The organism is Rhodopseudomonas sp. (assembly GCF_013377015.1).
Lineage (GTDB): Bacteria > Pseudomonadota > Alphaproteobacteria > Rhizobiales > Xanthobacteraceae > JARJEH01.
Genome location: NZ_JACABA010000002.1, coordinates 229,372 through 342,298, shown reverse-complemented (window position 1 = coordinate 342,298; position 112,927 = coordinate 229,372). Strand labels below are relative to the sequence as shown.

111 protein-coding genes and 3 tRNA genes (2 of these 114 running past the window's edge) are annotated in these 112,927 nt (G+C 63.7%); 32 read left to right on the top strand and 82 right to left on the bottom strand.

Translation table 11 applies throughout. From position 1 onward, the window contains the following. The 5 genes in view from HXX15_RS09895 to lpxD (HXX15_RS09875) are tightly spaced (at most 39 nt apart) and all read left to right on the top strand, a layout consistent with a single transcriptional unit that may run on beyond the window. Positions 1–902, top strand: the end of a protein-coding gene (locus HXX15_RS09895) for a peptidylprolyl isomerase (protein WP_296515545.1). Its footprint begins 1,003 nt before the window's first position; the window shows 902 of its 1,905 coding nt (coding positions 1,004–1,905); its start codon lies beyond the left edge, outside the window; its stop codon occupies positions 900–902. Positions 903–941: 39 nt separating this feature from the next. After that, positions 942–1,961, top strand: coding sequence for an anthranilate phosphoribosyltransferase (trpD, locus tag HXX15_RS09890; RefSeq protein ID WP_296515543.1), 1,020 nt, complete (start codon positions 942–944; stop codon positions 1,959–1,961). A 10-nt stretch (positions 1,962–1,971) separates the two neighbouring features. Then, positions 1,972–2,793, top strand: coding sequence for an indole-3-glycerol phosphate synthase TrpC (gene trpC / locus HXX15_RS09885; RefSeq protein WP_296515541.1), 822 nt, complete (start codon positions 1,972–1,974; stop codon positions 2,791–2,793). Positions 2,794–2,796: 3 nt separating this feature from the next. Further along, positions 2,797–3,324, top strand: coding sequence for a cyclic pyranopterin monophosphate synthase MoaC (moaC, locus tag HXX15_RS09880; protein WP_296515540.1), 528 nt, complete (start codon positions 2,797–2,799; stop codon positions 3,322–3,324). Beyond that, the gene (gene lpxD / locus HXX15_RS09875; RefSeq protein WP_296515536.1) at positions 3,321–4,415 is read left to right on the top strand and encodes a UDP-3-O-(3-hydroxymyristoyl)glucosamine N-acyltransferase; all 1,095 of its coding nucleotides are present in this window, start codon (positions 3,321–3,323) and stop codon (positions 4,413–4,415) included. The genes moaC and lpxD (HXX15_RS09875) overlap by 4 nt, the downstream gene beginning before the upstream one ends. 83 nt (positions 4,416–4,498) lie before the next feature. Here the strand turns inward: lpxD (HXX15_RS09875) and HXX15_RS09870 are convergent, their stop codons facing one another. Beyond that, on the bottom strand, positions 4,499–4,999 hold the full coding sequence (locus HXX15_RS09870) for a hypothetical protein (protein ID WP_296515534.1): 501 nt from the start codon (positions 4,997–4,999) through the stop codon (positions 4,499–4,501). A gap of 213 nt (positions 5,000–5,212) precedes the next feature. On the opposite strand from HXX15_RS09870, the gene HXX15_RS09865 reads away from it, so the two are divergent. Further along, a complete protein-coding gene (locus tag HXX15_RS09865) occupies positions 5,213–5,713 on the top strand; it encodes an Hsp20/alpha crystallin family protein (protein WP_296515532.1) in 501 nt (166 codons plus the stop codon). Between the two features lie 191 nt (positions 5,714–5,904). Then, positions 5,905–6,153 carry a PilZ domain-containing protein gene (locus HXX15_RS09860; RefSeq protein WP_296515530.1) on the top strand — a complete coding sequence of 83 codons (249 nt, stop codon included), beginning with the start codon at positions 5,905–5,907 and terminating at the stop codon, positions 6,151–6,153. Positions 6,154–6,174: 21 nt separating this feature from the next. Here HXX15_RS09860 and HXX15_RS09855 read toward each other — a convergent pair whose 3' ends face one another. Continuing rightward, positions 6,175–7,029 carry a flagellar motor protein MotB gene (locus tag HXX15_RS09855; RefSeq protein ID WP_296515528.1) on the bottom strand — a complete coding sequence of 285 codons (855 nt, stop codon included), beginning with the start codon at positions 7,027–7,029 and terminating at the stop codon, positions 6,175–6,177. 323 nt (positions 7,030–7,352) lie between these two features. On the opposite strand from HXX15_RS09855, the gene HXX15_RS09850 reads away from it, so the two are divergent. Next, complete coding sequence (locus HXX15_RS09850) at positions 7,353–7,982, top strand: HAD family phosphatase (RefSeq protein ID WP_296516901.1); 630 nt, start codon at positions 7,353–7,355, stop codon at positions 7,980–7,982. A 14-nt stretch (positions 7,983–7,996) separates the two neighbouring features. On the opposite strand, the gene HXX15_RS09845 is transcribed toward HXX15_RS09850, so the two are convergent. Then, positions 7,997–8,329, bottom strand: a complete 333-nt coding sequence (locus tag HXX15_RS09845) for a hypothetical protein (RefSeq protein ID WP_296515526.1) — start codon at positions 8,327–8,329, stop codon at positions 7,997–7,999. A 247-nt stretch (positions 8,330–8,576) separates the two neighbouring features. Between HXX15_RS09845 and glp the strand changes: the two genes are divergently transcribed. Further along, positions 8,577–9,788: a gephyrin-like molybdotransferase Glp gene (glp, locus tag HXX15_RS09840; RefSeq protein WP_296515523.1), complete on the top strand. Its 1,212-nt coding sequence runs from the start codon at positions 8,577–8,579 to the stop codon at positions 9,786–9,788. A gap of 145 nt (positions 9,789–9,933) precedes the next feature. Continuing rightward, positions 9,934–10,644, top strand: a complete 711-nt coding sequence (gene lexA / locus HXX15_RS09835) for a transcriptional repressor LexA (RefSeq protein ID WP_296515521.1) — start codon at positions 9,934–9,936, stop codon at positions 10,642–10,644. A 70-nt stretch (positions 10,645–10,714) separates the two neighbouring features. On the opposite strand, the gene HXX15_RS09830 is transcribed toward lexA, so the two are convergent. The 3 genes from HXX15_RS09830 to HXX15_RS09820 all read right to left on the bottom strand — a co-directional run bounded on the left by HXX15_RS09830 (position 10,715) and on the right by HXX15_RS09820 (position 15,729). After that, complete coding sequence (locus HXX15_RS09830) at positions 10,715–11,563, bottom strand: hypothetical protein (protein ID WP_296515519.1); 849 nt, start codon at positions 11,561–11,563, stop codon at positions 10,715–10,717. 145 nt (positions 11,564–11,708) lie between these two features. Then, a complete protein-coding gene (locus tag HXX15_RS09825) occupies positions 11,709–13,976 on the bottom strand; it encodes a ComEC/Rec2 family competence protein (protein ID WP_296515517.1) in 2,268 nt (755 codons plus the stop codon). Between the two features lie 67 nt (positions 13,977–14,043). Further along, entirely contained in the window at positions 14,044–15,729 is a 1,686-nt protein-coding gene (locus HXX15_RS09820; RefSeq protein ID WP_296515514.1) for a glutamine--tRNA ligase/YqeY domain fusion protein, read from the bottom strand. Positions 15,730–15,895: 166 nt separating this feature from the next. On the opposite strand from HXX15_RS09820, the gene gltX reads away from it, so the two are divergent. After that, complete coding sequence (gltX, locus tag HXX15_RS09815; RefSeq protein ID WP_296515512.1) at positions 15,896–17,320, top strand: glutamate--tRNA ligase; 1,425 nt, start codon at positions 15,896–15,898, stop codon at positions 17,318–17,320. Positions 17,321–17,474: 154 nt separating this feature from the next. Then, the gene (gene gltA, locus HXX15_RS09810; RefSeq protein WP_296515510.1) at positions 17,475–18,779 is read left to right on the top strand and encodes a citrate synthase; all 1,305 of its coding nucleotides are present in this window, start codon (positions 17,475–17,477) and stop codon (positions 18,777–18,779) included. Between the two features lie 75 nt (positions 18,780–18,854). Here the strand turns inward: gltA and lpxB are convergent, their stop codons facing one another. The 16 genes from lpxB to HXX15_RS09730 form a co-directional block, all read right to left on the bottom strand. Next, positions 18,855–20,027 (bottom strand): lipid-A-disaccharide synthase, encoded by a 1,173-nt coding sequence (gene lpxB, locus HXX15_RS09805; RefSeq protein ID WP_296516900.1) that lies wholly within the window; start codon positions 20,025–20,027, stop codon positions 18,855–18,857. Positions 20,028–20,032: 5 nt separating this feature from the next. After that, positions 20,033–20,890: a UDP-2,3-diacylglucosamine diphosphatase LpxI gene (lpxI, locus tag HXX15_RS09800; protein WP_296515507.1), complete on the bottom strand. Its 858-nt coding sequence runs from the start codon at positions 20,888–20,890 to the stop codon at positions 20,033–20,035. Between the two features lie 22 nt (positions 20,891–20,912). Continuing rightward, positions 20,913–21,713, bottom strand: coding sequence for an acyl-ACP--UDP-N-acetylglucosamine O-acyltransferase (gene lpxA / locus HXX15_RS09795; protein ID WP_296515505.1), 801 nt, complete (start codon positions 21,711–21,713; stop codon positions 20,913–20,915). A gap of 8 nt (positions 21,714–21,721) precedes the next feature. Continuing rightward, a complete protein-coding gene (gene fabZ, locus HXX15_RS09790; protein WP_296515503.1) occupies positions 21,722–22,177 on the bottom strand; it encodes a 3-hydroxyacyl-ACP dehydratase FabZ in 456 nt (151 codons plus the stop codon). Beyond that, a complete protein-coding gene (gene lpxD, locus HXX15_RS09785) occupies positions 22,177–23,187 on the bottom strand; it encodes a UDP-3-O-(3-hydroxymyristoyl)glucosamine N-acyltransferase (protein WP_296515501.1) in 1,011 nt (336 codons plus the stop codon). Before lpxD (HXX15_RS09785) ends, fabZ begins: the two co-directional genes overlap by 1 nt. Positions 23,188–23,221: 34 nt before the next feature. Next, a complete protein-coding gene (gene bamA / locus HXX15_RS09780) occupies positions 23,222–25,753 on the bottom strand; it encodes an outer membrane protein assembly factor BamA (protein ID WP_296515500.1) in 2,532 nt (843 codons plus the stop codon). 170 nt (positions 25,754–25,923) lie between these two features. After that, positions 25,924–27,075, bottom strand: a complete 1,152-nt coding sequence (rseP, locus tag HXX15_RS09775) for an RIP metalloprotease RseP (RefSeq protein WP_296516899.1) — start codon at positions 27,073–27,075, stop codon at positions 25,924–25,926. Positions 27,076–27,118: 43 nt separating this feature from the next. Continuing rightward, positions 27,119–28,342, bottom strand: a complete 1,224-nt coding sequence (gene dxr / locus HXX15_RS09770) for a 1-deoxy-D-xylulose-5-phosphate reductoisomerase (protein WP_296515498.1) — start codon at positions 28,340–28,342, stop codon at positions 27,119–27,121. 4 nt (positions 28,343–28,346) lie between these two features. Next, a complete protein-coding gene (locus tag HXX15_RS09765; protein ID WP_296515496.1) occupies positions 28,347–29,195 on the bottom strand; it encodes a phosphatidate cytidylyltransferase in 849 nt (282 codons plus the stop codon). 5 nt (positions 29,196–29,200) lie between these two features. Then, positions 29,201–29,959 (bottom strand): isoprenyl transferase, encoded by a 759-nt coding sequence (locus HXX15_RS09760; protein ID WP_296515494.1) that lies wholly within the window; start codon positions 29,957–29,959, stop codon positions 29,201–29,203. A 227-nt stretch (positions 29,960–30,186) separates the two neighbouring features. Next, positions 30,187–30,750, bottom strand: coding sequence for a ribosome recycling factor (gene frr, locus HXX15_RS09755; RefSeq protein WP_296515492.1), 564 nt, complete (start codon positions 30,748–30,750; stop codon positions 30,187–30,189). Between the two features lie 54 nt (positions 30,751–30,804). Then, the gene (gene pyrH, locus HXX15_RS09750) at positions 30,805–31,521 is read right to left on the bottom strand and encodes a UMP kinase (RefSeq protein WP_296515490.1); all 717 of its coding nucleotides are present in this window, start codon (positions 31,519–31,521) and stop codon (positions 30,805–30,807) included. Between the two features lie 66 nt (positions 31,522–31,587). After that, complete coding sequence (tsf, locus tag HXX15_RS09745; protein ID WP_296515488.1) at positions 31,588–32,514, bottom strand: translation elongation factor Ts; 927 nt, start codon at positions 32,512–32,514, stop codon at positions 31,588–31,590. 127 nt (positions 32,515–32,641) lie between these two features. Continuing rightward, complete coding sequence (locus HXX15_RS09740) at positions 32,642–33,640, bottom strand: 30S ribosomal protein S2 (RefSeq protein WP_296515486.1); 999 nt, start codon at positions 33,638–33,640, stop codon at positions 32,642–32,644. 213 nt (positions 33,641–33,853) lie between these two features. Beyond that, positions 33,854–37,309, bottom strand: a complete 3,456-nt coding sequence (gene dnaE / locus HXX15_RS09735; protein WP_296515483.1) for a DNA polymerase III subunit alpha — start codon at positions 37,307–37,309, stop codon at positions 33,854–33,856. Positions 37,310–37,500: 191 nt separating this feature from the next. Beyond that, a complete protein-coding gene (locus HXX15_RS09730) occupies positions 37,501–37,659 on the bottom strand; it encodes a hypothetical protein (RefSeq protein ID WP_296516970.1) in 159 nt (52 codons plus the stop codon). 171 nt (positions 37,660–37,830) lie between these two features. On the opposite strand from HXX15_RS09730, the gene HXX15_RS09725 reads away from it, so the two are divergent. Further along, entirely contained in the window at positions 37,831–38,094 is a 264-nt protein-coding gene (locus HXX15_RS09725; RefSeq protein ID WP_296515482.1) for a DUF3551 domain-containing protein, read from the top strand. 73 nt (positions 38,095–38,167) lie between these two features. After that, positions 38,168–38,416 (top strand): DUF3551 domain-containing protein, encoded by a 249-nt coding sequence (locus tag HXX15_RS09720; protein WP_296515478.1) that lies wholly within the window; start codon positions 38,168–38,170, stop codon positions 38,414–38,416. Here HXX15_RS09720 and HXX15_RS09715 read toward each other — a convergent pair. From HXX15_RS09715 to HXX15_RS09685, 7 genes are all read right to left on the bottom strand, one after another. After that, positions 38,413–39,111: an ABC transporter ATP-binding protein gene (locus tag HXX15_RS09715; RefSeq protein WP_296516898.1), complete on the bottom strand. Its 699-nt coding sequence runs from the start codon at positions 39,109–39,111 to the stop codon at positions 38,413–38,415. The genes HXX15_RS09720 and HXX15_RS09715 overlap by 4 nt on opposite strands. A 10-nt stretch (positions 39,112–39,121) precedes the next feature. After that, positions 39,122–40,402 (bottom strand): lipoprotein-releasing ABC transporter permease subunit, encoded by a 1,281-nt coding sequence (locus HXX15_RS09710; RefSeq protein ID WP_296515476.1) that lies wholly within the window; start codon positions 40,400–40,402, stop codon positions 39,122–39,124. Between the two features lie 75 nt (positions 40,403–40,477). After that, positions 40,478–41,797 carry a proline--tRNA ligase gene (gene proS / locus HXX15_RS09705; RefSeq protein WP_296515474.1) on the bottom strand — a complete coding sequence of 440 codons (1,320 nt, stop codon included), beginning with the start codon at positions 41,795–41,797 and terminating at the stop codon, positions 40,478–40,480. A gap of 175 nt (positions 41,798–41,972) precedes the next feature. Beyond that, positions 41,973–43,565, bottom strand: a complete 1,593-nt coding sequence (locus HXX15_RS09700) for a FixH family protein (protein ID WP_296515472.1) — start codon at positions 43,563–43,565, stop codon at positions 41,973–41,975. Positions 43,566–43,570: 5 nt separating this feature from the next. Then, the gene (locus tag HXX15_RS09695; RefSeq protein ID WP_296516897.1) at positions 43,571–44,089 is read right to left on the bottom strand and encodes a YcnI family protein; all 519 of its coding nucleotides are present in this window, start codon (positions 44,087–44,089) and stop codon (positions 43,571–43,573) included. Between the two features lie 14 nt (positions 44,090–44,103). Continuing rightward, positions 44,104–44,628 (bottom strand): copper chaperone PCu(A)C, encoded by a 525-nt coding sequence (locus HXX15_RS09690; protein WP_296515470.1) that lies wholly within the window; start codon positions 44,626–44,628, stop codon positions 44,104–44,106. 135 nt (positions 44,629–44,763) lie between these two features. Next, the gene (locus HXX15_RS09685; RefSeq protein WP_296515468.1) at positions 44,764–45,123 is read right to left on the bottom strand and encodes a DUF2946 family protein; all 360 of its coding nucleotides are present in this window, start codon (positions 45,121–45,123) and stop codon (positions 44,764–44,766) included. Positions 45,124–45,612: 489 nt separating this feature from the next. Here HXX15_RS09685 and HXX15_RS09680 point away from each other — a divergent pair, with 489 nt between their 5' ends. Then, a complete protein-coding gene (locus HXX15_RS09680; RefSeq protein ID WP_296515466.1) occupies positions 45,613–46,041 on the top strand; it encodes a globin in 429 nt (142 codons plus the stop codon). A 9-nt stretch (positions 46,042–46,050) separates the two neighbouring features. Here HXX15_RS09680 and HXX15_RS09675 read toward each other — a convergent pair whose 3' ends face one another. The 20 genes from HXX15_RS09675 to HXX15_RS09580 all read right to left on the bottom strand — a co-directional run bounded on the left by HXX15_RS09675 (position 46,051) and on the right by HXX15_RS09580 (position 64,905). Then, a complete protein-coding gene (locus HXX15_RS09675; RefSeq protein WP_296515464.1) occupies positions 46,051–46,338 on the bottom strand; it encodes a DUF1467 family protein in 288 nt (95 codons plus the stop codon). Positions 46,339–46,341: 3 nt separating this feature from the next. Then, a complete protein-coding gene (mce, locus tag HXX15_RS09670) occupies positions 46,342–46,746 on the bottom strand; it encodes a methylmalonyl-CoA epimerase (protein WP_296515463.1) in 405 nt (134 codons plus the stop codon). 22 nt (positions 46,747–46,768) lie between these two features. Continuing rightward, complete coding sequence (locus HXX15_RS09665) at positions 46,769–48,439, bottom strand: ribonuclease J (RefSeq protein WP_296515461.1); 1,671 nt, start codon at positions 48,437–48,439, stop codon at positions 46,769–46,771. Then, positions 48,439–49,248: a biotin--[acetyl-CoA-carboxylase] ligase gene (locus HXX15_RS09660; RefSeq protein WP_296515459.1), complete on the bottom strand. Its 810-nt coding sequence runs from the start codon at positions 49,246–49,248 to the stop codon at positions 48,439–48,441. The genes HXX15_RS09665 and HXX15_RS09660 overlap by 1 nt, the downstream gene beginning before the upstream one ends. Position 49,249: 1 nt before the next feature. Beyond that, entirely contained in the window at positions 49,250–50,686 is a 1,437-nt protein-coding gene (nuoN, locus tag HXX15_RS09655) for an NADH-quinone oxidoreductase subunit NuoN (RefSeq protein WP_296515457.1), read from the bottom strand. A 25-nt stretch (positions 50,687–50,711) separates the two neighbouring features. Next, a complete protein-coding gene (locus tag HXX15_RS09650) occupies positions 50,712–52,220 on the bottom strand; it encodes an NADH-quinone oxidoreductase subunit M (RefSeq protein WP_296515455.1) in 1,509 nt (502 codons plus the stop codon). Then, positions 52,220–54,277, bottom strand: a complete 2,058-nt coding sequence (gene nuoL, locus HXX15_RS09645; RefSeq protein WP_296515452.1) for an NADH-quinone oxidoreductase subunit L — start codon at positions 54,275–54,277, stop codon at positions 52,220–52,222. The genes HXX15_RS09650 and nuoL overlap by 1 nt, the downstream gene beginning before the upstream one ends. Positions 54,278–54,342: 65 nt before the next feature. After that, a complete protein-coding gene (nuoK, locus tag HXX15_RS09640) occupies positions 54,343–54,660 on the bottom strand; it encodes an NADH-quinone oxidoreductase subunit NuoK (protein WP_296515450.1) in 318 nt (105 codons plus the stop codon). Beyond that, positions 54,657–55,295 (bottom strand): NADH-quinone oxidoreductase subunit J, encoded by a 639-nt coding sequence (locus HXX15_RS09635; protein ID WP_296515449.1) that lies wholly within the window; start codon positions 55,293–55,295, stop codon positions 54,657–54,659. The genes nuoK and HXX15_RS09635 overlap by 4 nt, the downstream gene beginning before the upstream one ends. A gap of 9 nt (positions 55,296–55,304) precedes the next feature. After that, positions 55,305–55,793: an NADH-quinone oxidoreductase subunit NuoI gene (gene nuoI / locus HXX15_RS09630; protein ID WP_296515446.1), complete on the bottom strand. Its 489-nt coding sequence runs from the start codon at positions 55,791–55,793 to the stop codon at positions 55,305–55,307. Between the two features lie 7 nt (positions 55,794–55,800). After that, positions 55,801–56,826, bottom strand: a complete 1,026-nt coding sequence (nuoH, locus tag HXX15_RS09625; protein ID WP_296515445.1) for an NADH-quinone oxidoreductase subunit NuoH — start codon at positions 56,824–56,826, stop codon at positions 55,801–55,803. A gap of 9 nt (positions 56,827–56,835) precedes the next feature. Next, positions 56,836–58,911, bottom strand: coding sequence for an NADH-quinone oxidoreductase subunit NuoG (nuoG, locus tag HXX15_RS09620; RefSeq protein ID WP_296515444.1), 2,076 nt, complete (start codon positions 58,909–58,911; stop codon positions 56,836–56,838). A gap of 5 nt (positions 58,912–58,916) precedes the next feature. After that, on the bottom strand, positions 58,917–60,242 hold the full coding sequence (gene nuoF, locus HXX15_RS09615; RefSeq protein ID WP_296515442.1) for an NADH-quinone oxidoreductase subunit NuoF: 1,326 nt from the start codon (positions 60,240–60,242) through the stop codon (positions 58,917–58,919). 18 nt (positions 60,243–60,260) lie between these two features. After that, positions 60,261–60,425 (bottom strand): hypothetical protein, encoded by a 165-nt coding sequence (locus HXX15_RS09610; protein WP_296515440.1) that lies wholly within the window; start codon positions 60,423–60,425, stop codon positions 60,261–60,263. Between the two features lie 44 nt (positions 60,426–60,469). Further along, on the bottom strand, positions 60,470–61,120 hold the full coding sequence (gene nuoE / locus HXX15_RS09605) for an NADH-quinone oxidoreductase subunit NuoE (RefSeq protein WP_296515437.1): 651 nt from the start codon (positions 61,118–61,120) through the stop codon (positions 60,470–60,472). Positions 61,121–61,142: 22 nt separating this feature from the next. Further along, positions 61,143–62,111, bottom strand: a complete 969-nt coding sequence (locus tag HXX15_RS09600) for an FkbM family methyltransferase (RefSeq protein ID WP_296515435.1) — start codon at positions 62,109–62,111, stop codon at positions 61,143–61,145. Then, a complete protein-coding gene (locus tag HXX15_RS09595; RefSeq protein ID WP_296515433.1) occupies positions 62,108–63,298 on the bottom strand; it encodes an NADH-quinone oxidoreductase subunit D in 1,191 nt (396 codons plus the stop codon). The genes HXX15_RS09600 and HXX15_RS09595 overlap by 4 nt, the downstream gene beginning before the upstream one ends. Then, the gene (locus tag HXX15_RS09590; protein WP_296515432.1) at positions 63,298–63,918 is read right to left on the bottom strand and encodes an NADH-quinone oxidoreductase subunit C; all 621 of its coding nucleotides are present in this window, start codon (positions 63,916–63,918) and stop codon (positions 63,298–63,300) included. The genes HXX15_RS09595 and HXX15_RS09590 overlap by 1 nt, the downstream gene beginning before the upstream one ends. Before the next feature lie 10 nt (positions 63,919–63,928). Beyond that, entirely contained in the window at positions 63,929–64,549 is a 621-nt protein-coding gene (locus tag HXX15_RS09585; RefSeq protein WP_296515430.1) for an NADH-quinone oxidoreductase subunit B family protein, read from the bottom strand. After that, positions 64,540–64,905: an NADH-quinone oxidoreductase subunit A gene (locus tag HXX15_RS09580; RefSeq protein ID WP_296515429.1), complete on the bottom strand. Its 366-nt coding sequence runs from the start codon at positions 64,903–64,905 to the stop codon at positions 64,540–64,542. The genes HXX15_RS09585 and HXX15_RS09580 overlap by 10 nt, the downstream gene beginning before the upstream one ends. A gap of 314 nt (positions 64,906–65,219) precedes the next feature. Between HXX15_RS09580 and HXX15_RS09575 the strand changes: the two genes are divergently transcribed. Beyond that, positions 65,220–65,414 (top strand): hypothetical protein, encoded by a 195-nt coding sequence (locus HXX15_RS09575; RefSeq protein WP_296515427.1) that lies wholly within the window; start codon positions 65,220–65,222, stop codon positions 65,412–65,414. A 221-nt stretch (positions 65,415–65,635) separates the two neighbouring features. Here the strand turns inward: HXX15_RS09575 and HXX15_RS09570 are convergent. Next, a tRNA-Asp gene (locus tag HXX15_RS09570) sits at positions 65,636–65,712 on the bottom strand. A gap of 167 nt (positions 65,713–65,879) precedes the next feature. Here HXX15_RS09570 and HXX15_RS09565 point away from each other — a divergent pair. Both HXX15_RS09565 and pepT read left to right on the top strand, forming a co-directional pair. Continuing rightward, the gene (locus HXX15_RS09565; RefSeq protein ID WP_366558589.1) at positions 65,880–66,239 is read left to right on the top strand and encodes an HU family DNA-binding protein; all 360 of its coding nucleotides are present in this window, start codon (positions 65,880–65,882) and stop codon (positions 66,237–66,239) included. Positions 66,240–66,298: 59 nt separating this feature from the next. Further along, positions 66,299–67,612, top strand: a complete 1,314-nt coding sequence (gene pepT / locus HXX15_RS09560; protein WP_296515422.1) for a peptidase T — start codon at positions 66,299–66,301, stop codon at positions 67,610–67,612. A 19-nt stretch (positions 67,613–67,631) separates the two neighbouring features. Here the strand turns inward: pepT and HXX15_RS09555 are convergent, their stop codons facing one another. Further along, positions 67,632–67,913, bottom strand: a complete 282-nt coding sequence (locus HXX15_RS09555; RefSeq protein ID WP_296515420.1) for a hypothetical protein — start codon at positions 67,911–67,913, stop codon at positions 67,632–67,634. A 123-nt stretch (positions 67,914–68,036) separates the two neighbouring features. Between HXX15_RS09555 and HXX15_RS09550 the strand changes: the two genes are divergently transcribed. Then, a tRNA-Val gene (locus HXX15_RS09550) sits at positions 68,037–68,111 on the top strand. A 97-nt stretch (positions 68,112–68,208) separates the two neighbouring features. Here HXX15_RS09550 and lon read toward each other — a convergent pair. From lon to HXX15_RS09525, 5 genes are all read right to left on the bottom strand, one after another. After that, on the bottom strand, positions 68,209–70,635 hold the full coding sequence (gene lon, locus HXX15_RS09545) for an endopeptidase La (protein ID WP_296515418.1): 2,427 nt from the start codon (positions 70,633–70,635) through the stop codon (positions 68,209–68,211). A 298-nt stretch (positions 70,636–70,933) separates the two neighbouring features. Continuing rightward, on the bottom strand, positions 70,934–72,208 hold the full coding sequence (gene clpX, locus HXX15_RS09540; RefSeq protein WP_296515416.1) for an ATP-dependent Clp protease ATP-binding subunit ClpX: 1,275 nt from the start codon (positions 72,206–72,208) through the stop codon (positions 70,934–70,936). A 374-nt stretch (positions 72,209–72,582) separates the two neighbouring features. Continuing rightward, positions 72,583–73,215, bottom strand: coding sequence for an ATP-dependent Clp protease proteolytic subunit (locus HXX15_RS09535; protein WP_296515414.1), 633 nt, complete (start codon positions 73,213–73,215; stop codon positions 72,583–72,585). A 303-nt stretch (positions 73,216–73,518) separates the two neighbouring features. Beyond that, positions 73,519–74,880, bottom strand: coding sequence for a trigger factor (gene tig / locus HXX15_RS09530; protein WP_296516896.1), 1,362 nt, complete (start codon positions 74,878–74,880; stop codon positions 73,519–73,521). Between the two features lie 154 nt (positions 74,881–75,034). Continuing rightward, positions 75,035–75,119 (bottom strand) — tRNA-Leu (locus HXX15_RS09525). A 149-nt stretch (positions 75,120–75,268) separates the two neighbouring features. Between HXX15_RS09525 and HXX15_RS09520 the strand changes: the two genes are divergently transcribed. Then, positions 75,269–76,594 (top strand): multicopper oxidase domain-containing protein, encoded by a 1,326-nt coding sequence (locus HXX15_RS09520; protein WP_296515412.1) that lies wholly within the window; start codon positions 75,269–75,271, stop codon positions 76,592–76,594. On the opposite strand, the gene HXX15_RS09515 is transcribed toward HXX15_RS09520, so the two are convergent. Next, entirely contained in the window at positions 76,591–78,090 is a 1,500-nt protein-coding gene (locus HXX15_RS09515; protein ID WP_296516895.1) for an NAD(P)H-hydrate dehydratase, read from the bottom strand. The genes HXX15_RS09520 and HXX15_RS09515 overlap by 4 nt on opposite strands. 419 nt (positions 78,091–78,509) lie before the next feature. Here HXX15_RS09515 and HXX15_RS09510 point away from each other — a divergent pair, with 419 nt between their 5' ends. After that, positions 78,510–78,848, top strand: a complete 339-nt coding sequence (locus tag HXX15_RS09510; protein WP_074832548.1) for a P-II family nitrogen regulator — start codon at positions 78,510–78,512, stop codon at positions 78,846–78,848. 98 nt (positions 78,849–78,946) lie between these two features. Further along, complete coding sequence (gene glnA, locus HXX15_RS09505) at positions 78,947–80,356, top strand: type I glutamate--ammonia ligase (RefSeq protein WP_296515406.1); 1,410 nt, start codon at positions 78,947–78,949, stop codon at positions 80,354–80,356. A gap of 173 nt (positions 80,357–80,529) precedes the next feature. Here glnA and HXX15_RS09500 read toward each other — a convergent pair whose 3' ends face one another. The 14 genes from HXX15_RS09500 to rpoZ form a co-directional block, all read right to left on the bottom strand. Next, positions 80,530–80,982, bottom strand: coding sequence for a hypothetical protein (locus HXX15_RS09500; protein WP_296515403.1), 453 nt, complete (start codon positions 80,980–80,982; stop codon positions 80,530–80,532). Between the two features lie 117 nt (positions 80,983–81,099). After that, entirely contained in the window at positions 81,100–82,524 is a 1,425-nt protein-coding gene (locus HXX15_RS09495; RefSeq protein ID WP_296515401.1) for an amidase, read from the bottom strand. 62 nt (positions 82,525–82,586) lie between these two features. Next, the gene (locus HXX15_RS09490) at positions 82,587–83,576 is read right to left on the bottom strand and encodes a hydroxyacid dehydrogenase (protein WP_296515399.1); all 990 of its coding nucleotides are present in this window, start codon (positions 83,574–83,576) and stop codon (positions 82,587–82,589) included. Positions 83,577–83,739: 163 nt separating this feature from the next. After that, positions 83,740–85,179: a sodium:proton antiporter gene (locus HXX15_RS09485; protein ID WP_296515396.1), complete on the bottom strand. Its 1,440-nt coding sequence runs from the start codon at positions 85,177–85,179 to the stop codon at positions 83,740–83,742. A gap of 89 nt (positions 85,180–85,268) precedes the next feature. Further along, a complete protein-coding gene (parC, locus tag HXX15_RS09480; RefSeq protein WP_296515393.1) occupies positions 85,269–87,527 on the bottom strand; it encodes a DNA topoisomerase IV subunit A in 2,259 nt (752 codons plus the stop codon). A gap of 59 nt (positions 87,528–87,586) precedes the next feature. Then, complete coding sequence (recO, locus tag HXX15_RS09475; protein WP_296515391.1) at positions 87,587–88,336, bottom strand: DNA repair protein RecO; 750 nt, start codon at positions 88,334–88,336, stop codon at positions 87,587–87,589. Between the two features lie 50 nt (positions 88,337–88,386). After that, positions 88,387–88,767: a hypothetical protein gene (locus HXX15_RS09470; RefSeq protein WP_296515388.1), complete on the bottom strand. Its 381-nt coding sequence runs from the start codon at positions 88,765–88,767 to the stop codon at positions 88,387–88,389. A gap of 11 nt (positions 88,768–88,778) precedes the next feature. Then, entirely contained in the window at positions 88,779–89,705 is a 927-nt protein-coding gene (gene era, locus HXX15_RS09465) for a GTPase Era (RefSeq protein WP_296515386.1), read from the bottom strand. Next, entirely contained in the window at positions 89,698–90,516 is an 819-nt protein-coding gene (rnc, locus tag HXX15_RS09460) for a ribonuclease III (RefSeq protein WP_296515383.1), read from the bottom strand. Before rnc ends, era begins: the two co-directional genes overlap by 8 nt. Then, the gene (gene lepB / locus HXX15_RS09455) at positions 90,513–91,271 is read right to left on the bottom strand and encodes a signal peptidase I (protein ID WP_296515381.1); all 759 of its coding nucleotides are present in this window, start codon (positions 91,269–91,271) and stop codon (positions 90,513–90,515) included. Before lepB ends, rnc begins: the two co-directional genes overlap by 4 nt. Before the next feature lie 274 nt (positions 91,272–91,545). Then, positions 91,546–91,965 carry a holo-ACP synthase gene (gene acpS / locus HXX15_RS09450; RefSeq protein ID WP_296515378.1) on the bottom strand — a complete coding sequence of 140 codons (420 nt, stop codon included), beginning with the start codon at positions 91,963–91,965 and terminating at the stop codon, positions 91,546–91,548. After that, a complete protein-coding gene (locus tag HXX15_RS09445) occupies positions 91,962–92,747 on the bottom strand; it encodes a pyridoxine 5'-phosphate synthase (protein WP_296515375.1) in 786 nt (261 codons plus the stop codon). The genes acpS and HXX15_RS09445 overlap by 4 nt, the downstream gene beginning before the upstream one ends. 32 nt (positions 92,748–92,779) lie before the next feature. Continuing rightward, complete coding sequence (locus HXX15_RS09440) at positions 92,780–95,074, bottom strand: bifunctional (p)ppGpp synthetase/guanosine-3',5'-bis(diphosphate) 3'-pyrophosphohydrolase (protein WP_296516893.1); 2,295 nt, start codon at positions 95,072–95,074, stop codon at positions 92,780–92,782. Between the two features lie 314 nt (positions 95,075–95,388). After that, positions 95,389–95,781, bottom strand: coding sequence for a DNA-directed RNA polymerase subunit omega (gene rpoZ, locus HXX15_RS09435; RefSeq protein ID WP_296515373.1), 393 nt, complete (start codon positions 95,779–95,781; stop codon positions 95,389–95,391). Between the two features lie 360 nt (positions 95,782–96,141). Here rpoZ and HXX15_RS09430 point away from each other — a divergent pair, with 360 nt between their 5' ends. After that, positions 96,142–96,768, top strand: a complete 627-nt coding sequence (locus HXX15_RS09430) for an NYN domain-containing protein (protein WP_296515371.1) — start codon at positions 96,142–96,144, stop codon at positions 96,766–96,768. After that, positions 96,698–97,444, top strand: coding sequence for a uracil-DNA glycosylase (locus HXX15_RS09425; RefSeq protein WP_296515369.1), 747 nt, complete (start codon positions 96,698–96,700; stop codon positions 97,442–97,444). Before HXX15_RS09430 ends, HXX15_RS09425 begins: the two co-directional genes overlap by 71 nt. Before the next feature lie 24 nt (positions 97,445–97,468). Here the strand turns inward: HXX15_RS09425 and HXX15_RS09420 are convergent, their stop codons facing one another. From HXX15_RS09420 to dapA, 4 genes are all read right to left on the bottom strand, one after another. Beyond that, positions 97,469–98,047, bottom strand: a complete 579-nt coding sequence (locus tag HXX15_RS09420) for a peroxiredoxin (RefSeq protein ID WP_296515366.1) — start codon at positions 98,045–98,047, stop codon at positions 97,469–97,471. Positions 98,048–98,080: 33 nt separating this feature from the next. Beyond that, entirely contained in the window at positions 98,081–98,554 is a 474-nt protein-coding gene (gene smpB, locus HXX15_RS09415) for an SsrA-binding protein SmpB (protein WP_296515364.1), read from the bottom strand. Positions 98,555–98,618: 64 nt separating this feature from the next. Then, positions 98,619–99,032: a large conductance mechanosensitive channel protein MscL gene (mscL, locus tag HXX15_RS09410; RefSeq protein ID WP_296515362.1), complete on the bottom strand. Its 414-nt coding sequence runs from the start codon at positions 99,030–99,032 to the stop codon at positions 98,619–98,621. Positions 99,033–99,126: 94 nt separating this feature from the next. Next, on the bottom strand, positions 99,127–100,017 hold the full coding sequence (gene dapA / locus HXX15_RS09405; RefSeq protein ID WP_296515359.1) for a 4-hydroxy-tetrahydrodipicolinate synthase: 891 nt from the start codon (positions 100,015–100,017) through the stop codon (positions 99,127–99,129). A gap of 260 nt (positions 100,018–100,277) precedes the next feature. Here dapA and HXX15_RS09400 point away from each other — a divergent pair, with 260 nt between their 5' ends. Both HXX15_RS09400 and HXX15_RS09395 read left to right on the top strand, forming a co-directional pair. Then, a complete protein-coding gene (locus HXX15_RS09400) occupies positions 100,278–101,060 on the top strand; it encodes a transporter substrate-binding domain-containing protein (protein WP_296515357.1) in 783 nt (260 codons plus the stop codon). 198 nt (positions 101,061–101,258) lie between these two features. Then, positions 101,259–102,038 carry a DUF2147 domain-containing protein gene (locus tag HXX15_RS09395; RefSeq protein ID WP_296515355.1) on the top strand — a complete coding sequence of 260 codons (780 nt, stop codon included), beginning with the start codon at positions 101,259–101,261 and terminating at the stop codon, positions 102,036–102,038. Between the two features lie 100 nt (positions 102,039–102,138). On the opposite strand, the gene HXX15_RS09390 is transcribed toward HXX15_RS09395, so the two are convergent. Together HXX15_RS09390 and HXX15_RS09385 are read right to left on the bottom strand one after the other, a co-directional pair. Further along, complete coding sequence (locus HXX15_RS09390) at positions 102,139–102,546, bottom strand: cupin domain-containing protein (protein ID WP_296515353.1); 408 nt, start codon at positions 102,544–102,546, stop codon at positions 102,139–102,141. Between the two features lie 13 nt (positions 102,547–102,559). Next, the gene (locus HXX15_RS09385; RefSeq protein ID WP_296515351.1) at positions 102,560–103,264 is read right to left on the bottom strand and encodes a ribonuclease activity regulator RraA; all 705 of its coding nucleotides are present in this window, start codon (positions 103,262–103,264) and stop codon (positions 102,560–102,562) included. A 232-nt stretch (positions 103,265–103,496) separates the two neighbouring features. Here HXX15_RS09385 and pxpB point away from each other — a divergent pair, with 232 nt between their 5' ends. Genes pxpB through HXX15_RS09370 form a run of 3 tightly spaced genes read left to right on the top strand, consistent with a single transcriptional unit; the run spans position 103,497 to position 106,031 of the window. After that, on the top strand, positions 103,497–104,231 hold the full coding sequence (gene pxpB, locus HXX15_RS09380; protein ID WP_296515349.1) for a 5-oxoprolinase subunit PxpB: 735 nt from the start codon (positions 103,497–103,499) through the stop codon (positions 104,229–104,231). After that, entirely contained in the window at positions 104,228–105,238 is a 1,011-nt protein-coding gene (locus HXX15_RS09375) for a biotin-dependent carboxyltransferase family protein (protein ID WP_296515347.1), read from the top strand. The genes pxpB and HXX15_RS09375 overlap by 4 nt, the downstream gene beginning before the upstream one ends. Positions 105,239–105,266: 28 nt before the next feature. Next, positions 105,267–106,031, top strand: coding sequence for a 5-oxoprolinase subunit PxpA (locus tag HXX15_RS09370; RefSeq protein ID WP_296515345.1), 765 nt, complete (start codon positions 105,267–105,269; stop codon positions 106,029–106,031). 24 nt (positions 106,032–106,055) lie between these two features. Here the strand turns inward: HXX15_RS09370 and HXX15_RS09365 are convergent, their stop codons facing one another. Further along, entirely contained in the window at positions 106,056–106,205 is a 150-nt protein-coding gene (locus tag HXX15_RS09365) for a hypothetical protein (RefSeq protein WP_296515343.1), read from the bottom strand. 221 nt (positions 106,206–106,426) lie between these two features. Between HXX15_RS09365 and rimO the strand changes: the two genes are divergently transcribed. Further along, positions 106,427–107,752: a 30S ribosomal protein S12 methylthiotransferase RimO gene (rimO, locus tag HXX15_RS09360; RefSeq protein WP_296515341.1), complete on the top strand. Its 1,326-nt coding sequence runs from the start codon at positions 106,427–106,429 to the stop codon at positions 107,750–107,752. Positions 107,753–107,903: 151 nt separating this feature from the next. On the opposite strand, the gene HXX15_RS09355 is transcribed toward rimO, so the two are convergent. The 3 genes from HXX15_RS09355 to pcsA form a co-directional block, all read right to left on the bottom strand. Beyond that, positions 107,904–108,878 carry a quinone oxidoreductase gene (locus HXX15_RS09355; protein WP_296515339.1) on the bottom strand — a complete coding sequence of 325 codons (975 nt, stop codon included), beginning with the start codon at positions 108,876–108,878 and terminating at the stop codon, positions 107,904–107,906. A 73-nt stretch (positions 108,879–108,951) separates the two neighbouring features. Next, entirely contained in the window at positions 108,952–109,674 is a 723-nt protein-coding gene (locus tag HXX15_RS09350) for a TerC family protein (RefSeq protein ID WP_296515337.1), read from the bottom strand. Beyond that, on the bottom strand, positions 109,671–110,405 hold the full coding sequence (gene pcsA, locus HXX15_RS09345; RefSeq protein WP_296515335.1) for a phosphatidylcholine synthase: 735 nt from the start codon (positions 110,403–110,405) through the stop codon (positions 109,671–109,673). The genes HXX15_RS09350 and pcsA overlap by 4 nt, the downstream gene beginning before the upstream one ends. A 136-nt stretch (positions 110,406–110,541) precedes the next feature. Here pcsA and HXX15_RS09340 point away from each other — a divergent pair, with 136 nt between their 5' ends. Further along, positions 110,542–111,735, top strand: a complete 1,194-nt coding sequence (locus HXX15_RS09340; protein WP_296515332.1) for a UbiH/UbiF family hydroxylase — start codon at positions 110,542–110,544, stop codon at positions 111,733–111,735. Positions 111,736–111,741: 6 nt separating this feature from the next. On the opposite strand, the gene HXX15_RS09335 is transcribed toward HXX15_RS09340, so the two are convergent. Next, positions 111,742–112,692, bottom strand: coding sequence for an AEC family transporter (locus HXX15_RS09335; protein WP_296515330.1), 951 nt, complete (start codon positions 112,690–112,692; stop codon positions 111,742–111,744). Between the two features lie 121 nt (positions 112,693–112,813). On the opposite strand from HXX15_RS09335, the gene hspQ reads away from it, so the two are divergent. Then, positions 112,814–112,927 carry the 5' portion of a heat shock protein HspQ gene (gene hspQ / locus HXX15_RS09330; protein ID WP_296515328.1) on the top strand. It continues 219 nt past the right edge of the window, so only the first 114 of its 333 coding nucleotides appear in the window; its start codon is at positions 112,814–112,816; the stop codon falls past the right edge of the window.

The following is a 112,927-nucleotide window of genomic DNA, read 5'->3' as shown; positions in this document are numbered from 1 at the left end:
TCGCCGCCAACGGGATCAGCCAGCCGGTCAAGGGCCGGTTCGGCGTGGTCGTGGTGAAGGTCGGCAAGATCGAGCCGGGCAGTCAGCCGAGCTACGAAAGCGTCGCGGCAAAACTCAAGCGCGAGATCGCGGTCGAACGCGCCCGCGCCGCGGTGCAGGATCTGCACAACAAGATGGAAGATGCCCGCGGCGGCGGCGCTGGTGTGATCGAGTCGTCGCAGAAATTGGGGCTCGCGCCGGTCACCGTCGAAGCGGTCGACCGCTCGGGGCGCGGGCCGGATGGCCAACCGGTCACCGGCATTCCACAAGGTCTCGACCTCGCCTCGGCGGCATTCGCCAGCGATGTCGGCGTCGACAACGAGGCGCTTTCGCTGGGCGGCGGCTTTGTCTGGTTCGACGTGCTCGGCATCACGCCGTCGCGCGAGCGCAGTCTCGACGAGGTCAAGGACCAGGTCGAGGCGCGCTGGCGTGAAGCCCAGGTGACCAGCCGGTTGCGCACTAAGGCGGCCGAGATGGTGCAGAAGCTCGGCCAGGACGGCAAGCTCGCCGACGAGGCGAATGCGGCCGGCGTCAAGGTTGAGACCGCGACGGGTCTGAAGCGCGAGGGCACCGTGCCGGGCATCCCGGCCAGCGTGATCGAGGCCGCGTTCCGCACCCTCAAGGACGGCATCGGCCAGACCCAGGGCACCGGCAGCGCCGAGTGGTTCGTGTTCCGGGTCACCGACGTCGCCCTCCCGCCGGTCGACATGGCGTCGGAAGATGTGACGAAGCTGAAAGAAACGCTGATCCGCAGGATTGGCGATGAGCAGGTCGGGCAATATGTCTCCAGACTTGAGACGGAGATCGGCACCTCGATCAACGAAACCGCGGTGGCACAGGTGACGGGGGCGGCGTCCAACTGACGACCGCGAGTATCGCGGTCCGGTTGCCGAAAGTGTGAGATGAAAGACTTCAAAGCGATCATCGGAAAAGTCGCCACCGGGGCGACGCTGTCGCGCGACGAGGCTGCGGCGGCGTTCGATGCCATGATGTCGGGTGAAGCTACCCCGTCACAGATGGGCGCGCTGTTGATGGGGCTGCGGGTGCGCGGCGAGACCGTCGACGAAATCACCGGCGCGGTTTCGGCGATGCGCGCCAAGATGTTGCGGGTCACCGCACCCGCCGACGCCGTTGACGTGGTCGGCACCGGCGGCGACGGCTCCGGCTCGGTCAATGTCTCGACCTGTGCGTCGTTCATCGTCGCCGGCTGCGGCGTACCGGTCGCCAAGCACGGTAACCGCGCGCTGTCGTCGAAATCCGGCGCCGCGGACGTTCTCAACGCGCTCGGCGTCAAGATCGACATCACCCCGGACCAGGTCGGGCGCTGTGTGTCGGAGGCCGGGATCGGCTTCATGTTCGCGCCGACGCATCATCCGGCGATGAAGAATGTCGGACCGACCAGGGTCGAGCTTGCCACCCGCACCATCTTCAATCTGCTGGGACCGCTGTCCAACCCGGCCGGGGTCAAGCGCCAGATGATCGGCGTGTTCTCGCGGCAATGGGTGCTGCCGCTGGTGCAAGTGCTGAAGAACCTGGGTTCCGAAGCGATCTGGGTAGTGCACGGGTCTGACGGGCTCGACGAGATCACCCTCGCCGGCCCGACCTTCGTGGCGGCGCTTGAAAGCGGTAATATCCGCACCTTCGAAGTGGTTCCGGAGGACGCCGGACTACCGCGCGCCGGCCCCGACGCGCTGAAGGGCGGCGATGCCGAAGCCAATGCGGCGGCGTTGCGCGGCGTACTCGAAGGCCAGCCCGGGGCCTATCGCGACGTCGCGCTGCTGAACGCCGCGGCGGCCTTGATCGTCGCCGGCAAGGCCAAGGATCTGAAGCAAGGCGTCGCACTCGGCACCACGTCGATCGACAGCGGCGCGGCGGAGGGACGGCTGCAGCGCCTGATCGCGGTCTCCAACGCACCCGTCTGAGGAATTCCGGTTGTCCGACATCCTGACCAAGATCGAGGCCTACAAGCGCGACGAGATCGCCGCCGCCAAACGCGCGCGCCCGATCGCCGAGCTGGAAGCCGCGGCGAACGCGGCCTCGCCACCGCGCGGCTTCGTCTCCGCGATCCGTCGGAAGCTGGCCGCCGGCGACTATGCGCTGATCGCCGAGATCAAGAAGGCCTCGCCGTCAAAGGGACTGATCCGCGCCGATTTCGATCCGCCGGTGCTGGCCCGGGCCTATGAGCAAGGCGGCGCGGCCTGCCTTTCCGTGCTGACCGACACCCCGTCGTTCCAGGGCCATCTCGACTTCATGGTTTCCGCGCGCGCGGCCGTCGGCCTTCCGGTGCTGCGCAAGGATTTCGTCTACGATACCTATCAGGTGGTGGAAGCCCGCGCTTACGGCGCCGACTGCATCCTGATCATCATGGCGGCGCTCGATGACGCCGCCGCCCGCGATATCGAGGACGCGGCGATTGCGCTCGGCATGGACGTACTGCTGGAAATTCATGACCGCGATGAGTTGGAGCGCGCGCTGAAACTTCGCTCGCCGATGATTGGGGTCAACAACCGCAATCTGCGCACCTTCGAGGTGACGCTCGCCACCAGCGAGACGCTGGCACCGCTGATCCCGAAGGACCGGCTGATGGTCGGCGAAAGCGGCGTGTTCACGCCGGACGATCTGGCGCGGCTCGCCAAGGTCGGGATTTCCACCTTCCTGGTCGGCGAAAGCCTGATGCGGCAGCACGACGTGGCGGCGGCGACGCGGGTGCTGCTGGCGCGCAGCGACGGCGTCCGCGCCACGGGAACGAGATAGGCCATGGCGCGCAAATCCTCACCGAAGACGCAATCCGCCCTCACCCATATCGGCAATTCGGGCGAAGCGCGGATGGTCGATGTTTCGGCAAAGCCCGCAACCGAACGGATCGCGGTGGCCGAAGGCCGCGTGGTGATGAGCAAGGCGACGCTCGCGCTGATCGTCAAGGGTGACGCCAAGAAGGGCGACGTACTCGGAACCGCGCGCGTTGCCGGCATCATGGCGGCCAAGCGCACAGCGGAGTTGATTCCGCTGTGCCATCCGCTGGCGCTGTCGAAGGTCACCCTCGACATCGCGACCGACGCCAAGCTGCCGGGCTGCATCGTCCGCGCCACCGTCAAGGTCTCGGGCGCGACGGGTGTCGAGATGGAAGCCCTGACCGCGGTGTCGGTAGCGTGTCTGACGATCTACGACATGATCAAGGCGGTGGAGCGCGGCGTGCGGATCGAAGGCATTCATCTAGTCGAGAAGAAGGGCGGCAAGTCGGGCCACTATATCGCCGACATGGCATCGCCGGAGGACAGGACGTGAAGGGGACCGGATTCTTTGCCGACTCGACGCCGTTGAGCGTCGCCGAGATCATCGCGATCACTGGCGCCGAGGCGCAAGACGGCGCCGACCTCAGTCGGATTCTGACCGACGTCGCGCCAGTGGATCTGGCCGCTCCCGATGACCTCACCTTTGTTGCGGACTCCAAATTCGCCTCCCAGCTGCCATCGAGCAAGGCCGGCGCGGTGCTGACCACCGCACGGTTTGCCGGCCATGCACCTGCCGGAGTCGTGGTGCTGCAAGTACGCAAACCCTATGAGGCGTTCGTCGCGGTGGCGCGAAAACTCTACCCGTCGTCGCTGCGCCCGACCTCGGTGTTCGGCACCGCCGGCATTGCACCGGGCGCGATCGTGCATCCTTCCGCCAAGCTCGGCGCCGGCGTCACCGTCGATCCCGGCGCGGTTATCGGACCGCGGGCCGAGATCGGCGCCGGCACGCTGATCGGCGCCAACGCGGTGATCGGGCCGCATGTCCGAATCGGCAACGACTGCGCGATCGGGCCTTGCTGCACTGTCATCCATTCGGACATCGGCGATCGCGTCATCATCCATACAGGCAGTCAGATCGGCCAGGACGGGTTCGGCTACGTCTCCGGTGCGAGCGGACACGTCAAGGTACCGCAGGTCGGCATGGTGGTGATTCACAGCGACGTCGAGATCGGGTCCGGCACCCGGGTCGACCGCGGCGGCATCCGCGATACCGTGATCGGCGAAGGCACCAAGATCGATAATCTCTGCCAGATTGGCCACAACTGCGTAATCGGTCGGCACTGCATTATCGTCTCGCAATCCGGCCTCAGTGGCAGCGTCACGCTGGAGGATTTCGTCGTGCTCGGCGGCCGCGTTGCCGCCATTCCCCACGTCACCATCGGCAAGGGGGCGAAGCTAGCAGCGCGGGCATCGGTGATGAACGACGTCCCGCCCGGCGCGGTCTGGGGTGGCTTTCCGGCCCATTCGAAGCGGCAGTGGATCAAGGAGATCATCGCGGTGCAGCGTCTGGCCGAAGGCAAGCCTGTGACCGGGCCAGCCGACGCGGCAACCGACGCTGCTTCGCCGGCCGCGGCCGCAGACTGATCCGCGACCGCGTCGCAGCCTACATGCGCAGCTGTTCAGCCTGACTGTGCCGGTCGATCACGAACCGGCTGATATTGGCACAATCATCGCATCGGTAGATGTGCCGCTCGAACTCCTGGATACGCCCGAGCGGGCGTGGCTCGACCCGCGCCAGCTGCATTCGCGTGCCGCAATTGGGACAGCACGTTGGATCGAACGGGGTTTGGACGTTTTGCCAGACCATGGAGCCTCCCGGAAATCTGATGGAACATCGACGGCGCGGTGAATTCGTCCGCGCCGCAACGGCTCCGGCTGCGAAGCCGGATCGCGGCGCCGCCGCGGGGCGGCGGATCCCGACCGCCGAGGCGTCGCAGCGCGTCGAGGATCGCGGCCAGCGGCACCGCACGCCCGGCGCCAGGTATCAGCCGCAGCCATGGTTGCGACTCCACGGCGTTGGCATCGGACGCCCATGAGGCGAGGATGTTGCGCTTCTCGGCCGTGGTCAACGTGTTATCGCGCAGCACCTGGTCCGGATCGTCGAACGCCGAAACGGCATGGTTGAAAACGTCTTGATCAATCGGTCGTTGCGTCGTCGTGATGTTCATAACGGTCTCCCGAGCTACTCCTTTCCAAAGGGACGCCGGCAAATTGGGATTCCGGTTTTCGGCTTTCAAGAGCAGCCGCGAAAATTTTTGCGGCAAGCGCCGTTCCATGCTGCGGCGCATCTTGACGACCGGCAGGTCGTTCCCAAATCAGCCGGCGCGCCCGCATGGCGCGGGCACGCTTCGCAAATCCAACGATTGGAGTAGGAGGCTTCCATGAACATGCGCGACATCATCCCCTGGAGCCGGAGCGCGCAACCGCTGGCCCGTTATACCGACAGCGACCCGTTCCTTTCGCTGCACCGGGAAATGAACCGTCTATTCGACGACGTGTTTCGCGGCTTCGACGTCCCGGCCTCGGTCGGTCGACTGGCGCCGCTCGGCACCGGCTGGCCGAAGCTGGAGATCACCGACAACGACAAGGAGCTGCAGGTCTCCGCCGAGGTCCCTGGCCTCGAGGACAAGGACATCGAGGTGCTGCTCGATGACGGATATCTGACGCTGCGCGGCGAGAAGAGTTCGGAGACCAGCGACAAGGACCGGCAGTTCAGCGAACGGTTCTACGGCCGGTTCGAACGCCGGATTCCGCTGGACTACCAGGTCGCCGAGGACAAGGTCAGCGCGACATTCAAGAACGGCGTGCTCACCGTCACCTTGCCGAAGGTCGAGCAGACAGCCAGCAAATCGAAGCGGATCGCGGTCGAAAGCAAGAGTTAACCGTTAGCAAATATCTCTTCTCGCTGGCGCGGGCCGGTGGCCCGCGCCACAATGCGTCCGGCCGGATCGAGTGGCGACCTCTGCTGCGACGCGACGAAGTTTCCAACGAGTTTACGACCGTCGCAAAGCCGATATTAATCTCTCAGCGGGAACATTCGATCCGGTTTGGATCGTGCAGCTGCGAGAGAAAAGTGACCCAACCCCGACGATTTGCGCGCGTACGCCCGAGTGGAGCGATGTCCAATAAGGCCAGACTGATCGTCGGCCCCAAGCTTCCCGTGGTCGATTGCCGTATCGTCGACTATTCGGCCGGCGGTGCCTGCATTGAACTCATCCGCGACGCCAACCTACCCGCACGATTTGAACTGCTACACGGCGGCATCAAGAAACACTGCCGGGTTGTTTGGAAGCGCGGCTTGCGGCACGGCCTGGTGTTTTAGGCGACGACGGACGGTATCGAACTACGGCTTCAGATCAGGCGGCAGCGCCGGATTTTCACGCATCAGGGTAATCGTAACCCGACGATTTGCGGCCAACATCGGCGCATCTGGAAACAGCGGTTCGCCGTCGGCTTTTCCGGCGACGGAGAGAATGTGACTGGCTGGCAGCCCTTCCCGCTTCAGGATCTGGCGTACCGCATTGGCGCGGTTCGCCGAAAGGTCGAAGGCGTCATAATCGCTGTATGCCGGGACCAGTCCCGACGAGGTATGACCGACGATCGAGACCCGCAGCGCGGTGGCCCGCAGTGGCGCGGCCAGCTTCTTGATCAGCAGCGTGGTGCGGGCATAGGGAACTCCGGAGCCGTCCGGGAACATCGGGCGGCCGTCTTGATCGGTGATTTCCAGGTTGAGCCCTTGAGGGGTTTCTTCGAACATGACGTTCTTGGATACCTCCGCCAGTTCGGGAAGGTCCTGCAAGGCTTGGCGCAACGACGCCGATGCCAGCGCGAATTCGCGATCCGCCTTCAGCTGCGTGGTTGCGCCCGCCGATCCGCCGCCCTCGTCGAGACGCGGCGTGTTGCTGGCCTGATCCGGCGAGACATGCAGCTTGCTCTTGATCTTGCCCTGGACCGGTACGCCGTCGGTCTCCACCACCCCCGCAAAACGCGACTGTTGCTGAACGCCAAACGCGTCCCGCATCGAGCCCGCGACGATCTGCAGCTTGTGCAGATCCTGGGTGGAGAATGACACCAGCATGACGAAGAAGCTGACCAGCAAACCCATCAGATCTGCGAAGGTGACGAACCAGCCGTGCGTGGCGTGGACCTCCTCGGGTTTCTTCTTGGCCTTCTGCGGTTTTGCGATCCCGTTCAGCATCGGATCGTGCCAGAACGTTGTTCAGGCCGCGCGCTGATACGAACCCAACACCGCGCTAAATCCACGGCCGTCATTTCCGCCAGCGATCCGCCGAAGGAGTTAATCGCTGCTTGCCGGTTGACGTGCATGGGCGGATCGCCACTGATGAATTCGGCGCCGCGACCCGGCGCATTCTTCGTCCATTGCGTCGCTTCGCGGCGCCTATTGTCGTAGACCCGCCGCCGTTACCAGCGATTTAATCGACTTGGTAATTTCTTTGTCACCGGCGTCTCGCGCCCACCCCTAACCATTGCCGGTTCGCGGCTACCTATGTAGTGGGATTGCTGATGACAATGAATCTCAAGACGGGCGCCGCCGACGCGCTGCTGTTCGATCTCGGGCGGGTCGTGATCGACATCGATTTCGAACGTACGGTGGCGCGATGGGCCGATCATGCTGGCTGCAGCCCTGCCGAACTCGCCGCACGGTTTTCCCGCGACGATGTGTACCAAGGCCATGAGCGCGGCGAAATCGACGATGCCGAATTTTTCGGAAAAGTCCGCGCTGCGCTCGGGATCGAACTCTCGGACGCCGAACTGCTCGACGGCTGGAACGCGACCTTCATCGGCGAAATGCCCGGCATCGCGCCGCTCTTGGCCCGCGCCGCGCGGCGGATTCCGCTCTATGCGCTGTCCAACACCAATCCAGCTCACGCCGCGCATTTCTCGCAGCACTTCGCCGAATTGCTGGGGCATTTTCGTGAGGTGTTTCTGTCCTCGAGCATCGGGCTACGCAAGCCCGATGCGGCGGCCTTCGATCATGTGGTGAATGCGATCGGTGTCACGCCCGAGCGCATTGTATTCTTCGACGATCTCATCGAGAACATCGAGGGCGCGCGCGCCTGCGGATTGATGGCGGTGCAGGTCAGGTCGAGCGATGACGTGGCGCGGGCGCTGGATGCGTTGGGGCTGTAACCCCCTCTATTTGGTCACTGCGCCGACGGTCGCTCGCAATCCATCGAATAGACCAATTCACCCTTCGCGGTGCGACCGATCGGCTGGCAGCGCATAAAGGTCTGGCCGTCGATCGTTTGGGGCGGAGCAACGCTCGCGGCCTGCGGAACGCCGGCAGTTGAAACCGGACTTGTCGTCGGCGCGGCACTTGCAGGCGGAGCGACGCTTTCTGGCGGACGATAGTCGTCGCTGAACATCGGCATCGCGCCCTTGCTCCAGTCGTGCCGGATCGAATAGGTGACGATGAAGGCGATCGCCCCGACGGCGGCGACGATCCGAAACAGCCACTTCGCAAAATTGTCCTGCATCTGCATGCTCCCAACCTAAGCCGGAGAGTTTCAACGGCCGCCACAGGGTTGCTATAGGCCGGCACGTGCGGACCACAATAATGATTTCGTTGCAGATGCGCGACGCTGCGGCGGTCCGGACGGGTCCCGCCGCGACTTGCCTAAATCCCGCCATCGACATAAAGCCGGACACCGCGCTGCCATCCTCCCCGACCGTGACGGGCATGGTCCCGGCAGACGCGTGCCCCGACGAGCCGGAGACCCCGTGATGGCCCTGATGCCGGTTGCCGAAGCGCTGTCAGCGGTTCTCGACGGCGTCGTGCCACTCCCGGACGAAAGGGTCGCGCTCGATGCCGCGCAGCGCCGGGTACTGGCGCGCGATCTCGCCGCGTTGCGGACCCAGCCGCCGCAGCCGATGTCGGCGATGGATGGCTATGCGCTGCGCGCGGCGGACGCGGCCCTGGCCGGCAGTCGGCTCAAGGTGATCGGCGAAATTGCGGCGGGTCGACCGGCCGGTATGGCGTTGCGCGCAGGCGAAGCGTTACGGATCTTCACCGGCGGCGTGATTCCCGACGGTGCCGATACCGTGGTTATTCAGGAGGACACGGTCCGCGACGGCGACATTGTCACCATCACCGAGGCGGCGCGGCTCGGGCGCCATATCCGCCCGGCCGGAATCGATTTTCACCAGGGCGACGTGCTGCTGCATCGGGGCCGTCGGCTCAACGACCGCGACCTGTCGCTTGCTGCGGGGATGAATTACCCGGAATTGCCCGTATACCGGCGCCCGCTGGTGGCAATGCTGGCCACCGGCGACGAACTGGTGATGCCAGGGACTGCGCCGGGACCGGGACAGATCGTCTATTCCAACGGCTTCGCGCTACGGGCGCTGGCGCGCGAGGAAGGCGCCGAGATCATCGACCTCGGCATCGCCGTCGATACCGTGGACGCCACAAGGACCGCAATCCGGCGCGCCCGTGATGCCGGCGCCGACATCCTTGTGACCACGGGCGGCGCCTCGGCCGGCGACCACGACCTGGTGAAGCGCTCGCTGGAGGACGAAGGCGTCGGGATCGCGTTCTGGAAGATAGCGATGCGCCCCGGCAAGCCGATGATGCATGGCCGACTCGGCGCGATGCGAGTGATCGGCCTGCCCGGCAATCCGGTGTCGTCCTATGTCTGCGCGTTCCTGTTCATGGTGCCGTTGATTCGCGCTCTATCGGGACGCAATCACATCCAGCACCGGCGCGAACTGGCGCTTCTCGGCGGCGACGTTGCCGCCAACGATGTGCGCGAGGATTATTTGCGTGCCCGGCTGGAGACCCGTCCCGACGGGCAATTGTTGGCGACGCCGGTGCAACGCCAGGACTCTTCGCTGCTGGGAAATCTGGCGGCGGCGCAGGCGTTGGTGGTCCGTTCGCCGTTTGCCCCCGCGGCAAGCGCCGGTTCAGCCTGCGTCATCGTTAAGCTCCCCCTGTAGCGATCGCCCGATCTGTTGACCTGAAATTAATGGGTTGCAGAACACATATGGAACATATAGTGTTCGTTCATGATTTGTTTCTGACATTCGCGCTATTCTTGGCCGCGTCTGAAACGAAGCGGCGACAGACTGGGGAATGGTCGAGATGCTCACGCGCAAACAATATGAATTGCTGCGATTCATCAACGAGCGGCTGAAGGAAGCCGGTGTTCCCCCCTCGTTCGACGAGATGAAGGACGCGCTGGATCTGCGCTCGAAGTCGGGCATTCACCGACTGATCACCGCGCTGGAAGAGCGCGGTTTCATCCGCCGGTTGCCCAACCGCGCGCGCGCCATCGAAGTGATCAAACTGCCCGAGCTCGGCGTCAATCCCGGCGGCAACGGCCGTCGCGGCTTCACCCCGAGCGTGATCGAGGGCAACCTGGGCAAGGTCCGCCCCGCCAGCGCCAACAACACGGAAGACGATTCCAGCCGTAACGTCTCGGTGCCGGTGATGGGTCGAATCGCCGCCGGAACCCCGATCGAGGCGCTGCAGACCCGCAGCCACACCATCAGCGTGCCGCCCGATATGCTCGGTTCCGGCGAACATTACGCGCTGGAAGTGCGTGGCGATTCGATGGTCGATGCCGGTATTTTGGACGGCGACATGGCGCTGATCCAGAAGAACGAGACCGCCGAGACCGGCGACATCGTGGTGGCGCTGATCGACGAGGAGGAAGCCACACTGAAGCGCTTCCGCCGCCGTGGCGCTTCGATTGCGCTGGAGCCGGCCAACACCTCCTACGAGGTCCGCATCCTGCCGCCGAACCGAGTGCGGATTCAGGGCAAGCTGGTCGGGCTGTACCGCAAGTACTGAGCTCGCTCGCGGCAGGGCTGCGGGATTGAGCGCATCAATCGATTGGGGACACCAATCTACCTAGAGACGGCTAAGACTCGGTCAGGAGCCTGCCGCGGAACAGCTTCTCGAAGCTGTAGATGCCCGCGACGAGATAGACGATATCCGCGATTGCCCTGATGACGAGGTCGGATACAGAGACCTCGGAGATGAGCGCAAAGAAGAGTTGGACCATCAGCCAGAAGATTCCGAGCGTTAGGCCTCCCACGCGAAGCGCCTTTCGCATCGGCGTAGCGGCCGAAAAGGTCGATCCCGCCAGCCAGTAGAACGAGCCCATACTGAGACCGCAGCCGACGGTCCAGGCGAACGTGCCCGCCGCCCGTTCGATGTAGCCGGACGTAATGTGCAGGACCGGGTATGAGATCAGGTAACGGCCCGCAACGTAAAAGATGCCGATCCAGAGCATGGACTGCCAAGGGGCTGCTGCTGCTTCCTGGCCGCTTTCCTCATTCGTTCCCGAGCTAAAGACGTAGCTAAGCAGGACGCCGAGGACGAGATACGGAACGGCATCCGCAATGGCCGTGATGATCTCGGCCTCAAAGGGAGTAGGGAATACGAACGCGGACTCGAGTACCCCGAAGAACATGATGAAGGCAAACGGGGCAAAGAAACGCTGGCCAGCCCAGAAGCGCGTGCCGCCAATCTCCGAGCGCGTGCAAGAGTAATTTAGCGCGAGGAATCCGAACATAACGCTGAAGCTGATCGAGGCCACGATCGGGAAGGTGCCGTTCTTGACCAGAACGCTCTGCGGCAAGCCGTTGTTGAAGTAGTTGAAGTCGAACATCCACGCGGAGAGGCGGTGCAGAGCCACGTCGAGGATGACGCATGCAACGACGATCATCACGGTGGATGCGAAAGATGCCCGCTTTGTGGTGTTCATTTGGGTTGCTTCCCGGTGATGCAGCGCCCTTCGACCGAGTTCTCACATTCTCGTCCGGTGTTCGCAGTGTCAAATTACGGATTGCCAAGAATTGATCCGCCTCAACGGGGTAATTTTCGACGAATTCGGCTATCGACCATTCGTGCTAATCGTCGCCCCGCTGCTCTGGCTCTGGCGGCGTGGCATCGACAGGCGGCGCTTGTGGCGAGCGCGTCGCGAGATTGTCAGCGGCTTTTTGCTCGGGAAAGGCTGGCGACCACGGCCGATCGGTAGCTTTCGGTCGCACCGCGTCGATCGCAAACCTGCTACCGGTTCGCCGTAACGCCATCGCACCGCTTCGCTTGAGTTCGTCCTGCTCAATCACCCGCGTCGTGCATCCTGCAGGCGACGGGCGCGCGGTGACGATCAGCACCGCGCGCTCGCAATCGTCAGCCAGCGCCTCGGCGCGCAACGCCAGCGCAACCAACGCGCCGTCCGCCATCGCCGCGACGCAGCCATCTGGGTCGCAGGAAACCCCTTCCGTCAGCGAGGGATCGCCGGTCTGCCGCGGATCGGCGTCTGCCGCCAGCCACTCCTTGAGCAGGAATGCGTCCTTGCCGGGTTGCAGCAGCCGCAGCCGTCCGTCGCCGCCGCGGAGCGCGACTTGCTTGCCGTCGCCAGAGATCAGAATCTCGGGCCGTGGCGTCGCCAGCGCCCAGCCGATCGCCAGCGCAATCGCCAGCGTTCCGGCCAAGCGCAGCGGCGTCCGCAACAGGCCGAGCACGATCATGCCGGCCGTCGCTGCGAGCAGCGGTCCGGTGCCGAACGAAGCCACCCGACCGACCGCGCCGGGCAGCGCCGCGACCCATTGCGCCACCACGATCATCCAGTCGATGCCGATCTCCATCAGGTGCCAGAACACCCCGTCGAAACCGAATGGCATCGCGGCGAGGCCCAGCAGCCCCGCGGGCATCACCAGGGCCGACACCACCGGCATTGCCGCCAGGTTGGCGAGCACGCCATAGGGCGTGACGCGGTGAAAGTGGAAGGCCGCATAGGGCGTGGTGGCGAGGCCTGCGACCAATGACGCCAGCGCCAGCGTGGCGATCTCGCGCCCGCCCCACAACGCCGCGCGCGCGGTAGCGGAATGGTCGGGTGCGGCGAACAGGGCCGGCATTCCGATTTGCACCAGCGCGACAAGCCCCAAAGTGGCGGCGAACGACATCTGGAAACTCGGATGCACCAAGGCTTCCGGCGCGATCGTGAGCACGACCATCGCCGCCACCGCCAGGGTACGAAAGGTGATCGCGCGCCGATCGACCATCACCGCGATCAGCACCACGGCTGTCATGAAGAACGAGCGCTGCGTGGCGACCTCGGCGCCGGACAGCAGCAGATAGAACGCCGCGGCGATCAGCGCCGCCGCGGCCGACCATTTCTTGATCGGGAAGGTGACGGTCAGCGCCGGGATGAGCGCCAGCAGCGCGCGGACCACGAAGAACACCACGCCGGCGACCACCGCCATATGATAGCCCGAGATCGACAGCACGTGGCCAAGCCCGGAGATGAACATCGCATCATTCACCGGCGTCGAGATCGCATCGCGCCGCCCGGTCAATAGCGCCGTCGCGATCGCGCGCTGGTCGCCGCCGAGCGACAGCCGGATCCGGGCGTCGATGGCGTCGCGCAAGCCCTGCATCAAGGCGGCATAGCGCAGCGCCCATCCGCCATCGCTCGGCGCCTCGGACTGTGTGATCGCGCCCATGACGAAGCCCGACGCGGCGATGCCCTGGAAGTACAGGTCGCGGCCGAAATCGTAACTTCCCGGCCGCAGCGGCGCCAGCGGCGGCTGCAGCCGCGCCTTTAGGGCGACGAAGCTGCCGACCGCGGGCGCGGTCCCCTTCTTCACCGACAGCCGGACCCGTTCGAACTTGATTGAACCGCGAGGAGTCTCCATTGCGGCGACCCGCAGCACGAAGCGATCGCTGCGCTCGCGGTCCTCTCGGGTTTCGACATAGCCCTGCAGCGATATCGCAGAGAGCGGCCCGGCCAGCACCTGATGGGCGATCCGCGCGGCTTTCATGGAGGCGGTGGCAAAACCCGCGGCGATCGCGGCGATCATCACCGCGAGGGGAAAGATTCGTTGCCGGCGCAGCATGAACGCCGTCGCGCAAAATGCCGCTGCGGCGAGCGTGGCCACCCACGCGATCGGCTCGTGATCCGCGGCAAAGTACAGCGCGATGCCGGCGCCGAACGCGACCGGCACCCACGGCAACAGCCGCCCTGCCCCGGCTTCCGCCCGCGCCCATATGCGCAGCCGCGCGATCAGTGCCGACCACGTCGTCAGATCCGGCGCGAGCCCGCCGGCCCGCGCGGCGCCCCGCGCCGGCCAGGTTCTCGCTTTGGCTTTGGCTTGGTTGTCCCGCTCCGCCACCCCGCTCGCTCCCTACAGGCGCGGAGCTGAGCCTGAAACAGAAAGCGGCCGCGGGCAACCGCTGGCGTCAGCCCTTGCCACCGACTTCCTTGGCGAAGGTATCGCGGAGCCCGATGGTGCGATTGAACACCGGCCGATCCGCGGTGGAATCCTTGTCGCGGACGAAATAACCCTGCCGTTCGAACTGCATCACGTCCTGCGACTGGGTTGCGGCAATCGCCGGCTCGACGCGGGCGTCAGGCAACACTTCGAGCGACTGCGGGTTGAGATCGGCGACAAAATTGCCGGCGTCCGGCGACGGTTTCAGGAACAGCTGATTGTAGATCCGGATCTCGGCCGGCACCGACTGCGCCGCCGGCAGCCAGTGCATCGTCGCTTTGACCTTGCGGCCGTCCGGCGCGTTGCCGCCGCGAGTGGCCGGATCGTAAGTGCAGCGCAGCTCGACCACCTCGCCGGTGGCGTTCTTCACGACCTCACGGCACTTGATGAAATAGGCGTAGCGCAGCCTGACCTCAGTGCCGGGCGACAGCCGGAAGAACTTCTTCGGTGGGGTCTCCATAAAATCGTCGTGCTCGATATAGAGCTCGCGGCCGAACGCGATCTTGCGCGTCCCTGCCGCCGGATCGTCCGGGTGGTTGATGGCCTCGAGCTCTTCGCTCTGCCCCTCCGGATAGTTCTCGATTACCACCTTCAGCGGCCGCAGCACCGCCATCCGACGCAGCGATGTCCGGTTGAGTTCCTCGCGGATGCAGAATTCCAGCATACCGACATCGACCACGCTGTTGGCCTTGGCTACGCCGATCCGCTTGACGAATTCACGGATCGCCGCCGGCGGCACGCCGCGCCGCTTCAGGCCGGCGATGGTCGGCATCCGCGGATCGTCCCAGCCGGAGACATGGTTGCCGCGGACCAGCTCGGTCAGCACCCGCTTCGACAACAGCGTGTAGGTGATATTGAGCCGGGCGAATTCGTACTGCCGGGGTTTTGAGGGCACCGGCAGCTTGTCGAGCAGCCACTCGTACAGCGGCCGATGATCCTCGAATTCCAGCGTGCAGATCGAATGGGTGATGCCTTCGATCGCATCGGACTGGCCGTGCGCATAGTCGTAGCTCGGATAGATCGACCAGGCGTCGCCGGTGCGCGGATGGGTGGCGTGCAGGATGCGGTACAGCACCGGATCGCGCAGATTGATGTTGCCTGAGGACATGTCGATCTTGGCGCGCAGCACCCGCGCGCCATTGGCAAACTCGCCGGCCTTCATCCGGCGAAACAGATCGAGATTTTCCTCGACCGAGCGGTCGCGGAAAGGACTGTTTTGGCCGGGCTCGGTCAGCGTCCCGCGCCTGATCCGGATTTCCTCCTGCGACTGGTCGTCGACATAGGCCAGGCCCTCGCGGATCAGGATTTCGGCCCAGCCGTACAGCCGCTCGAAATAGTCCGAGGCATAGAACAGGTTGGTTCCCCAGTCGTAACCCAGCCAGTGCACGTCGGCCTGAATCGAATCGATATATTCCTGCTCTTCCTTGGTGGGATTGGTGTCGTCGAATCGCAGATGGCAGCGTCCGCCGAATTCCTGGGCGATGCCGAAATTCAGCGCGATCGACTTGGCGTGGCCGATGTGGAGGTAGCCGTTCGGCTCCGGCGGGAACCGGGTGACGATCACGCTGTGCTTTTTCGAATCGAGATCGGCCTGCACGATGTCGCGAATGAAGTCGCGTCCTGCCTCGGTCGTTGCTGCGTCTGCCGTCGTCATTTGCGTGATTTTCCTGCCTGCCGGGATCGACGGCGTTCTGCCAAATCCAGCGCCATCCGCCAACCCCTGGCTGTGCCAAGGAACACTTTAGTTATGCGCAGGTCCTGCTATACACCCTCCGCGCCGCTCCGGCGCGCCAATCATCCCGGTATTGAACACGCCTCGAATGACCCCACCCGTCGTCACACGCTTCGCGCCCTCGCCGACCGGCTTCCTCCATATCGGAGGGGCCCGCACCGCGCTGTTCAACTGGCTGTATGCGAAGAAGCACGGCGGCAAGATGCTGTTGCGAATCGAGGACACCGACCGCGAGCGCTCCACCGAGCCGGCGATCGCGGCGATCCTCGACGGGCTGAGCTGGCTCGGCATCACCTGGGACGGCGACACGGTCCACCAGTTCTCCCGCGCCGCGCGGCACCGCGAGGTCGCCGAGCAATTGCTGGCCGCCGGCAAGGCCTATCGCTGTTACGCGACCGCCGAGGAATTGACCCGGATGCGCGAGGCCGCCCGCGCCGAGGGTCGCTCCAATCTCTACGACGGCAGCTGGCGCGAGCGCGACACCGCTGAGGCCCCGCCGGGCGTCAAGCCGACGATCCGCCTGAAGGCGCCGCTCAGCGGCGAAACCGTGATCGAGGACCAGGTCCAGGGCCGCGTGGTGTGGCAGAACGAGAACCTCGACGACCTCGTGTTGCTGCGTGGCGACGGCAATCCGACCTACATGCTCGCGGTGGTGGTCGACGATCACGACATGGGCGTTACCCACGTCATTCGCGGCGACGACCATCTGATCAACGCCGCCCGGCAGAAGCAGATCTACGATGCGCTCGGCTGGGAACTGCCCAGCATGTCGCACATCCCGCTGATCCACGGGCCGGACGGATCGAAGCTGTCGAAGCGCCACGGCGCGCTCGGGGTCGATGCCTATCGGGCGATGGGCTATCTGCCGGCGGCGCTGCGCAACTACCTAGTTCGGCTGGGCTGGAGCCACGGCGACCAGGAAATCTTCTCGACCCAGGAGATGATCGACGCCTTTGACCTGTCCGCGATCGGACGCTCGGCGGCGCGGTTCGATTTCGCCAAGCTGGAAAACCTCAACGGCCATTACATCCGGCAGGCCGACGATCAATCCCTCCTGACCATGCTGGAGGAGCTGCTGCGCCACATTCCGCATGGCCTCGAGATCGCGGCCAAGCTCAACGACACCACCCGCGCGCAATTGCTGCAAGCGATGCCCGGACTGAAAGAGCGTGCCAAGACCCTGCTTGAACTGCTCGACAATGCCGGTTTCATCATCGCCGATCGGCCGTTGACGATCGAGCCGAAGGCATTGGCGGTGCTGACGCCAGCGACCCGGCAATTGATCGGCCAATTGCACGACGCGCTCGAAAGCGTCACGCCGTGGAGCTCGGAAACCACCGAGGCAGCGATGCGGGCGTTCGCCGAGCAAAACGGATTGAAGCTCGGCGCGGTGGCACAGCCGCTCCGCGTCGCCTTGACCGGGCGCACCACCTCGCCGGGGATTTTCGACGTGCTGGCGGTGCTGGGGCCTCAGGAATGCCTGTCCAGGCTGGCCGATCAGGCGCAGCGCTAGACCGCCGTGCCGGCCGAATTGGCCCGTCTTGCAGTGCACACAGCAATAAGCTACCCATTTGACCTGCGCTTCTAGTTCCCAGCTTCGCTCGCCGTCTCGTTCAGGCTGTAGTGCGCTCGCTGGTTTCGGCAACGATCTCATCGGGGACCACACGATGGACGCAACAACAACCACCAAGTCAGCCACGCTCACGGTTGGAAACAAGTCCTATGACCTTCCGATCCTGAGCGGAACGGTCGGGCCTGATGTCATCGACATCGGCAAATTATACGCCCAGGCCGGATTGTTTACCTACGACCCTGGCTTCACCTCGACCGGCAGCTGCCAGTCCAAGATCACCTATATCGACGGCGACGCCGGCATTCTGGAATATCGCGGCTACCCGATCGAGCAGCTCGCCAATCAAGGCGATTTCCTCGAAACCTGTTACTTGCTGCTGTACGGCGAGTTGCCGACCAAGGCGCAGAAGGAAGATTTCGACGAGCGCATCACGCACCACACCATGGTGCACGAACAGATGGCCCGATTCTTCCAGGGTTTCCGCCGCGACGCCCATCCGATGGCGGTGATGGTGGCCTCGGTCGGCGCGCTGGCGGCATTCTATCACGACTCCACCGACATCAACGATCCGAAGCAGCGCATGATCGCGTCGATGCGGATGATCGCCAAAATCCCGACGCTGGCGGCGATGGCGTATAAATATTCGGTCGGCCAGCCGTTCGTCTATCCCAGGAACGCACTCAGCTTCGCGGGCAATTTCCTGCGGATGTGCTTTGCGGTGCCTTGCGAGGACTACGTGGTCAATCCGGTGCTGGCGCAGGCGCTGGACAAGATCTTTACCCTGCACGCCGACCACGAACAGAACGCCTCGACCTCGACGGTGCGGATCGCCGGCTCGTCGGGCGCCAATCCGTTCGCCTGTATCGCCGCCGGCATCGCCTGCCTGTGGGGACCGGCGCATGGCGGCGCCAACGAGGCGGCGCTGGCGATGCTGGCCGAGATCGGAACAGTCGAGAACATCCCGGACTTCATCAAGCGGGTGAAGGACAAGAACTCCTCGGTGCGGCTGATGGGCTTCGGACACCGGGTCTACAAGAACTACGATCCGCGCGCCAAGATCATGCAGGAAACCTGTCACCAGGTGCTGGCGGAAACCGGCCACCACGGCGATCCGCTGCTCAAGGTCGCGATGGAGCTGGAGCGGATCGCGCTCAGCGACGAATACTTCATCGAGCGCAAGCTGTATCCGAATGTCGATTTCTATTCCGGCATTACCCTGAAGGCGATGGGTTTCCCGACCGACATGTTCACCGTGCTGTTCGCGGTGGCCCGCACCGTCGGCTGGATCAGCCAGTGGAGCGAGATGCTCGAGGATCCGCAGCAGAAGATCGGCCGGCCCCGCCAGCTCTACACCGGCGCCGCCCGTCGCGACTATGTCGAGATCGCCAAGCGCGGGTAATGCTCGCAGCCGAGACATTGGATCGAAAATCGGCGAACCGCCCCGCGGTTCGCCGATTTTCTTTTGAACGGGACCTCAGGTTTTGGGCAACAGACCCAGCACGATGTCCGCGGCGCGCTCGCTCGGCGAGCGCTCTCCCGTCGCCATGATGGCATCGAGCTGGGCGAACGCTTCGATTTGGCGCTGCCGTGCCGGGGTGTCGTCGAGCACGTCGCGCAGCGCGGGCGCCAGTCTTTCTGGCTTACAATCCTGCTGGATGAACTCCGGAACCACGTTCTCGCCGACCACCAGGTTGGCGAGGATGGCGGAGGACGACCGGATCAGGCGCTGCCCGATCCAGGCCTCGACCGCGCCCGCCTTGTAGGCTGCCACCATGGGCACCCCAGCCAGCGCCAACTCCAGCGTGACGGTGCCGGATTTCGCGAAGGCGGCGCGGGCGACGCGAAACGCGGCCTTCTTCTCAGCATCACCGACGACGATCCGTGGCCGCACCGGCCAGCCCCGCACCGCGGCGCTGACGGCGTCGAAAAGATGCGGCGTGGTCGGCAACACCAGCTCGACCGGCCGGCTCTGGTGCTGCAGCAGCAGGCCGATCGTGGCGCCGAACACCGACATCTTCCGGGTGATTTCGCTGCGCCGGCTGCCCGGCAGCACCAGCAGGATCGGCGGCTGGGCGTCGCGGCGCTGCTGCTCCTCGGCGTTCGGCCGCAGCGTAGCAATCTGTTCGATCAGCGGATGACCGACATAGCTGCACGGCGGCCCGCGCAGCTTGCGGTAAACTTCCGGTTCGAACGGCAGCAGGGCCAGCACATGGTCGACATAACGGCGCATCGCCCGCGCACGGCCCGAACGCCACGCCCAGACGGTGGGCGACACGTAGTCGACGATCGGGATCGACCGATTACGCGCGCGGACAAAGCGCGCCACCCGGTGAGTGAAATCCGGGCTGTCGATGATGACGAGAATATCCGGCGCCGCGCGCAGCACGGCGTCGGCGGTCTCCCGGATGCGGCGCAGGATCATCGGCAATTGCTTCGCCACGGCCGAGAAGCCGATGATCGACAGGTCTTCGATCGGAAACTGCGAGACCAATCCCTCGGCCGCCATCGCCTGGCCACCGACGCCCTCGAACCGCACCGCGTCGCCGAGCCGCTGCCGGAGCACTTTCATCAGCGCGGCACCGAGCCGATCCCCGGATTCTTCGGTCGCGACCAACACCACTTTACGAACAGCCGGCTTGGCCTTCATCGCGGTCACGTCGCCAAACCGACGACGAACAGGCCGGCCCGGTCCGCCGCCTCGATCATCGTCTGCGACTCGGCGACGACGGTGTTGCCGGCGACTACCGCAATGCCGGCGAGGCCCGCAGCCGCCACGCCTTCGATGGTTCGCGGCCCCAGCGCCGGCAGGTCGAAGCGCAAATCCTGGCCGCTCTTCGGCGCCTTCACCAGAACGCCGCGCCGCGGCTTGGCCTGGATCGCGCCCTTGGCGCGCAACCGCGCCACGGTTTCTAACAACGCGTCGGTGCCGCCGATATCCTCGACCGCCACCACATGATCGTCAATCACCACTGCACCCTGCCCGATATCGAACGGACTGAGCGCCAGCAGCACCGCCCTCGCCTTGGCGATATCGGCGAGTTGCCCGGGGTCGGGGGTCGTGCGGGTCAGACTGCCTTGCGGCATCAATAGATCGGGCGCGACATCCCTGATTCCCAGCAGCCGAAAGCCCTCGCGTTCAAAGATGCGGCCGACGCCGGACAACAGGTGATCGTCCCCGCCGCGAAGGGCCGCCACGATGCCGCTCAGGACACGGACCGTTCCCCAGTCGAGCCGTACCTGCGCAATCGACGGCCGCACCAATGAGCCGATGAACACCAGGTCCCGGCAATGCTCGGCGCGCAGCAGCCGCTTCAACCGCCCGAACTGGCCGAGCGAGATCCAGTGATGTCGGAAGCGCCCGACCGCTGCGGGATCGCAAAAGCCTTTGAGCGCGAACAGCGTCGGCGTGATGTTCCGGGCCAGCAGCGAATCCGCCACCGCGAACGGCAGCACACCGCCGCCGGCGATCAGGCCGACAGAGGTGGATGTCGTGCAGACCTGGTCGGTCATGATCCGCCCCCGCGTTGCGACGTCAGGCGTCGGCGTCGTTGCCCAACGCCATGCACAGCGGACGCTTGCCGCCCCCGATGAACGCCAGCATCTCGGCGATCGCCGGGTCTTCTTCACCGCGATGCTGCACGCTTTGTAGCCGATCCGCAAACAGGCCGGGACGGTAGAACAGGTCGTCGACGAATGCCCTGATCACCGCGAGGCGCTCGCGAGTGAACTTGCGGCGCCGCATCCCGACGATATTCAGCCCCTCCAGCCGTGCCGGAGCCCCCCGCGCCAGCGCGTAGGGGATGACGTCGTCGCGCACGCCGCTCAAGCCGCCGATCATCACCTGCTGCCCGATCCGGACGAATTGCTGCAATGCCGTGACGCCGCCGATGAAGGTGTGGTCGCCGACCTCGCAGTGACCGGCCAGCGTCGCGGTGTTGGCGAAAATCACGTCGTTGCCGACGATGCAATCGTGACCGATGTGGCTGCCGGTCATGATGAAGGCGCGGTCGCCGAGCCGGGTCACGCCGCGGCCGCTGGCGGTTCCGATATTCATCGTCACGGATTCGCGAATGGTGCAGTCGTTGCCGATGGTCAGCTTGGTGGGCTCGCCCTTGTAGCCGAGCGATTGCGGCGGCGTGCCGAGCGAGGCGAACGGATAGATCGTGCAGCCGCTGCCGATCGTGGTGTGCCCGGTGATATGGACATGGCCGATCAGCTTGCAGTTGGCGCCGATCACGACGTCACGCCCGATGATGCAATAGGGGCCGATCGTCGTGTCGTCGCCGATCGTGGCGCCGTCTTCAACGCGCGCCGTGGAATCAATCTTGCTCATTTCTGCGATCAGTCCGTCAACATCGCGCCGACGTCGGCTTCCGCGACGGTGACGCCGTTGACCTTGGCGTCGCCGTGAAACCACCACATGTCCTTGCGCCGGCCGATGTTGCGCATGTGGTACTCGACCGTGTCGCCGGGCAGCACCGGCTTGCGAAACTTGCATTTGTCGATGGTAAGAAAATACACCGCGCGCGGCTTTTCGGTGCCCGACGCCGACAGCATCACGATCACGCCGGCGGTTTGCGCCATCCCCTCGACGATCAGGACGCCGGGGAACACAGGCCGTTCCGGAAAGTGTCCCATGAACGGAGGTTCATTGATGGTCACGTTCTTGATGCCTACTCCGCTGTAGTCGCTACGGACGTTGACGATCCGATCGATCAACAGGAACGGGTAGCGATGCGGCAATGCTTTCAGGATGGCGTTAATATCGACCAATTCGTGGGTAACTGCTGCGTCCATCAATTCAGTTCCTCGCCTGCCGGGTCGCTCTGCGCCACCCCGGTCGCTTGCGGCAGCAGCCGATCGGCGGAGATGTCATGATCGATAACGCTCGCCGGCACAACCTTGACGCGATCGCCGATCCGAACGTGGCTGCGGACTTGTGATGCCGTGCCGAGGTCGACCCTGTCGCCCAGCGTCGCGGATCCGGCTACTCCAGATTGGGCGCCAAGCCGACAAAACCGCCCGATCGAGGCATCGTGCCCGATCCGGACCTGATTGTCGATTTTGCTGCCTTCCCCGATCACGGTATCCCGCAAGCTCCCTCGATTAATGCTGGTGCCGGCGCCGGCTTCAACGTCGTTCTGGATCAGCACTCGCCCGCCATGAGGCAACTTCATCGCGACGTCCGGGCCGAAAGCGAATCCGTAGCCATCCTGTCCGATATGACATCCAGACTGCAGCACGACATTGTTGCCGATCAACGCAAACTGGATCGAGCTCGCCGGTCCGATGCTGCAGCCTCTTCCGATCCGCACATTGGCACCGATGATGACCCCGGAGCCGATCACCGTGTCGGCGCCGATTTCGACGCCTGGCCCGATCACCGCCAGCGGGTCGACGACAACGCCGTCTTCCAGGCGCGCGGTCGGATGCACCACCGCGGAGGCCGCGATCCCGACGATGCCGAACCAGGACCGCGGACGAAGCGCGTCGCCATTGAGCTCGGTCGCCACCCTGATGAAGGCACGTAACGGATCGGCCGAACGCAGCACCGCGACATGCGCCGGCACCGCCGCTTCGAATCGTTCGCTGATCAGGCAGGCGCCTGCCAATGTCGAACGTAGCTCGGCTGCGAACTTGCCATTGTCGAAGAAGGTCAGATGGATCGGTCCGGCCTCGGCGAGCGAGGCTATCCCGGTGATACGCTGGGAGCCGCGGGACGCATCGACCAGATGCGCCTGCGCCATCGTCGCCACGTCAACCAACGTCGATGCTGGCGGTTGATTCAAGAATCTCGGCTGTGCCATTCCGTCCGTCGCGGTCCGGCCCACCGCGGAGACCTCAGAACGAGGTCCCGCCGCCGAACTTGAATTGCTGCACGCGGTCGTACTGCCCCTTGGTGATCGGGATCGAGTAATCGAACCGCAGCGGACCGAACGGCGATGCCCAGATCAGACCGACACCGACCGAGGAGCGGATCAGGCTGCTGTTGTCATACTGCAATCCGCTGCAGGTTCCGACTGTTGTCTTGGTCGCCGGGACACAACCCGGGGCGTTGACTTCGTTGGTCACCGACCAAGAGGTCGGTCCCTTGTAGCCGAACAGCGAACCCGCGTCGGCATAGACCGCGCCCTTGATTCCGACTTCCTTCGGAAGGAACCAGAATGGCATCTGCAACTCCGCCGACGCGCCCCAGTAGTTGGTGCCGCCGAGCGAATCGCCGCCGTAGCCGTTCAAAGCATAAATGCCGATGTCGCGGGGACCGATGCCATTGGGGGCAAAGCCGCGAACCAGATTCGGCCCCATCTGGAAATGATCCAGCATGCGAAGCTCGTTGCTGCCATAGCCGGAGAGGTTGCCGCCCTGAAGATGGATCAACCCGACCACGTCGGCCACCAGCGGGGTGTAGTACTTCGCATCGAACGCCGACTTGATGAACTTCACGTCGCCGCCGAGGCCGGCGAAGTCCTGACGGAAGTCGACCAGGATGCCGTCGGTGGGGTTCTTGGTATTATCCAGCGTGTTGTAGGTCAGAGTATAGCCGATCGACGAAGTCCAGACCGTGCCGCCCGCCAAACCGACGCGGACCGGCAACGACGCCTCGCCGTCACCGTAACAGCCGAGCAGTCCGTAACCGGTGTTGTTCGGATTGCCTGCATTGATGAAAGCGGGAGTCGGGAAGTAGGTCGAGCTGCCCAGATTGTTGTTACAATTGTCGAGCACGCTCGACAGCGAAATCTGCTGCCTGTAGATCGAATACCGCACCTGAAGCGCCAGATCTTCTCGCAGCCCGAAGCCGAGCCGCGGACTGAAGCCGAGGGTCTTGGTCGTATAGGACACATAGCTGTTGGCGAGCTGTTCACGCTGGTACAGATCCAGTCCCAGCGCCACCCGATAGTCGAGCAGGTAGGGTTCAACCACCGACAGCGAGTAGCCCCGTGCGTACTGGCCGTACTGAACCGAGGCCTTGGCGAACAGACCGCGGCCGAGCAGGTTGCGCTCGGAGATGCTGACTTCGGCCAGTGGGCCGTCGCTCGTCGAGTAACCGCCCGAGACCGAGAAGTCGCCGGTGGACTTCTCTTCGAGATCGACAATCAGGATGATCCGGTCGCTCGACGAGCCCGGTTCGGTCACGATCTTCACCGATTTGAAGAAGTCGAGGTTCTTCAGCCGCCGCTCGGCGCGATCGACCAGCGCGCGATTGTAGGCGTCGCCCTCGGAAATATCGAATTCCCGACGGATCACATAGTCCCGCGTTCGGGTGTTGCCGCGGATATTGATGCGCTCGATATAGGTGCGTGCGCCCTCCTCCATCGCGAACACGATCGACACAGTGTGGGCGTCGTAATTTCGGTCGCCGCGCGGGCGCACCGTCGCGAACGCATAGCCGCGCCGCGATGCCTCGACGGTCATCTCCTCGACCGATTTCTCCAGCGCCTCGGCATTGTACAGCGACCCGACGCTGACGCGCGAGAAACTGCTCATCGAATTGCCGTCCATCGTCGGGATGCTCGACTGAAATTCCACCGAACCGACGCGGTACTGTTGCCCTTCCTCGATCTTGAAGGTCACCAAGAAGCCCTTACGCTCGGGATCATACTCGGTCAGCGCAGCCACCACCTGAACATCGGCATAGCCGTGCTTGAGGTAGAAGCGACGGATCAGGTCGCGATCGGCCTCGACGCGGTCGGGATCGTAAAGGTCGCCCGACGCCAGGAAACTCAGCAGGTTGGATTCGTGGGTACGGATGATGTCCTTCAACCGATAGGACGAATAGGCATTGTTGCCGATGAACTCGATCGACTTGACGCCGGTCTTGGCGCCTTCGGTGACCGTGAAAATGAGGTCGACACGGTTGTTCGGCTGTTCGATCACTTCGGGGGTGACCTGGACGTCGTAACGTCCCGAACGGCGATAGATTTCGGCAATTCGCAGCGTGTCGGACTGCACCATCGGACGCGACAGCGTGCCACGTGGCTTGGACTGGATTTCAGCCGACAGCTGATCGTCCTTGACCTTCTTGTTGCCTTCGAAGGCGACGCGGCCAATCACCGGATTCTCGATCACGGTCACGACCAGCCTGCCGCCGGCCTGATTGATCTTGACGTCCTGAAACAGGCCGGTCTCGATCAACGCCTTCAACCCGTCGTCGATCCGCGCCTGATCGAGGCGGCCGCCGGGACCCGGCTTGAAATAGGAGCGAATGGTTTCGACTTCGACCCGGCGGTTGCCTTCGACCACGATCGAAGCCGCGGTCTGCGCCGAGGCAGGCGACGTCAACATCGCCGAGGTCACCGTTACGGCGACCGGCATGGCGAAAAACATCAGGGCGGCGATGAGGCCTCCCTTTAACACTCGCATTCTAACATTCATGCGCAACGCGCCCTTGTCATCCCAGTGCCGGCTCGCACCCCTACGCTCCGGCAGAATCCCATTCGTTGCCTTGCTTGTAGACAATTTTGCCGGGGGGGCAAACGGCCTTTCGCACTGCGATTTCAATTTCATTCCAATACGTTGCCCATCGGCCACGTTCACGTCCGGTGTCACGACGCGGCCAGATGCAGGATGTCGTTATAGGTCGCGAAGACCATCAGCATCAGCACCAAACCGAGCCCGATTCGGAACCCCATCTCCTGCGCGCGCTCCGACAGCGGACGCCCGCGGACGGCTTCAACCGCGTAGAACAGAAGGTGGCCGCCATCGAGCAACGGCACCGGAAAAAGGTTCAGGAGGCCGATCGAGATCGAAAGCACCGCGGCGAGATGCAGCAGCGGGGTAAACCCGATCGTGGCGACCTGGCCGGAGATCTGGGCGATCCGCAGCGGTCCGCCCAGCTGATCGGCCGCTTCCCGGCCGGTGAAGATGCCGCCGATGTAAGCCAGCGTGCGATCAACCACGAACCAGGTTTCCTTCACGCCCATCACGAAAGCGGTGGCCGGATCGACCCGCTCGGTGGTGACTTCGCCCACGGCGGTGGAGCGGCTGATGCCGAGAACGCCCAGCCGATGGACGTTGCCGAAGCTGTCCTTGACTTCCCTCAGTTCGGGAGTCGCCCGCAGCTGGAGCGTGGAATCGCCGCGCTTGACAGTAAAATTCAGCGCTTGGCCGGCTTCGATGCTGACCGTGCGCTGCATCTCCGTGAAGTTCCGAATCGCCTTGCCTTCGATCGCAACGACAACGTCGCCGCTCTGGAATCCGGCGATCTCGGCAGCGCTGCCGGCCTGAACCTTGTCGACCCGTGCCGAAGTGTTTGGCACGCCAAAGAACGTGAAGAGGAACGTGAAGATCACGATCGCCAGAATGAAATTCGCGATCGGGCCGGCGGCAACAATCGCCGCGCGCGGGCCGACCGGCTTGTGATGAAAGCTGCCGGCGCGCTCTTCCGCGGTCATTTTCGCCAGCGAATCGCTGGACGGCGTGCTGGCTTCGCTCTCGTCGCCGAAGAATTTTACGTAGCCGCCGAGCGGCACCGCGGACAGCTTCCAACGGGTGCCGTGCTTGTCGTTGAAGCCAACGATCTCCGGCCCGAACCCGAGCGAAAAAGTTAACACCTTCACGCCGTTCCAGCGTGCAACCAGGAAATGACCGAGCTCGTGGAAGAAAACGACGATCGTGAGCACGAACAAGAAAGGAATGACATAACCAATCACTCCATGGCTCAACGTGTTGAAACTATTTAGAAATAGATCGGCCATCCCATTCCCCTCAAGCAGAACCGACGGCCCTGACCCCAATTCTCTAGGATGCCTTTGCGGCAATTTGAGGCAAGAGGGTGGCGGCCATTTTTCTCGCATTATGGTCAACGGCGATGGCGTCGTCGGCGGAGCTCAGTGGCGCCAGATTTCCGGCCCGTATCCAGGCGTTCAAGGTGTCCTCGACCAGCCGGGCGATCGCGCCAAATCTGATCTGCTGGGCAATGAACGCGGCCACCGCGATTTCGTTCGCGGCGTTGTAGACGGTCGTTGCGCCCTGCCCGGTGCGCAGCGCGTCATAGGCCAGCCGCAGTCCGGGAAACCGCACGAAGTCCGGCGCTTCAAAGGTGAGCTGTCCGATCTTGGCGAGATCGAGCGTTGCGGCGCGGCCGACGATTCGATCCGGCCAGCCGAGACAATGCGCGATCGGGATCCGCATGTCGGGGGCGCCGAGCTGCGCCACCACCGAACGATCGGAAAACTCCACCATGCCGTGAATGATCGACTGCGGATGCACCAGCACATCGATCTCGTCGGGCGAAAGCGCAAACAGATACGAGGCCTCGATCACTTCGAGCCCCTTGTTCATCATCGACGCCGAATCGATGGTGATCTTCTGGCCCATGCTCCAGTTCGGATGCTTCAAAGCCTGCGCAAGCGTCGCCTGCTCGATATCAGCGGCGGCCCAGGTCCGGAACGGGCCGCCGGACGCGGTGATGATCACCTTGGTGAGTTCGTGGCGGTTGCCGGAGCTCAGCGCCTGAAACAAAGCGTTGTGTTCGGAATCCGCGGGCAGGATGTTGGCGCCTGCGTTGAGCGCGCGGGCCATGAAGAAATCGCCGGCGCAAACCAGGCATTCCTTGTTGGCCAGCGCAATGGTCGTGCCGCGGTCCACTGCCGCGAGCGCCGGTTTCAAACCGGCGGCGCCGCTGATCGCGGCCATGATCCAGTCCGCCGGACGCTCCGCCGCCTCGATGATGGCGCTCTCGCCCGCGCCGCAGGCGATTCCGGTCCCGGCCAGCGCGTCGCGTAACTCGCCGAGCAGCGATTCATCGGCCACGGCCGCAAACCGCGCCCCGAATTCCTTGGCCAGCGTGGCGAGCCCCTGCACGTTGTTGTTGGCGGTCAGCGCCTCGACTTGATACCGCTCGGGCGCTGCCCGCAGCAAATCCATCGTGCTGTCGCCGATCGAGCCGGTGGCGCCGAGAACGCTGACAATCCGCACGCCGGAGGCGACAGCCTTGTCGTTTCGCAATGGGACTGCACTCATCGTTTCACCAAACCATAAGACCGCGGCCGATACCATCCACCCCGCCCCGCAGCATGCCGAACAGGGCGGCAAACACCGCCGCCGCGACATAGCCGTCGAGCCGATCGAGCAGCCCACCATGACCGGGAATGATGTGACTGGAATCCTTGACGCCGAACTGTCGCTTGACCGCCGATTCGAACAGATCGCCAATTTGCGAAATAGTTGAAAGAACCGCCGCAAGCATTAGCAGCGGAAGCAGTTTTCCAAGGCCGAAAGCTGCAAAGACGGCGCCTATGACAAGGCTCGCCAGAAATCCGCCGATGGCACCGGCCCAGGTCTTCTTCGGGCTGACTCTCGGCCAGAGCTTTGGGCCGCCAATGCCGCGGCCGGCGAAATAGCCGCCGATATCGGTGACCCACACCACCAGCAAGATCAGGATTAGCGCGGCAAATCCCTCAACCGGATCGTTGCGCACCAGAATCGAAGCCAGCAGAGCCGCGGCAGCGTAACAGAAGCCAGTCAACGCCCAGCGCCGTGGCGGCGGGTTCGACACCGCCACCGCAACCAGGCCGAACACGATGGCGGCAAGCGATGCGTCGATCCTTCCCAGCGCCAGGCAGAGCCCCGACGCCGCCAGTGCAACTGCCCCCGCCGCGATCAGGCGCCAATTCCTGGCGGCCCCGATGACCGTCAGCCATTCCACGTAGAGACCGACCGCGACCACCGTCACCAGCGTTGCCCACGGCCATCCGCCCGCATAGGCCAAAGCAATCGCCCCTGGCGCCAGAACCAGGGCAGCTGCCACGCGCATCAGCAGGTTTCGCGAACCTTGTTCGGCCGCCGGCGCCGGCGTCGCCTTGTCCTGGCTCACCCGTGTCACGATCCTGTTTTCGCGGCCAAACCGCCGAACCGGCGTTCGCGCCGGGCATATTCGGCGATCGCGCCCTCGAGCGCGGCCTTGTCGAAGTCCGGCCAGTGAATCGGCACGAACACCAGTTCACTGTACGCCGCCTGCCACATCAGGAAATTCGACAATCGTTGTTCTCCGCTGGTGCGGATGATCAAGTCGGGATCGGGAATCTCCGGCGCATCGAGATACCGGCCCAGCGTGTCGATGTCGATGCTGGCCGGATCGCGCTTGCCCTCGGCGACCTCTTGCGCCAGCCGCTGTGCGGCGTTGGCGATCTCCTGCCGCGAGCCATAGTTGAAGGCGACCACTAGGTTGAGCCGGGTATTGTTGCGGGTCAGTTCCTGGGCTTCGTCGAGCAAGGCGCACAGGTCGCGCTCAAGCCCGTCGCGTTCACCGATCACCCGCACCCGTACCCCGTCACGGTGCAGGGAGGCCAGATCGTTGCGGATGAAGCGCCGCAGCAACCCAAACAGATCGCCGATTTCGGTCGCCGGCCGCGACCAGTTTTCCGAGCTGAACGAGAAAATCGTCAGATACTGGATTCCGAGCTCATTGGCCGCCCGGACCACGCGCCGCAGCGCATCGACGCCGCGACGGTGGCCTTCCGCCCGCGGCAGCCCTCTGGCGGCTGCCCAACGTCCGTTACCGTCCATGATGATGGCGACATGTACTGGCGGGTCGGGCGGGTCGGATCGGTCAGGCGCGGGCGCGGCAGCGTTCGACATAGGTCAATTCCCAAAGCGTGTTCCCGCGAAGAGGCTTCCCGATGGCCGCAAGATACGCCAGATCAATATGTTGCGGATATGATGGCCGCAACGACGGATCTGGCCGGCCGCATACGCGGCCACGTCTGATTCCAAGCACGATCAGACTGTACCGATTTCAATTTGCCGGGGCATGATTATTCGGGAAAAATCGCGCCGCTTTCCCGGATTTGCCCCGCTTCTGCAGACTAGACCGTCAGAATTTCCTTTTCCTTGCTCGTGAGCAATTGGTCGATTTCGGCGATCGTGCCGTCGGTTGCCTTCTGAACCTCGTTGTCGAGCCGCTTCTGCTCGTCCTCGGAAATCTCGTGGGCCTTTTCCAGCTTCTTGATGGTATCGAGCCCGTCGCGCCGAACGTGCCGCACCGCGACCCGGGCCGCCTCGGCGTATTTATGCGCGACCTTGACCAGTTCCTTGCGGCGTTCCTCGTTCAATTCCGGAATTCGCAGCCGCAGCACCTGGCCTTCGGTCGCGGGGCTGAGGCCGAGATTGGAATCGACGATCGCCTTTTCCACCGCCTTCACCATCGACTTGTCCCAGACCTGAACCGAGAGCAATCGCGGCTCCGGCACGCTCACGGTGGCCAGCTGGTTCAGTGGCATGTGGCTGCCATAGGCTTCGACCTGAACCGGTTCCAGCATCGAGGCTGCGGCTCGTCCGGTCCGCAGACCGCCAAGCTCGTGCTTCAGCGCCGCTGTGGCGCCGTCCATGCGGCGCTTCAATTCATTGATGTCGAAATTACCGGACGGCATGCCACTCTCCTTCACAAATCCTAGTCAGTTATCGAGCTCGGAACGCCACCGGCGTCAGTCCGCCACGATCGTCGCGCGACCCGCGCCACCAAGTACCGCACCTATCGAACCCGGCTCGGCGATCGAAAACACGATGATAGGCAGCGAAGTCTCACGGGCAAGAGCGAAAGCCGTCGCATCCATGACCTTGTAGCCGCCTGCGAGCGCTTCCGAATGCGTCAACCGATCGAATCGCTTCGCGGACGCATCCTTCTTGGGATCGGCACTGTATACGCCATCGACATTGGTAGCTTTGAGCACCGCGTCGGCGCCGATTTCCGCGGCTCGCAACACCGCGGTTGTGTCGGTCGTAAAGAACGGATTACCGGTCCCGCCGGCCAGCAGAACGATCCGGCCCTCGCATAGATAGCGGTTGGCCGCGGCCTGGGTGAACAGTTCGCAGACTTCCGGCATCGACAGGGCCGACAAGGTTCGTGCGGGCTGGCCGTGGCGCTCAAGCGCTTCGGCGAGCGCGAGGCAGTTCATTACCGTGGCGAGCATGCCCATAGTGTCGCCGGTGGTGCGCGAGACGCCGCGCGCGGACACTTCGACGCCGCGAAAGATGTTGCCGCCGCCGACCACGACGGCAATCTCGATGCCAAGCCGCTTGGCCGCGATCAGGTCGCCGGCGATGCGATCGATGGTAGGCTGGTCGATACCGTAGGACTGCGCCCCGGCGAAGTATTCGCCCGAAAGCTTGACCACGACGCGACGATAGACCGGCTCAGCCATGATGCGATCGCTTTCCCTCCGAGCAGACACTCCCGGCTCTTGCAAGCCGGGAGACCGGTGCCGCGGTTACTTCTGGCCGCTGGCTGCCGCTACCTCGGCTGCGAAGTCCGAGGTCTGCTTCTCGATCCCCTCGCCCAGCGCATAGCGCACGAAGCCCGCGACCTTGATCGGCGCGCCGACCTTGCCTTCGGCTTCCTTCACCGCCTGCGCGACCGACTTGCCCTTCTCGTCGTGGATGAAAGCCTGCTCCAGCAGGCAGACTTCCTTGTAGTAGGTCTTCAGGCCGTTCTCGACGATCTTCTCGATCATCGCCTCGGGCTTGCCCTGCTGGCGGTATTTGTCGGCCATGACGTCCTTCTCGCGGCGCACCACCTCCGGATCGAGGCCGGCCGGATCGAGCGCCTGCGGATTGGTCGCGGCGACGTGCATCGCCAACTGCTTGCCGAGCGCGTTCAGTTCGTCGGTCTTGCCGGTCGATTCCAGCGCCACGATCACGCCCATCTTGCCGGCGCCCTCGATCACCGCGTTGTGGACGTAGCTCGACACCACGCCATGCGCGACTTCAAGCTGCGCCGCGCGGCGCAGCGTCATGTTCTCGCCGATGGTGGCGATGGCGTCCGCGATCGCGGTCGCCACGGTCGAGGAGCCAACCGGCGCGGCGTTGATCTTGTCGACGTCGGCGCCGACTTTCAGCGCGACCTGGGCGATCATCTTCACCAGACCCTGGAACTGCTCGTTGCGGGCGACGAAATCGGTCTCGGAATTGACCTCGACGACGACGCCCTTGGTCTTCTCGGTCAGCACGCCGATCAGGCCCTCGGCGGCGATGCGGCCGGCCTTCTTGGCGGCCTTCGACAGGCCCTTCTTGCGCAGCCAGTCGATCGCGGCTTCCATGTTGCCGTCGTTCTCAGTCAGCGCCTGCTTGCAATCCATCATGCCGACGCCGGTGGTCTCACGAAGGTCTTTGACCATCGCAGCTGTAATCGTTGCCATCGCTAATAGTCCTTTGCCTGTCAGGGCGAACCCGGCGCAGCCACGGTCCGCGGTCCACCATCAGGAATTTTATAGGAGATTTTGAAGACGGAACGTTGCGGCCGGGGGCCGGCCGCAACGCGCAGCGTTATTCCGCTTCGGCGGTCATCGCCTTGGCCTGGGCGACCCAGCCATCGGCACGGCTCGGCAGACCGACCTCTTCGCCGATCTTGTGTGCGGTATCGTGATCGAGTTCGGCAAGCTGCCAAAAATGGAAGATGCCGAGGTCGTTGAACTTCTTCTCGATCGCGCCAGACACGCCGGTGAGCTTCTTGAGATCATCAGCAGCGCCGCGCGGGCCGGCGAGACCCTGGAACGCCGTCGGCTGCACCACCACCGGGACATCTTCGCGCAACGGCTGCATGGCAGCGCCGAGGTCGATGCCGGAATCACCCTGAGCACGCGAAATGCCGTCGATCACCGCGCGGGCGACCAGATCGCAATACAGCGTGATGGCGCGGCCGGCGTCGTCATTGCCGGGCACCAGATAGGTGATGCCCTTGGGGTCGCAATTGGTGTCGACGATCGCCGCCACCGGGATGCCCAGACGCTGGGCTTCCTGGATCGCGATGTCTTCCTTATTGGTGTCGATCACGAAGATCATGTCCGGCAAGCCGCCCATGTCCTTGATGCCGCCGAGCGAACGATCGAGCTTGTCGCGCTCGCGCTGCAGCGTCAGCCGCTCCTTCTTGGTGTAGGCATTGGCATCGCCGGAATTCAGCACCTCGTCGAGGTGACGCAGCCGCTTGATCGAGCCGGAGATGGTCTTCCAGTTGGTCAGCGTGCCGCCGAGCCAGCGCGAATTGACGAAGTACTGCGCCGAACGCTTGGCGGCTTCGGCGACGCCGTCCTGCGCCTGCCGCTTGGTGCCGACGAACAGCACGCGGCCGCCCTTGGCGACGGTGTCGCTGACCGCCTGCAACGCGCGGTGCAGCAGCGGCACGGTCTGCGCCAGATCGATGATGTGGATATTGTTGCGGGCACCAAAGATGTACTCCGCCATCTTCGGATTCCAGCGGTGCGATTGGTGACCAAAGTGAACGCCAGCTTCAAGAAGCTGACGCATCGAAAATTCAGGAAGCGCCATAGTGATATTCTCCGGTTGGTTCCTCCGGAAGCGTGTGAGCAGACGAGCGTTAAGAGCAGGAGGATCCTGCCTTGCGGCCCGGTGCCACCGGACGGCGGTTAAGCCATGCTTCCGTGTGAGATAGCGCGGTGTATAGCGGGATTCTGAGCAGAAGCAAGGCAATAAGGCCCCGGCGGGGGCCCGCCGGGGGCCACTATCCGGCTGCCCGGCCGCTCACAGCGCCTCGACGTGCTCGACGCCGCTGACGGCCTTGATCGCCCCGGCAATCTGCGGCGACACCTGGAAGCGACCTTTGAGCTCGAATTCGACTTCGGTCAGCGGGTCGAGGCGCAGCACGATCGCGACATTTCCGCCGGCCGCCGCCCCGTCCGGGGCTTGCAGGCGTTTGGCAAGCGAATCCAGCGGCTTGGTGTCGCGCAGGAAGATCCGCAGGCCCTTCTGGGTCTTGGCCGCGGCGGCATCGAGCGGCTCGGCGTGCAGGACCCGGGCGCGGACGTCCTCGCCCTGCAATTCGGCGCCGAGCTGCAGGAGCACGGCGGCGCCGGGCTCGAGCACCTCGCGGTACTGCGCCAGCCCCTCGGAGAACAGCACCGCCTCGAAATGGCCGGTCGGATCGGACAGGCCGATGATGCCCATCTTGTTGCCGGTCTTGGTGCGCCGCTCCATCCGCGACACCACGGTGGCGGCGACCTTGCCGGCGGTGGCGCCGGTCTTCACCGCGCGACAGAACTCGGCCCAGGACTGAACCCGCAGCCGCTTCAGCGCGGTGGCGTAGTCGTCGAGCGGATGGCCGGAGAGAAAGAATCCGATGGCGTCGTATTCGCGCCGCAGCTTGTCCGCCGGCAGCCAGGGCTCGAGCTGGGGCAACATGATCGTGGGCGCATCCGCCATGCCGCCGAACATGTCGTTCTGCCCCATGGTGGCGGCCTCGTGGCCGCGCTGACAGGCTGACAGGATCGCCTCGGCGCCGCCGAACACCCGGGCGCGGTTGGAATCCAGCGTATCGAACGCGCCGGCGGCGGCGAGGCTTTCAATCACCCGCTTGTTGATGGCGCGCGGATTTACCCGTGCGGCGAAATCCGCCAGCGAGGTGAAGGCGCCCGCCTGCCGCGCCTCGACGATCAGCTCGACCGCCTGGGCGCCGACGCCTTTCAGGCCGGCCAACGCGTAGTAGATGGTGCCGTCAGAGACCTCGAAGGTGGCGCCGGAACGATTGACCGACGGGGCCTCGACCTTGATTCCGAGCCGCTGCGCCTCGGCGCGAAACTCCGACAGCTTATCGGTGTTGTTGATGTCGAGCGTCATCGACGCTGCTAGGAATTCGACCGGGTAATGCGCCTTCATATAGGCGGTGTGATACGACACCAGCGCATAGGCTGCGGCATGGCTCTTGTTGAAGCCGTAATCGGCGAACTTCGCCAGCAGGTCGAAGATGGTGTCGGCCTGCCCCTTGGTGACGCCGTTTTTCACCGCGCCAGCGACGAAGATGGCGCGCTGCTTCTCCATTTCAGCGCGGATCTTCTTGCCCATCGCGCGACGCAACAGGTCGGCTTCGCCGAGCGAGTAGCCGGCCATCACCTGGGCGATCTGCATCACCTGTTCCTGGTAGATGATGACGCCGAAAGTCTCCTTCAGGATCGGCTCCAGCATCGGATGCAGGTATTCCGGCTCCTCGTCGCCGTGCTTGCGGGCGCAATAGGTCGGGATGTTGGCCATCGGACCCGGCCGATACAGCGCGACCAGCGCGATGATGTCCTCGAAGCGGTCGGGCCGCATGTCGACCAGCGCCCGGCGCATGCCCTGGCTTTCCACCTGGAACACCCCGACCACGTCGCCGCGCGCCAGCATCTGGTAGCTCGCCGCGTCGTCCAGCGGCAGCGTCGGCAGATCGACGGTGACGCCGCGGTTCTTCAACAGCTTCACCGCGACGTCGAGCACGGTCAGCGTCTTCAGGCCGAGGAAGTCGAATTTCACCAGCCCGGCCGGCTCGACCCATTTCATGTTGAACTGGGTCACCGGCATGTCGGATTTCGGATCGCGATACAGCGGCACCAACTCGCTGAGCGGACGATCGCCGATCACGATGCCGGCGGCGTGGGTCGAGGCGTGGCGGGTCAGGCCCTCGAGCCGCTGCGCGATGTCGAAGGCGCGCGCCACCACCGGGTCTTCGTCGCGAAATGCCTGCAGCTTCGGCTCGCTTTCGATCGCCTGCTTCAGCGTCACCGGCGCCGCGGGATTCTGCGGCACCAGCTTGGTCAGCTTGTCGACCTGGCCGTAAGGCATCTGCAGGACGCGACCGACGTCGCGCAGCACGCCGCGCGCCTGCAGGGTGCCGAAGGTGATGATCTGCGCCACCTGGTCGCGGCCATAGCGCTCCTGCACATAGGTGATCACCTCGCCGCGGCGATCCTGGCAAAAGTCGATGTCGAAATCCGGCATCGAGACGCGTTCCGGATTGAGAAAGCGCTCGAACAGTAGGCCGAAGCGGATGGGATCGAGATCGGTGATGGTTAGTACGTAAGCGACCAGCGATCCGGCGCCGGAGCCGCGGCCCGGCCCGACAGGAATGCCCTGGGCCTTGGCCCATTTGATGAAGTCGGCGACGATCAGGAAGTAGCCGGCGTAGTTCATCCGGGTGATGACGTCCAGTTCGAACGCCAGCCGGGCGCGATAGTCCTCCTCGGACATGCCCTGCGCGACGCCATGCACCGCGATGCGGTGGCGCAGCCCCTCCTCGGCCTGCGCCCGCAGCACGTCGGCTTCGTCGCTCGCCGCGCCCGCCGCATTAGAGCCGGCGCCGACGGTGAAGCGCGGCAGGATCGGTTTGCGGGTCTTCGGCCGGAACGCACAACGCTCGGCGATCTCGACGGTGGAGGCCAGCGCCTCCGGCAGGTCGGCGAACAGTACCGCCATTTCGGCACGGGTCTTGAAACGATGGTCGGGCGTGAGTTGGACCCGGTCGGTCTCGGCGATCAGGCGGCCGGCGGCGATGCAGAGCAACGCGTCATGGGCCTCGAAATCGTCGGCGGCGGCGAAGTGCGGCTCGTTGGTGGCGACCAGCGGCAGGCCCTTGCCATAGGCTAGATCGATCAAGCCACTTTCGGCGCGCCGCTCGGTTTCGACGCCGTGGCGCTGCAACTCGACATAGAGCCGGTCGCCGAACATTTCCGCCAGTCGGTCGCAACGCAGCGCCGCCAGTCCCATCTGGTCGGCATTGATCGCGAGCGCGATCGGCCCCTCCGGACCGCCCGTCAATGCGATCAGATCCTCGGCCTCACCCTGCAACCAGTCGAACTTGATATGCGGCGCCTGATGGATCGGGGTTTCCAGAAACGCCCGCGAGTTCAGCCGCATCAGACTGCGATAGCCACGCTCCCGCGCCGCCAGCAGCACGATCCGCGAAGGCCCCAGCGTCTGCGCATTGCGGGCGTTGGGGTCGTGATCGCCGAAATCGATCGCCAGTTCGCAGCCGATGATCGGCTGGATCCCGTAGCCGGCGAGCTTGTCGGAAAATTCCAGCGCGCCGAACATGTTGTCGGTGTCGGTCAGCGCCAGCGCCGGCTGCCGGTCGGCCTTGGCCAGTTCGGCCAGCCGTTGGATCTTGATCGAGCCCTTCAGCAGCGAATAGGCCGAATGGACGTGCAGATGGACGAATCCGGGATTGGTCATGGGCGCGCAGGCTTTGTCCGGGACTTGGCCGATTCTCGGCTGGCGGGATCGCCGCAGCCGATTCGGGAGCCAATGGTGAGCGGTCGAGCGCGCGCTGTCCACGCGGAACCGGCCGCCGCGCCGAGGTCTCCCGCCTAATCCCCAGCCCAGCCCAAAGACGCCGGCAGATCACAGGTCTTGGACGGCCCGGCTCAGAGCTGCGGAATTACCTGCGCCCAGATTGCGATCATCCCGACGAAAAGCACGATGGACGCCAGCGCAGCCGCTTCTTCCACGAATGTCTTCAACATTTCCACCTCCCTGATCTGGAACATAACACGAACATTGTTCTTGATCTGTTCCAGAGTCAAGCCGCGTTTCTTCGGAGCTAAAATCGGCTACCCAAGATGGCTGACGAAGTGTGAATCCGGCCGGCATCCGGCTGATGGCTGCTGCGCGGGGAAGTGAGTTGACGCGGCGCGCAAGGAGCGGCTTGGTCGGGCGTGGAATTCAGATTCGGCTGCGGCCGAGCGGAGGATGATATGCGTATTGCACTTATTGCGTTGCTGGCGCTCGGCGCCGTTTCGGCGATCGATACGACCCCGGCCGAAGCCCGGGACTATCCGTTCTGCATCAAGGGACGGGACTACGATCAGCCGTTGGGTGATTGCAGCTTCACGACCTACGCGCAATGCCAGGCGAGCGCCTCCGGGCGGTTCGCCTATTGCGATGCCAATCCCTATTATGGCTATGCCGCCGAACCGAGGCAGCGTCGCGGCCATCGGAACCGCGGATATCACGATTGATCGCACATTCGCAGGCGATGTCCGGCCGCAGGACGAGAGATTTTATCTGGACTGCTGCCGCAGAGGAAATTCGATGCGCAAGATGATGGTTTCGGGCGTTGCCGGCTTTGGCCTGATGGTATTGGCCGGCTCGTTGGCGCATGCCGATTCTTCTGCGCCGGTGTGCCTGCACGTCTACGGCCCGGTGTCCTACGACGAATGCCGCTACACCTCGATCGCGCAGTGCCAGGTTTCGGCCTCCGGTCGCCCGGCGTCCTGCATCGTCAACCCGTTCTACGCTGAACCGCAGGGCAGGCGGCAGCGCCGCGGTGCGTTGGATTAATCCAGCTCGACGATCACGCCGTCCTGCAGCGAGACCCGGCGGTCCATCCGACCCGCCAGTTCCATATTGTGGGTCGCGATCAGCATCGCCACCTGAGTCGCCCTGACCAGTTGCATCAGCGCCTGGAACACGTGATCGGCGGTATGCGGGTCGAGGTTGCCGGTCGGCTCGTCGGCGAACAGGACCCGCGGCGCGTTCGCGACCGCGCGCGCGATCGCCACTCGCTGCTGTTCGCCGCCCGACAATTCCGCCGGCCGGTGGGTGATGCGATCGGCCAGGCCGAGATAGGCCAGGATTTCCTTGGCGCGGCTGACGGTCTCGCTCTTCTTGAGGCCGCGGATCATCTGCGGCAGCATGACGTTTTCCAGCGCGGTGAATTCCGGCAGCAGCCGATGCGACTGGTAGACGAAGCCGATGTCGGTGCGCCGGATCTGGGTCCGTTCGGCATCGGTCAGCGCGGTGGTTGCGGTGCCGCCGACATAGACCTCGCCCTCGTCCGGATGTTCGAGCAAGCCGGCGATATGCAGCAGGGTCGACTTCCCCGCGCCAGACGGCGCCACCAGCGCCACCGACTGTCCGGCCCACAGCGCGAGCTTGGCGCCATTGAGAATCGTCAGCGTGGTTTCGCCTTGCGAATAGTGCCGCTTGATCTCGTGCAGATAGACGACCGGAATGTCTTCCGCTTCCTGCTCCATCGGCGCGGCCTCACTCATAGCGCAGCGCTTCGACGGGATCGAGACGTGCGGCACGCCACGACGGATACAGCGTGGCGAGAAATGACAGCGTCAGCGCCATGATCACCACGGCGCCGGTCTCGGCGAAATCGATTTCGGCCGGCAGCTTGGAAAGGAAATACAGCTCCGGCGAGAACAATTCAGTGTTGGTCATCCACGACAGGAATTGCCGGATCGATTCGATGTTCAGGCAGATCAGCATGCCGACCAGGAATCCGGTCAGCGTCCCGACCACGCCGATCGCAGCACCAGTGATCAGGAACACCCGCATGATCGAGCCCTGGGTCGCGCCCATGGTGCGCAGGATGGCGATGTCGCTGCCCTTGTCCTTCACCAGCATGATCAGCCCGGACACGATATTGAGCGCCGCGACCAGCACGATCAGGGTCAGGATCAGGAACATCACGTTGCGCTCGACCTGCAGCGCATTGAAGAAGGTCGAATTGCGCTGCCGCCAATCGACCAGGAATACGGGCCGGCCGGCGGCCTCGGTGACGCTCTTGCGAAAGCCGTCGATCTTGTCGGGATTGGTGGTGAAGACCTCGATCGCGGTCACGTCCGAGGCGCGATTGAAATAGGCTTGGGCTTCCGGCAACGGCATAAACACGAAGCCGCTGTCATATTCCGACATCCCGATCTCGAACACCGCGGCGACCTTGTAGGGTTTTATGCGCGGCGTGGTGCCCATCGGGGTCACCGCGCCACGCGGAGCCACCAGGGTAATGGAATCGCCGGCATGCAGCGACAGCTGGTCGGCGAGCCGGCGGCCGATCGCGACCCCCTGGCCGTCGTCGAAACCTTCCAGCGTGCCTTGTTTGATGTTCTTGGCGATCGAGGTCAGGCTGTTGAGATCGTCGGCGCGCATCCCGCGCACCAATACGCCGGCGGCATTGAACGGCGACGACGCCAGCGCCTGGCCATCGACCACCGGCGCCGCAAGCCGGATTCCCTTCACCCCGCTGATGCGATCGGCGACGTCCTTCCAGTCGGTCAGCGGACTCTCCAGCGGCTGCACCAGGAGATGGCCGTTGAGGCCGAGGATCTTGTCGAGCAGCTCTTTGCGGAAACCGTTCATCACCGCCATCACGATGATGAGCGTGGCGACGCCGAGCATGATGCCGAGGAAGGAAAACCCGGCGATCACCGAGATAAAGCCCTCCTTGCGCCGCGCGCGCAAATAGCGTCCGGACAGCAGCCATTCGAATGGCGCGAAGGGTGTGGTTCGAATTGGCTCGCTCATGGCATCATCCATAGTCCGAATCTCACACGATTCGGGCTAATTATAGCCGTGACACGGTTACGTGCGGGAAGGTCGGTGGATAAGTTCTCACGCCACCAGCCGCGCGACGGCGTCGGCAGCGCTGACGTTCTCGCGCGATCCGTCGCTGCGGCGCTTGATCTCGACCTTGCCCTCGGCCAATCCCTTGGGCCCGACCAGGATCTGCCAGGGAATGCCGATCAGGTCGGCGGTGGCGAATTTGGCCCCTGCCCGCTGGTCGGTGTCGTCGTACAGCACGTCGACGCCCTTGGCCGCGAGCTCCTTGTAGAGCTGCTCGCTGGCCGCGTCGGTCGCAGCGTCGCCCTGCTTCAGATTCAGGATCGCGACCCGGAACGGCGCCACCGCTTCCGGCCATTTGATGCCGTTGTCGTCGTGGCAGGCCTCGATGATGGCACCGACCAGGCGCGACACGCCGACGCCGTAGGAGCCGCCATGGATCGGCGCATCGGCGCCGTCGGGACCGGCGACCATCGCCTTCATCGAATCCGAATATTTGGTACCGAAGTAGAAGATCTGGCCGACCTCGATGCCGCGGGTGTGGACCCGATTGGCCTCAGGCACCTCGCGCTCGTAACGCGCCGCGTCGTGGACGTCTTCGGTGGCGGCATAGACCGAGGTCCATTGCTGGATGATCGGCGAAAGGTCGCCGTCATAATCGACGCTCGCGTCGGGGACCGGCAGATTGAGCACGTCGCTGTCGCAATACACGCCCGACTCGCCGGTCTCGGCCAGCACGATGAATTCGTGGGACAGGTCGCCGCCGATCGGACCGGTCTCCGCCCGCATCGGGATCGCCTTCAGTCCCATCCGGGCGAAGGTCCGCAAGTAAGCCACGAACATTCGGTTGTAGGATTTGCGCGCCGCCGCCTCATCGACATCGAACGAGTAGGCGTCCTTCATCAGGAATTCGCGGCCGCGCATCACGCCGAAGCGGGGGCGCTGCTCGTCGCGGAATTTCCACTGGATATGATAGAGGTTGAGCGGCAGACTCTTGTAGGAGCGCACATAGGAGCGGAAGATCTCGGTGATCATTTCCTCGTTGGTCGGCCCGTACAGCAGTTCGCGCTTGTGCCGGTCGGTGATCCGCAGCATTTCCGGACCGTAGGCGTCATAGCGGCCGCTCTCGCGCCACAGGTCGGCGAGCTGCAACGTCGGCATCAGCAGCTCGATCGCGCCGGCGCGGTTCTGCTCCTCGCGGACGATCTGCTCGATCTTCTTCAGCACCCTCAGTCCGAGCGGCAGCCAGGCGTAGATGCCGGCGGCCTCCTGGCGCATCATGCCGGCGCGCAGCATCAGCCGGTGCGAGACGATCTCGGCCTCCTTCGGGGTCTCCTTGAGGATGGGCAGAAAGAATCGCGACAGTCTCATGGGATTTGCTCAGGAATCGGAGGGACGGAAGGTGTGCGCAGTGAAACCGGATTGAGCCCTAAAACACAAGGGCGGCGCCGCCAACCCGCAGAACCGCCCGGATTCATTCGGCCTTTCGGGGCGTTCGCTGATCGGACGGCGGCATAGCACGCGGCCAAACGCGGTTCACCTGCGACTATCGGATCAGGATCGGCGCCTCGATCGTCACCTGGTCGAAATCCGAGATCAGGATGCCAAGCTCCAGCGTCCAGCGGCCGGGCACCGGCGCCGCCATCCTGACCCGCCACTGCCCCGGTCCGAGCCCCTGCGCCTCCACCGTGGCGGGTTCGATGCCGACGGTCGGATTCGACAGCGTGACGGTCAGCGCCTGCGCCACTAACGGCGCCTCGTCGGGGGTCTCGAGCTGGATCGTGATCTCGATTGGACCGGCATGTCCGGGGATGATCGTCACATTCGCCATCGCGCGCTCGGCATGCAGATGCGTGAAAAAATTGTCAGCGCCGGCAGTGAGCGCGCGTGGCGGCGGCGTGAATCGCCACAGCGCGACGACGCCGAGGATCGCCACCACGAGCGCCAATTCGACGCCGATCGATCGTCGCAGCGCGCGCCCGGCCGGCGCCGAACCTTCAATCACGCGCGGCGTGAGCCGGCGATTCCACAGCGCGAGCGCGAACAGCAACAGCACCAGCGCCAGTTTGGCGCACAGCACCCAGCCATAGCTGGTGCTCCACAACGCCGTCAGCGTTTCGAGTTGCACGACGGCCAGCGCGGTGCCGCTGACCAGCAACGCCGCAACGGCAAACGGAATCGCCGACGAAAACCGCGTTAGCGAAGCCATGGCCTGATCGGTCCCGGCGCGCAGGGCGAAACCCAGCGGCAGCAGCGCGCCGATCCAGAACGCCACGCCGACGCCGTGAAGGAAGACCGATGCGACGGTGAGATACCGCGGGCTCGCGGCGGCGGCGTGGCCGCTGGCCGCGAGGGCCGCGCCGACGCCGATTAGTCCAGTCAGCGACAACGCCCGCGCGGGGGTCCCGTCGAACCGGATCGCGGCAAGGCCGAGGAGCAACGCCGCAACGGCGATGCCCGCGGACCAGCCGAATGAACCTTGGACACCGGCGGTCCAGACCACACCACGTCCCAGATCCCGCAGCGGCAAATCGGTGACGTCGAGGCCCTGCAGCCCGACCGAGACCACAACCGACGCCAGCCCGATCAGACTTGCCACCGCGCAACCGAGCGCGGGAGCTCGTGTCGACGCCGAAACCTCAACCCAGGCCCGGAAGAACGCCCCGCCGACGCCGACGAGCAAGCCGAGATAGATCGCCAGCCGAGCGATCCAGATCGCGGCGCGACGCGGCGCGGGGACGCTCACCGCGATCTCCGGCAGCGCGATGCCGCCGCTGCCGATCCAGAACGTCAGCGAGCCGCTGGCCGGATGGCCGTCGGTGGACATCACCCGCCAGCTCAGCACATGCGCGCCCTCGCCCAGCGCCGCGGGCGGCGTCAGGATCAGACGGTTGCCCTCCTGTTCGATCTGCGTGATCGACGTCGCGCGGCCGCTGGCGTCGACGATCCGCAGCGCCAGCGGGTCGACCGGCTCGTTGAAGGTCAGCGCCAGCGTCGCCGGCGCGGTCGCCAGCACCGCGTCGTTGGCGGGGGTGCTGGCCACCAGCGTGGCATGGGCAAGCGCCGCCGACGGCAGCGCCGCGAGCCACAGCAGGACCAGCGCCGCCCGCAGGCCGCGGCACGATCGGGCTGGGACCAACCCGGTCAAGAGCCTTTGGGTTTCAACCGGAGCACCGGCGCGGGCTCGCGCAGATCGTCGTGATTCTGCCCGGCAGCGGGGATTGCAATCCAGCGCTGCACTCCCTTCTCGCACTCCTGCACCACCGGGAAATACAGTGCCTTGCCGGGCGTATCCGGCAGCTTCATCAGCAGACCGAAAGTATCATAAAGATGGTCCGGCAACGGCCCGCCGCGCCACGATACCTCGTCCACGGTCTCGCTGATGGTCTTGCCGTGCAAGCGTGGGCCGCCGTCGACCGTTCTGGTCTTGATCTCGACGGTCCAGCCCGGCTTCATCTGAGGCTTCACGCTCAGCACCCCATCCGGCACCTTGATACGAACCGCGACCGTGGCGCTGCCGTCGCAGCCGTGGGAGATGCTGAAGGCGGCCTGCAAATAGCCGCCCGCCACCGCCTCACTTGGCGAAACAGTGACGTGCGCCAAGGCCGCCACGGAATGGAAGGTCAGGCCCGCTGCCACGATCAGGTCCCGCGTGAGCCGCATCGTCTTGGCGCCCCTCACTTCTTCATTCCGGATTGCCCGTTGTGGTCCATCGCGCCGCCATGGTCCGCTCCCGCTGGAGCCTGCGCGCCGACGGCCTGCACGTCGAACGAGACCTGCACCTTTCCGGCCTTTTCGAACTGCAGCGTCAGCGGGACCTTGTCGCCCTGCTTCAGCGCGCCCTTGAGGTCGATCAGCATCAGATGATAGCCGCCGGGAGCCAGTTTGACGCTCTTGCCGGGTTCAATCGCGAGGCCCTGGTCGAGCGGTCGCATGATCATCACGCCGTCCTTCATGCTCATCTCATGGAGTTCAATTTTCGCGGCTACGTCGGTCTCGCCGCCGAGCAGGCGATCGCGCACCGATCCCTTGTTCTCGATGGTCAAGTAGCCGCCCGCGACCTTGGCGCCGCCGGGAGTGGCGCGGCTCCAAGCCTGCTGAATGACGAGATCGCCGGCCTTGACGTCGTCGGCTTGCGCCAGCGCGGTGGACAGCACGCAGATGATGGCAGCGGAAGCGAATCCGCGGATGATGGTCTTCATGCTTCAATCTCTTCGATTATGCGACCGACGGCACGAGCGACGCAGGGACAATTTGAATCCCAACCCGATCACCAAGCCGGCCCGATGAACTGTGCAAAAAGGAGGCAGCTGATCGCCGCGCTCCGTGAGAGAGTTTTATGTTCGGATCGGAAACGGCGGTGCGCGGGGCTGCGCATTGGAGCCGACGCGGTTTGCCGTCGGTGAGTCAATCGCATCGAGCCAGACAATCGATTGATACTGGCGCTGCAGCTTGACGAACGCGAGCGCAGCGGGCTCCGGCATTGGCGGGCCCCCAAGCCCCGCGGCACAGATTGCGCAGCAACCGTCGTTGCCATGCGTGCCCGATGGCGCTGTCGAGCCGTGATCCGCGGTAGCGATGCCGGAACAAATCGAGGCCATCGCCAACGGATCCGATACGGATTGGGCGACGACGCGGAACGCCCCGATCGGCGCCATCACCTGCACCAACAGAGCGATCGCAACGATCGGCAGCAATCGCAGTCGTCTGCGCATGGCCGCAGTCCACCTTTCAAGATTGTGCAAATATCATGCAGATTGAACCACGTCGATGCAACCGTGATGCCGCATCAATTGCGCGGGGATGGACGTCGCGTAAAGCATGCTTGACAGTTGTTGTTTCGCGCCAGGCACGCGATATGCAATACAACTTCCGGTGGCGACTTATCGATCATTTCGTCGACTGCCTTAAATTTGCACATTCGTTGCTAGAAATGATGACAAGTCGAACCGGATCGGTTACTACTTCCGCTACAGGCTCATCCGTAAGGTAAAAGTCTGGTGGTCCAAGTCTCGGGAGGAACCCTGACGCGCAAAAGCAGCGTCGCCCGTCAATCAACGATAAATCCAACTCATTCGGGAAATTAAGGGTCGACACAGTTTTTGAGCAGGGCTTTTGTCCTGCTCTTTTTTTTGAGCCGCGTTTGCGCACCATCGGAAATCCAACTCACACAATAAGATTCGCCGATGACAATTCCGATCAGTCTCATCGAGCAAAGTCTTGAACTGGCCGCGGTGGGTTGTGACGATCTCACGCCTCTGGTCTATCGCCGATTATTCTCCGATCATCCCGAGACAGAGTCGATGTTTCGGCGCGAACCGAAAGACCTGGTGAAGGGTTCGATGCTGGCGCTCACCATCGATGCGCTGATCGATTTCGCAGGCGAGCGCAAAGGCGCGTTTCGGATGATCGAATGCGAAGTGCTGTCGCATGACGCCTATGGCACGGCACCGCAACTGTTTCGCCAGTTTTTCTGGGTGATCGCGAACACTCTGCGCGAATTGCTCGGCGATCAGTGGTCGCCACCGATGGAGCAGGCCTGGCAGCAGCTTCTGATCGAGCTCGATCGTATCGTTGAATCAAACCAAACCGTGCAAACCGTCGCGCCGCCTTGAGGCCCCGCGCTACAGCGGAATGCCCATCAGTTTCGACAGTCGCTCGACGTTGAAATAGCCCGCGCGGTAGGCCAGCAGCGCCACGACAAAGACGACCGCCGAGATGATCGTGGTCCACAATACCTTGCGCGCCATCAGGCTCGCCACCGGCGCGCCAGGATCACTGCCGGGGACGATCTCGCCCGACGCCTGCCCGCTTTCGGTCCGATTGCGCACCCCGAACGGTAGCGTCAGGAACAGCACGATCCACCACAGCACGAAGTAGATCGCCAGCAGGGTCGAGATCGTGGCGGCCATGGATCAGGCCTGTTCGATTTCGACAAGGGCTCCGGAGAAATCCTTTGGATGCAGAAACAACACCGGCTTGCCGTGGGCGCCGATCTTCGGCTGGCCGTCGCCGAGCACGCGGGCGCCCGCCTTAACCAGAGTATCGCGCGCGGCGATGATGTCGGGCACGTCGTAGCAGATATGGTGGATGCCACCGTCGGCGTTGCGGTCGAGGAATTTCGCGATCGGCGAGGAATCGCCGAGCGGCTGGATGAATTCGATTTTGGTGTTCGGCAGCGTGACGAACACGGTGATGACTCCATGCTCGGGCAGCGGTACCGCCGCCGAGATCTCGGCGCCGAACGCAGCGCCATAAATCTTTGCGGCCTGCTCCGCATCCTTCACCGCGATGGCCACGTGATTGAGCCGGCCCAGCATGGCAGTTCTCCGTCGTTGTTGTTCAAACCGTCAGGACGTGAACATAGCAGAGCGGCTTCTTGCCCCAATGCTCCTGTATCACCGAGCGCACCGTCCGACGCACCGATTCCGCCATCGCGTCGGGATCGCGCTTGCGCGCCTTGGGAAGCCCCTCCACCGTGGTGACGATGGCATCGAACAGGATGTCGTCGATCGGCTCGCCGCCGGAATTCTTTTCCGGGATACCGACGAGATCGATCTCGGGATCATCCACCAATTCACCCTTGTCGGTGATGGCGAACGCCACGAAGACGCAGCCGGCGAACGCCATCTTCTTGCGCTCCACCACGGCGCGCGACTTCGAATCCTCGAGAATCGAGCCGTCCTTGTAGAGGCGCCCCGACGGCAGTTGCTCGATGATCGCGGGATCGCCCGGCCCGAGCCGGACCAAGTCACCGTTCTTGCAGATCAGCGTTTTCGGCACACCCGCGGCGCGCGCCAGCTTGGCGTGCTCAAACAAATGCAAGGCCTCGCCGTGCACCGGGATCAGCAATTGCGGCCGCACCCAGGAGATCATTTCGCGCAGTTCGTCGCGGCGCGGATGGCCGGAAACGTGCACCAGATGGGTGCGATCGGTGATCACCTCGATGCCCTGATTGATCAGGCCGTTGATGATGCCGCCGACCGACTTCTCGTTGCCCGGAATGGTGCGCGAGGAAAAGATCACGCAGTCGCCCTTGTTCAGGGTGACCTGCGGATGATCGTCATTGGCGATCCGCGACAGCGCCGCGCGCGGCTCGCCCTGGCTGCCGGTGCACAGCGCCACCACCTTGTCGGGCGGGAAATGGCCGTACAGATCGGCGCCACGGAACGCCTGCACGCCGTCGAGATAGCCGGTCTCGCGCGCCACCTGCACCACGCGCTCCATGGCGCGGCCGACCACGACCACCTCGCGGCCGCAGGCTTTCGCAGCATCGGCGACGGCGCGCAACCGCGCCACATTCGAGGCGAAGGTGGTGACGGCAACGCGGCCCTTGGCCGCCTTCATCAATTCGGCGATGGTCCTGGCAACCTCGGTCTCCGAGGGCGACTTGCCTTCGCGCACCGCGTTGGTGGAATCGCCGACCAGCGCCAGCACGCCTTCGTCCCCGAGCTGGCGCAGCCGCCGCTCGTCGGTCGGCACGCCGATGATCGGCGTCAGATCGATCTTCCAGTCGCCGGTGTGCAGGATGGTGCCGACGGAGGTGCGGATCGCCAGGGCATGGGATTCCGGAATCGAATGCGCGACCGGAATGAATTCGACGCTGAACGGCCCGAGATCAATGCGTCCGCCGGACGGCACCACGGTAACCGGAATCTTCGGCGGGTTACGCTCCGAGGCCAGCTTGGCGGCGAACAGCGCGGCGCTGAACTGAGTGGCGTAGATCGGACATTTCAGCTTCGGCCACAAATCCATGATGGCGCCGAAGTGATCCTCATGGGCGTGGGTCAGCACCAGGCCAACCAGGTTCTTCTTTTCTTTCTCCAGGAAACGGACATCCGGCATGATCAGATCGATGCCGGGCAGATGTTCCTCGTCGCCGAACGACACCCCGAGATCGACTGCGAGCCAGCTGCGCTGGTGGCCATTGCCGATTCCGTAGATCGACAGGTTCATGCCGATCTCGCCGACGCCTCCGAGCGGCGCGAAAGTGAATTCATCTGGTCGTGACATCAAGCTGCTCCCGCCGACGCCGTCGACTTGAAATAAACATCCCCGGCGGAGATCGGAACCCGCTTGCCATCGGGGGTCCTGACGATCAGGCAGCCAGCCTCATCAATGGTGTCGAAAATACCTTCAACCGAACTCGTTCCGGACTGGATCGAGACCGGTTCACCCAAACCTGCCGCGCGCAGTAACCATTTTTCGCGGATCTCGCCAAACCCGCGCCCATTGTCCCAGATGCCACGATAATCCGCCCAGCAATCCGACAATGCGCAAAACAGCTCTTCCGCGGACACGTCCAGGCCAAGGGTTTTCAGGCAGGTCGTTGGATACGGCGTCCCTTCGGGCGCCGCAATGATATTGGTACCGATCCCGACCACCACGGCCAAGCGGCCGTCCGGGCCGGTTTCGGCTTCCAGCAGGATTCCGGCCAGCTTGCGCGACCCGGCCAGCACGTCATTGGGCCACTTCAGCCGGTAGTTCAAGTCCAGACCGGCCGATCTGGCGATCGCCTCCGCGCTCAATCGCCACAACGCCGCTTCGAGCGCCAGCCCGGCGGCAAATCCCAGCGTGGCGGCGACGCTGGGCGCGACATCGACCACTTCGAGGATGCTGGAGGCGAGATTGCCGCGTGGCGCAATCCACGGCCGATGCCGGCGGCCGCGGCCCGCGGTCTGCTCGGTGGTGACGAACCAAATCGGCCCCGCCTCGCCGTCCCGCGCGCGGGTCAGCGCCTCTGCGTTGGTCGAGCCGATGCTGTCGAACGCGGTGAGCCGGTAGCCTGCCGCAATGGCTCTCTTGCCGAGTTGCAGCGGCATCCTAGAACAGCGACTTCGCCGCCACCGACGCGGCACTCACCAGCGGCGCGGGATAGACGAAGAACAGGATGTTGAACAGGCCTGCGACCGCGAGCACGGTGCGCAACTCCATCCGCATCGGGTCAATGCCCTGCACCGGCTCGTCGAAATACATCACCTTGACGATGGTGAGATAATAATACGCGCCCACCACGCTGGTGACCACGCCGATCACCGCCAGCGCAAACAACCCGGCCTTGATGGCGGCGACGAACACGTAGAACTTGGCGAAGAAGCCGGCCAGCGGCGGCACCCCCGCCAGCGAAAACAGCAGCATCGCGAAAAAGAACGCCAGCGGCGGATTGGTCCGCGACAGGCCGGCGAAATCGCCGATGGTCTCGACATGCAGGCCGTTGCGCTTCATCGCCAGGATCACCGCGAAGGTTCCCAACGTCATCGCGACGTAGATCGAGATGTAGACCAGCACGCCCTGCGCGCCCTCCACCGTTCCGGCGGCCAGCCCTACCAGCGCGAAGCCGATATGGCCGATCGCCGAATATGCCATCAGGCGCTTGATGTTGGTTTGCCCGATCGCGGCGAACGAACCCAGCGCCATCGAGGCGATCGCAACGAACACCACGATCTGCTGCCATTGCGGCACAATGCCTGGAAACGCGGTCAACGCCACGCGGGTGAAGATCGCCAGGCCCGCGACCTTCGGCGCCGAGGCGAAGAACGCGGTGACCGGGGTCGGCGCGCCCTCATAGACGTCCGGCGTCCACATATGGAACGGCACCGCCGAGATCTTGAAGCACAGTCCCGCGAACAGGAACACCAGCCCGAACACCAGGCCGACATTGCCGTCCTTGGCCACGGCCGCGATCCCAGCGAAGCTGACGGTGCCGGTGAAGCCATAGATCAACGAAGCGCCGTACAGCAGCATGCCGGACGACAGCGCGCCGAGCACGAAATACTTCAGGCCAGCCTCGTTCGACTTCGGATCCTCGCGATTGCTCGCCGCAACCACGTAGAGCGCGAGACTCATCAGTTCGAGGCCGAGATACAGCATGATCAGGTCGCCAGCGGAGATCAGCAGCATCATGCCAGTCGACGACAGCAGCACCAGGATCGAATACTCGAACATCCGCCGCGACGGATCGGCTAGAATCTCCGCCGACAGGATCAAGGTGACGGTGGAGCCGATCAGCGCCAGGATCTTCAGGTATCGGGCGAAGTCGTCGACGATGAAGCTGCCGCCGAACGTCACCAGCTTGCCGGCCGGAAGCATCAGCTCGAGTCCGCCGACGACCACCAGCAGGCAGATCGCGAGCGTGGTGACCAACCGCGTGGTTTGCACCCCGCGATAGGCGCCGAGCAGCAGCAGCAGCATGGCGCCTACCACCAGCACCAGTTCCGGCAGGATGGGCAGCAGCGAATAGCCGGCGGCATCAAAATTCATGGCGTCTTGTCCTGACCAGCCGCGTTTATTGCAGCAGCGCGGCTGCCTTCACGGCAGACGTCGCGGCGGCGTAATTGTTGACGAGGAGTTGCACCGAGGCCGCCGACATGTCGAGCACCGGCTTCGGATAGACCCCGAACAGAATGGTGAGAACGACCAGCGGCACCAACATCAGGCTTTCGCGCCAGGTCAGGTCCTTGATGCTGGCCAGCGACGGTTTCACCAGCGCCCCGAAAATCACCTTGCGGTACAGCCACAGCGCGTAGGCCGCCGACAGGATCACGCCGAGCGTCGCGACGGATGCCGTCGGGATCGAGACCTTGAAGGTGCCAATCAACGTCAGGAACTCGCCGACGAAGCCGGAGGTGCCTGGCAGTCCGACATTGGCCATGGTGAACACCATGAACACCAGGGCGTAGAGCGGCATCCGGTTGACGAGGCCGCCATAGGCCGCGATCTCGCGAGTATGCATGCGGTCGTAGACGATGCCGACGCAGAGGAACAGCGCACCGGAGACGATGCCGTGCGAGATCATCTGGAACACGCCGCCAGCGACGCCCTGCGTGGTGCCGGCGAAGATCCCCATGGTGACGAAGCCCATATGCGCCACCGACGAATAGGCGATCAGCTTCTTGATGTCTTCCTGCATCAGCGCCACCAGCGAGGTGTAAACGATCGCGATCACCGACAGCGTGAACACGAACGGCGCAAAATACAGCGACGCTTCCGGGAACATCGGCAGCGAGAACCGCAGGAAGCCGTAGCCGCCCATCTTCAGCAGGATCGCGGCCAGCACCACGGAGCCTGCGGTCGGCGCTTCGACGTGCGCGTCCGGCAGCCAAGTATGCACCGGCCACATCGGCATCTTCACCGCGAAGGACGCGAAGAACGCCAGCCAAGCCCAGGTCTGCAGACCGTGCGGCACATGGGCGTGCATCAGGGCCGGAATGTCGGTGGTGCCGGCGTTCAGATACAGCGCCATGATCGCCAGCAGCATCAACACCGAGCCGAGCAGAGTGTAGAGAAAAAACTTGAACGAGGCGTAGACCCGGCGCGGACCGCCCCACACCCCGATGATCAGGAACATCGGGATCAGGCCGCCCTCGAAGAATAGATAGAACAGCACCAAATCCAGCGCCGAGAAGGTACCGATCATCAGCGTTTCCAGGAACAGGAACGCCATCATGTATTCGCGCACCCGCAGTGTGATCGATTTCCAGCTGGCGATGATGCAGAACGGCATCAACGCCGTGGTCAGGATCACGAATGGCAGCGAAATGCCGTCGACACCCATATGATAGGTGATGGCGTTGGCCAGCCACGGCGCCTTCTCGACGAACTGGAAGTCCGGATTCGATGCATCGAAGCGCATCACTAGGATCAGGGATACCGCGAAGGTGATCAGCGTGGTCCACAGCGCGATCCAGCGAGCATTGCCGCGCGCGGCCTCGTCGTCGCCGCGCGACAGATAGATCAGCACCGCGCCGACCAGCGGCAGGAAGGTGACGACGGAAAGAACGGGCCAGGTCGTCATCACTGGCCTCCCACGCCGAGCATGAACCAGGTAATCAGACCGGCGACGCCGATCAGCATCGCGAAGGCGTAGTGGTAGAGATAGCCGGTCTGAAGCTTGACCACCCCACGGGTGACGTCGAGCACGCGAGCCGAAATGCCATCCGGACCAAACCCGTCGATGATGAAGCCGTCTCCCTTCTTCCACAGGAAGCGGCCAAGCCACTTTGCCGGCCGGACGAAGATCAGGTCATACAGCTCATCGAAATACCACTTGTTGAGCAGGAACTTGTACAGAAGCTGATGCTGGTTCGCGAGCTCGACCGGCAGATACGGCCGGCGGATATAGAACAGCCACGACACCACGAAGCCCACCGCCATCATCACCGTCGGCAGGAACCCGACGCTCTCCGGGATGTGGTGCATCTCCTCGATGATATGCGGGTTCATCTTCAGCGAGTCGCGGAAGAATTCCTCCACGCCATGGCCGGCGAACAATTCCTTGAACGGGAACCCGGCCGCCAGCGCGCCGACCGCGAGAAGGAACAGCGGGATCAGCATCGTCAACGGGCTTTCATGCGCGGCCTCGTGATGTTCCTGATCGTGCGGCTCGCCGTGGAAGGTCTTGAAGATCAGCCGCCAAGAATAGAACGAGGTCAGCCCGGCGGCGATCACCGTCATGGTGAAGCCGTAGAACGCCATCGGATTGTGAGAGGCGAACGCCGCCTCGATGATCGCGTCCTTGGAGAAATAGCCCGCGGTGAGCGGAAAGCCGGTCAGCGCCAGGGTGCCGATCACCATCACGATATAGGTGAACGGGATCCGGTCCTTCAGTCCGCCCATATGGCGGATGTCCTGCTCGTGATGCATCGCGTGGATCACCGAGCCGGAACCCAAAAACAACAGCGCCTTGAAGAAAGCGTGGGTGAACAGATGGAACATGCCGACCGAATAGGCGCCCGCCCCCATCGCCACGAACATGTAACCGAGCTGCGAGCAGGTCGAATACGCCACGATGCGCTTGATGTCGTTCTGCACCAGGCCGACGGTGGCGGCGAAGAACGCGGTGGTGGCGCCGAAGAACATCACCACAGCTTGTGCGTCTGGGGCCAGCTCGAACAGCGGCGACAACCGCGCCACCATGAAAACGCCGGCGGTGACCATGGTGGCGGCGTGGATCAGCGCCGACACCGGGGTCGGCCCTTCCATCGCGTCCGGCAGCCAGGTGTGTAGCAGGAACTGCGCCGACTTGCCCATCGCGCCCATGAACAGCAGCAGGCATGTCAGGGTCAGGGCATCGGCGTGCCAGCCGAAGAAATTGATCGTCTTGCCGGTAAGGCCAGGGGCGGCGGCGAAGATCGTCTCGAAATCGGTCGAGCCGACCAGCATGAAGATCGCGAAAATGCCGAGAGCGAAGCCGAAATCGCCGACCCGGTTGACCACGAAGGCCTTGATCGCCGCGGCATTGGCCGAGGGCTTCTGGTACCAGAACCCGATCAACAGATAGCTGGCGAGGCCGACGCCTTCCCAGCCGAAGAACAGCTGTACTAGGTTGTCGGCGGTTACCAGCATCAGCATCGCGAAGGTGAACAGCGACAGATAGCCGAAGAACCGCGGCCGGTTCGGGTCCTCGTTCATGTAGCCGATCGAATACAGGTGAACCAGCGACGACACCGAAGTGACCACCACCAGCATCACAGCGGTCAACGTATCGACCCGCAGCGCCCAGGCGACCTGCAGGTCGCCGGAATTGATCCAGGGAAACAGCGCGATCCGCGCGTCGTGATGCAGGAACCCGACATCGACCAGCGCCAGCCAGGACAAACCGGCGGAGATCAGCAGCAGTGCGGTGGTGACGATCTCGGCCGCGCGCGATCCCGCCGCCGCCGGTTCCACCGGGTGATCATGGCCGTGATCGTCGTGCGCCGCGGCATCGTGATGCGCGGCATGGCCGTGGCCATGGTCGTCGCCATGTTCGACAGTATCGCCGCTGGGATGGCGCGCATGCGCGCCGAACAGCGCGATCACGGCGGCGATCAGCGCACCGACCAATGGCAGGAAAACGATGGCCTGGATCATGCGAGCGCCTTTTGCGCGGGCCCGATCCGGCCGGAAAACCGCAGTTCGTGGTTCCGGATCATGCCCTAGCCCTTCATCAAGTTGATGTCTTCAACCGCGATCGACCCGCGATTGCGGAAATAGACCACCAGCACCGCTAATCCGATCGCCGCTTCCGCCGCGGCCACCGTCAGAACCAGCAGCGCGAACACCTGGCCGACGATGTCGTTCAGGTAGGTCGAGAACGCCACCAGGTTGATGTTCACCGCGAGCAGCATCAGCTCGATCGACATCAGGATGATGATCACGTTCTTGCGGTTCAGAAAGATGCCGAGCGTACCCAGCGTGAACAGGATCGCCGCGACCGACAGAAAATGACCCAAACCGATTCCCGTTCCCGTCATTGCACCCACTCCGCCGCGTCGGCGTCCTGGAGCCCCTGCCCCGACGCCACTTTGCGCACATCCATCGCCGCCGCCTTGGTGCGCGCGTTCTGCGCGCTGATGTCCTGCCGCTTGACCTTCTTCTTGTGCCGCAGCGTCAGCACGATGGCGCCGATCATCGCCACCAGCAGGATCATGCCGGAGACCTGGAAGTAGTGAATGTAGCGCGTGTACAGCACCAGCCCGAGCGCCTCGGTGTTGCTGACATTCGCCGGGATCGGCGCGGTGATCGCCTTGGTGATGGTCGGACTGATCACCCAGCCGCCCGCCAACAGCAGCAATTCGGCGAGGAAGATCACGCCGATCAACAGACCGAACGGCAAATATTCCAGAAAGCCCTCGCGCAACCGGCTGAAGTCGACATCCAGCATCATGATCACGAACAGGAACAGCACCGCGACAGCGCCGACATAGACCACGATCAGAATCATCGCCAGGAATTCGGCGCCCATCAGCACGAACAGGCCGGCGGCGTTGACGAACACCAGGATCAGGAACAGCACCGAGTGCACCGGATTGCGCGCCACAATCACCATCACCGCGGATGCGATGGCGGTGCCGGCGTAGAGATAGAAGAACAGCGCGGGCATTGTCATGGCTTCAGCTCACCGGTACGGCGCATCGAGTTCGATGCTCTTGGCGATCTCGCGTTCCCAGCGGTCGCCGTTGGCGAGAAGTTTCGCCTTGTCGTAATAGAGTTCCTCGCGGGTCTCAGTGGCGAACTCGAAATTCGGCCCTTCGACAATGGCGTCGACCGGGCACGCCTCCTGGCACAATCCACAATAGATGCACTTCACCATGTCGATGTCGTAGCGCACGGTGCGGCGGGTGCCGTCGTTGCGGCGCGGTCCGGCCTCGATGGTGATCGCCTGCGCCGGGCAGATCGCTTCGCACAGCTTGCAGGCGATGCAGCGTTCCTCGCCGTTCGGGTAGCGACGCAATGCGTGCTCGCCGCGGAACCGGGGCGAGATCGGCCCCTTCTCGAACGGATAATTCAGCGTCGGCTTCGGCTTGAAGAAGTAGCGCATGGCGAGAAAGAACGCCGATACGAACTCGGTCAGCAGCAGCGAACGGGCGGTTGCGTAAACGCTCATGAGGGCCTCATTTCGGTGCCAGCCCCGCGAATTGCAGCACGCCGGCGACGATCACCACCATTGCCAGCGAGATTGGCAGAAACACTTTCCAGCCAAGCCGCATCAATTGATCGTAGCGGTAGCGCGGCACGATGGCCTTCGCCATTGCAAACATGAAGAACATGAAAAATAACTTCAGCGCGAACCAAATAATCCCCGGCACCCAGGTGAACGGCGCATAGGGAATCGGCGGCAGCCAGCCGCCGAGGAACAGGATCGCGCCCATCGCACACATCGTGGTGATGGCGACATATTCGCCGAGCATGAACAGCAGATACGGCGTCGAAGAATATTCGACCATGAAGCCCGCAACCAGTTCGGACTCGGCTTCCACCAGGTCGAACGGCGGACGATTGGTCTCCGCCAGTGCGGAGATATAGAACACCACGAACACCGGAAACAGCGGCAGCCAGTACCAGCCGAGCAGACCATATTTGGTGTTCTGCGCTTCCACGACCGCGGTGAGATTCAGCGAGCCGACGCAGAGCAACACGCAGATGATCACAAAACCGATCGAGACCTCGTAGGACACCATCTGCGCCGCCGAGCGCAACGCGGCGAGGAACGGATATTTCGAATTCGATGACCAGCCGGCCATGATGATGCCGTATACTGACAACGACGACACCGCCAGGATGTAGAGCACGCCGACGTTGATGTCGGCGATCACCCAACCGGAAGCGACCGGGATCACCGCCCAGGCCGACAGCGCCAGCACGCAGGTCACCAGCGGCGCTAGCAGGAACACGCCCTTGTTGGCGCCGGAGGGAACGGTCGGCTCCTTGAAGACGAATTTCAGCAGGTCGGCGAAGGATTGCAGCAGGCCCCAGGGGCCGACCACGTTCGGTCCGCGCCGGATCTGCACCGCGGCCCAGATCTTGCGGTCGGCCAGCAGGATGTAGGCGATCGTGATCAGCAGCACGACGATCAGCAACAGGCTCTGCGCCAGCACGATGATCAGCGGCCAGAGATTGGTTGTCCAGAATTCAGCCATCGATCCTGCTCACTCCGCCGCCGTCAGCATCTGCCCGGAAGCCAGGCGCGAACATTCCGCCATCACCGCCGAGGCCCGCGCGATCGGGTTGGTCATGTAGTAATCGTCGATCGCGGGCTTGAACGCCGTCTTCTCGACGCTACCGCCGCGCGTCGCCAGCGCGCGAATTGCGCCGGCGTCACCGGCCTCGATCTGGTCGACCCGCATCAGATGCGGCACCGCGCCGAACAGCGCTTTACGCAGCGCGCTGAGCGAATCGTAGGGCAACTTCTTGCCGAGCGTTTCCGACAGCGCGCGGACGATCGCCCAGTCCTCACGCGCCTCGCCGGGCGGGAACGCCGCGCGGTTGGCGAACTGTACCCGGCCCTCGGTGTTGACGTAGATCCCGGATTTTTCGGTGTAGGCGGCGCCCGGCAGGATCACGTCGGCGCGATGCGCGCCGCGGTCACCATGGGTACCTATGTATATCACGAAGGTTTCGTCCGGCACCTTGATCTCGTCGGCGCCGAGCGAGAACAGCACGTCGAGTGTGCCGAAGGTGGTCATCTGCGCGGCACTGAGGCCCTTGTCGTCCGGCGCGAAACCGACATCGAGCGCGCCGACGCTGGAGGCCGCGCCATGCAGCACGCCAAACCCGATCCAACCGTCTTTCAGCGCTCCGACATCGACCGCCAGCTTGGCCGCCAGCGCGAGCACCGCCCCGGCATCGTGCCGCGCCGTCGCCGACGCACCAACCAGCACGATCGGGTTCTTGGCGTTCTTCAGCACATCGGCGAAAGCATTCTTGCCGGCGGCGAGATCGTTCAGGGAGTCCAGGCCGGCGCCGAGGTAGTCGTAATGATAGGTCAGGTCGGCTTTCTCGCCGATCACGCCGATCTTTAGCCCGCCGGTACGCCAGCGCTTGCGGATCCGGGCGTTCAACACCGCGGCTTCCTTGCGCGGATTGCAGCCCACGATCAACAACGCGTCGGCCTGCTCGATGCCGGCGATGGTTGGATTGAAAATGTAGGAAGCGCGGCCGGCCTTCGGATCGAACGCGCCGACGTTCTGCGTCGCCACATTGACTGAGCCGAGCGCGGCCAGCAATTGCTTCAGCGCGAACATTTCCTCGACCGCGGCCAGATCGCCGGCGATCGCGCCGATCCGCTTGCCGTCGATCCGGCCGAGCTTCGCGGCGATGGCGCCGAACGCCTCAGCCCACGTTGCCGCGCGCAGCTTGCCTTTGTCTCGGACATAGGGCCGGTCGAGCCGCTGGGTGCGCAGGCCGTCGACCACATGGCGGGTCTTATCGGAGATCCATTCCTCGTTCACCGCCTCGTTGACGCGCGGGAGAATGCGCATCACCTCGCGGCCGCGGGTGTCGATCCGGATCGCCGAGCCGACACCGTCCATCACGTCGATCGACTGGGTTTTGCCGAGCTCCCAGGGCCGCGCCGCGAAGGCGTAAGGCTTCGAGGTCAGGGCGCCGACCGGGCAGATATCGACCAGATTGCCCTGCAGCTCCGAGGTCAGCGCGCTTTCCAGATAGGTGGTGATCTCCATGTCCTCGCCGCGACCAGTGGCGCCCATTTCAGCCACGCCGCAGACTTCCGAGGCGAAGCGCACGCAGCGGGTGCACTGGATGCAGCGGTTCATCGAGGTCTTGACCAGCACGCCGAGATACTTGTCCTCGACCGCGCGCTTGTTCTCGGCGAAGCGGCTGGAATCGACGCCGTAGCCCATCGCCTGGTCCTGCAGGTCGCACTCACCGCCCTGATCGCAGATCGGGCAATCCAGCGGATGGTTGATCAGCAGGAATTCCATCACGCCTTCGCGCGCCTTCTTCACCATCGGCGACTTGGTGGAGATCTCCGGCAGTTCGCCCTTCGGACCGGGACGGCAGTCGCGCACGCCCCAGGCGCAGCTCGCCACCGGCTTCGGCGTGCCCTTCACCTCGACCAGGCACATCCGGCAGTTACCGGCGATCGACAGCCGCTCGTGATAACAGAAGCGCGGAATCTCCGCGCCGGCGGCCTCGCACGCCTGCAACAGCGTGTAGTCCGGCGGGACCTCGATTTCATGGCCGTCGACGATAAGCTTGATCATTGCCGTTACTCCGCCGCGACCATGTGGACGGGGTCGAGCACGCCCTGATCGTCGAGCGACGCGCGACGCCCGAACTCCTCGATCCGGCGCTCGATCTCGGGACGGAAGGCACGGATCAGGCCCTGAATCGGCCAGGCCGCGGCGTCGCCGAGCGCGCAGATGGTGTGACCCTCAACCTGTTTGGTGACCTCGAGCAACATGTCGATCTCGCGCTTGTGCGCCCGGCCCTCGACCATGCGGTCGAGCACACGCCACATCCAGCCGGTGCCCTCGCGGCACGGCGTGCACTGGCCGCAGCTCTCATGCTTGAAGAAGTAACTGATGCGGGCGATCGCGGCGATCGCGTCGGTGGACTTGTCCATCACGATGACGCCGGCGGTGCCGAAGCTCGACTTCACGGCACGGGTGCCGTCGAAATCCATGATCAGTTCCTGGCAATCGACCGCCGGGATCAGCGGACAGGATGCGCCGCCGGGGATGATCGCCAGCAGATTGTCCCAGCCGCCGCGAATCCCGCCGCCATGCTTCTCGATCAGCTCCCGGAACGGAATACTCATCGCGTCCTCGACCACGCAGGGCGTGTTGACGTGACCCGAGATGCCGAACAGCTTGGTGCCGACATTGTTCGGCCGGCCGATGCCGGCGAACCACGATGCGCCGCGCCGCAGGATATCCGGCGCCACCGCGATAGATTCGACGTTGTTCACCGTGGTCGGACAGCCATAGAGCCCGACATTGGCCGGGAACGGCGGTTTCAGCCGTGGCTGGCCCTTCTTGCCCTCGAGGCTCTCGAGCAGCGCGGTTTCTTCGCCGCAGATATAGGCGCCGGCGCCGTGCGCGACATAAAGATCGAACGGAAAGCCGTGGATATTGTCCTTGCCGATCAGCTTCGCCGCGTAGGCCTGATCGATCGCGGCCTGCAGATGCTCGCGCTCGCGGATGAATTCGCCGCGCACATAGATGTAGCCGACATGCGCGCCCATCGCGCAGCCGGCGATCAGGCAGCCCTCGACCAGCGTATGCGGATCGTGCCGCATGATCTCGCGATCCTTGCAGGTGCCGGGCTCCGACTCGTCGGCATTGACCACCAGATAGCTCGGCCGGCCGTCGGACGAATCCTTCGGCATGAACGACCATTTCAGTCCGGTCGGGAAGCCGGCGCCGCCGCGGCCGCGCAGGCCGGAGGCCTTCATTTCGTTGACGATCCAGTCACGGCCCTTGTCGAGGATCGCCTTGGTGCCGTCCCAGCCGCCGCGACGGCGCGCGCCTTCGAGGCCCCAGTCGTGGAGGCCGTAGAGATTGCGGAAGATGCGGTCCTTGTCGTCGAGCATGGCTGGCAGCGTCCCCGATCAACGATTGGATTGCATGTAGGCGAGCCCGGCGGCACATCCGCCGAAGGTCAGCGCCCACAACAGGCTCGATTCAAGTGTCGCACTGAGCGCGTAGCGCTGCAGCAGGAAAATGAACACGCTCGCGGTCACCGCGTGCAGCAGGATGTAGCGCAGATTACGCATTAATCCGATACCCTTTGAGACGTTCGAACCGGCCGTGCGAACCATCACATATTGCCCTTCGCCGTGGCCGGCCCAGCGCTGACGTCGTCAATATCCTTCAGCGTGGTCGGCCCGCCGAGCGGCGCGGAAAACTGCCGGCCATTCTGCGGTCCCGGAGGCGGTGGATTTCCGGTCGCAAAGCCATCCAGCAACTTGCCGAAACTGTCGGTGGTCAGGTCCTCGTAGGTGTCTTTCCAGATCATCACCATCGGCGCGTTGACGCAGGAGCCGAGACACTCGACTTCCTCCCAGCTGAAGTTCTGGTCCGCCGACAACTGGAACGGCTCGTGATGAATCCTGTGCTTGCAGACCTCGATCAGATCGCCGGCGCCGCGCAGCCTGCACGGCGTGGTGCCACAGACCTGAACGTGCGCCTTCTTGCCGACCGGCTGCAGCTGAAACATCGTGTAGAAGGTTGCGACTTCCAGAACCCGGATGTGCGCCATCTGCAACAGCTCAGCGATGACGCGGATCGCCGGCTCAGGGACCCATCCGCCGCATTGCTCCTGCGCTCGCCACATGATCGCGATCACCGCCGAGGCCTGGCGGCCCTCCGGATATTTCGCGATTTCGCGCCTGGCCCAAGCGAGATTCTCCTCGGTGAAGGCGAAACTCGCAGGCTGCAGCTCTTTCGGGGCCAAACGTCGGACGGACATTGTCTCTGTATCTCTCAGTCTTTCAATGAACGCGCTTCTTCGGCGCGCTCGCATTCAGGTTCTCGATCCGGTTCTGCCAGAATGCGCTCGCGGTTCCGACCACGTTGTAGCCGACATTCGACGCGACTTTGATTCGGTCCAGGATCGAAAGGTCGACCACGGTCTCGTAACGGCTGCTGTGCGGATCGTATACGATCAGTTTCAGCGGCGTTTGTTCAAGAATGAACCGCGATACTGCATGCGAGGGATCGTTGCCGTGCTCCTCGCACAGGATCGCGGTGTCGCCCTGCAGCAGCCGGGCCCCGCCCTTGATCGCCTCGATCTCGACGCCCTCGACGTCGAGCTTGACCAAATATTTGCCGCCGGCAGGAATTTTGCCGTCGTCGAGCAGCCCATCGAGGGTGATCACCGGGACGTCCTCGCCGCCGGCGCTGGGCTTGCCCGCGATGCTCAGCGCCTCGTGCTTGGTGCCGGACAGCTTCGCGGTGCCGGGCGCGGCGCCGACCGCGCACTTCAGAATGACGAAGCGGTTGCCGTTAAGCGACGCGTTGTTCGACAGCTTGGCGAAGTTGGCGGTCGACGGCTCGATCGCGACGACGTTGTGCGACCCGAACGGCGCGCTCGACACCAGCACTGACCAATAGCCGTAATTCGCGCCGCAATCGATCAAGGTGTAGTCGACGTCGGCGGAATCCTGGAACAGCAGATCGAGTTCGATCTCGTAAGTATAGGATCGCTCGAGCAGCTTGCTCCAGTAGCCGTCACCATAGGGAAACGCGAAGATCGCGTCCGGATTGAGCTTGACCGCGATGTCGCGTTTCGGCAGTGCCTTGCGCAAGATATTGGCGCTGATGTTGTAGCCGCGATACGAGAACTTCGAGGAGATCCGGGCGCCCGCGGTCAACGCGACGGCAGCCAGCCGCTCCCAGGCGTTAGCGCCTTGGAGAACGCCGGTGCTGCGGTCAAACACGATGGGCGGCTGCGCGATCAACGATCGACCTCGCCGAACACGATGTCCAGGGAACCGAGAATCGCCGAGACGTCGGCCAGCAGATGGCCGCGGCAGATGAAATCCATCGCCTGCAAATGCGCGAAGCCCGGCGCGCGAATCTTGCACTTGTAGGGTTTGTTGCTGCCGTCAGAGACCAGATAGACACCGAACTCGCCCTTCGGCGCCTCGACCGCGACATAGACCTCGCCAGCGGGGACCTTGAAGCCTTCGGTATAGAGCTTGAAGTGATGGATCAGCGCCTCCATCGAGCGCTTCATCTCGCCGCGGCGCGGCGGGAAGATCTTGTGATCGTCGGTGGCGACCCGGCCCTGCCCGTCGGGGGCGCGCAGCTTGGCGATGCACTGCTTCATGATCCGAATCGACTGCCGCATTTCCTCGACGCGCAGGCAATAGCGGTCGTAGCAGTCGCCGTTCTTGCCGATCGGCACGTCGAAATCCATCTCAGCGTAGCATTCATAGGGCTGCGCCTTGCGAAGATCCCAGGCGGCGCCGGAGCCGCGCACCATGACGCCGGAAAAGCCCCACTCCCAAGCCTGCGCCAACGTCACCACGCCGATATCGACGTTGCGCTGTTTGAAGATCCGATTTTCGGTCAGCAAGGTTTCGAGGTCGTCAACCACCTGGATGAACGGATCGCACCAAGCCTCGATGTCATTGATCAGCTGCGGCGGCAAATCCTGGTGCACGCCGCCAATCCGGAAATACGCCGCGTGCATCCGGCTGCCGGAGGCGCGCTCGTAAAACACCATCAGCTTTTCGCGTTCCTCGAATCCCCACAGGGGCGGGGTCAAGGCGCCGACGTCCATCGCCTGGGTGGTGACGTTGAGCAGATGCGACAGGATGCGGCCGATCTCGCAATACAGCACGCGGATCAGTTGGGCGCGACGCGGCACCTCGAGCCCGAGCAGCTTCTCGGCGGCGAGGCAAAACGCGTGTTCCTGATTCATCGGCGCGACGTAGTCGAGCCGGTCGAAATAGGGAATCGCCTGCAGATAGGTCTTGTGCTCGATCAGCTTTTCGGTGCCGCGATGCAACAGCCCGATATGCGGATCGACCCGCTCAACCACTTCGCCGTCAAGCTCCAACACCAGCCGCAGCACGCCGTGCGCAGCCGGATGCTGCGGGCCGAAATTGATGGTGAAGTTGCGAAGTGCTGCCTCAGCCATCAGCCGCCTGCCTTGTCAGTCGCCTTCTCGTCGCCGGGCAGGACGGGGTAGTCCGCCCCCTCCCACGGCGAGAGGAAATCGAATTTGCGAAATTCCTGGTTGAGCCGGACCGGCTCATAGACCACACGCTTTTCGGCGTCGTCGTAGCGAACCTCGACAAAGCCGGACAGCGGAAAATCCTTGCGCAGCGGATGACCGTCGAAGCCGTAATCGGTCAACAGCCGCCGCATGTCGGGATGGCCGGTGAAGATCACGCCGTACAGATCGTAAGCCTCGCGCTCGAACCAGTCGACGCCGGGAAACACCTCGATGATCGACGGAACCTGGGTGGTCTCGTCGATCTCGGCGCGCAACCGAACCCGCGCGTTCAACACCGGCGACAAGAAATGATAGACGAGATCGAAGCGCTGCTCGCGACCCGGATAGTCGACCGCGGTGACGTCGATGAAGCTGATGAAACGGCAACGCGGATCGTCGCGCAGGAACGTCACCACCTCGACCACCCTCTCGGCCTGGATGGTCACGGTCAGCTGATCGAAATCGATCGAATGCCCGATCGCGGCGCCGGGAAGCGCGCCAACAATCATCTGACCCAGGGTGTCGAGCCCGCCGTCGTCCATAATTCAGCCCTTAGCGTTCGATGGTTCCGGTGCGCCGGATCTTCTTCTGCAGCAGCAGCACGCCGTACAGCAGCGCTTCCGCGGTCGGCGGGCAACCCGGCACATAGATGTCGATCGGAACGATGCGATCGCAGCCGCGCACCACGGCGTAGGAATAATGGTAGTAGCCGCCGCCATTGGCGCAGGACCCCATCGAGATCACGTAGCGCGGCTCGGGCATCTGATCGTAGACCTTGCGCAGTGCCGGCGCCATCTTGTTGGTCAGCGTGCCGGCCACGATCATGACGTCGGACTGCCGCGGAGAGGCGCGCGGCGCGAAGCCGAACCGCTCGGCATCGTAGCGCGGCATCGATAGCTGCATCATCTCGACCGCGCAGCAGGCGAGCCCGAAGGTCATCCACATCAGCGAGCCGGTGCGCGCCCACGTGATCAGATCATCGGTCGCGGCGACAAAAAAACCCTTGTCCGCGAGCTCATTGTTGACCTCGAGGAAATACGGATCGTTGGCGCCGACCGGTTTGCCGGTGTTGGGATCAATGATGCCGCTCGCGGGGCGTGACACCAAGGGTCGCGCGCCAACCGGGGTCAACGCGGAGCTTTGCAGCGAGGTCGACACTGGACTCAATCCCATTCCAGGGCGCCCTTCTTCCACTCATAGGCGAAGCCGACCGTCAGCACGCCGAGAAACACCATCATCGACCAGAACCCGGTCACGCCCAATTTCCCGAAGGCCACCGCCCAGGGGAACAGAAACGCCACCTCAAGATCGAAGATGATGAACAAAATCGCAACGAGATAGAACCGCACGTCGAACTTCATGCGGGCGTCGCCGAAAGCATCGAAGCCGCATTCGTAGGCGGAAAGCTTCTCCGGATCGGGCTGCTGAAAAGCGACAACGAATGGCGCCACCAGCATCGCAAAGCTCAGGGCCGCAGCCACGATGATAAAGACAACAATTGGAAGATAATTCGGCAGAATGCCGCTCATCGCCGATCCCTACCCCGCGGTTGTGCACTGCCGCAGATTCGTTGACATTTGGAATTATTCTGAGGCTTAGCGCAGTGCAACAGGGCGCGCAAGACAAGCGATGTTGACGCTTCTAGGGCCAAGTGCCGCTGACACTCGTGACATTCCGAGGCTCCCGACAGTCCCCGTCACGGCCGATCGAGAAGCTGGCCGAGCGTGGCGCACGACCACCGACGGGCCGATGAAACCATTTTGGCCAACCCACGAAACCGTTCTGAAACAGGCCCAGGGTAAATGTCTTTGCCAACGGCGGCAAAGACGCCCGGGAGGCTCAGATGAACCACTCCATTCATTCGGCGGATCGTACGACACATCTTAAGATCGTGGTGGTGGCCTTGGTAGCGGGCATCGCGGTAGCCGGGTTCGGCATTTTCGCCCGCAGCAATGCGGACTTCAGCCAGACCGCACACGTCATCAAGGCTGGAAAGCAGATAACCGTCACCCGCGCGGACAATTCGGTGATCCGCTAGGACCAATCAGAATCTCAGTGCTTGCTGACTGGCCGCCTTCGGGCGGCCTTATGTTTTTCGGGGTGGCTCATGAACCGAGGCGCTCAAGCGGCGCGATCCGATGCGGACGAATGGGGCGAAGCGGCCGAAAGAGAACCGCAGATAGAGACTTTCGCACGATCAATCGAAATGGTTTCTAGGGAAGGCCTAATCGCCAAAACCATTGAAATGTTTTAGCAATTTGGCGCGAGAGACGGGACTCGAACCCGCGACCTCTGCCGTGACAGGGCAGCGCTCTAACCAACTGAGCTACTCCCGCGTGGATCGTGAAATCCCGCAGTGGGCTGGACATAAAGGCGAGCCACGACCAAGTCAAGCCGGTTGCGAATCCCCTTTTCTGCCAGTCCTTTTCGCGACATCGATGCAAATAATAGGCTGTTTATCGGCAAAACAGCGTAGTCAGCGCCTCCCCGAATCGTTTAAGCCCTGCTACGTCTTAGGTTCCTAAGCCACGACCAACCAGGAGGGCCAAATATGGCGAAGAAAGCAGTTGCCAAAACCGCAACACCGACCACGGTGACCTTGAAGCATCTCGCAGCGGCGCTCGCCGAAGAGCATGAGCTGTCGAAGAAGAAGGCCGAAGAAATCCTCGGCGACATGGTCGCCCGGATCACCAAGCACCTGAAGAAGGGCGAGCGGATCCGCATCGTCGGTCTCGGCATTCTCCAGGTCCGCAAGCGCGCCGCCCGGATGGGCCGCAACCCTGCCACCGGCGAAGCCATCCAGATCAAGGCCAGCAAGAAGGTCGCCTTCCGCGCCGCCAAGGAACTGAAGGAAGCCGTCTAGGCTTCATCCGTTCGAAGAATTTGCGTCATTCCGAGCGATCGCGTCGCGGTCGCTTCGGAATGACGGATTTTGAGACGCGACGATCGCGACTCGGATTTCGAGACCCGGCGGTTCAGCCTGTGACATCCCCGATCCGTTTCACGCACAGCGTCACCGAGCGATTCTTGCGCTACGTGGCGATCGACACCCAGTCGGACCCGGCGTCTCCGACCACTCCATCCACAGAAAAACAGAAGAATCTCGGCGCCCTGCTGGCGCAGGAGCTTGTCGCGATCGGTCTCGGCGACGCCCATCTCGACGAACACGGCTATGTCTACGCGACGATCCCGTCGAACAGCGACAAGCAAGTTCCGGTGATCTGCTTCTGCTCGCATATGGACACTTCGCCGGACTGTTCGGGCGCCGGCGTCAAGCCGCAGATCGTCAGCAATTATCGAGGTGGCGACATCGTGCTGCCGGCCGATCCGACCCAGGTCATCCGCGCCGCCGAGCATCCGGCACTAGCCGATCAGATCGGCCACGACATCATCACCACCGACGGAACCACATTGCTCGGGGCCGACAACAAGGCCGGCGTTGCCGAAATCATGGACGCGGCGCAATTTCTGGTTGGCAACCCGCAGATCAAACACGGCGCCATCAAGATCCTGTTCACGCCCGACGAGGAGATCGGCCGCGGCGTCGACAAAGTCGACCTGCAGAAACTCGGCGCCGATTTCGCCTATACGATCGACGGCGAGACCGCCGGCAACATCGAGGATGAGACCTTTTCGGCTGACGGCGCGGTGATCACCATCGAGGGTGTCAGCGCCCATCCCGGTTTCGCCAAGGGCCGAATCGAACACGCCATCAAGATCGCCGCGGCAATCGTCGAGCGGCTGCCGAAGACCACCTGCTCGCCGGAGACAACCGAGGGCCGCGAGGGCTTCCTGCACCCGATTGGGATCTCCGGCGCGCTGGAGAAAGCGACGCTGAGCTTTATCGTCCGCGACTTCACCGAAGCTGGCCTGAAGGACAAGGAAGCGCTGCTGCAACGAATCGTCGACGAGGTGATGCAGGCCTATCCGCGCTCGACCGCGAGCCTCGAGATCAAGCCGCAATACCGCAACATGAAAGAGGTGGTCGACCGCCACCCCGCGCTGGTCGAGAACGCCCGCGAGGCGATTCGTCGCAGCGGGCTCACACCCGTGACCACCAGCATCCGCGGAGGCACCGACGGCTCGAGGCTGTCGTTCATGGGGCTGCCCTGCCCCAACATCTTCGCCGGCGAACACGCCTTCCATTCGCGGCTGGAATGGGTCAGCCGCCAGGACATGGAAAAGGCGGTGCAGACCATCGTGCACCTGGCGATGATCTGGGAAGAGCGGGCCTGAAACCGCGCCGCGCGCCGTCTCAATTCGCGGGATTGGCGGGTTTGGTTCGTTTTGCTGGGGCTGGTTTCGCCGCGGTCTTCGGCGCGCCGTCGCCGCGCAAATTGCCCCAGGGGTCGGTGGGGCCGGCGTTGGGGACATTGCCGAGCGAGCGTTGATAGGCCCTTTCGGCCCGCTTCTCGGCCTCGATCTGGCCCGCGGTCTTTTCCTTGTCGGGTTCCCCGTATTTTTGGACCGCCTCAGTTTGCGCGGCAGCGGGGCCGGCAAGCAACGCGATCATCGCGACGGCCCAGAAAACTCTCATGCAGAAGCTCCCAGCTAAGGACCCCTGCATATCACCCCCCTCACTGCGGCGCCAATGGGACGCGGATACCATGGGCGCCGTCGCCTTGCGCCGACCACCGCCGCCGGGCTAAATGCGCATTCCGGGCGGTTAGCTCAGCGGTAGAGCATTCCCTTTACACGGGACAGGTCGGCGGTTCGATCCCGTCACCGCCTACCAGGCTGCGTTCCGAGCCGCCGCGTCCCGCCATTGCCCCACCCACAAGAAAGCGGCGCCCCGAAGGACGCCGCTGATGTCGTGGTGAGCCTCAAGAGGCTCAGTGGGCTGTCAAGCCTCCGGCCGCCTCGTCGGTGGCGTCGGGCTTGACCGGGAGCTTGGTGTCCTCTTCCCAGACGATCGGGACCGGCGCCCGAACCAGGGCGTTGGCAATCACTTCGTCCATCCGGGCTACCGGGATGATGTTCAACCCGCCTTTGATGGCGTCGGAGATCTCGGTGAGGTCCTTGGCGTTATCCTCGGGAATCAGCACCGTCTTGATGCCGCCCCTCGCTGCCGCCAGCAACTTCTCCTTCAACCCGCCGATCGGCAGCACTCTGCCGCGCAGCGTGATCTCGCCCGTCATCGCGATGTCGCGCCGGATCGGAATCCCGGTCAGCACCGAGACGATCGTGGTCGCCATCGCCACGCCCGCGGACGGACCGTCCTTCGGCGTCGCGCCCTCCGGCACGTGGACGTGGATGTCGCGCCGTTCGAATGTCGGCGGCTCGATCCCGAAGGTGATCGCGCGGGAGCGGACATAGGACGCCGCCGCCGAGATCGATTCCTTCATCACGTCGCGCAGATTGCCGGTGACCGTCATGCGGCCCTTGCCGGGCATCATCACGCTTTCGATCGTCAGCAATTCACCGCCGACGTCGGTCCACGCCAATCCGGTGACGACGCCGACCTGGTCGTCGAGTTCAATCTCACCGAACCGATATTTCGGTACGCCAAGATATTCCTCGATCGCCTTTTCGGTGACCTTCACGCTCTTCTTCTTCGAGAGCATCAGTTCCTTCACCGCCTTGCGTGCCAGCGTCGAGAGCTCGCGCTCAAGGTTACGCACGCCCGCCTCGCGGGTGTAGCGGCGGATCATCAGCAACAAGGCATCGTCGTCGATCGACCATTCCTTGGTGTTGAGGCCGTGCTTGGTCAGCGCGTTCGGGATCAAATGCTTGCGCGCGATCTCGACCTTTTCGTTTTCAGTGTAGCCGGCGATCCGAATGATCTCCATGCGGTCCATCAGCGGCCCCGGAATATTCAGGGTGTTCGCCGTGGTGATGAACATCACGTTGGACAGATCGTAGTCGACCTCGAGATAGTGGTCGGCGAAGGTGCCGTTCTGTTCGGGATCCAAGACCTCAAGCAGAGCCGAGGACGGATCGCCGCGGAAATCGGCGCCCATCTTGTCGATCTCGTCCAGCAGGAACAGCGGGTTCGAGGTCTTGGCCTTGCGCATCGACTGGATGATCTTGCCGGGCATCGAGCCGATATAGGTGCGGCGGTGACCGCGGATCTCCGCCTCGTCGCGCACGCCGCCGAGCGACACCCGCACGAACTCACGTCCGGTCGCCTTCGCGATCGACTTGCCGAGCGAGGTCTTGCCGACGCCGGGAGGGCCGACCAGGCACAGGATCGGACCGGTCAGCTTGTTGGCGCGCGACTGCACCGCAAGATACTCGACGATGCGGTCCTTGACCTTCTCGAGCCCGTAATGGTCATTGTCCAGCACGGCTTGCGCCGCAGCCAGATCCTTCTTGACCTTCGACTTCTTGTTCCACGGAATCGACAGCAGCCAGTCGAGATAGTTGCGCACCACGGTGGCTTCCGCCGACATCGGCGACATCTGCCGCAGCTTCTTCAGCTCGTGCTGTGCCTTCTCACGGGCTTCCTTGGAGAGCTTGGTCTTGACGATCTTCTCTTCAAGATCGGCGAGCTCATCGCGACCTTCGTCGTCGCCGAGCTCCTTCTGGATCGCCTTCATCTGCTCGTTGAGATAGTACTCGCGCTGGGTCTTCTCCATCTGCCGCTTGACGCGGCTGCGGATCCGCTTCTCGACCTGCAGCACCGAGATTTCGCTCTCCATCAGGCCCAGCACCTTCTCCAGGCGCGAGGTGACCGACAGCGTCTCCAGGATACCCTGGCGATCGGCGATCTTGACCGCGAGATGCGACGCGACGGTGTCGCCGAGCTTGGCGAAATCGGTGATAGCCTGAACCACGCCAACCACTTCGGCGGAGATCTTCTTGTTCAGCTTCACGTAGCTTTCGAAGTCGGACACCACCGACCGGGCCAGTGCTTCGGCCTCGACGCTCTTGGCGTCGGTGTCGGCCAGCGCCACGGCGGTAGCTTCATAGTATTCGACGCGATCGGTGTATTTTTCCACCTTGGCGCGCTCAAGGCCCTCGACCAGGACCTTGACTGTGCCGTCAGGCAATTTCAGCAGCTGCAGCACGCTGGCCAGTGTGCCGATCTGGTAGATCGAATCCGGCGCCGGATCATCGTCGGACGCATTCTTTTGCGTCGCCAACATGATCAGCGCGTCGTTCTTCATCACCTCTTCAAGCGCACGGATCGACTTTTCCCTGCCGACGAACAGCGGCACGATCATGTGCGGGAAAACGACAATGTCGCGAAGCGGCAGCACTGGATAGGAGTGGCTTTCGCCGTGGACGATTGATGGCCGGGGTTTTGAGGCAGTCATGGCCGATTCCTTTTGTTGCGCCCCCTTGCACGCAGCCCGCCAAATTGCGCCGCCGCCACAAGGTGCCAAGTTTACCGGCTCGTTCGGCCGGGTCAGGCTCCACTCGTCCGGAATTGATGACGGCGAATCTTGATAACGATTGTCATCGCCGCCAGTATTAGGTGGCTATCGACCGTGGGGGTGTCAAGCCGGGTAAAAACGCTGTTCTACAAGGTAATATGGCGAGCATCATCGCACCACCGCTGCTGCCGAGAGTCCCGGCAGCAGCCTGTTTCGAACCTGCCGCTCAAGCCCCGGATCAGGCGCTGGCGCTGCTCTCCGCAGTGCGGTCCGAGCGGTCGGCGTAGATGTAGAGTGGACGGGCGGTTCCCTCGACGACTTCGCGCGAGATCACCACTTCCTCGACCCCTTCGAGGCCCGGCAGGTCGAACATGGTCTCGAGCAGGATGCTCTCCAGGATCGATCGCAGGCCGCGCGCGCCGGTCTTGCGTTCGATCGCCTTGCGGGCGATCGCACCAAGCGCTTCGTCGGCGAAGGTCAGCTCGATATTCTCCATCTCGAACAGCCGCTGGTACTGCTTCACCAGCGCATTCTTCGGATCGGTCAGGATCTTCTTCAGCGAGGCCTCATCGAGATCCTCGAGCGTCGCCACAACCGGCAGACGACCGACGAATTCCGGGATCAGGCCATACTTCAACAGATCCTCGGGCTCGACGTGGCGGAAGATTTCGCCCGTGCGGCGATCTTCCGGTGCTAGCACCTGGGCCGCGAAGCCGATCGAGGTCGATCGTCCGCGCGCGGAGATGATTTTCTCCAGACCCGAGAACGCGCCACCGCAAATGAACAGGATGTTGGTGGTGTCGACCTGCAGGAACTCCTGCTGCGGATGCTTGCGGCCGCCCTGCGGCGGCACCGACGCGACCGTGCCTTCCATGATCTTCAGCAGCGCCTGCTGGACGCCCTCTCCCGACACGTCGCGGGTGATCGAGGGGTTGTCCGACTTGCGCGAGATCTTGTCGATTTCGTCGATGTAGACGATGCCGCGCTGCGCCCGTTCGACATTGTAGTCGGCCGATTGCAGCAGCTTCAGAATGATGTTTTCGACGTCCTCGCCGACATAGCCGGCTTCGGTCAAAGTCGTCGCGTCGGCCATCGTGAACGGCACGTCGAGAATCCGCGCCAGCGTCTGCGCCAGCAGCGTCTTGCCCGAGCCGGTCGGCCCGATCAGCAGGATGTTCGACTTCGCCAGTTCAACGTCGTTGTGCTTGGTCTGGTGATTGAGCCGCTTGTAGTGATTGTGCACGGCGACCGAGAGCACCTTCTTGGCGTGGCTTTGGCCGATCACGTAATCGTCGAGAACCTTGCAGATTTCCTTCGGGGTCGGAATGCCGTCTCGCGACTTCACCAGCGAGGATTTGTTTTCCTCGCGAATGATGTCCATGCACAGTTCCACGCATTCATCGCAGATGAAAACCGTGGGTCCGGCAATCAGCTTGCGGACCTCGTGCTGGCTCTTTCCACAGAACGAGCAGTAGAGGGTGTTCTTGGAGTCGCTCGTACCGACCTTACTCATTTCTGTCTCCGTCCGCCGTTTGGTCTCGTCTGCTCGACCGCCCCATTCCGGCAACTTGCCGGGATGATTATCTTTAAATGGAGCAAAATCTGTACCAGAAAAGACCCCTGCGCTCTCTGACCGCGCGAATCGCGGCCATTCGAATCCCCCAAACACTTTCGTCGATCAGGTTCAGCCAATCATGGTGTCACCCGACTATCAAGATTTCGCTAATCGGCCGTAGGCCGGATTGCGTGACAATAGCGTGATTTTCCGCAAATACGCGACCCCGCATCGTGGAAATCAGGGCAGCGTTGCGAGATTGCCACGCGCCCGACAGCACGAAAGCGGAACATTCGGCGATTCTGCATCGATTCGACGCCAACGCGGCCCGATCAGGGGGTTTTAGGCGTCGATTCCTCGGAGCGCTTGTCGATCACCTTGTCGACGATGCCGAAGTCACGGGCCATATCCGCGGTGAGGAATTTGTCGCGTTCCAGCGCATCCTCGATCGCCTTGTAGGTTTGCCCGGTGTGCTTGACGTAGATTTCGTTGAGTCGCTTCTTCAAGTTCAGGATCTCCTGGGCGTGCAGCATGATGTCGGTCGCCTGCCCCTGGAACCCGCCGGAGGGCTGGTGCACCATGATTCGCGAGTTCGGCAGCGAGAACCGCATGTCCGGGTGGCCGGCGGCGAGCAACAGCGAGCCCATCGAGGCGGCCTGCCCGGTGCACAGCGTCGACACCGGCGGGCGGATGAACTGCATGGTGTCGTAGATCGCCAGACCCGACGTCACCACGCCGCCCGGCGAGTTGATGTACATCGAGATTTCCTTCTTCGGATTCTCGGCCTCGAGGAATAGCAGCTGCGCAACGGTCAGCGTCGACATGCCGTCTTCGACCGGCCCGGTCAGAAAGATGATCCGCTCTTTCAGGAGACGCGAAAAGATGTCGTAGGCCCGTTCGCCGCGGTTGGTCTGTTCGACCACCATCGGGACCAGGTTCATGTAGGTTTCTACCGGATCGCGCATAATTCACCTGAAGGTTGGCGGAGGCGAAGGTCCATCGGCACCGGCGGAATCTCAGCCGTGCCGGATGGGCGATCGTCCCGTGATGCAGGACTTGAAGCGAGTTCACAGATATGAGCCGAATGACCGGCGACAAGGGCGGGGCTCGTTCGAAGCCAAGTCAAACCGATTCGCACCGCCTCCGCAAAGCAATGCGCTCTGTTCGACGGGCCTTTCAAGGCACATCCTTAACGGGGATAGCCCTTAACAACGATAGGCGCCGCGACCGAGCCGCAGCGCCCATCCAGGTATTCATCCGAGGCAGGCTCAGGCGGCGGTCTTGTCGGCGTCTTCATCCTTGTAAAGCTCGTCGCGGGTGACCTTTTTCTCGGTCACGTTGGCGAGTTCGAGGATGAAGTCGACCACCTTGTCCTCATAAATCGGCGCACGAAGCTGGGCCAACGCCTCGGCATTGCTGCGATAATAGTCCCAGACTTCCTTCTCGCGGCCAGGCATCTGTCGCGCCCGCTCGATCACCGCGCGGCTGACTTCGTCGTCCGTGACGGTGATCTTGTTCTTCTCGCCGATCTCCGACAGCACCAGTCCAAGCCGGACCCGGCGATCGGCGATCGTCTGGTATTCCGCCTTGGCGGCTTCCTCGGTGGTGTCCTCGTCGGCAAAGGTCTTGGCATTCGACGCCATCTCGGCCTTGACCGAATTCCACATCAGCTCGAATTCCTGCGCCACCAGCGATGGCGGGGCTTCGAACTTGTGCGCCTCGTCGAGCCGATCCAGCAGCAGCCGCTTGACCCGCTGCCGGGTCGCGCCGGCGAATTCCGCGGTCAGCCGCTCGCGCGCGGCTTCCTTGAGCTTGTCGAGCGATTCCAGGCCGAGCGTCTTGGCGAATTCGTCGTCGATCGTGACCGGCTGCGGCGCCTCGACCAGGGTGGCGGTGGTCTCGAACTCGGCCGGCTGGCCGGCAAGCTTCTCGCTGGCATAGTTCTTCGGGAACGACACTTTGAGGGTGCGAGTCTCGCCCTCGGCCATGCCGATCAATTGCTCCTCAAAGCCGGGAATGAAGGTCCCGGAGCCAATCAGCACCTGGATGCCCTCGCCCGTGCCGCCGTCGAACGGCGTGCCGTCGATCGTACCCTTGAACGACACCGTGACCCGGTCGCCGGTTTCCGCCTTGGCGCCCTCGCCCTTGGCGGCGAACGCGCGATTCTGCTCGGCGATCCGCTTGATCGCCTCCTCGACGTCGGCATCGGTCACTTCGACCACCGGCTTTTCGACCGAAAAGCTCTTGAAATCAGCCAGTTCGATCGCCGGCACGACTTCGATTGCGACGGTGTAATTGAGATCGGACTTGCCGGCGAGGATCTGCTCGACCTCGGCCTGCTCGGTCGGCATCGTGATCTTCGGCTCGGTCGCGAGCCGGAATCCGCGCTCGGTGAAGATCGCGTCATTGGTCTCGCGGATCAGCTTGTCGATGGTCTCGGCGGCGACCGAGCGGCCATAGAGTCGCTTCAGATGGCCGACCGGCACCTTGCCCGGGCGAAAGCCGTTCAGCTTCACCTTGTCCTTCATGTCGACCAGCTGCGCATCGACTTTGGCGTCGATGTCCGCGGCCGGGACACTGATCTGGAATTCGCGCTTCAATCCGTCCGCGACGGTTTCCTTGACCTGCATGGCGTCCATCTTCTTCCCGCTTGGTCCGGTTCGGCGACCGGCCTTGTCAATCTGATCGATGCGCGGCGTAAGCCTGCACCGGTGGCTTGGCGGACGGATACCCTTGCGGAATATGTCCTCCGGAAATTCGTCATGCGCAAACGCGAGTGGCGTTTGGTGCGGGCGGAGGGACTCGAACCCCCACAACTTTCGTCACTGGAACCTAAATCCAGCGCGTCTACCAGTTCCGCCACGCCCGCGAGGAGCATCATGTCCGACCGCGATGCCGCGGGCGGCGGGCTTATAACATGCGTGCGACGCTTCGCATCAAAAAAATCCCCGCACAAGCCCCAGCCGGGCGATCCGCCAGATACTGGACAGCGCGGCGGGAAAATGGTCCGCATCGAGCATGACATATCCTGGTTTTGCGATCACGCGGCGTGGCCTGCTGGCCCGACTCGGCGGCGCCGGGCTGAGCTGCGCCGGCCTCGGCATCGGTTCGCCGGCTTACGCCGCCACGCCGGCACGCCAGGCCGTGACCCTGCTGGCGAAGCCAGCCTTGGCGGCGCTGCGGCCTGGCGCGCCCGAGACCCGGATATCGTCGCTGCAGCCGATTGAATCTGGTCCGATGCGGTTCCAGCGCGGCGACGAACTCGCCGTGAGATTCGAAAACAAGCTCGCCCAGCCGGCGATCCTGAACTGGCACGGCATCGAGGGCGCGCTCGCTGCCGAACCGCTGACGGCGCGGCGACCGGTGGCGCCGGGTGGACAGGATGAGTTCGCGATCGCGCTGCGTCACGCCGGGACACTTATGTTGGATCTACGGCTGCTGACGGACGACGCGCCGATGCCGGCGCAGGCCCTGATCGTCCAGGAGAGCGAAGCGGTTGCGGTGGACCGTGACGAGGTGGTGCTGATCGAGGATTGGCGGCTGGGGCCGGATGGCCGCGCATTGCCGCCCGGCACCGAAACCGCCGATGCCGAGCCGAGCTACACCGTCAATGGCCAGCCCGGGCTGGACCTTGGCGTCCGCACCAACGTCAGGTTGAGGCTCCGCTTCATCAATGGCTGCCAACGCAATGTGATCGCCGTTAAAATCGCAGAACACGAGGTCCGGGTGATGGCCCTCGACGGGCAGCCCTCGGAGCCGTTCTTGGCCCGCGATGGCACCTTGGTGCTGGCGCCGGGCACCCGGATCGACGCCTTCGTCGATGCGACCAAGGCCGCAGGGACAAGTTTTCCGATCAGCCTGCATGACGGCAAGCGCGCCTACCTGATCGTCCGGCTGCTCTATTCCGGCGATTCGCCGCTGCGCGAAGCGCCGCTGCCGATCCTCGCGAGCCTGCCGGACAACGGCCTGCCGGCCCGGATCGACCTCAAGAGCGCCTTGCGTGTCGATCTGGCGCTCGGCATCGCACAGGACTGGAGCCTCCCGAACGGCTTTGTGCCATCGGCCGCGCCGGCCTTTCAGGTCAAGCGCGGCCGGGCCGTGGTGCTTGCGCTGACCAATCGCGCCGCGAACCCGGTGGTATTCCATCTGCACGGCCATCATTTCCGGCTGCTCGACCGGCTTGATGACGGTTGGAAACCGTTCTGGCTGGATACGCTGGCGATCGACGCCGGCCAGACCCAGCGGATCGCCTTCGTGGCCGAATTCGCCGGGCTCTGGCTGATCGAAGCGATGGCGGCAAACTGGTCGGCGCCGCGGCTGCTGCGCAACTACGCCGTGCTCTAATACTCGATCCCGAGATCGTCATAGAGCCGCCGAAATATCGCCGGCAGCACTTCCGACAGGTCCTCGGCGATCAGGCCCGGCCCTGCCTCGCAGGCAGCCTCGCCATGGATCCAGACGCCGATGCAGGCGGCTTCGAATGCCGGCACGCGCTGCGCCAGCATCCCCGCGATGATGCCCGACAGCACGTCGCCGGCCCCCGCGGTGGCCAGCCATGGCGGCGCGTTGGCCGCAATCGCGGCGCGACCATCCGGCGACGCCACCACCGTGTCGGGCCCCTTGAGCAGCACGACGGCCCCGGAGCGTTGCGCCGCTATCCGAACTTTTTCAAGTTTTGATCGAAGTGGATTCTTGTTGCTCATATCACTGAAAAGACGAGGAAATTCTCCCTCATGAGGGGTAAGGATAACCTCTGGATTACTGTCAGATTTAATCGCCTCGAACAACTCTTCCGGCCCTCCCGCGAAACTGGTCAGCGCGTCGGCGTCGAGCACCGTCCCGGTCCCGGCCGCTAGCGCCGCTAGCACCAGACTGCGGGTACGGTCGTCGACGCCGGCGCCCGGACCAATCACGCAGGCGTTGAAGCGGCGATCGGCCACCAGCTCGGCGAACTGCTCCGGCGTATCGATCTGGCGCAGCATGATCGCGGTCAGGGCGCTGGCATGGACCGCAAGCGCATCGCCGGGCGACGCGACAGTGACCAGTCCGGCTCCTGCCCGCAGCGCGCCGCGGGCTGCCAGCCGCGCCGCGCCGGTCTGCGACAGTTTGCCGGAGATCACGACGGCATGGCCGCGGCCGTATTTGTGGCCATCGACCCGCGGCACCGGAAATGAACCGAGCCACAAGTCAGGATCGTTGACGAAGGCCATTGGCCGGATCTCGTCGAGCACGCTGGCGTCGATGCCGATATCGACCACCTGCAAACGGCCACAGTGCAGTCGTCCGGGCAGCAGCATGTGGCCGGGCTTGCGGCGAAAGAAGGTGACGGTCTCGCGGGCGCGGATCGCGGCGCCCATCACCGCGCCGGTAGCCCCGTTGATGCCGCTCGGCAGGTCGACGCTCAGCACCGGAATGCCGCTCGCGTTGGTCGCCTCGATCATCGCCAGCGCATCGTCCTTGACCAATCGGTTCAGGCCGGAGCCGAACAGCGCGTCGATGATCAGGCTCGGCGCACCGATCGACTGCGGCAGGAACGGCAGCAACGGGCCCTTCCACTCCCGCGCGGCCAGCGCCGCGTCGCCTTTCAGTGCGTCGCGCTCGCCGAGCAGCATCACCGTGACGCTGCGACCTAGCGCAACCAGCTCCGTGGCCGCAATCAGGCCATCGCCGCCGTTATTGCCGGGACCGGCCACAACCAGGATCGGCCCCACCTCGATGAGCTCGATCGCGGCGCGCGCAACATGCCGTCCCGCCGTCAGCATCAGCGCAAATCCGGAGGAGCCGTGAGAGATCGTCAGCAGGTCCGCGCGATCCATCTCGGCAGGAGTCAGCAGTTCCATGCCCAAATCCCAGTTCATCGCCTTATCGTGAGGCAGTGGAATCCCAACTAAGTCAAACCAATCGAATCAAGTTGCCTACAGTTTGAGCTTCGTGCCATTACTTTAGACAGCACGTCGTTCGCAGGACCACCAAAGTCTACGCAGCGGTGCTCTTAATAATCTGATAACGCTCTAAAATCAGCCGCCTTGTGAACTTGGCATGGACCCTGCTTTTACGGAAGTCATGTTTCGATCCCTCGCGCTCGCCTGCAATTGCAGGGGTTGCGCGCGCCCGACTTCTCTCGCGGAAACGATTTTCCCGGGGGGCAGCGGCGCTGCTCACCCATCCGACCAGCGGAGTTATCGATCAAACGCGCAACGCCGCGCGATCTGTAATAAGCATGTTGACCTAGGAAGTTCGAAGGTCGGGGAGAGTCTAAGTGAAAAAGATCGAAGCCATTATCAAGCCGTTCAAACTGGACGAAGTGAAAGAGGCACTTCAGGAGGTTGGACTGCAGGGCATCACCGTCACCGAGGCGAAAGGCTTCGGGCGACAGAAGGGGCATGCCGAGTTGTACCGCGGTGCGGAATATATCGTCGACTTCCTGCCCAAGGTCAAAATCGAGATTGTGATCTCCGATGACCTGGTGGAAAAAGCCATCGATGCGATACGGCGCGCCGCCCAGACCGGCCGGATCGGCGACGGCAAGATTTTTGTTTCAAATATTGAAGAGGCTATCCGCATCAGAACGGGCGAATCCGGACTGGACGCCATCTAACCCGACGGCCTATCACCATCACGACTTCACTCGGCGGCCGCTTGCGGCTGCTGTTTTACCACGCCTGTAGACACCGACCGTAGACACAAGGGGTAATCATGACGACCGCAAAAGAAGTCCTGAAATCGATCAAGGACAATGACGTGAAATACGTCGACCTGCGTTTCACCGATCCGCGCGGCAAGTGGCAGCACGTCACCTTCGACGTCTCGATGGTCGATGAGGACATGTTCGCCGAAGGCACCATGTTCGACGGCTCCTCGATCGCCGGCTGGAAGGCGATCAACGAGTCCGACATGATGCTGATGCTGGATCCGTCGACCGCGACGATCGATCCGTTCTTCGCAGAAACCACCATGGTGATCACCTGCGACATTCTCGAGCCCTCGACCGGCGAGCCCTACAACCGCGACCCGCGCGGCATCGCCAAGAAGGCCGAAGCCATGGTCAAGTCGATGGGCGTCGGCGACACCGTGTTCGTCGGCCCGGAAGCTGAATTCTTCGTGTTCGACGACGTGCGCTACCAGACCACGCCGTACAACACCGGCTTCAAGCTCGACTCCTCGGAATTGCCGATCAATTCCGACACCGAATATGAAGGCGGCAATCTCGGCCACCGGATCCGCACCAAGGCCGGCTACTTCCCGGTTCCGCCGCAGGATTCGGTGCAGGACATGCGATCCGAAATGCTCGGCGCGATGGCCAAGATGGGCGTCAAGGTCGAAAAGCACCACCACGAAGTGGCTTCCGCCCAGCACGAACTCGGCATGAAGTTCGACACCCTCACCCACATGGCCGACCAGATGCAGATCTACAAGTACTGCATCCATCAGGTCGCGCACATCTACGGCAAGACCGCTACCTTCATGCCGAAGCCGGTCTATGGCGACAACGGCTCGGGCATGCATGTGCATCAGTCGATCTGGAAGGACGGCAAGCCGGTGTTCGCCGGCAACAAATACGCCGATCTCTCGGAAACCTGCCTGCACTACATCGGCGGCATCATCAAGCACGCCAAGGCGATCAACGCCTTCACCAACCCGTCGACCAACTCCTACAAGCGTCTGGTCCCGGGCTATGAAGCGCCGGTGCTGCTGGCCTATTCCGCGCGCAACCGGTCGGCCTCCTGCCGCATTCCCTACACCACCAACCCGAAGGCCAAGCGCGTCGAAGTCCGGTTCCCGGATCCGATGGCGAACCCCTATCTCGGCTTCGCCTCGATGCTGATGGCCGGCCTCGACGGCATCAAGAACAAGATCGATCCGGGTCCGGCGATGGACAAGGATCTCTACGACCTGCCGAAGGAAGAGTTGAAGTCGATCCCGACGGTGTGCGGTTCGCTCCGCGAAGCGCTGGAAAACCTCGACAAGGACCGCGGCTTCCTGAAGGCCGGCGGCGTGTTCGACGACGACTTCATCGACAGCTACATCGAGCTGAAGATGACCGAAGTTATGCGTTTCGAAATGACCCCGCATCCGGTCGAATTCGACATGTACTACTCGCAGTAAGCGATTCGCGGGCAACGCCCGCGAAATGCGGCACTGAAACGACAAAGGCGCCCTTCGCGGGGCGCCTTCTTTTTTGTTTTGCGGAATTTTCGGGTCTTGTCAGGCGCGTTGTTGCGTAATCATTGCTCGAGCTGGCTCAGACGATGCAGACCGACGCCTATTCCTCGCCATCGCTAGCCGTCGTCCTGGCCGCGCTCGGACGGCCCCGAGGTCATCTGAATTCGCAGCGCCTCGAACCGCCGCTTCGCCTCGCGCTCGCGCTCGTCGATGAATGCGACCACTTCATCCCGTGGCATCGGTCCGCTGCTGATCGGCCGCGACGTGGTTCCGATCGTCTCGTCGACATAGTAGTGGCTGTTGCCGTCGAAACGCGCGGTCCATTTGAACCGCAGCGAATCGAGCGGACCGGGACCGTATTTTGAATAGCCATCGATATCGGCCAATGCCGGTTTCGCAGCCGCGGCGGTTGCGAGAGTTGCGGGCGCCACGAGGGCACTTTCGGCTGGATCGACGGCATCGGAGCCGGACTCAGTCGGATGCCGATGATCCTCCGGCTTGACCTCCGGCTTTTCGAAGATGCTGGCGATCACCGCGAGCGTTTGATCGGTCGGATCATTTTGACTCAACGACTCGTCCCCCGAGAAGCAATCGTAAATATCTGGCCCACTCCGGCGCGTGAACGCCGAATCCAGGTTGTTGTTCCAGGATACGTATGGCTTTTTTAGGCTTGGGTCGGCGAGTCTTTAGGCGGAAATCGGCGGCCGCCGGGCCTTCCACGGCCGTTCCTGCTCCAGTTGGGCTGCGAGCCGGAGCAGCGTTGCCTCGTCGCCGAACCGCGCCGCGAACATCATACCGATCGGCAGCCCGCTCCCACTCCAGGCCAGAGGCACCGACATTGCCGGCTGCCCGGACATGTTGAACATGCTAGTGCCCGGCATGTAGCGACGCAGGATCGGCCCGATCCCCGACAGATCGTTGGTCATGGTATCGATCTCGCCGAGCCGAACCGGCGGCGTGCATAGTGTCGGCGACAGGAACACATCGCAGCCCTCGAAGAAGCCGGCGAGGCTGCGCGAAATCTGGAACGCCGCGAGCTGTGCCGCCAGATAGTCGATCCCGCTGGCCTGGCGGGCGTTGGCGGCGCTGGCCAGGGTCAGGATCTCAAAGTCACGGTCGGTGACCGCGCGGCCGAGCGCCTGCTCGGCAAGCTGCACGGTGAGACCGGTGTTGCAGGCGACTATGGTCGCGATCACCGCCGCCGGATCGGCAGGCAGCGCCGGGGCGCGCTCCTCGACATCGTGGCCAAGGCCGACGAGCATATTGGCGACATCACGGACCGCCGCGGCGACCTCGACGTCGATCGGGTCGCCATAGGGAGACTTGTCGGTGAAGGCGATCCGCAGCCGGCCTGGATCGCGGCCGACTTCCTGGGCGAACGGCCGCTCAGGCTTTGGCGCGACGTAGGGGCTCGACGGCTCCGGGCCGTGGATCGCATCCAGCATCGCCGCGCTGTCGCGCACGCTGATGCTCACGACATGACCGCAGGACAACCCGCCCCAGCCCTCGCCGCGGTCAGGACCGCTCGGATTGCGCGCCCGGGTCGGCTTCAATCCGAACACGCCGCAGGCCGAGGCCGGAATCCGGATCGAACCGCCGCCGTCGCTGGCGTGGGCGACCGGAAGGATGCGCGCGGCCACCGCCGCCGCCGCGCCGCCGGACGAGCCGCCAGACGAATGTGCCGGGTTCCAGGGATTGCGGGTCGGGCCGTGCAGCCGTGACTCGGTGGTCGGCATCAAGCCGAATTCCGGGCTGGCGCTCTTGCCGAAGATCGTCAGTCCCGCGTCGAGGAAGCGCTGGGCCAAGGTGCCGGTGTGGTCGGCGACATTGTCCTTGAACAGGCTGGCGCCGAATGTAGTCCGGGTCCCCGCCAGCAGGTCGAGATCCTTGAGCAGGAACGGCACTCCGGTGAACGGCCCATCGGGCAGCCCGGCCTCGATCTGTTTGCGGGCGTAGCCGTCATGCCGCACCACCACGGCGTTGAGCTTCGGATTGACCTGTTCGGTGCGGGCGATCGCCTCCTCCAGCAATTCCAGCGCGCTGACCTGCTTGCGACGGACGAGGTCGGCGAGGCCGACGCCGTCATGGTCGGCATATTCCTTGATCGACATGAATTTCCCCAGCGGATGAAAGGGATCGCTGCGGCCCAGCCCGCGGTGGCGATCGGGCGCGCTTAGGCGAGCACGTCCTGATTGATCACGTTCTGCCGGATCGGCTCGCCGTCGAGCGCGCTTAGCATGTTGCGCGCGGTCTGCTCGCCCATGCGGTCGAGCGCTTCGCGGGTGACGCCGGCGACATGCGGGGCGATCACCACGTTCGGCAGTTCGAATAGCGGATGGCCATGCGGCGGCGGCTCGACCTCGAACACGTCGAGCCCGGCGCCGGCGAGCTTGCCCGCCACCAGCGCGTCGTACAGCGCCTTCTCGACCACGATGCCGCCGCGCGCGGTGTTGATCAGATAAGCCGTCGGCTTCAGCCGCGCGATCCGCGCAGCATCGAACATGCCGGTGGTCTCGGGATTCTTCGGGCAATGAATGCTGACGAAATCGGCTCGCGGCAGCGCCGCGTCGAGGTCGTCGACCTTCTCGCAGCCGGCGGCCTTGATCTCGTCGGCCGACTTGTAGGGGTCGTACACCAGCACCTGCATCTCCATCGCCAGGCAACGCTTGGCAGTGCGGGTGCCGATCCGGCCGAAGCCGATGATCAGCACGGTCTTGCTGAACAGATCGAACGGCAACAGTCCGAGCCTGGTGCTCCAGCCGCCGGTCTTGACCAGCGCATGCAGTTCGACGCCGCGCTTGGCCAGCGTCAGCATCATGAACAGCGCCTGTTCGGCGACCGAGGGCGAATTCGCGGTGCCCGCCACCATCAGCGGCACCTTGCGACGGCTGAGCGCGGCGACGTCGACGGCGTCGTAGCCGACCCCGATCCGCGCCACCACCTTCATTTCCTTGGAGGCCTCGAGTTCGGGCTCACCGAACCGCGTCGCGCCGAGCGCCACGCCGTGAACCGGGGCCTCTTGCTGCAACAACGCCTCGAAATCGGGCGCGGAAATCATATTGGAGAATTCGACGGTTTCGATATCGGCCCGTTCGTCGAACAGCGCCCTGCCCCGCAGCGACATCGACTCCGTGATCAGCAGTTTCTTCTTGTTGGACGCCATTCCCTGCCCTCGAACGTTTCTTGTGGTGCTGCCGTCATATGGCGGCGCCGATGCTCTCATTTAGCAGGTGCGTCTTGTCGGGGTCCACCGCCAATCGCGGACGTTGAAGCTTGCCGACGATCTCCCGAATCCGCGCGTTCGCCGCGGCGCAGCGCGCGACGGCTCAGTGCAATCCCAGATGCGGCACGATCGGCAGATAGGTCAGCAGCAGGAACAGCGGCAGCAGCACGACGCTCGCCCACAATGCGTAGCCGAAGAAGCCGGGCATCTTGATGCCGCGTTCCGAGGCAATGGCGTAGACCATGAAATTGGGCGCGTTGCCGACATAGGTCAGCGCTCCCATGTACACCGCCCCCATCGAGATCGCGGCGAGCGTACCGGATAGCGGTCCCATCAGTTCGGCCGGGTTGCCGCCGGCCAGTTCGAAGAACACCAGATAGGTTGGTGCATTGTCGAGTACGGCCGACAACAGCCCGGTGAACCAGAAATACGGAACCTCGCGCGGCGCACCATCGGCGCCGGTCACCACCGACAACAGCGGCGCGAAGATGCCGGCCTTGCCCGCGTTCAGCATCGCCAGCACCGGGATGATGGCGACGAAGATTCCGGCAAACAGCTTGGCGACCTCCCGGATCGGCTCCCAGGAGAAATCATTGGCGGAGCGGTGCTCGTCGGCGGTCAGCCACAACGACAGCACGGCCAGGATCAGGATCGCGCCGTCGCGCACCAGGTTCTGCAATGCGACCTTGGTGCCATAAACATCGAATACGATGCCGGGCTGCCAGGTCGCCGACAGCAGGATCGCCGCGACGATCAATCCGATCAGCGCGAAGTTGACGCCGCCGCGCAGTCCGATCGGCTCTGGCGCTGCCGCTCCGCCGCTCGGCGGCTCCTTGCGGGCATGCCAGCGATCGAGCGCGTAAAACACTGCGAGCAGGCACAGCGCGACGATCAGCGTCTGTTGCCACAGATGCTGCAGCGGCCAGAAGAAATCGACGCCGCGCAGAAACCCGACGAACAGCGGCGGATCGCCGAGCGGCGACAGCGCACCGCCGACATTGGCGACCAGGATGATGAAGAACACGATGACGTGGACGTTGGTCGGACGGTTCGCGTTGGCGCGGATCAGCGGGCGGATCAGGATCATCGCGGCCCCGGTGGTGCCGATGATGCTCGCAAACAAGGTGCCGAGCGCCAGCAGCGCGGTGTTGAGCAGCGGCGTTGCGCGCATCGTGCCGGTGACCAGGATTCCGCCGGCGACGGTGTAGAGCGCAAACAACAGCACAATGAAGCTAAGATATTCAGCCAGCAGCGCGTGCACCAGCGATGCCAGCATCAAGGACCAGCCGTTCAACACCCCGATTGGCAGCAACGCCAGCAGTGCCCAGGCGGCGGCGATCTTGCCGTAATGCGCGTGCCAGATTTTCGGAAACAGCAGCGGCCCGGTGGCGATCGACAACAGGACGCCGGCGAACGGCACCGCCCACGGCCAACTCATCGCGGCGCCGTCGAGTTCCGCAGCGGCGTGCGCGGCACCGGGCGCCATCGAGATCGCGAGTACCGGCACCAGCAGCCGGCAAAGCCTGAAACAAAGTTGAATCATTGCGCCATTCCAAGAATGTTTCGCGCGCCGGCGCAAAGGCTAATGCGGCAGGCGCCTGCGACATATGGCGCGATCAAAGCGCAGGCGGCCTATTCGATGCCGCGACCGAACTTGTTCGACTTCGGCAGACCGCGCGCCAGGCGCCCGGCATCGGCGCGGTTGCCGCGCCATTCCGCCAGTTCCTTCATGGTCATGCTGAAGTCGCGACCGGCGGAATCGCGCCAGCCGAGGCCTTCCTTGGCGTTGAAGGTGGCGACGTCGGACAACGAGCCGCCGGTGTATTTCTGCAGCCGGACGCCGCGGCCGCGCGCCATCTCCGGCACCTGGTCGAGCGGGAAGATCACCATCTTGTGGTTGGTGCCGATCACCGCCACGGTGTCGTGGCTCTCGCCGACCACGGTCAGCGCCCGCGCCTCGTTCGGCATCTCGACATTGAGGATCTGCTTGCCCTTGCGGGTCGTGCCGACGCAATCGTCCTCGCCGACGACAAAACCCTGGCCGTCATGGCTGGCGACCAGGAACTTGCGACCGCCCTTGTGCACGAACAGCGCCACGATCGCGGCGTCCTGCTCCATGTCGATGAACATCCGGATCGGCTCGCCATGGCCGCGACCGCCTGGCAGCTTGGCGACATCGAGCGAGTAGAACCGGCCGTTGGTGGCGAGCAGCAGCAGCTTCGACGTGGTCTCGGCGAAAAACGCCTTGTCGAGCTTGTCGTCCTGCTTGAACACCAGCCCCGACAGATCGGCGACATGGCCTTTCAACGTGCGGACCCAGCCTTTGTCGGAGATCACCACGGTGACCGGCTCGCGCTCGACGAAGGCTTCTTCAATCGCGGCGAGATCGTGCTCCGGCGCGTCGGCGAACATGGTGCGGCGCTTGCCGAGCGCGGTCTTCGGCCCGAACATGTCGCGGACCTTGCGGACCTGCTCGCCGACCTTGGCCCATTGCTCGGGCTCGGACTTCAGGATCGCGTTGATGCCCTTCAGCTCGGCGCGCAGATTCTTGTCCTCGGTGCGGATCTCGAATTCCTCGAGCTTGCGCAACGACCGCAGCCGCATATTCAGGATCGCCTCGGCCTGAATGTCGGTGAGATTGAACGCCTTCATCAACACCGGCTTCGGCTCATCCTCGGTGCGGATGATCTTGATCACCTTGTCGATGTTCAGATAGGCGATCAGATAGCCGCCGAGCACTTCGAGCCGATGCTCGATCTGCGCCTTGCGATAGTTCGAGCGGCGCAGCAGCACGTCGCGCAGATGGTCGAGCCATTCGCGCAGGCATTCGGCAAGGCCCAGCACCTTGGGAATCCGGCCCTTCACCAGCACGTTGAGATTGAGCGGGATCTTGCTTTCCAGCTCGGTCAGCCGGAACAGCGATTCCATCAGCAGTTCCGGATCCACGGCGCGCGATTTCGGTTCGATCACCACGCGGATATCTTCGGCGGATTCGTCGCGGACATCGCCGACCAGCGGCAGCTTCTTCTCGTTCAAGAGTTCAGCGATCTTTTCGATCAGCCGCGATTTTTGCACCAGCCAGGGGATCTCGGTGATCACCACGGTCCAGGTGCCTCGGGCGCCCTCTTCCTGGCTCCATTTGGCGCGGGTGCGGAACGAGCCGCGCCCGGTCATGTAGGCTTCGGCGATGCTTTCCTTGGAATCGATGATGATGCCGCCGGTCGGAAAGTCCGGACCCTTGACCCAGCGCAGCAGCGCCTTGGATTTCGCCTCCGGCTTCTCGATCAGGTGCAGCGCGGCGTCGCAGAGTTCGGCGACGTTGTGCGGCGGGATCGAGGTCGCCATGCCGACCGCGATGCCCTGCGCGCCGTTGGCGAGCAGGTTCGGAAATCCGCCCGGCAGCACGATCGGCTCTTTCGACTGGCCGTCATAATTCGGGCGAAACGCGACGCCGTCCTCGTCGATGCCGTCGAGCAGCAGCCGCGCGACATCGGTCATGCGCGCTTCGGTGTAGCGGTAGGCGGCGGGATTATCTCCGTCGATATTGCCGAAATTGCCCTGGCCGTCGACCAGCGGGTAGCGCGAGGAGAAATCCTGCGCCAGCCGCACCAGCGCGTCGTAGATCGACTGGTCGCCATGCGGATGGAACGAGCCCATCACGTCGCCAACGATCTTTGCCGATTTCTTGAACGGCGTGCCGGGGTCGAGCCGCAGCAAGCGCATGCCGTAGAGGATGCGGCGATGCACCGGCTTCAGGCCGTCGCGCGCGTCCGGCAGCGCCCGGTGCATAATGGTCGAGAGCGCATAAGCGAGGTAGCGCTCTTCCAGCGCCTCGCGCAGCTGCACATCATGGATCTCCGCCGGCTCCGGCGGAATCAGTCGTTTTCCCATGGGGAGGGGTTAGACTCTGACGCTTGTTTCGACAAGCCGCTCGTCAAACCGCTGGAAAATCAAAGAATTGCCACCCGCGCCAGATGCTTCGTCACAGCATTGATGAAGCCGTCGCGGGCGTCGGAATGGCCCTGCCCGCGCGGCTCCAGCACGTTGCGGAGCAGGAACCGGCCGGTCAGGTCGAAGCCGTCCTGCAGATCCTGGTCGGACCAGCCGTTATGGCCGCCATTGTCCTCGCGCAGGAACGGCGGCAGCCGCAGCAGCTTGTCGCGCCAAGGCTCGCCGGCCGCCCGCGACACCGCGCCGCCGGATTTCGGCGAGACGTAGATCAGCTCCGACGTGGTTCCGGTTGCCGCACAACTGGACAGATCAAGGCCGAAGCCGAGTTCGGCCAGCATCGCCAGTTCGAACCGGATCAGATGGGTGGCGGCGTCGCCGACGTCGTCGAAATCGTTCAGCGTACGTTCCAGCATCTCGTAGATGTCTTCGTGCGGATCGCGCTCGGGCAACAGCCGCGCCAGCGACGCCAGATGGGTCACGCCATAGACCGCATGGCTAGAGGCCAGCACGGTCGCAGCCCGCATCCTCGTGCCTTCGAGCAGATAGTAACCGAGATGCTCGTCGAGCCGCGCCCGCCACACCGCGGAAACGCTGTTACCGGGCTGCAGCAGCGGCCGCAGCTTCGAGCCGGCACCGCCGCGCACGAGGCCCAAATGTCGGCCATGGCCGCGGGTCAACAGTTCGACGATGGCGCTCGATTCGCCATGTCGCCGCACCCCCAGGATGATGCCCTCGTCGGTCCATTCCATCGATCAATGCTACAGGATTCCGCGGCCACATGCAGCCACGGCGACCCGCACTATTGATTGAACCAACCCTTGGCGTCGCCCGTGAACGAGAGATAAAGGCCCGCGGCGGTGAGCCCGCAGGACAGGATATCGATCAGCAGCCCCCCCTGCAGCCCGGTGTCGCCGATGATCTGCGTCAGCGACACGATGGAAAACACCAACGACGCCACCAACACACCGCGCGCCCAGTTCTTACGGCGCTGCGCTGCGAGCTGGACCAGATAGACCAGCAGCAGGATCAAGCAGGCCGCGATCAGATTGGCGACCGCGAAAACGCCCTGCGCCATCTCGTCGGTCGGCGTACGATCCTGGAACGCCACCGACAGCGCGTCGAGTATCAGCGACATATACAGCAGGGCTTCGAACCAGATCACGTTCTTGGGAATGGTCATCGAGATGCTGGCTATTCCTTCGGGAATTCAAGGCCCATTTCGCGATAGCGATTGGGATCGTCGCCCCAGTCCTCGCGGACCTTCACGAACAGGAACAGATGCACCGGCTGGCCCACGATCTCGGCGATCTCCTTGCGGGCATCCGCGCCGATTGACTTGATGGTGGCGCCAGCCTTTCCGAGCACGATCTTGCGCTGGCTTTCGCGCTCGACGAAAATCGTCTGCTCGATCCGCACCGATCCATCCTTGCGCTCGGTCCAGGTGTCGGTCTCGACCGTGGACTGATACGGTAACTCCTGGTGCAGTTGCCGGAAGATCTTTTCCCGGGTGATTTCGGCCGCCAGATGCCGCAAGGGCGCGTCCGACATCTGGTCCTCGGGATAGTGGAATGGGCCCAAAGGTACCCGTGCCGCCAGCCCGCGGCGCAGATCGTCGACGCCGTCACCCGACAGCGCCGACACCATGAAGGTTTCGGCGAATTTCAGGCGCTCGTTGGCCTTCTGAGTCAACGCCAGCAATTTTTCCTTCGACACCAGATCGATCTTGTTCAGCACCAGGATCTTCGGATGGCCGACGTTGGCCAGGTTGCTGAAGATGACGTCGGCCTCCTGATCGATGCCGGCGCGGGCGTCGAGCAGCACGCAGACCAGATCGGCGTCATGCGCCCCGGTCCAGGCGGTCCGGACCATGGCGCGGTCGAGCCGGCGCTTCGGCGCGAAGATGCCCGGCGTGTCGACCAGGATGATCTGCGCGTTGTTGTCGATCACGATGCCGCGGATCAGCGCCCGCGTGGTCTGCACCTTGCGCGACACGATCGTGACCTTGGAGCCGACCAGCGCGTTGACCAGCGTCGACTTGCCGACATTCGGTGCGCCGATCAACGCCACGAAGCCGCAGCGAGTGGCAGTCGCGGGCACGTCGTTCATTGTTTCATCCATCGTTGCCGCCGGCGCTGACGCCTTCGCGTTCCAACATCACCGACGCCGCGACCTTTTCGGCCGCGCGCTTGCTGCCGCCGACGCCTTCCGCCGGCGCCAGGCCCGGCAGATCCACCGCAACGCGGAACTGCGGATCGTGATGCGGCCCGGTGCGTTCGACTTCGCGATACACCGGGGTCGGCAATCCCTTGCCCTGCGCCCATTCCTGCAGCACGGTCTTGGCGTCGCGCAACGGCCGCACCGGCTTGCGCATCCGCTCGATCCAGTTGCGCTCGACGAACTTCGCCGCGGCCGGATAGCCGCCATCGAGAAACACCGCGCCGATCACCGCTTCGCAGATGTCGCCGAGCACCGATTTGCGTAAGCGAGCGCCAGCGCCGGCGCCGACGGTGCCGAGCTTGATGCCTTCCAGCAATTCGAGGCTCCTGGCGACGTCGGCGCAGGTCTCCTTGCGGACCAGATCGGCCAGCCGTTTCGACAATTCGCCCTCGTCGGCCTTGGGGAAGGCGCGATACAGCATGTCGGAGACCACCAGCCCGAGCACGTGGTCGCCGAGGAATTCCAGCCGCTGATAGCTGTCGGCGCGGTTGCGCGACGATTTCAGCGCCGACACATGGGTGAACGCCGTCGCCAGCAGCGCCGGATCGGCGAAGGCGTGCCCGATCCGCTGTTCGATCGCAGCGGCAGCGGCCTTGGCGCTGACCTTGCTGCGCCGCTTCTTGGCCGCGGCGGGCTCGCCGGCAGCAGCCGGCTGCGCTGCCGCGTCATCCGCTTTCGGGGAGCTATCGATGTTGGTGGCTTCCTGCTTCATCGCACGATGGAGAAAATACGATTCCAGCGCACCGCGGTCGGCCAGCGCCAGATCTGCCAGGCGTGTTCGCCCTCGGCGATCGAGAAGAAGATCATCTGCGCACGGCCGATGATGTTCTCGAAAGGAACGTAGCCGACCGCCGAGAGCACCCGGCTGTCGGTGGAATTGTCGCGGTTGTCGCCCATCATAAAGAAGTGGCCGGCCGGCACGGTGTAGACGTTGGTGTTGTCGTAGAAGCCGTTGTCGACGCAATCCAGCGACTCATAAGTCACACCGTTCGGCAGCGTCTCTTTCCAGCGCTTGACCCGCGCGGTGGCATCGGAACCGCAGGGGTCCTCGCCGACGAAATCGCTCAGCCGTTCGCGCACCACCGGCTTGTCGTTGATGTGGAGCAGGCCTTCGCGCATCTGGATCCGGTCGCCCGGCAGGCCGATCACGCGTTTGATGTAATCGGTGCTGTCGTCTTTCGGCAGCCGGAACACCACGACGTCGCCGCGCGCCGGTTCAGAGCCGAATATCCGGCCGGAGAAGATCGGCGGCGACAGCGGAATCGAATAGTGGCTGTAGCCGTAAGAATATTTCGACACGAACAGATAGTCGCCGACCAACAGCGTCGCCTTCATCGATCCCGACGGAATGTTGAACGGCTGAAACAGTACGGTTCGGATCACCAGCGCGATGATCAAGGCGTGGATGACGACGCGTATCGTCTCGCCGACGCCGCTCTCAGTTTTTGTCCCGGATGTCACGCTCATCGCTTTCCCGATTCCCCTCGCGATTCCTCTCGCGGTGGCAGAGTGTTCTCAGGAGAAGCGAGCCCGCTTCGCAATGAGAAGTTGACGTTTGTTAGCTCAAGTCTGGCGATCGCCGATGCCGGCGCCGCCTTGACTCGACCCGTTACAGGTCCGCGCTGGTTTTAGACCGTTGTTTCCGGGCACGCAATCAACGGAGCCCTGGAAACTTGCTAATGCCATGACAAATCAGTGATTTTAGTTTCGTCCAGGATCGGGACGATGGTTGCGGGGGCGCTCAGGGTTTGATCGCGATCACCGCCGAAATTATGACGAAAGCCTGCGCCATCGGCCATTCGTCGGTAATCGACAGGTCGATCCGGGCTTCAAACCCCTCCGGGGTCAGGGCGTCAAGCCGCGCCTTGGCGCCGCCGGTCAACTCCATGGTGGGGCGGCCGCCGCGCAGATTGACCACACCCATATCCCGCCACCACACGCCTTGCCGGATGCCGGTGCCGAGCGCCTTGGAACAGGCCTCCTTGGCAGCGAAGCGTTTGGCATAGGTGGCGGCGACCATGTTCGGCTGCTTGTCGCGGCGCCCGGCCCGGGCGCGTTCGACGTCGGTGAAAACCCGGTCCAGGAACCGTTCACCGTGCCGCTCCATCACCTTGGCAATCCGGGTGATGTCGATCAGGTCGGAGCCGATGCCGATGATCATGTTTTGCCCGCTGCAAGACTATGACCGACGATCGATTGCCGGCCGCGGTTCATTGCCGCGCGCATCGCGCGAACCGTTTCGCCAAGGCCGACGAACAACGCCTCGCCGATCATGTGGAAACCGATATTGAGCTCCGCGATCTGGGGCAGCGCGGCGATGGCCTGTGCGGTCGCATAGTCGAGCCCGTGGCCGGCATGAACTTCGAGCCCCGCCGATTGCGCCAGCGCGGCGCCGGCGACGATCCGTTGCCACTCGGCGCTCGCCTTGGCCGTCTCGCCGTCAGTGATGGCGTCGCACCAGGCGCCGGTGTGAATTTCGATCACCGGTGCGCATAGCTTCGATGCCATCTCGATCTGCGCCGGATCGGCGGCGATGAACAGCGACACCCGGATCCCGGCGTCGTTGAAACGCGCGATCGACGGCGCCAGCGATTCGCGCTGACCAACCGCGTCGAGGCCGCCTTCGGTGGTGAGTTCCTCGCGCCGCTCCGGCACCAGGCAGACCGCATGTGGCTTGGTCGCCAGTGCGATCCGTACCATGTCGGGAGTCGCCGCCATCTCAAAATTCAGCGGCTTTGAGATCTCCGCCTTCAACCGCGCCATGTCGGCGTCGCGGATGTGACGGCGGTCCTCGCGCAAATGCGCAGTGATGCCGTCGGCGCCGGCCTCGATCGCGGCCAGCGCCGCGCGCACCGGATCGGGATGGCGACCGCCGCGAGCGTTTCGCAGCGTGGCGATGTGATCGATATTGACTCCGAGTCGCAGCGGAGGAATTTTGGGCATGCAGGACCTGCGGAGGGACTTACGGGGACAGACTAGCCATTGACGCGCTCGACCTTGGCGACCACGTCCTTGGCGCGCAACTGGGCGATGATAGCGCTGAGATGCTTGAGGTCATAGACCTCGAGATCGATGGTCAGCTCGGTGAAATCCGGCGAGCGACGAAACATCCCGATGTTGTCGATGTTGCCGTCGTGTTCGGCGATCACTGTCGCGATCTGCGCCAGACTGCCCGGCTCATTGACATTCTGCACGAACACCCGCGCCGGAAAGCGCTGCGGCGTCGTTTCATCGACATCCCAGCGCACGTCGAGCCAGCGCTCGGGCATGTCCTCGAAGTCCTTCAGTGCCGGCGACTGGATCGGATAGATGGTGATGCCCTCGCCCGGCGATACGATGCCGACGATCCGGTCGCCCGGCACCGCGCCACCATTCGGCGCGAACTTGACCGGCAGGTCGGAATTGATCCCACGAATCGGAATCGCGGAGGCGCGGCGCGCCGAACCGGCCGACGATTTCAGCTTCAGCTTTTCGCCGAGCGTCTTCTTCTCGCCGAACCGCGCGACGCGCTCCTCCTTGTAATCCGGATACATCGCGCGGGCGACGTCGGAGGCCTTCATCTCGCTGCGCCCCACCGACGCCATCACATCCTCGATCGAGGTGCGCGCCAGCCGCGGCAAAGCGCCCTTGAGCTTGTCGTCGGCGTATTCGATCTTGGCGCGGGCGAACAACCGTTCGACGATCCTGCGCCCGAGACCGGCATACTGGTCGCGCACCGCGGTGCGGGTGGCGCGCCGGATCGCCGCCCGGGCCTTGCCGGTGACCGCGAGCGATTCCCAGGCCGAGGGCGGCGCCGACTGAGCGTCCGAGGTCAAGACCTCGACCTCGTCGCCGTTCTGCAGTTCGCTCGACAGTGGCGCGAACTTGCCGTTGATCTTGCAGCCGACCGCGCTGTTGCCGACATCGGTGTGAACCGCATAGGCGAAATCGATCACATTGGCGGCGCGCGGCAGCGCGATCAGCTTGCCCTTCGGCGTGAAGCAGAACACCTGGTCGTGGAACAACTCAAGCTTGGTATGCTCGAGAAATTCCTCCGGGTTGGAACTTTCCGACAGAATTTCGATGGTGTGCCGCAGCCACGCGAACGCGTTGGACTCGCGCTTCAACAGTTCGGTGGGCGATCCGACGCCGTCCTTGTAGAACGCATGCGCGGCGATGCCGATTTCGGCGATCTGGTCCATCTCCTCGGTGCGGATCTGCAATTCGACCCGCTGCTGCCCCGGGCCAATCACGGTGGTGTGGAGTGAGCGATAGTCGTTCTGCTTCGGCGTCGAGATGTAGTCCTTGAACCGCCCCGGCACGACCGGCCAAGTGGTATGAACCACGCCGAGCGCGCGATAGCAGGCCGCGACGTCCTTCAGCACCACGCGGAACCCGAAAATATCCGACAGCTGCTCGAACCCGATCGACTTGCGCTCCATCTTGGTCCAGATCGAAAATGGACGCTTGCGCCGTCCCGTCACCGCAGCCTCGATGCCGTTCTTGGCCAGGTTGGCCGACAACTGGGTTTCGATCTCGCCGATTAGGTTGCGGTTGCGATCGGCAAGCGCATCGAGCCGTTGCATCACCACTGCGAACGCATCTGGATCGAGCGTCTTGAACGAAAGCTCTTCCAGCTCCTCGCGCATCTCCTGCATGCCCATGCGGCCAGCTAGCGGCGCATAGATATCCAGCGTCTCCTCGGCGATCCGATGCCGCGACGCCGGCGGGACGAATTCCAGCGTGCGCATGTTGTGCAGCCGGTCGGCGAGCTTGATGAGCAGTACTCGGACGTCGGCGGCGATCGCCAGCAACAGCTTGCGCAGGTTCTCGGCCTGCTTGGCTTCCCGCGACACCAACTCGAGGCGCTTCAACTTGGTCAGGCCCTCGACCAGCGCGCCGATCTCATGCCCGAACATGGTGTCGATTTCAGTGCGGGTGGCCTCGGTATCCTCGATGGTGTCGTGCAGCAGCGCCGCCACGATGGTGGCGTCGTCGAGCTTGAGGTGGGTCAGAATCGCGGCGACTTCGAGCGGGTGCGAGAAATAGGGATCGCCGGAGGCCCGGGTCTGCTCCCCGTGCGCCATCATCGCATAGACATAGGCGCGATTCAGCAGATCCTCATCGGTGTTCGGATTGTACGACCGCACCAGTTCGACAAGGTCGTATTGCCGCATCATCCGCGCCCGCGACGCCCGCGGCGGTTTCACCGGGACGGCCTCCGGCACGGCGACAGCGAGCGCGCCGCTCGCGGCCTCCATCTGGCGGGAATTGCGGCGCCAATACGCCATCGATGGTACCCTCATGGCGGTTCTCGCCCGCAAACATCACGGATCGTTGGATTCAGAGCTTCCGGAGCCCGCACGCGTAACAGTAGTTCGTTTTCCGTTGAAGTGAAGCTGAGAATGGCAGGAAAATGTCGGGTTTCGCGGTGTTGAAAGCCATGCCTTTGTGAAAAAGCTCAACAGTGCGGCAATCGGTCTTTCCTAGCTCGGCGCCTGCCCCCTCGGCAGCAACGAAAGCGGCCCGGACATGGTCCGCGCCGTTGAAATTTGAGATAAATTGGCTTGAAATGCGCGGTTCAAGCCAGCACGGGGATGCGCCGCTATTCGTCTTCCTCGGGCTGTTCCTCGGGCGGCGCAAGGCCTTCGAGACCCTTCAGGAGTTCTTCTTCGGTCATCCGCTCGACCGCCACTTCCGTATCGTCGGCGTCGACGCTGGCGCCGGCCGATCCGATCAGCGGAATGGTATCCGGCTCCGGCTCATCGACTTCGACGAACTTCTGCAAGGAATGAACGAGCTCTTCACGCAAATCTTCGGGCGAAATCGTCTCGTCGGCGATTTCGCGCAGCGAAACCACCGGGTTTTTGTCATTATCGCGATCAACCGTGAGTTGCGCACCGGACGAAATCATCCGGGCGCGATGCGCAGCGAGCAACACCAGGTCGAACCGATTGTCGACCTTATCAATGCAATCTTCCACGGTGACGCGCGCCATCGACTGTCGCTCCGTTAATTGGGGCCGAATATGTTGGTTATCCGGCGTAGGTATAGGGGGTTGGCGGTTTTCGCAAGTACCGATTTGTTGTCTTGCCCACCCTGCCCGTTCTGTTAATCCCACAAACAAGGCATCTGGCCACAACGGATGTCGGCACCGGCTCCCCGTGCAAACCCGAACTGGTCAATTAGGAGCTGCATTCCCGAAACAAAAGTATAGACTTACCCTACTTGCGTTGCCGAGCCGGTAGTGGTGTGTGGTACGCCGAGCAATTAATATTAGTGTCAAATTGGACTTTGAAATGCGCGGTTCATTGCTGCCGCGCCAAAAATCTAACAACAGACCACACGAGAGAACTCGATGTCCCCTGCCAACAACAAGATTGCGCTGTTTATTGACGGCGCCAACCTCTACGCAACTGCAAAGACGCTAGGCTTCGACATCGATTACAAGCGTCTCCTGAAGGAATTCCAAAGCCGAGGCACCCTCCTTCGCGCATTTTATTACACCGCGATCATCGAGGATCAGGAATATTCGTCGATTCGGCCATTGATCGACTGGCTCGACTACAACGGCTACACCGTCGTCACCAAGGCGACCAAGGAATTCATCGACGCCAGTGGCCGCCGCAAGGTCAAGGGCAACATGGACATCGAGCTCGCCGTCGATGCGATGGAACTGGCCGAGCACATCGACCAGATGGTGCTGTTCTCCGGCGACGGCGATTTCCGCTCGCTGGTCGAGGCGGTGCAGCGCCGCGGCGTTCGCGTCACCGTGGTGTCGACGATCTCCAGCCAGCCGCCGATGATCGCCGACGAACTTCGCCGTCAGGCCGATGTCTTCACCGACTTGGTCGAGTTGCAATCCAAGCTGGGCCGCGACCCGGCTGAGCGTCCCGCGCCGCGCGAACCGCGTCATGCGCCGCAATTCCTGCAGCGGGCGACGACCGTGGCGGCCAGGGGCGACGACGACGATTTCGAAGATTGAGAAAAGCCCGGCGCGCGGCCCGACGGCCGCCGCCGTCCTCTCCCGTACCGAACCCACCCGCGAATGCCCGCTGTGTCCAAGGCTAGCCGCCTTTCGGCTCGACGCGCGCGCGCGCCAACCGGACTGGTTCAATGCCCCGGTGCCTTCGTTCGGCAAGGCTGATGCCCAGCTCTTGATCGTCGGACTTGCGCCCGGTCTGCAGGGCGCCAACCGCACCGGGCGGCCGTTCACTGGCGACTATGCCGGCGATCTGCTCTACGCGACGTTGATCGAATATGGATTTGCCCAAGGCGACTATCAGGCGCATCCCGACGACGGGCTGCAACTGGTCGATTGCCGGATCAGCAACGCGGTGCGCTGCGTGCCGCCACAGAACAAACCGCTGCCGGCCGAGATCAACACCTGCCGGCAATTCCTCAGTGCTGTTCTGGAGACGATGCCGCGGTTGCGCGCCATCGTCGCGCTCGGACGGGTAGCCCATGATTCGACCGTCAAGGCGTTGGGACTGCGCGCGGCGCTGGCGCCATTCGGACACGGCGCGGTGCATCAGGCCGGCGCGCTGCGGCTGTACGACAGCTATCATTGCTCGCGCTACAATACGAATACCCGCGTGCTGACGCCGCAGATGTTTCAGTCGGTGTTCGCGCGGCTGCGCGCGGATCTGGATCGCGCCTGAGGTACCCCGGACGCATACCTGAAGTCATTCAACCGGATTCGCCTTCAGCCAGGCCAGCACGTCGCCGGCATTCCGATCCGGCGGAAATACCGGATAGAACACATGGCGGATGCGGCCATCGTCGATGATCATCGCTAGCCGCTTGATCATGGTCAGCCCGGCGACTTCCATCGTCGGCAGTTTTAGCGCATGGGTCAGTTCGAGCTTTGCATCGGACAGCACCGGAAACGGCAGATGCAGCCGCGACGCCATCTCGGTCTGGTAAGCATTGCTTTGGGTCGATAATCCGAACACCTGCGTCGCGCCGGCGGCCTTCAACTCGGCGAACAGGTCGCGGAACGCGCAGGTCTGCGGCGTGCAGCCGCGCGCGCCGGGGATCATGTCCCAGTCGTCGACCAGCGCGATTTTTCCAGGTTCACCGGTGCGCGGATAGGCGAACACCACGCTGCGTCCGGTCAATGTCGACAGCGTCACCGAGGTATCGTTGGTTGCAACGAGACCAACCGGCGGCACCGACATTCCGATCAGATGCGCAGCAGCACCATCATCGACCGGCGCTGGAATCGTGCTCCAGTCCACCTCCATTAGGTTCTTCTGGTTCATCGCGCAGTCCTCATCGTCCGACCGAAAGCCCGGCTAGCCGCGCGCGCGCATCAGCCGGCCTTTTTCCCGGCCCCAATCGCGTTTCTTCTCGGTGTCGCGCTTGTCATGCAGCTGCTTGCCCTTGGCCAGCGCGAGCTGCAATTTCACCCGGCCGCGCTCGTTGAAATACATCTTCAGAGGCACCAGGGTCATGCCCTGGCGCTCCACCGCGCCCATCAGCTTGTTGATTTGCTTGCGATGCAGCAGCAATTTGCGCGGCCGCTTCGGCTCGTGGTTGAAGCGGTTGGCCTGCAGGTATTCCGGGATATTGGCGTTGATCAGCCAGATCTCGCCGTTCTTCGGATCGGCGTAGGATTCGGCGATCGTGCTCTTGCCGTTGCGGATCGACTTGACCTCGGTCCCGGTGAGCGCAATTCCCGCCTCCAGAGTGTCCTCGATCGCATAATTGAACCGCGCCTTGCGGTTTTCCGCCACGACCTTGATCGGGCGCTCTTTCTTCTCGGACATTGTGGTGCCTCTGGGCGTTCAAATAGATTTAGTGACGACAACGCCCATTCCAACGACGTCCGACTTAGTTCTTTTTCAGCAGGTCCCTGATCTCGCCAAGCAGTTCCACTTCTTGGGTGGGCTTTGGTGGCGCCGGGGCGGCTTCGTCCCTGCGCTTCAGCCTGTTCATGGCCCTGATCGCCATGAATAGCACGAATGCGACGATGATGAAATTCAACGTCACCGTGAGGAAACTGCCCCAAGCCAGCACCGCGCCCTGCTTCTTCGCCTCGGCCAGGCTGGTCGCCGTCACCGATTTGGACAGCGGGGTGAAATAATTCGAGAAATCGAGGCCGCCTGTGACGGCGCCGACGATCGGCATGATGATGTCTCCAACCATCGAGGTGACGATCGCGCCGAACGCCGCGCCGATGATGACGCCGACCGCGAGGTCTACGACATTGCCCTTCATAGCGAATTCACGAAATTCCTTCAGCATCGAATGCCTCCCTCTGTCTTTTCTTGTTCTGACGAGTTTCGCACGCATGGCGGCGCGACCGGCCCGCGTCACGACGAGCGACGGCGGCGCCGGATCAATTCAGCAGCCCCGCATGGACCATGGCGGCGCGGATCACCTGCCCGGTCGGCGGCGTCACCGGCATCAGCGGCAGCCGCACCTCTTCCTGCACGCGGTCGAGCAGCTTGAGACCATGCTTGGCGCCCGCCAATCCCGGTTCCTTGAAGATGGCGTCGTGCAGCGGCACCAGCCGGTCCTGAATTTCGAGCGCTGCGGCGTAGTCGCCCTTCAGCACCGCCGCCATCAATTCGGCGCAGGGTTTTGGAGCCACATTGGCGACCACCGAGATGCAGCCGTGGCCGCCCGCCGCCATATAGGCCAGCGCCGTCATGTCCTCGCCGGAGAGTTGGATGAAATCCGGTCCCATGGCGTGACGCTGCTGCGAGACCCGGGCGAGATTGCCGGTGGCGTCCTTCACTCCGATGATGTTCTTCAGTTCGGATAGCCTGGTCATGGTCTCGACCGACATGTCGACGACCGAGCGCGGCGGGATGTTGTAGATGAAGATCGGAATCCCGATCGCATCGTTCACCGCCTTGAAGTGGTGATACATGCCTTCCTGGGTCGGCTTGTTGTAATACGGCGTCACCACCAGCACGGCGTCGGCACCGGCCTTCTCGGCGTGCTGCGCCAGTTCGACCGCCTCCTTGGTGGAGTTCGAGCCGGCGCCAGCGATCACCGGCACCCGTCCCTTGGCCTCGTCGATGCACCATTCCACGATCTGCCGGTGCTCGTAGTGGCTGACCGTCGGGCTCTCGCCGGTGGTGCCGACCGGCACCAGACCGCTGGTGCCCTCGGCGATCTGCCAGCTGACGAGCGCGCGGAACGCAGCCTCGTCGAGCGAGCCGTTTTTGAACGGCGTCACCAAGGCGGTCAGAGACCCCTGAAATTTCGTCTTGGTTGCCATGTTCTGTTCTCCTGAGGCCCGCTGAAACCGCCCGGTTGACCGGAACGAATTTGTCTTGTCACATCAATTCATACCGGGTCCGGAGCCGGCGCGAAAGGGTCGCGGCAGCCCCGATTTCAACGCCGATTCAGGGCGCAAGGCCACCGCTGCCGGGCTTTTCCACAATTGACACCAGCATCGACGGACCGATAGTCGATCCCGAACTTGCGAATGGTCGGAGCGAGCGACAGGCTTGCGATGATGCGCCAGGGGGGGAACCGATGCTCCGAATTCTTGCCGGCCTGTTGGCCACGGTGCTGCTCGCGGCCTCTCCTGCTGCTGCCCAATCGACCTCGTCCTCGCGACTAGATGAGATCGTCCAGCGCGGAACACTGCGGGTCGGGATGACCGGCGACTATTTGCCATTCACCGCCTTCGACCAGACCACGTCGGCCTTCCGGGGCTTCGATGTCGACATGGCGGAGGCGCTGGCGAAGGCGCTCGGCGTCAAGGTCGACTACGTCCGGACCAGTTGGCCGCAACTGATGAAGGATTTTGAAGCCGACAAGTTTGACGTCGCGATGGGCGGCGTCTCGATCACGCTCGACCGCCAGAAGAAAGGGTTATTTTCGTCGCCGATCATGCGCGAAGGCAAGACCCCGATCGCGCGCTGCGCGGACAAGGAGAAATTCGACAGCTTGGCGGACATCGACAAGCCGGGAACCCGGGTGATCGTCAATCCAGGCGGCACCAATGAACGCTTCGCGCGGGCCCATGTGAAGATCGCCGAGATCACGACTCACAACGATAACGTCACGATCTTCGACGAAATCGCCAACGGCCATGCCGATCTGATGATGACCGATGCGTCCGAGACCTTGTACCAGCAGAAGCTTCATCCTGGCGTGCTGTGCGCCATCCACCCCACCAAACCGTTCGATTTCGCCGAGAAAGCCTATTGGCTGCAGCGCGACATCGCACTGAAGCAGTTCGTCGATCAATGGCTGCATATCAAGATGGAAGACGGCAGCTTCCGGGACGTCTACCGGAAATGGTTCGACTGATGCCCCGGGGGCGAACGCCCCGGGCAGGCCGGTCAGCCTTCCGCCCCAATTTTACCAAAGCGGTTCGGGAAGAATGGTGAACCTTCGTCCAATTTGCGGTCTCACATTTATTGAGTGATGTGAGTCACGCTCAACATCCGCGTGCCGGTGCAAAATAGGTCAAGATTGGGAATAGGCTCCAGCCTCCAGGAGGTCGTGATGAAAAGGCTCTTTGTTCTGGCCACGGTGCTGTTGGCGACCTCGGCCGCCCATGCCGGCGACTCATATTCGTTCGATATCGGTGGCCGCACCATCCATATCGACAAACCCTCCGACTGCGATTCGCCATCCTGTGTCTCGGTCTCGATCCCCGGCATCTATGAATCCGGGCCGAAGCGCGGCAATCGCGCGCGGATCGATCGTGACGACGATCTCGACAACAAGTCCAAACGCCAGACCAACCGGGAGCCGCTGGGACCGCCCGCCGCGACGGCGAACGCGCCCGCGGCGAGCCGCGAATCGCTGCAGCCCGCCAATGGCGCCACGGCCGCGGCCCCCGCCGCTCAGCCTGCCACCACCGCCAGCCGGACCCCCGACCAGCCGGCTGCGTCGACCCCGGCAGCTCCCTCCGCGGCCGACCGTACCGCGCCGGTGGTGGCATCCGCGCCGGCTTCGACGCCTGAGCAAAATGCTCCCCCGACCTCGACCGCGGCCGCCTCGCCGCTCGGTATCTGGCTGACCGAAGAAAAGGAAGGCAAGATTCGCATCGAGCCCTGCGGTCCGAACCTCTGCGGCTATGCGATGAAGGACAACGAGAAGATCCTGATCAACATGAAGCCGGTCAGCGACAACAAATGGAGCGGCCGCATCCACGATCCGAAAAGCGGCAGCAACTACGACTCCACCATCGCCCTGAAGGGCCCCGACACGCTTCGCGTCCAGGGATGCGCCTTCGGCGGCATGTTCTGCGGCGGCCAGACCTGGAGCCGCGTCAACTGAGCCGCCCTGACCTGGCTCAAGGCCCTGCTCGATCGGCAGGGCCTTGGCGTGTCCAAAGACTCTCGCAGCGCAGGTTTAGAACCAATAATAACTTTTTTCGCTAACCGCCTACAGCGGAACCGTATTCCTCGTCTGTGACCTGCTCCATCCAGGTCACGGCGCTGCCGTCCACTGCTTCCTGCATCGCGATATGGGTCATGGCATTGGCCGGCGCCGCGCCGTGCCAGTGCTTCTCGCCGGGCGGAATCCACACCGTATCGCCGGGCCGGATTTCGCGGACCGGACCGCCCTGGGTCTGCACCCGGCCGACGCCGGTCACGACGTAGAGGGTCTGGCCCAGCGGATGGGTGTGCCACGCGGTCCGCGCGCCAGGCTCGAACGCCACGCGCACCGCGACGAGCCGCGCCGGGGCTTCGGCGGTCACGATCGGGTCCTGCCAGACCGTGCCGGTGAAATACTCGGCGGGTGCCCTACGGGTCGGCCGCAAACCGGCGAGAAAAATCTCCATGGTCGAATCTCCCTTAGTGGCTTGCCTTCCAGGCCGCGTAGCGTGCCTTGGTCTCGGCGTTCATCGGATACAGACCGGGCAACACCGCGCCTTCGTTGACCTGATCGACGATCCAGCCTTCCATCCGTTCCTGCTCCGGGCCTTCGGCCAGGACGTGATCAAGCAGCGCCTGCGGGATCAGCACCGCGCCGTCCTGATCGGCGACAATGACGTCGTTCGGAAACACCGCGACGCCGCCGCAGCCGATCGGCTCACCCCAGCCGACGAAAGTCAGGCCGGCGACCGAGGGCGGCGCCGCGAAGCCATCGCACCACACTGGCAGCCCGGTGCCGAGCACGCCTTCGAGATCGCGCACCACGCCGTCGGTGATTAGCGCGGTGACGCCGCGTTTCACAATCCGCGCGCACAGGATGTCGCCGAAGATCCCGGCATCGGTGATGCCCATGGCGTCGACCACCGCGATGCAGCCCTCCGGCATCGCCTCGATCGCGGCGCGGGTGGAGATCGGCGACGCCCAGGATTCCGGCGTCGCCAGATCCTCGCGCGCCGGCACGAAGCGCAGCGTGAAGGCCGAGCCGACCAGCCGCGGCTGTCCCGGCCGCAGCGGCCGCGCGCCGCGCAGCCAGACGTTGCGCAATCCCTTCTTCAACAGCACCGTGGTGATGGTCGCGGTGGAGACGCGCGCGAGGATGGCGATCGCTTCGGGGGTCAACGACATGAACAGGCTAGCTCCGGTGAGGTCTATTCGGCGGCGCATCTTGCGGGCGATGGTCGCTGCGTCAAGACCGCAGACCGCAACTTCGTGCGGAACAGCCGTCACCACCGATCACCTCACCTTATCGCGTTGCGCGCCGCAGCTTTATCGCTGCACGATGCATCGCACGAAGTGATTTTCACTCGCTTTGAAAACGCGCTATCGCTGTCACTTCGCTCATGATTTTATCGAGCCCATGACTGCCATCCTGTCCCCACCCCGCATGCTGCCCAGCGGCGACGCCGCCATCACGGTGGAGTTCGGCCGTGCGATCAGCGCGGAGGCCAATCGGCGCGTGCTAGCGCTCGATCGTGCGATGGCGCGCGACGCAGTCGCCGGCGTCACCGAAACCGTGCCGACCTATCGCTCGCTGCTGGTGCACTACGATCCGGAACAGATCGGCTTCGACGAGCTTGCGGCACAGCTGACAGCGCTGGCGCAGTCCCATCCCGCATCGGAGGCCGTGGCGAAGCGGCACTGGCGCATTCCGGTCAGCTATGGCGGCGAGCATGGCATCGATCTCGACGACGTCGCGACGGCGCTTGGTATCAGCGCCGATGAAGTGGTAGCGCGCCATGTCGCCGCCGATTATCGCGTCGCGATGATCGGCTTCACGCCGGGCTGGTCCTACCTCAGCGGCCTCGATCCGTCGCTGCAGATGCCGCGCCGGCAGAATCCGCGGCTGCTGACGCCGGCCGGTACGATCTCGATCGGCGGCGTGCAGACCGGCATCCAGTGCCTGGCCGGACCCAGCGGCTGGCATTTGTTGGGACGCACCCCGGTGCGCACCTATCAGCTGCATCGCGATCCGATCTTTCTGCTGGAACCCGGTGACGCGGTGAGTTTCGTCGCGATTGACGCTCACCAATTCGCCGAGCAGGATCGCGCCGCCGAGCACGGCGAGATCGTCGCCGAATTGCTCACCTCATGAGCAAGCTCGTGGTCACCGCCGCGGGCCCGGCGACATCGGTGCAGGACGCCGGGCGCCACGGTGCGCAGCGCTACGGCCTGACGCCGAGCGGTGCGATGGATACGCTGGCGCTCGCCGCCGCCAATGCGCTGCTCGGCAATGCGCCGTTCGCCGCCGCGATCGAACTCGGACCGCTCGGCTCTGCCTTCACCGCGCGCGGCGGTCCGGTCAGGATTGCCCTCGCCGGAGCGCAGCGTCCCGCTGCGGTGGAGGGCCGCCCCATCAGCCTCAATGAATCCATCACCCTCACCGAAGGCGAGCGCCTGACGCTCGGCGTCGCCCGCGGCGGCGTGTTCAGCTATCTGGCGATCGAGGGTGGTATTCAGGGCGAGCTGATGTTCGGCAGCCTCGCTGTCAACGCCCGCGCCGGGCTCGGCAGTCCATTTCCCCGGCCGCTGCAGCCGGGCGATGAAATTCGGGTGACGGCTGCCAGCGGCACCCGCGAGCTCAGGATCGATCTGCCGAACCCGACAGACGCGCCGATCCGAGTTTTGCTCGGGCCGCAGGACGACGAATTCGCCACCGATGCCGTGCAATTGTTTCTCGACAGCGAGTGGCAAATATCGGCGACCAGCGACCGGATGGGCTATCGACTCGAAGGACCGCCGATCAAACACCTGCATGGCCACAACATTGTGTCCGACGGCACCGTCAACGGCAGTATCCAGATCCCCGGCAATGGCCAGCCGATCGTGCTGATGCCCGATCGCGGCACCAGCGGCGGCTATCCGAAAATCGCCACCGTCATCACGGCTGATCTGCGGCGGCTGGCGCAAACCCAGGCTGGCCGGGGCTTTCGTTTCCAGGCCGTCAGCATGGCGCAGGCACAGGCGGAGTACCGGGCGATGGCGCAACTGATCCGAGCCCTGCCCAGCCGCGTCGTCGATGCGCAGGCCTCGCAGCTCGATATCGACGCGTTGCACAGCGCCAATGTCGCCGGCGTGGCGACCAATGCTTTCGACGCGTAGCATGATCACACAACCAGGCAGACAGCACATGACCATCGATCTGAATTGCGATCTCGGCGAGGGGTTCGGCGCGTGGGAGATGGGCAACGACGCGGCGATGCTCGAGCTCGCCACCAGCGTCAACATCGCCTGCGGCTTCCACGCCGGCGACGCCGACATCATGCGCAACACCGCCGCACTGGCCAAGGCGCGCGGCGTCAGCATCGGCGCCCATCCCGGCTATCGCGATTTGCACGGCTTCGGCCGACGGCCGGTCGCTGGTCTCTCATCCAAAGAAATCGAGAATCTAGTCGCCTACCAGATCGGTGCGCTGCAGGCGGTGGCCTCGCTCGCCGGTCACAAGGTCACCCACGTCAAGGCGCATGGTGCGCTGTCCAATGTCGCCTGCGAGGACGACATGACGGCGAGGGCCATTGCCGCCGCGATCAAGGTGGTCGATCCGACGCTGATTTTCGTGGTGCTGGCGAATTCCAAACTGGTCGATGCCGGCGAAGCCGCCGGGCTGCCGCTGGTCCACGAGGTATTCGCCGACCGCGCCTATGAGGACAACGGCACGCTGGTGTCGCGCAAGAAGCCCGGCGCGGTGCTGCATGAGCCGACCGCAATCGCCCAGCGCGTGGTCCGGATGGTGCAGGACGGCGCGGTGGTCTCGGTGAGCGGCAAGGTGATCAAGATGCGGACCGACACCGTCTGCATTCATGGCGACACGCCGGGTGCAGTCGAAATCGCGCGCGGGGTCAGACAGGCATTGAAGGACAATGGAATCGCCGTTGCGCCGTTCGCCAAGCCGTGATGATAGCCGGCGCCTGCAAGCGTATCAGAACGGGTGCGTCGACAAGGTCCCAAACGTCACCGCGGCGATCAGTGCGAAGGCGGCCGCAATGGCGACCAGCCGGATGCCCTCCGCCAGCCGCCCCGGTACCGGCCGTGCCATTCCCAACCGGGATTCTGCTGAAAGCTCTCGCATTTTCGATCTCCACTGGCTCGGCTCAATAGAATTCCGAATTCGGTCGTCGGCAAGGTGGCTCGCGAAATAACAACACCGTTGCCGTCCGGGTCCCTCAATGCAGAGAAATTTTCTCGTTTTGGAACCGGCGGTGCCTGTTTCATTCGCCGCCGGGGAACTAACGCCTTGTAAAGACTGCCGATCAGGGTTAGCTTCAGCACCTCAATCAGGCAGTTTGAACGATGCAACAGGCCTCCGCGCCCAAAATCAGCTTTGTCTCGCTGGGATGCCCCAAGGCGCTGGTGGACTCGGAGCGCATCATCACCCGGCTGCGCGCCGAAGGCTACGAGCTCGCCCGCAACCACGACGGCGCCGATCTGGTGATCGTCAACACCTGCGGTTTTCTCGACAGCGCCAAGAAGGAATCGCTCGGCGCGATCGGCGAGGCGATGGCCGCCAACGGCAAAGTCATCGTCACCGGCTGCATGGGCGCCGAGCCCGAACAGATCGAGGCGGCCTATCCGGGCGTGCTGTCGATCTCGGGTCCGCAGCAATATGAAAGCGTGCTCGACGCGGTGCATCGGGCGAAGCCGCCGCTGCACAATCCGCATCTCGACCTGGTGCCGCCGCAGGGCATCAAGCTGACGCCGCGGCACTACGCTTATTTGAAGATTTCCGAGGGCTGCAACAACCGCTGCAGCTTCTGCATCATCCCCAAGCTGCGCGGCGATCTGGTGTCGCGGCCGGCAAACGAGGTGCTGCGCGAGGCCGAGAAGCTGGTCGCCGCCGGCGTCAAGGAACTGCTGGTGATCTCGCAGGACACTTCGGCCTACGGCGTCGACCTGAAATACGCATCGAGCCCGTGGAAGGATCGCGAGGTCCGCGCCCGCTTCTTCGACCTCGCCAAAGAGCTCGGCGAATTCGGCGCCTGGGTCCGGCTGCAATATGTCTATCCCTACCCGCATGTCGACGAAGTCATCGCGCTGATGACCGAGGGCAAGATCCTGCCCTATCTCGACATCCCGTTTCAGCACGCCAGCCCCGAGGTGCTGAAACAGATGAAGCGGCCGGCGGCGCAGGACAAGACGCTGGAACGGATCAAGCGCTGGCGCGAACAATGCCCCGATCTGACGCTGCGCTCGACCTTCATTGTCGGCTTCCCCGGCGAAACCGAAAGCGACTTCGCGTATCTGCTGGATTGGCTCGAAGAAGCCGAGATCGACCGGCTCGGCGCCTTCAAATACGAACCGGTGGCGGGAGCATCATCGAACGCGCTTGGCAACGCGGTGCCGGAGGAGATCAAGCAGGACCGCTGGAACGCGCTGATGGCGCGGCAGCAGGTGATTTCGGCACGGCGACTGAAGCGCAAGGTCGGCACGAGGCAGCAGGTGATCATCGACGAAGTCGGCGCGACCGTGTCGAAGGGCCGCTCCAAGGCCGACGCGCCGCAGATCGACGGCGCGGTCTACCTGTCGAGCCGGCGCCCGCTGCGAGTCGGCGAGATCGTTACCGCCAAGATCGAACGCGCCGACGCGTACGATTTGCACGGCACCGTGGCGGGATTCTGAGGCGCAGCCACAACGCAGCTGTCATCGCCCGGCTTGACCGGGCGACCCAGTATTCTAGAGCGCTGATCGTTGAACATCGCCGCTCTGGAATACTGGATCCCCCGCTTTCGCGGGGGACGACATGATTGTGCGTTGAGATGCCGTCGCTGACCTACGGCTTCAGGATCGACGCGCCGGTGGTGACGCGGCCTTCAAGGTCGATATGCGCCTTCGCGGCGTCCTTCAGCGCATAGGCGTGATTGATCGGGACGTGCAGCTTGCCCTCGATCACCGCCGAGAACAGCGCATCGGCGCCCTCCATCAGTTCCTTCCGCGTCCCGACATAGTCGTTCAGCTTCGGACGGGTCGCGAACAGCGAGCCGTGATTGTTGAGCTCGGCCAGCGAGAACGGCGGCACCGGCCCCGACGCGTTGCCGAAACTGACGAACAAGCCGCGCGGCTTGATGCAGGACAGCGACCCCGGAAAGGTGGTTTTGCCGACGCCATCATAGACCACGTCGCATAGTTCGTTGCGGCTGATCTGCTTGACCCGCGCGACGAAGTCTTCCTCGTTGTACAGAATGACGTGATCGCAACCATTGGCCTCCGCGAGCTCGGCCTTGGCCTTGGAGCCGACGGTGCCGATCACATGTGCGCCGAGCGCCCGCGCCCATTGACAGGCCAGCAGCCCGATGCCGCCAGCCGCCGCATGGATCAGCACGCGGTGCCCGGGCTCGACCTTGAAGGTCTTGTGCAGCAGATACCACACCGTCAGCCCCTTGAGCATCAGCACCGCGCCCTGCTCGTAGGTGATATGGTCGGGCAGCTTCACCAGCTTGTCAGCGGGAATGTTGCGCTCGGTGGCGTAGCCGCCGAGGTTGTAATAATACGCGACGCGGTCGCCGGGATGGAAATTGGTGACGTGGGGACCGACCGAGACGACTTCGCCGGCGGCCTCGTTGCCGGCGATGAACGGCATCGTCGGCGCCTTGTACAGTCCGGTGCGAAAGTACACGTCGATGAAGTTCAGGCCGACGGCGCGCTGGCGAATCCGGACCTCGCCGTCGCCCGGCGCCGGGACGTCGACAGCTTCATAGACCAGCGCTTCCGGTCCCCCCACCTTATGCACCCGAACCGCCATCGTCATCGTCACGTCTCCCGGAATTTCTTGCAGCCAACCGAAAGCCATCGCCCCGGCGTTGTCAACACGCGCGACCGGATCAGGCCCCCCTGCGGTTGCGTTTGGCCAGGACGTTGAACATCTCGACCGCCGCCGAGAACGCAATTGCGAAATAGATGTAGCCGCGCGGGATATGGAACTGGAAGCCGTCGGCGACCAGCGCCACGCCGATCAGCACCAGGAACGCCAGCGCCAGCATTTTGGTGGTCGGGTGTTCGGCGACGAACCGCGCCACCGGGCCGGAGGAAACGTACATGATCAGGCAGGCGATGATCACCGCCGCGATCATGATCTCCAGGTCCTGCGACATGCCGATCGCGGTGATGATGGAATCCAGCGAGAACACCATGTCGATCACGATAATCTGCACGATCACCCAGAAGAATGCGCTGCGCGGGCGCGCGCCCTCGCCGCCGTCGTTGTCGCGCGCCTCGACTTCGCCGTGAATTTCATGCGTAGCCTTCGCGATCAGGAACAGCCCGCCGCCGATCAGGATGATGTCGCGCCATGAGAACCCATTGCCGCCGAAGCTGAACACCGGCGCGGTCATGCCGATCAGCCATACCAGCAGGCTCAGCAGCAGGATGCGGAACACCAGGGCCAGCGCCAGGCCGATCTGCCGCGCGCGGGTCGCCTGCGGTTCGGGAATCCGCGCCACGATCACCGACAGGAAGATCACATTGTCGATGCCGAGCACGATTTCGAGCGCCGTCAGCGTCAGCAGGGCGGCCCAGGCTTCGGGGCGGGACAGAAGTTCGATCATGGGCGGGCGGACCTCAGCAGGCGAATGATGGCGTCGGCGCAGACGATATAGAGCGCGATCGCGCACAGACCGAGCGTGACCGGCAGCGGCACCCGGAAGTCTTCGACCAGCGCGATCACGGCAAGACCGGCCCAGACTCCGATCAGCGTCAGGTTCAGACCGCGGAGCCGAACCACGCGGACCGGATGGATGACATTGAAAGGCACGAAGGTCAGCACGATCAGGGCGGCGACGCCGATGCTCGACAACACCGGCGACGGATGCAGCAGGAACAGATAGAACGCCGCGGCGTTCCACAGCGCTGGAAAGCCGCGAAAATGATTGTCGGGAGTCTTCATCCGGCGATCGGCGAAGTACAAGGCACCGCTCATCACGATTCCGGCTCCAAGCACCGGTGCCGCGATCGGCAACAGCATGCCGCTCGCCGCGATCGCATAGGCCGGCACGAACACATAGGTCACGAAGTCGACCACCAGATCGAGCACCTCGCCCGACCAGTCCGGCTGCACCCGCTTGACGTCAAGCCGCCGGGCAATGGGTCCGTCGAGCGCGTCGATCAGCAGTGCGACGCCGAGCCAGGCGAACACCGCCGCCCAGTGCTGGCGCACCGCCTCCAGCAGCGAAATCAGCGCAATGCCGGCGCCCGCCGCCGTGAACAGGTGCACAGAGAATGCGGCGGCGCGCACCGCGCGGGTCACCACCGGGAGTTCAGGCTGGTCCAAAGGTGTCATGTCTGCCGCTGTGCTTATCAGGAAACGCCTGATTTTGCATGACCCGGCTTGCGGCTTTCGGTCGCGCAAACTGCAGGGAACGTTAATGTTTTGCTCCGGGCTTGAAAAAGCCGCCGGCGGCGTCAATTGTCTTTGCATGAACCAGATTGCGCAGCCTGACAGTTTCGACGTCATCGTGGTCGGCGGCGGCCCGGCCGGCCTTGCAGCGGCGATAGCGGTGGCCACGGCCGGCGCCCGCACCGCCTTGGTGGCGCGGCACCTGCCCTATTCAGACAACCGCACCACCGCCCTGCTAGGCGATTCGGTCGATCTCTTGGAGCGGCTCGACGTCTGGCGCCGCTGCTCAGGTAAGGCGGCGGCACTGAGGGTGATGCGGCTGGTCGACGACACCGGGCGGCTGATCCGGGCGCCGGAAGTCCGGTTCGTATCCGAGGAGATCGGGCTGGTCGCGTTCGGCTACAATATCGAGAACCGTATGCTGATGGTGGCGCTCGAGGAGCGCGCCGCGGAACTCGACAATCTGGTCCGGTTCGACGATGAGGCAGAAACCATCGTCCCCGACGAAACTGAAGCCGTCGGTCATACCCGTGGGGGGCAAGCGCTGTCGGCGCGGCTGTTGATCGGCGCCGACGGCCGCAAATCGCAGTGCCGGCAGGCCGCCGGAATCGAGGTCACCAGCCGTGCGCTGAATCAGTCGGCGCTGACCTTCAACGTCGCGATCTCGCGGCCGCATCAGAACATGTCGACGGAATTCCACACCGCGCAGGGCCCCTGCGTGTTCGTGCCGCTGCCGGGCAAGCGCATGAGCGTGGTCTGGGTCGCCGAACCGAACGAAGCGCAGCGGCTGATGGCGCTCGGCGACGACGAATTGTCGGCGGCGGCCGAGCGCCAGTCGCATTCGATTTTCGGTCCCGTCAGCGTCGAGCCGGGCCGCAATCTGTTCCCGCTGGCGATCGAGCGACCGAAGCATTTCGCGCGGGCGCGGATCGCGCTGGTGGGCGAAGCCGCGCATGTGGTGCCGCCGATCGGCGCCCAGGGGCTGAACATGGGATTGCGCGACGCCGGCGACATCGCCGACATCGTGCGGGACGCGCTGGCGCGCGACGAAGATTTGGGCGGAGCCGCCGTGATGTCGCGGTTCGAAAAGGCCCGCCGCGCCGACGTCACCAGCCGTACCTTCGCGATCGACATCGCCAACCGCTCGCTGCTCAGCGACCTGCTGCCGGCGCAGGCGGCGCGCGCGGTCGGCATGCATCTGATCGGCGCGCTCGGGCCGCTGCGGCGGCTGGCGATGCGCGAGGGGCTGTCGCCGTCCTGGCGTTCGCTGTGACGCCGGTCAGAATGCGATCTGGCCGGTCCTGATCAGCCACATCACCGTGGTCAGCGTGACCACCGAGACGAAGGTCCCGATCAGCACCGCGACCGACGCGGGCTCGACCCAGGTGTTGTATTGCCGGGCGATCACGAACACGTTCAGCGCCGGCGGCAATGACGCCATCAGCACCGCGGTGGCGGCCCATTCCGGCGTGAACGGTCCCAACAGCAACAGCAGACCGAACACGATCAGCGGGTGCAGCAGCAGCTTCACCGCGATGATGCCGGGAACCTCCCACGGCACGCGACCGAACGGGCGCAACGCAACGGTGACGCCGAGCACGAACAGCGCCACCGGCGCCGCGGCATTCTGCAAGAACTGTAATGTATTATCGACCGCGACCGGCAATCTCACATGCAGCGCCGCGGCCAACGCCCCGCAATACGCCGCCACGATCAGCGGATGCAGCACGATCTCGCGGACCACCAAACCGATGGTCGGCAACAACGGCCGCTTCACGCCGGCGGTCAGCGCCATCGCCAGCGGCACGATCGAAAACAGGAAGATGCTGTCGAAGCAGAAGATCAGCGCAGTCGGCACCGCCGCCTTGGTGCCGAGCACCGCCAGCGCCAGCCCCGGACCCATATAGCCAATGTTGCCGTAGCCGCCCGCCAGCCCTGCCATCGTCGCGTCGCGCATCGAGAGTTTGCCCAGCAACCGCCCGCCGACCGCGGAGAGCGTGAACGCGGTCACCGTCGCCAGCGTGGTCGCCAGCACGAATGGCAGGTTGTTCAATTCCTCGAACGGCGTCCTCGACATGATGCGGAAGAACAGCGCCGGCAGCGAGACATACAGCAGGAAAAAATTCATCCAGGCGAGGCCCGCTTCGGGCAGCCGTTTCCATCGCCCGCAAGCAAAGCCGACAAAGATCAGGCCGAAATAGGGAAGCGCCAGGTTGAGGATGTCGATCATGCTAACATATTGTTATTATTTGATTGTTGGCCTGCGACGAGGGAATGCCGATGAGCCGCCGGGGGCGGGAATCGTCGGGCTGGCACTAGCATCGGCCACGATCCTGGTCTATGCGACTTGAATGATAAAGACGAGAACCGCCAGATTTCAGATTGGGCAGATCGTCCGCCACCGGATCTTTTCGTTCCGCGGGGTGATTTTCGATATCGATCCGGAATTCAACAACACCGAGGAA

What these genes read in the sequence shown, in the direction of transcription:
- trpD (WP_296515543.1), top strand. Translation starts at nt 942, where the DNA reads ATGAAAGACTTCAAAGCGATCATCGGAAAAGTCGCCACCGGGGCGACG.
- moaC (WP_296515540.1), top strand. Translation starts at nt 2,797, where the DNA reads ATGGCGCGCAAATCCTCACCGAAGACGCAATCCGCCCTCACCCATATC.
- HXX15_RS09870 (WP_296515534.1), bottom strand. Translation starts at nt 4,999, where the DNA reads ATGAACATCACGACGACGCAACGACCGATTGATCAAGACGTTTTCAAC.
- HXX15_RS09865 (WP_296515532.1), top strand. Translation starts at nt 5,213, where the DNA reads ATGAACATGCGCGACATCATCCCCTGGAGCCGGAGCGCGCAACCGCTG.
- HXX15_RS09855 (WP_296515528.1), bottom strand. Translation starts at nt 7,029, where the DNA reads ATGCTGAACGGGATCGCAAAACCGCAGAAGGCCAAGAAGAAACCCGAG.
- HXX15_RS09845 (WP_296515526.1), bottom strand. Translation starts at nt 8,329, where the DNA reads ATGCAGGACAATTTTGCGAAGTGGCTGTTTCGGATCGTCGCCGCCGTC.
- glp (WP_296515523.1), top strand. Translation starts at nt 8,577, where the DNA reads ATGGCCCTGATGCCGGTTGCCGAAGCGCTGTCAGCGGTTCTCGACGGC.
- lexA (WP_296515521.1), top strand. Translation starts at nt 9,934, where the DNA reads ATGCTCACGCGCAAACAATATGAATTGCTGCGATTCATCAACGAGCGG.
- HXX15_RS09830 (WP_296515519.1), bottom strand. Translation starts at nt 11,563, where the DNA reads ATGAACACCACAAAGCGGGCATCTTTCGCATCCACCGTGATGATCGTC.
- HXX15_RS09820 (WP_296515514.1), bottom strand. Translation starts at nt 15,729, where the DNA reads ATGACGACGGCAGACGCAGCAACGACCGAGGCAGGACGCGACTTCATT.
- gltX (WP_296515512.1), top strand. Translation starts at nt 15,896, where the DNA reads ATGACCCCACCCGTCGTCACACGCTTCGCGCCCTCGCCGACCGGCTTC.
- gltA (WP_296515510.1), top strand. Translation starts at nt 17,475, where the DNA reads ATGGACGCAACAACAACCACCAAGTCAGCCACGCTCACGGTTGGAAAC.
- lpxB (WP_296516900.1), bottom strand. Translation starts at nt 20,027, where the DNA reads ATGAAGGCCAAGCCGGCTGTTCGTAAAGTGGTGTTGGTCGCGACCGAA.
- lpxI (WP_296515507.1), bottom strand. Translation starts at nt 20,890, where the DNA reads ATGACCGACCAGGTCTGCACGACATCCACCTCTGTCGGCCTGATCGCC.
- lpxA (WP_296515505.1), bottom strand. Translation starts at nt 21,713, where the DNA reads ATGAGCAAGATTGATTCCACGGCGCGCGTTGAAGACGGCGCCACGATC.
- fabZ (WP_296515503.1), bottom strand. Translation starts at nt 22,177, where the DNA reads ATGGACGCAGCAGTTACCCACGAATTGGTCGATATTAACGCCATCCTG.
- lpxD (WP_296515501.1), bottom strand. Translation starts at nt 23,187, where the DNA reads ATGGCACAGCCGAGATTCTTGAATCAACCGCCAGCATCGACGTTGGTT.
- bamA (WP_296515500.1), bottom strand. Translation starts at nt 25,753, where the DNA reads ATGAATGTTAGAATGCGAGTGTTAAAGGGAGGCCTCATCGCCGCCCTG.
- rseP (WP_296516899.1), bottom strand. Translation starts at nt 27,075, where the DNA reads ATGGCCGATCTATTTCTAAATAGTTTCAACACGTTGAGCCATGGAGTG.
- dxr (WP_296515498.1), bottom strand. Translation starts at nt 28,342, where the DNA reads ATGAGTGCAGTCCCATTGCGAAACGACAAGGCTGTCGCCTCCGGCGTG.
- HXX15_RS09760 (WP_296515494.1), bottom strand. Translation starts at nt 29,959, where the DNA reads ATGTCGAACGCTGCCGCGCCCGCGCCTGACCGATCCGACCCGCCCGAC.
- frr (WP_296515492.1), bottom strand. Translation starts at nt 30,750, where the DNA reads ATGCCGTCCGGTAATTTCGACATCAATGAATTGAAGCGCCGCATGGAC.
- pyrH (WP_296515490.1), bottom strand. Translation starts at nt 31,521, where the DNA reads ATGGCTGAGCCGGTCTATCGTCGCGTCGTGGTCAAGCTTTCGGGCGAA.
- tsf (WP_296515488.1), bottom strand. Translation starts at nt 32,514, where the DNA reads ATGGCAACGATTACAGCTGCGATGGTCAAAGACCTTCGTGAGACCACC.
- HXX15_RS09740 (WP_296515486.1), bottom strand. Translation starts at nt 33,640, where the DNA reads ATGGCGCTTCCTGAATTTTCGATGCGTCAGCTTCTTGAAGCTGGCGTT.
- dnaE (WP_296515483.1), bottom strand. Translation starts at nt 37,309, where the DNA reads ATGACCAATCCCGGATTCGTCCATCTGCACGTCCATTCGGCCTATTCG.
- HXX15_RS09725 (WP_296515482.1), top strand. Translation starts at nt 37,831, where the DNA reads ATGCGTATTGCACTTATTGCGTTGCTGGCGCTCGGCGCCGTTTCGGCG.
- HXX15_RS09720 (WP_296515478.1), top strand. Translation starts at nt 38,168, where the DNA reads ATGCGCAAGATGATGGTTTCGGGCGTTGCCGGCTTTGGCCTGATGGTA.
- HXX15_RS09715 (WP_296516898.1), bottom strand. Translation starts at nt 39,111, where the DNA reads ATGGAGCAGGAAGCGGAAGACATTCCGGTCGTCTATCTGCACGAGATC.
- HXX15_RS09710 (WP_296515476.1), bottom strand. Translation starts at nt 40,402, where the DNA reads ATGGATGATGCCATGAGCGAGCCAATTCGAACCACACCCTTCGCGCCA.
- proS (WP_296515474.1), bottom strand. Translation starts at nt 41,797, where the DNA reads ATGAGACTGTCGCGATTCTTTCTGCCCATCCTCAAGGAGACCCCGAAG.
- HXX15_RS09695 (WP_296516897.1), bottom strand. Translation starts at nt 44,089, where the DNA reads ATGCGGCTCACGCGGGACCTGATCGTGGCAGCGGGCCTGACCTTCCAT.
- HXX15_RS09690 (WP_296515470.1), bottom strand. Translation starts at nt 44,628, where the DNA reads ATGAAGACCATCATCCGCGGATTCGCTTCCGCTGCCATCATCTGCGTG.
- HXX15_RS09680 (WP_296515466.1), top strand. Translation starts at nt 45,613, where the DNA reads ATGACAATTCCGATCAGTCTCATCGAGCAAAGTCTTGAACTGGCCGCG.
- HXX15_RS09675 (WP_296515464.1), bottom strand. Translation starts at nt 46,338, where the DNA reads ATGGCCGCCACGATCTCGACCCTGCTGGCGATCTACTTCGTGCTGTGG.
- mce (WP_296515463.1), bottom strand. Translation starts at nt 46,746, where the DNA reads ATGCTGGGCCGGCTCAATCACGTGGCCATCGCGGTGAAGGATGCGGAG.
- HXX15_RS09665 (WP_296515461.1), bottom strand. Translation starts at nt 48,439, where the DNA reads ATGTCACGACCAGATGAATTCACTTTCGCGCCGCTCGGAGGCGTCGGC.
- HXX15_RS09660 (WP_296515459.1), bottom strand. Translation starts at nt 49,248, where the DNA reads ATGCCGCTGCAACTCGGCAAGAGAGCCATTGCGGCAGGCTACCGGCTC.
- nuoN (WP_296515457.1), bottom strand. Translation starts at nt 50,686, where the DNA reads ATGAATTTTGATGCCGCCGGCTATTCGCTGCTGCCCATCCTGCCGGAA.
- HXX15_RS09650 (WP_296515455.1), bottom strand. Translation starts at nt 52,220, where the DNA reads ATGACGACCTGGCCCGTTCTTTCCGTCGTCACCTTCCTGCCGCTGGTC.
- nuoL (WP_296515452.1), bottom strand. Translation starts at nt 54,277, where the DNA reads ATGATCCAGGCCATCGTTTTCCTGCCATTGGTCGGTGCGCTGATCGCC.
- nuoK (WP_296515450.1), bottom strand. Translation starts at nt 54,660, where the DNA reads ATGACGGGAACGGGAATCGGTTTGGGTCATTTTCTGTCGGTCGCGGCG.
- HXX15_RS09635 (WP_296515449.1), bottom strand. Translation starts at nt 55,295, where the DNA reads ATGACAATGCCCGCGCTGTTCTTCTATCTCTACGCCGGCACCGCCATC.
- nuoI (WP_296515446.1), bottom strand. Translation starts at nt 55,793, where the DNA reads ATGAGCGTTTACGCAACCGCCCGTTCGCTGCTGCTGACCGAGTTCGTA.
- nuoH (WP_296515445.1), bottom strand. Translation starts at nt 56,826, where the DNA reads ATGGCTGAATTCTGGACAACCAATCTCTGGCCGCTGATCATCGTGCTG.
- nuoG (WP_296515444.1), bottom strand. Translation starts at nt 58,911, where the DNA reads ATGATCAAGCTTATCGTCGACGGCCATGAAATCGAGGTCCCGCCGGAC.
- nuoF (WP_296515442.1), bottom strand. Translation starts at nt 60,242, where the DNA reads ATGCTCGACGACAAGGACCGCATCTTCCGCAATCTCTACGGCCTCCAC.
- HXX15_RS09610 (WP_296515440.1), bottom strand. Translation starts at nt 60,425, where the DNA reads ATGCGTAATCTGCGCTACATCCTGCTGCACGCGGTGACCGCGAGCGTG.
- nuoE (WP_296515437.1), bottom strand. Translation starts at nt 61,120, where the DNA reads ATGTCCGTCCGACGTTTGGCCCCGAAAGAGCTGCAGCCTGCGAGTTTC.
- HXX15_RS09595 (WP_296515433.1), bottom strand. Translation starts at nt 63,298, where the DNA reads ATGGCTGAGGCAGCACTTCGCAACTTCACCATCAATTTCGGCCCGCAG.
- HXX15_RS09590 (WP_296515432.1), bottom strand. Translation starts at nt 63,918, where the DNA reads ATGGACGACGGCGGGCTCGACACCCTGGGTCAGATGATTGTTGGCGCG.
- HXX15_RS09585 (WP_296515430.1), bottom strand. Translation starts at nt 64,549, where the DNA reads ATGGGATTGAGTCCAGTGTCGACCTCGCTGCAAAGCTCCGCGTTGACC.
- HXX15_RS09580 (WP_296515429.1), bottom strand. Translation starts at nt 64,905, where the DNA reads ATGAGCGGCATTCTGCCGAATTATCTTCCAATTGTTGTCTTTATCATC.
- HXX15_RS09575 (WP_296515427.1), top strand. Translation starts at nt 65,220, where the DNA reads ATGAACCACTCCATTCATTCGGCGGATCGTACGACACATCTTAAGATC.
- pepT (WP_296515422.1), top strand. Translation starts at nt 66,299, where the DNA reads ATGACGGATTTTGAGACGCGACGATCGCGACTCGGATTTCGAGACCCG.
- HXX15_RS09555 (WP_296515420.1), bottom strand. Translation starts at nt 67,913, where the DNA reads ATGAGAGTTTTCTGGGCCGTCGCGATGATCGCGTTGCTTGCCGGCCCC.
- lon (WP_296515418.1), bottom strand. Translation starts at nt 70,635, where the DNA reads ATGACTGCCTCAAAACCCCGGCCATCAATCGTCCACGGCGAAAGCCAC.
- clpX (WP_296515416.1), bottom strand. Translation starts at nt 72,208, where the DNA reads ATGAGTAAGGTCGGTACGAGCGACTCCAAGAACACCCTCTACTGCTCG.
- HXX15_RS09535 (WP_296515414.1), bottom strand. Translation starts at nt 73,215, where the DNA reads ATGCGCGATCCGGTAGAAACCTACATGAACCTGGTCCCGATGGTGGTC.
- tig (WP_296516896.1), bottom strand. Translation starts at nt 74,880, where the DNA reads ATGCAGGTCAAGGAAACCGTCGCGGACGGATTGAAGCGCGAATTCCAG.
- HXX15_RS09520 (WP_296515412.1), top strand. Translation starts at nt 75,269, where the DNA reads ATGACATATCCTGGTTTTGCGATCACGCGGCGTGGCCTGCTGGCCCGA.
- HXX15_RS09515 (WP_296516895.1), bottom strand. Translation starts at nt 78,090, where the DNA reads ATGGAACTGCTGACTCCTGCCGAGATGGATCGCGCGGACCTGCTGACG.
- glnA (WP_296515406.1), top strand. Translation starts at nt 78,947, where the DNA reads ATGACGACCGCAAAAGAAGTCCTGAAATCGATCAAGGACAATGACGTG.
- HXX15_RS09495 (WP_296515401.1), bottom strand. Translation starts at nt 82,524, where the DNA reads ATGTCGATCAAGGAATATGCCGACCATGACGGCGTCGGCCTCGCCGAC.
- HXX15_RS09490 (WP_296515399.1), bottom strand. Translation starts at nt 83,576, where the DNA reads ATGGCGTCCAACAAGAAGAAACTGCTGATCACGGAGTCGATGTCGCTG.
- HXX15_RS09485 (WP_296515396.1), bottom strand. Translation starts at nt 85,179, where the DNA reads ATGATTCAACTTTGTTTCAGGCTTTGCCGGCTGCTGGTGCCGGTACTC.
- parC (WP_296515393.1), bottom strand. Translation starts at nt 87,527, where the DNA reads ATGGGAAAACGACTGATTCCGCCGGAGCCGGCGGAGATCCATGATGTG.
- recO (WP_296515391.1), bottom strand. Translation starts at nt 88,336, where the DNA reads ATGGAATGGACCGACGAGGGCATCATCCTGGGGGTGCGGCGACATGGC.
- HXX15_RS09470 (WP_296515388.1), bottom strand. Translation starts at nt 88,767, where the DNA reads ATGACCATTCCCAAGAACGTGATCTGGTTCGAAGCCCTGCTGTATATG.
- era (WP_296515386.1), bottom strand. Translation starts at nt 89,705, where the DNA reads ATGGATGAAACAATGAACGACGTGCCCGCGACTGCCACTCGCTGCGGC.
- rnc (WP_296515383.1), bottom strand. Translation starts at nt 90,516, where the DNA reads ATGAAGCAGGAAGCCACCAACATCGATAGCTCCCCGAAAGCGGATGAC.
- lepB (WP_296515381.1), bottom strand. Translation starts at nt 91,271, where the DNA reads ATGAGCGTGACATCCGGGACAAAAACTGAGAGCGGCGTCGGCGAGACG.
- acpS (WP_296515378.1), bottom strand. Translation starts at nt 91,965, where the DNA reads ATGATCATCGGCATCGGCTCCGACCTGATCGACATCACCCGGATTGCC.
- HXX15_RS09445 (WP_296515375.1), bottom strand. Translation starts at nt 92,747, where the DNA reads ATGCCCAAAATTCCTCCGCTGCGACTCGGAGTCAATATCGATCACATC.
- HXX15_RS09440 (WP_296516893.1), bottom strand. Translation starts at nt 95,074, where the DNA reads ATGGCGTATTGGCGCCGCAATTCCCGCCAGATGGAGGCCGCGAGCGGC.
- rpoZ (WP_296515373.1), bottom strand. Translation starts at nt 95,781, where the DNA reads ATGGCGCGCGTCACCGTGGAAGATTGCATTGATAAGGTCGACAATCGG.
- HXX15_RS09430 (WP_296515371.1), top strand. Translation starts at nt 96,142, where the DNA reads ATGTCCCCTGCCAACAACAAGATTGCGCTGTTTATTGACGGCGCCAAC.
- HXX15_RS09425 (WP_296515369.1), top strand. Translation starts at nt 96,698, where the DNA reads ATGCGCCGCAATTCCTGCAGCGGGCGACGACCGTGGCGGCCAGGGGCG.
- HXX15_RS09420 (WP_296515366.1), bottom strand. Translation starts at nt 98,047, where the DNA reads ATGAACCAGAAGAACCTAATGGAGGTGGACTGGAGCACGATTCCAGCG.
- smpB (WP_296515364.1), bottom strand. Translation starts at nt 98,554, where the DNA reads ATGTCCGAGAAGAAAGAGCGCCCGATCAAGGTCGTGGCGGAAAACCGC.
- mscL (WP_296515362.1), bottom strand. Translation starts at nt 99,032, where the DNA reads ATGCTGAAGGAATTTCGTGAATTCGCTATGAAGGGCAATGTCGTAGAC.
- dapA (WP_296515359.1), bottom strand. Translation starts at nt 100,017, where the DNA reads ATGGCAACCAAGACGAAATTTCAGGGGTCTCTGACCGCCTTGGTGACG.
- HXX15_RS09400 (WP_296515357.1), top strand. Translation starts at nt 100,278, where the DNA reads ATGCTCCGAATTCTTGCCGGCCTGTTGGCCACGGTGCTGCTCGCGGCC.
- HXX15_RS09395 (WP_296515355.1), top strand. Translation starts at nt 101,259, where the DNA reads ATGAAAAGGCTCTTTGTTCTGGCCACGGTGCTGTTGGCGACCTCGGCC.
- HXX15_RS09390 (WP_296515353.1), bottom strand. Translation starts at nt 102,546, where the DNA reads ATGGAGATTTTTCTCGCCGGTTTGCGGCCGACCCGTAGGGCACCCGCC.
- HXX15_RS09385 (WP_296515351.1), bottom strand. Translation starts at nt 103,264, where the DNA reads ATGTCGTTGACCCCCGAAGCGATCGCCATCCTCGCGCGCGTCTCCACC.
- pxpB (WP_296515349.1), top strand. Translation starts at nt 103,497, where the DNA reads ATGACTGCCATCCTGTCCCCACCCCGCATGCTGCCCAGCGGCGACGCC.
- HXX15_RS09375 (WP_296515347.1), top strand. Translation starts at nt 104,228, where the DNA reads ATGAGCAAGCTCGTGGTCACCGCCGCGGGCCCGGCGACATCGGTGCAG.
- HXX15_RS09370 (WP_296515345.1), top strand. Translation starts at nt 105,267, where the DNA reads ATGACCATCGATCTGAATTGCGATCTCGGCGAGGGGTTCGGCGCGTGG.
- HXX15_RS09365 (WP_296515343.1), bottom strand. Translation starts at nt 106,205, where the DNA reads ATGCGAGAGCTTTCAGCAGAATCCCGGTTGGGAATGGCACGGCCGGTA.
- rimO (WP_296515341.1), top strand. Translation starts at nt 106,427, where the DNA reads ATGCAACAGGCCTCCGCGCCCAAAATCAGCTTTGTCTCGCTGGGATGC.
- HXX15_RS09355 (WP_296515339.1), bottom strand. Translation starts at nt 108,878, where the DNA reads ATGACGATGGCGGTTCGGGTGCATAAGGTGGGGGGACCGGAAGCGCTG.
- HXX15_RS09350 (WP_296515337.1), bottom strand. Translation starts at nt 109,674, where the DNA reads ATGATCGAACTTCTGTCCCGCCCCGAAGCCTGGGCCGCCCTGCTGACG.
- pcsA (WP_296515335.1), bottom strand. Translation starts at nt 110,405, where the DNA reads ATGACACCTTTGGACCAGCCTGAACTCCCGGTGGTGACCCGCGCGGTG.
- HXX15_RS09340 (WP_296515332.1), top strand. Translation starts at nt 110,542, where the DNA reads ATGAACCAGATTGCGCAGCCTGACAGTTTCGACGTCATCGTGGTCGGC.
- HXX15_RS09335 (WP_296515330.1), bottom strand. Translation starts at nt 112,692, where the DNA reads ATGATCGACATCCTCAACCTGGCGCTTCCCTATTTCGGCCTGATCTTT.